The organism is Sinorhizobium psoraleae (assembly GCF_013283645.1).
In the GTDB taxonomy this organism is placed as follows: Bacteria; Pseudomonadota; Alphaproteobacteria; order Rhizobiales; family Rhizobiaceae; genus Sinorhizobium; species Sinorhizobium psoraleae.
This window is the reverse complement of sequence record NZ_JABEKV010000009.1, coordinates 7,555-109,449: the sequence shown is the minus strand read 5'-3', so window position 1 is coordinate 109,449 and position 101,895 is coordinate 7,555. Positions and strand designations below refer to the sequence as shown.

General features: G+C 57.9%; 104 protein-coding genes and 6 pseudogenes. 49 read left to right on the top strand and 61 right to left on the bottom strand.

What is annotated here, in order from left to right; all coding sequences use genetic code 11:
- Positions 1–60 precede the first annotated feature (60 nt).
- The gene (locus ILFOPFJJ_RS30175; protein ID WP_173514126.1) at positions 61–462 is read right to left on the bottom strand and encodes a plasmid mobilization protein; all 402 of its coding nucleotides are present in this window, start codon (positions 460–462) and stop codon (positions 61–63) included.
- Positions 463–1,119: 657 nt separating this feature from the next.
- Here ILFOPFJJ_RS30175 and ILFOPFJJ_RS30170 point away from each other — a divergent pair.
- Together ILFOPFJJ_RS30170 and ILFOPFJJ_RS35475 are read left to right on the top strand one after the other, a co-directional pair.
- Positions 1,120–1,833, top strand: coding sequence for a ParA family protein (locus ILFOPFJJ_RS30170; protein WP_173514169.1), 714 nt, complete (start codon positions 1,120–1,122; stop codon positions 1,831–1,833).
- Positions 1,826–2,248 carry a hypothetical protein gene (locus ILFOPFJJ_RS35475; RefSeq protein ID WP_246299909.1) on the top strand — a complete coding sequence of 141 codons (423 nt, stop codon included), beginning with the start codon at positions 1,826–1,828 and terminating at the stop codon, positions 2,246–2,248. The genes ILFOPFJJ_RS30170 and ILFOPFJJ_RS35475 overlap by 8 nt, the downstream gene beginning before the upstream one ends.
- 103 nt (positions 2,249–2,351) lie before the next feature.
- On the opposite strand, the gene repC (ILFOPFJJ_RS30160) is transcribed toward ILFOPFJJ_RS35475, so the two are convergent.
- The 3 genes from repC (ILFOPFJJ_RS30160) to repA form a co-directional block, all read right to left on the bottom strand.
- Entirely contained in the window at positions 2,352–3,662 is a 1,311-nt protein-coding gene (gene repC / locus ILFOPFJJ_RS30160; protein ID WP_173514168.1) for a plasmid replication protein RepC, read from the bottom strand.
- A 159-nt stretch (positions 3,663–3,821) separates the two neighbouring features.
- On the bottom strand, positions 3,822–4,808 hold the full coding sequence (gene repB, locus ILFOPFJJ_RS30155; protein WP_173514167.1) for a plasmid partitioning protein RepB: 987 nt from the start codon (positions 4,806–4,808) through the stop codon (positions 3,822–3,824).
- A 66-nt stretch (positions 4,809–4,874) separates the two neighbouring features.
- Positions 4,875–6,062: a plasmid partitioning protein RepA gene (gene repA / locus ILFOPFJJ_RS30150; protein ID WP_096771604.1), complete on the bottom strand. Its 1,188-nt coding sequence runs from the start codon at positions 6,060–6,062 to the stop codon at positions 4,875–4,877.
- A 324-nt stretch (positions 6,063–6,386) separates the two neighbouring features.
- Between repA and ILFOPFJJ_RS30145 the strand changes: the two genes are divergently transcribed.
- Together ILFOPFJJ_RS30145 and ILFOPFJJ_RS30140 are read left to right on the top strand one after the other, a co-directional pair.
- Positions 6,387–6,779, top strand: coding sequence for a hypothetical protein (locus tag ILFOPFJJ_RS30145; protein WP_173514166.1), 393 nt, complete (start codon positions 6,387–6,389; stop codon positions 6,777–6,779).
- Between the two features lie 219 nt (positions 6,780–6,998).
- Positions 6,999–7,469 carry a helix-turn-helix transcriptional regulator gene (locus ILFOPFJJ_RS30140; protein ID WP_097596251.1) on the top strand — a complete coding sequence of 157 codons (471 nt, stop codon included), beginning with the start codon at positions 6,999–7,001 and terminating at the stop codon, positions 7,467–7,469.
- A 15-nt stretch (positions 7,470–7,484) separates the two neighbouring features.
- Here ILFOPFJJ_RS30140 and ILFOPFJJ_RS30135 read toward each other — a convergent pair whose 3' ends face one another.
- From ILFOPFJJ_RS30135 to ILFOPFJJ_RS30095, 9 genes are all read right to left on the bottom strand, one after another.
- Positions 7,485–8,369, bottom strand: coding sequence for an ArdC family protein (locus ILFOPFJJ_RS30135; RefSeq protein ID WP_097596250.1), 885 nt, complete (start codon positions 8,367–8,369; stop codon positions 7,485–7,487).
- Positions 8,370–8,584: 215 nt separating this feature from the next.
- Positions 8,585–9,637: a Fic family protein gene (locus tag ILFOPFJJ_RS30130; protein ID WP_173514165.1), complete on the bottom strand. Its 1,053-nt coding sequence runs from the start codon at positions 9,635–9,637 to the stop codon at positions 8,585–8,587.
- 69 nt (positions 9,638–9,706) lie between these two features.
- On the bottom strand, positions 9,707–9,910 hold the full coding sequence (locus tag ILFOPFJJ_RS30125; RefSeq protein WP_173514164.1) for an antitoxin VbhA family protein: 204 nt from the start codon (positions 9,908–9,910) through the stop codon (positions 9,707–9,709).
- Positions 9,911–10,030: 120 nt separating this feature from the next.
- A complete protein-coding gene (locus ILFOPFJJ_RS30120) occupies positions 10,031–10,363 on the bottom strand; it encodes a DUF736 family protein (protein WP_096771598.1) in 333 nt (110 codons plus the stop codon).
- 395 nt (positions 10,364–10,758) lie between these two features.
- Entirely contained in the window at positions 10,759–11,271 is a 513-nt protein-coding gene (locus tag ILFOPFJJ_RS30115; RefSeq protein WP_245424603.1) for a thermonuclease family protein, read from the bottom strand.
- Complete coding sequence (repC, locus tag ILFOPFJJ_RS30110; protein WP_173514163.1) at positions 11,268–12,545, bottom strand: plasmid replication protein RepC; 1,278 nt, start codon at positions 12,543–12,545, stop codon at positions 11,268–11,270. The genes ILFOPFJJ_RS30115 and repC (ILFOPFJJ_RS30110) overlap by 4 nt, the downstream gene beginning before the upstream one ends.
- Before the next feature lie 429 nt (positions 12,546–12,974).
- On the bottom strand, positions 12,975–13,409 hold the full coding sequence (locus tag ILFOPFJJ_RS30105) for a type II toxin-antitoxin system VapC family toxin (protein WP_096771595.1): 435 nt from the start codon (positions 13,407–13,409) through the stop codon (positions 12,975–12,977).
- Positions 13,410–13,649 carry a type II toxin-antitoxin system VapB family antitoxin gene (locus ILFOPFJJ_RS30100; RefSeq protein WP_096771613.1) on the bottom strand — a complete coding sequence of 80 codons (240 nt, stop codon included), beginning with the start codon at positions 13,647–13,649 and terminating at the stop codon, positions 13,410–13,412.
- A 231-nt stretch (positions 13,650–13,880) separates the two neighbouring features.
- On the bottom strand, positions 13,881–15,803 hold the full coding sequence (locus ILFOPFJJ_RS30095) for a ParB/RepB/Spo0J family partition protein (RefSeq protein WP_173514162.1): 1,923 nt from the start codon (positions 15,801–15,803) through the stop codon (positions 13,881–13,883).
- Positions 15,804–16,347: 544 nt separating this feature from the next.
- Between ILFOPFJJ_RS30095 and ILFOPFJJ_RS30090 the strand changes: the two genes are divergently transcribed.
- The 4 genes from ILFOPFJJ_RS30090 to ILFOPFJJ_RS30075 all read left to right on the top strand — a co-directional run bounded on the left by ILFOPFJJ_RS30090 (position 16,348) and on the right by ILFOPFJJ_RS30075 (position 19,626).
- The gene (locus ILFOPFJJ_RS30090; RefSeq protein ID WP_312032756.1) at positions 16,348–17,040 is read left to right on the top strand and encodes a Fe(II)-2OG oxygenase family protein; all 693 of its coding nucleotides are present in this window, start codon (positions 16,348–16,350) and stop codon (positions 17,038–17,040) included.
- Positions 17,037–18,005 (top strand): hypothetical protein, encoded by a 969-nt coding sequence (locus ILFOPFJJ_RS30085; RefSeq protein WP_173514161.1) that lies wholly within the window; start codon positions 17,037–17,039, stop codon positions 18,003–18,005. The genes ILFOPFJJ_RS30090 and ILFOPFJJ_RS30085 overlap by 4 nt, the downstream gene beginning before the upstream one ends.
- 29 nt (positions 18,006–18,034) lie before the next feature.
- On the top strand, positions 18,035–18,268 hold the full coding sequence (locus ILFOPFJJ_RS30080; RefSeq protein ID WP_173514160.1) for a hypothetical protein: 234 nt from the start codon (positions 18,035–18,037) through the stop codon (positions 18,266–18,268).
- 92 nt (positions 18,269–18,360) lie between these two features.
- Positions 18,361–19,626, top strand: coding sequence for a Y-family DNA polymerase (locus tag ILFOPFJJ_RS30075; protein WP_173514159.1), 1,266 nt, complete (start codon positions 18,361–18,363; stop codon positions 19,624–19,626).
- Between the two features lie 330 nt (positions 19,627–19,956).
- On the opposite strand, the gene ILFOPFJJ_RS30065 is transcribed toward ILFOPFJJ_RS30075, so the two are convergent.
- Positions 19,957–20,196, bottom strand: coding sequence for a hypothetical protein (locus ILFOPFJJ_RS30065; protein WP_127636590.1), 240 nt, complete (start codon positions 20,194–20,196; stop codon positions 19,957–19,959).
- 182 nt (positions 20,197–20,378) lie between these two features.
- Here ILFOPFJJ_RS30065 and ILFOPFJJ_RS30060 point away from each other — a divergent pair, with 182 nt between their 5' ends.
- Positions 20,379–20,564, top strand: a complete 186-nt coding sequence (locus ILFOPFJJ_RS30060; RefSeq protein WP_127636591.1) for a hypothetical protein — start codon at positions 20,379–20,381, stop codon at positions 20,562–20,564.
- 77 nt (positions 20,565–20,641) lie between these two features.
- Here the strand turns inward: ILFOPFJJ_RS30060 and ILFOPFJJ_RS30055 are convergent, their stop codons facing one another.
- The 5 genes from ILFOPFJJ_RS30055 to ILFOPFJJ_RS30035 form a co-directional block, all read right to left on the bottom strand.
- The gene (locus ILFOPFJJ_RS30055) at positions 20,642–20,833 is read right to left on the bottom strand and encodes a hypothetical protein (RefSeq protein ID WP_173514157.1); all 192 of its coding nucleotides are present in this window, start codon (positions 20,831–20,833) and stop codon (positions 20,642–20,644) included.
- Positions 20,834–21,301: 468 nt separating this feature from the next.
- The gene (locus ILFOPFJJ_RS30050) at positions 21,302–21,607 is read right to left on the bottom strand and encodes a hypothetical protein (RefSeq protein WP_127635911.1); all 306 of its coding nucleotides are present in this window, start codon (positions 21,605–21,607) and stop codon (positions 21,302–21,304) included.
- A 292-nt stretch (positions 21,608–21,899) separates the two neighbouring features.
- Positions 21,900–22,346, bottom strand: a complete 447-nt coding sequence (locus ILFOPFJJ_RS30045) for a hypothetical protein (RefSeq protein WP_096771585.1) — start codon at positions 22,344–22,346, stop codon at positions 21,900–21,902.
- 33 nt (positions 22,347–22,379) lie between these two features.
- Positions 22,380–23,378 (bottom strand): DUF8626 domain-containing protein, encoded by a 999-nt coding sequence (locus ILFOPFJJ_RS30040; RefSeq protein ID WP_246299908.1) that lies wholly within the window; start codon positions 23,376–23,378, stop codon positions 22,380–22,382.
- Positions 23,378–23,833 carry a DUF3846 domain-containing protein gene (locus ILFOPFJJ_RS30035; protein ID WP_096771583.1) on the bottom strand — a complete coding sequence of 152 codons (456 nt, stop codon included), beginning with the start codon at positions 23,831–23,833 and terminating at the stop codon, positions 23,378–23,380. Before ILFOPFJJ_RS30035 ends, ILFOPFJJ_RS30040 begins: the two co-directional genes overlap by 1 nt.
- A 702-nt stretch (positions 23,834–24,535) precedes the next feature.
- Between ILFOPFJJ_RS30035 and ILFOPFJJ_RS30030 the strand changes: the two genes are divergently transcribed.
- The 4 genes from ILFOPFJJ_RS30030 to ILFOPFJJ_RS35470 all read left to right on the top strand — a co-directional run bounded on the left by ILFOPFJJ_RS30030 (position 24,536) and on the right by ILFOPFJJ_RS35470 (position 26,127).
- On the top strand, positions 24,536–25,153 hold the full coding sequence (locus tag ILFOPFJJ_RS30030; RefSeq protein ID WP_173514155.1) for a helix-turn-helix domain-containing protein: 618 nt from the start codon (positions 24,536–24,538) through the stop codon (positions 25,151–25,153).
- On the top strand, positions 25,119–25,370 hold the full coding sequence (locus ILFOPFJJ_RS30025; protein WP_127635923.1) for a Y4lK-related protein: 252 nt from the start codon (positions 25,119–25,121) through the stop codon (positions 25,368–25,370). The genes ILFOPFJJ_RS30030 and ILFOPFJJ_RS30025 overlap by 35 nt, the downstream gene beginning before the upstream one ends.
- Positions 25,371–25,402: 32 nt before the next feature.
- Positions 25,403–25,828, top strand: a complete 426-nt coding sequence (locus ILFOPFJJ_RS30020) for a helix-turn-helix domain-containing protein (protein ID WP_127635925.1) — start codon at positions 25,403–25,405, stop codon at positions 25,826–25,828.
- Positions 25,829–25,923: 95 nt separating this feature from the next.
- A complete protein-coding gene (locus tag ILFOPFJJ_RS35470) occupies positions 25,924–26,127 on the top strand; it encodes a hypothetical protein (RefSeq protein WP_097596233.1) in 204 nt (67 codons plus the stop codon).
- Between the two features lie 67 nt (positions 26,128–26,194).
- On the opposite strand, the gene ILFOPFJJ_RS30015 is transcribed toward ILFOPFJJ_RS35470, so the two are convergent.
- Positions 26,195–26,668, bottom strand: a complete 474-nt coding sequence (locus tag ILFOPFJJ_RS30015; RefSeq protein WP_173514154.1) for a hypothetical protein — start codon at positions 26,666–26,668, stop codon at positions 26,195–26,197.
- A gap of 484 nt (positions 26,669–27,152) precedes the next feature.
- Between ILFOPFJJ_RS30015 and ILFOPFJJ_RS30010 the strand changes: the two genes are divergently transcribed.
- Positions 27,153–27,872, top strand: a complete 720-nt coding sequence (locus ILFOPFJJ_RS30010) for a hypothetical protein (protein ID WP_173514153.1) — start codon at positions 27,153–27,155, stop codon at positions 27,870–27,872.
- A gap of 6 nt (positions 27,873–27,878) precedes the next feature.
- Here the strand turns inward: ILFOPFJJ_RS30010 and ligD are convergent, their stop codons facing one another.
- From ligD to ILFOPFJJ_RS29995, 3 genes are all read right to left on the bottom strand, one after another.
- Positions 27,879–28,952 (bottom strand): non-homologous end-joining DNA ligase, encoded by a 1,074-nt coding sequence (gene ligD, locus ILFOPFJJ_RS30005; protein ID WP_173514152.1) that lies wholly within the window; start codon positions 28,950–28,952, stop codon positions 27,879–27,881.
- 85 nt (positions 28,953–29,037) lie between these two features.
- Positions 29,038–30,060 (bottom strand): RcgR family putative quorum lactone hydrolase, encoded by a 1,023-nt coding sequence (locus ILFOPFJJ_RS30000; RefSeq protein WP_173514151.1) that lies wholly within the window; start codon positions 30,058–30,060, stop codon positions 29,038–29,040.
- A gap of 9 nt (positions 30,061–30,069) precedes the next feature.
- Entirely contained in the window at positions 30,070–31,659 is a 1,590-nt protein-coding gene (locus ILFOPFJJ_RS29995) for an RcgA family putative transporter (RefSeq protein WP_173514150.1), read from the bottom strand.
- A gap of 132 nt (positions 31,660–31,791) precedes the next feature.
- Between ILFOPFJJ_RS29995 and ILFOPFJJ_RS35465 the strand changes: the two genes are divergently transcribed.
- Positions 31,792–32,271: a hypothetical protein gene (locus ILFOPFJJ_RS35465; RefSeq protein ID WP_246299907.1), complete on the top strand. Its 480-nt coding sequence runs from the start codon at positions 31,792–31,794 to the stop codon at positions 32,269–32,271.
- Between the two features lie 290 nt (positions 32,272–32,561).
- Here ILFOPFJJ_RS35465 and ILFOPFJJ_RS29985 read toward each other — a convergent pair whose 3' ends face one another.
- The 6 genes from ILFOPFJJ_RS29985 to ILFOPFJJ_RS29960 all read right to left on the bottom strand — a co-directional run bounded on the left by ILFOPFJJ_RS29985 (position 32,562) and on the right by ILFOPFJJ_RS29960 (position 44,193).
- Positions 32,562–32,798 (bottom strand): acyl carrier protein, encoded by a 237-nt coding sequence (locus tag ILFOPFJJ_RS29985; RefSeq protein ID WP_173514208.1) that lies wholly within the window; start codon positions 32,796–32,798, stop codon positions 32,562–32,564.
- A gap of 347 nt (positions 32,799–33,145) precedes the next feature.
- Positions 33,146–36,451, bottom strand: coding sequence for a DUF499 family protein (locus ILFOPFJJ_RS29980; protein WP_173514149.1), 3,306 nt, complete (start codon positions 36,449–36,451; stop codon positions 33,146–33,148).
- Between the two features lie 13 nt (positions 36,452–36,464).
- Complete coding sequence (locus tag ILFOPFJJ_RS29975; protein ID WP_173514148.1) at positions 36,465–39,263, bottom strand: DUF1156 domain-containing protein; 2,799 nt, start codon at positions 39,261–39,263, stop codon at positions 36,465–36,467.
- 3 nt (positions 39,264–39,266) lie between these two features.
- The gene (locus ILFOPFJJ_RS29970; RefSeq protein ID WP_173514147.1) at positions 39,267–39,761 is read right to left on the bottom strand and encodes a hypothetical protein; all 495 of its coding nucleotides are present in this window, start codon (positions 39,759–39,761) and stop codon (positions 39,267–39,269) included.
- Positions 39,758–43,273, bottom strand: a complete 3,516-nt coding sequence (locus tag ILFOPFJJ_RS29965; protein ID WP_173514146.1) for a DUF8742 domain-containing protein — start codon at positions 43,271–43,273, stop codon at positions 39,758–39,760. The genes ILFOPFJJ_RS29970 and ILFOPFJJ_RS29965 overlap by 4 nt, the downstream gene beginning before the upstream one ends.
- 2 nt (positions 43,274–43,275) lie before the next feature.
- Positions 43,276–44,193 carry a helix-turn-helix transcriptional regulator gene (locus tag ILFOPFJJ_RS29960; RefSeq protein ID WP_173514145.1) on the bottom strand — a complete coding sequence of 306 codons (918 nt, stop codon included), beginning with the start codon at positions 44,191–44,193 and terminating at the stop codon, positions 43,276–43,278.
- Positions 44,194–44,375: 182 nt separating this feature from the next.
- Between ILFOPFJJ_RS29960 and mblB the strand changes: the two genes are divergently transcribed.
- The 3 genes from mblB to ILFOPFJJ_RS29945 are packed head-to-tail and all read left to right on the top strand — an operon-like array spanning position 44,376 to position 48,942.
- Positions 44,376–45,509: an anti-phage 6A-MBL system MBL-fold protein gene (gene mblB, locus ILFOPFJJ_RS29955; protein ID WP_173514144.1), complete on the top strand. Its 1,134-nt coding sequence runs from the start codon at positions 44,376–44,378 to the stop codon at positions 45,507–45,509.
- Positions 45,510–45,511: 2 nt separating this feature from the next.
- Positions 45,512–47,785 (top strand): anti-phage 6A-MBL system cap2_3 protein, encoded by a 2,274-nt coding sequence (gene cap2-3 / locus ILFOPFJJ_RS29950; protein ID WP_173514143.1) that lies wholly within the window; start codon positions 45,512–45,514, stop codon positions 47,783–47,785.
- Positions 47,782–48,942: a patatin-like phospholipase family protein gene (locus tag ILFOPFJJ_RS29945; RefSeq protein ID WP_173514142.1), complete on the top strand. Its 1,161-nt coding sequence runs from the start codon at positions 47,782–47,784 to the stop codon at positions 48,940–48,942. The genes cap2-3 and ILFOPFJJ_RS29945 overlap by 4 nt, the downstream gene beginning before the upstream one ends.
- 327 nt (positions 48,943–49,269) lie before the next feature.
- On the opposite strand, the pseudogene ILFOPFJJ_RS29940 reads toward ILFOPFJJ_RS29945, so the two are convergent.
- Positions 49,270–49,402, bottom strand: a pseudogene (locus ILFOPFJJ_RS29940) (IS3-like element IS426 family transposase); the annotation flags it as partial.
- A 230-nt stretch (positions 49,403–49,632) separates the two neighbouring features.
- Between ILFOPFJJ_RS29940 and ILFOPFJJ_RS29935 the strand changes: the two are divergent.
- Both ILFOPFJJ_RS29935 and ILFOPFJJ_RS29930 read left to right on the top strand, forming a co-directional pair.
- Entirely contained in the window at positions 49,633–50,259 is a 627-nt protein-coding gene (locus ILFOPFJJ_RS29935) for a recombinase family protein (protein WP_173514141.1), read from the top strand.
- A 63-nt stretch (positions 50,260–50,322) separates the two neighbouring features.
- Positions 50,323–51,108 carry an NYN domain-containing protein gene (locus ILFOPFJJ_RS29930; protein WP_173514140.1) on the top strand — a complete coding sequence of 262 codons (786 nt, stop codon included), beginning with the start codon at positions 50,323–50,325 and terminating at the stop codon, positions 51,106–51,108.
- Positions 51,109–51,114: 6 nt separating this feature from the next.
- Here the strand turns inward: ILFOPFJJ_RS29930 and ILFOPFJJ_RS29925 are convergent, their stop codons facing one another.
- Entirely contained in the window at positions 51,115–51,279 is a 165-nt protein-coding gene (locus ILFOPFJJ_RS29925; RefSeq protein WP_173514139.1) for a hypothetical protein, read from the bottom strand.
- A 471-nt stretch (positions 51,280–51,750) separates the two neighbouring features.
- Here ILFOPFJJ_RS29925 and ILFOPFJJ_RS29920 point away from each other — a divergent pair, with 471 nt between their 5' ends.
- Positions 51,751–52,098: a hypothetical protein gene (locus tag ILFOPFJJ_RS29920; RefSeq protein WP_376741474.1), complete on the top strand. Its 348-nt coding sequence runs from the start codon at positions 51,751–51,753 to the stop codon at positions 52,096–52,098.
- 70 nt (positions 52,099–52,168) lie between these two features.
- Here the strand turns inward: ILFOPFJJ_RS29920 and ILFOPFJJ_RS29915 are convergent, their stop codons facing one another.
- The 6 genes from ILFOPFJJ_RS29915 to ILFOPFJJ_RS29890 are packed head-to-tail and all read right to left on the bottom strand — an operon-like array spanning position 52,169 to position 55,419.
- Positions 52,169–52,585 carry a hypothetical protein gene (locus tag ILFOPFJJ_RS29915; protein WP_173514138.1) on the bottom strand — a complete coding sequence of 139 codons (417 nt, stop codon included), beginning with the start codon at positions 52,583–52,585 and terminating at the stop codon, positions 52,169–52,171.
- A gap of 11 nt (positions 52,586–52,596) precedes the next feature.
- On the bottom strand, positions 52,597–53,178 hold the full coding sequence (locus ILFOPFJJ_RS29910) for a hypothetical protein (protein WP_173514137.1): 582 nt from the start codon (positions 53,176–53,178) through the stop codon (positions 52,597–52,599).
- Positions 53,175–53,585, bottom strand: a complete 411-nt coding sequence (locus ILFOPFJJ_RS29905; RefSeq protein WP_097596276.1) for a hypothetical protein — start codon at positions 53,583–53,585, stop codon at positions 53,175–53,177. The genes ILFOPFJJ_RS29910 and ILFOPFJJ_RS29905 overlap by 4 nt, the downstream gene beginning before the upstream one ends.
- The gene (locus ILFOPFJJ_RS29900; protein ID WP_173514136.1) at positions 53,586–54,281 is read right to left on the bottom strand and encodes a thermonuclease family protein; all 696 of its coding nucleotides are present in this window, start codon (positions 54,279–54,281) and stop codon (positions 53,586–53,588) included.
- The gene (locus tag ILFOPFJJ_RS29895) at positions 54,278–54,814 is read right to left on the bottom strand and encodes a thermonuclease family protein (protein ID WP_173514135.1); all 537 of its coding nucleotides are present in this window, start codon (positions 54,812–54,814) and stop codon (positions 54,278–54,280) included. The genes ILFOPFJJ_RS29900 and ILFOPFJJ_RS29895 overlap by 4 nt, the downstream gene beginning before the upstream one ends.
- On the bottom strand, positions 54,811–55,419 hold the full coding sequence (locus tag ILFOPFJJ_RS29890) for a hypothetical protein (protein ID WP_173514134.1): 609 nt from the start codon (positions 55,417–55,419) through the stop codon (positions 54,811–54,813). The genes ILFOPFJJ_RS29895 and ILFOPFJJ_RS29890 overlap by 4 nt, the downstream gene beginning before the upstream one ends.
- 159 nt (positions 55,420–55,578) lie before the next feature.
- Here ILFOPFJJ_RS29890 and ILFOPFJJ_RS29885 point away from each other — a divergent pair, with 159 nt between their 5' ends.
- The 15 genes from ILFOPFJJ_RS29885 to ILFOPFJJ_RS29820 all read left to right on the top strand — a co-directional run bounded on the left by ILFOPFJJ_RS29885 (position 55,579) and on the right by ILFOPFJJ_RS29820 (position 69,501).
- Positions 55,579–56,538: a lytic transglycosylase domain-containing protein gene (locus tag ILFOPFJJ_RS29885; protein WP_173514133.1), complete on the top strand. Its 960-nt coding sequence runs from the start codon at positions 55,579–55,581 to the stop codon at positions 56,536–56,538.
- A gap of 11 nt (positions 56,539–56,549) precedes the next feature.
- A complete protein-coding gene (locus ILFOPFJJ_RS29880) occupies positions 56,550–56,897 on the top strand; it encodes a TrbC/VirB2 family type IV secretion system protein (protein WP_097596271.1) in 348 nt (115 codons plus the stop codon).
- Between the two features lie 2 nt (positions 56,898–56,899).
- Positions 56,900–57,199, top strand: a complete 300-nt coding sequence (locus tag ILFOPFJJ_RS29875; RefSeq protein ID WP_096771553.1) for a VirB3 family type IV secretion system protein — start codon at positions 56,900–56,902, stop codon at positions 57,197–57,199.
- Between the two features lie 2 nt (positions 57,200–57,201).
- Positions 57,202–59,661 (top strand): VirB4 family type IV secretion/conjugal transfer ATPase, encoded by a 2,460-nt coding sequence (locus ILFOPFJJ_RS29870; RefSeq protein WP_173514207.1) that lies wholly within the window; start codon positions 57,202–57,204, stop codon positions 59,659–59,661.
- Positions 59,658–60,746 (top strand): lytic transglycosylase domain-containing protein, encoded by a 1,089-nt coding sequence (locus ILFOPFJJ_RS29865; RefSeq protein ID WP_097596269.1) that lies wholly within the window; start codon positions 59,658–59,660, stop codon positions 60,744–60,746. The genes ILFOPFJJ_RS29870 and ILFOPFJJ_RS29865 overlap by 4 nt, the downstream gene beginning before the upstream one ends.
- Before the next feature lie 11 nt (positions 60,747–60,757).
- The gene (locus ILFOPFJJ_RS29860) at positions 60,758–61,462 is read left to right on the top strand and encodes a type IV secretion system protein (RefSeq protein ID WP_173514206.1); all 705 of its coding nucleotides are present in this window, start codon (positions 60,758–60,760) and stop codon (positions 61,460–61,462) included.
- The gene (locus ILFOPFJJ_RS35460) at positions 61,452–61,679 is read left to right on the top strand and encodes a hypothetical protein (RefSeq protein WP_097596267.1); all 228 of its coding nucleotides are present in this window, start codon (positions 61,452–61,454) and stop codon (positions 61,677–61,679) included. Before ILFOPFJJ_RS29860 ends, ILFOPFJJ_RS35460 begins: the two co-directional genes overlap by 11 nt.
- Before the next feature lie 12 nt (positions 61,680–61,691).
- Positions 61,692–62,720 (top strand): TrbL/VirB6 family protein, encoded by a 1,029-nt coding sequence (locus ILFOPFJJ_RS29855; protein ID WP_173514205.1) that lies wholly within the window; start codon positions 61,692–61,694, stop codon positions 62,718–62,720.
- A 37-nt stretch (positions 62,721–62,757) separates the two neighbouring features.
- Positions 62,758–63,453 (top strand): VirB8 family type IV secretion system protein, encoded by a 696-nt coding sequence (locus ILFOPFJJ_RS29850; protein ID WP_173514132.1) that lies wholly within the window; start codon positions 62,758–62,760, stop codon positions 63,451–63,453.
- Complete coding sequence (gene virB9 / locus ILFOPFJJ_RS29845; RefSeq protein WP_173514131.1) at positions 63,450–64,259, top strand: P-type conjugative transfer protein VirB9; 810 nt, start codon at positions 63,450–63,452, stop codon at positions 64,257–64,259. The genes ILFOPFJJ_RS29850 and virB9 overlap by 4 nt, the downstream gene beginning before the upstream one ends.
- Positions 64,259–65,464, top strand: coding sequence for a type IV secretion system protein VirB10 (gene virB10 / locus ILFOPFJJ_RS29840; protein WP_173514130.1), 1,206 nt, complete (start codon positions 64,259–64,261; stop codon positions 65,462–65,464). Before virB9 ends, virB10 begins: the two co-directional genes overlap by 1 nt.
- Complete coding sequence (gene virB11 / locus ILFOPFJJ_RS29835) at positions 65,445–66,467, top strand: P-type DNA transfer ATPase VirB11 (RefSeq protein WP_173514129.1); 1,023 nt, start codon at positions 65,445–65,447, stop codon at positions 66,465–66,467. Before virB10 ends, virB11 begins: the two co-directional genes overlap by 20 nt.
- Positions 66,464–68,566: a type IV secretory system conjugative DNA transfer family protein gene (locus ILFOPFJJ_RS29830; RefSeq protein WP_173514128.1), complete on the top strand. Its 2,103-nt coding sequence runs from the start codon at positions 66,464–66,466 to the stop codon at positions 68,564–68,566. Before virB11 ends, ILFOPFJJ_RS29830 begins: the two co-directional genes overlap by 4 nt.
- A gap of 49 nt (positions 68,567–68,615) precedes the next feature.
- Entirely contained in the window at positions 68,616–68,975 is a 360-nt protein-coding gene (locus tag ILFOPFJJ_RS29825) for a hypothetical protein (protein WP_097596260.1), read from the top strand.
- Between the two features lie 109 nt (positions 68,976–69,084).
- A complete protein-coding gene (locus tag ILFOPFJJ_RS29820) occupies positions 69,085–69,501 on the top strand; it encodes a helix-turn-helix domain-containing protein (protein WP_376741473.1) in 417 nt (138 codons plus the stop codon).
- 59 nt (positions 69,502–69,560) lie between these two features.
- Here ILFOPFJJ_RS29820 and ILFOPFJJ_RS29815 read toward each other — a convergent pair whose 3' ends face one another.
- The 3 genes from ILFOPFJJ_RS29815 to ILFOPFJJ_RS29805 are packed head-to-tail and all read right to left on the bottom strand — an operon-like array spanning position 69,561 to position 73,201.
- Positions 69,561–69,773 (bottom strand): hypothetical protein, encoded by a 213-nt coding sequence (locus tag ILFOPFJJ_RS29815; RefSeq protein ID WP_097596258.1) that lies wholly within the window; start codon positions 69,771–69,773, stop codon positions 69,561–69,563.
- 5 nt (positions 69,774–69,778) lie between these two features.
- Positions 69,779–72,796: a conjugal transfer protein TraA gene (locus ILFOPFJJ_RS29810; protein ID WP_173514127.1), complete on the bottom strand. Its 3,018-nt coding sequence runs from the start codon at positions 72,794–72,796 to the stop codon at positions 69,779–69,781.
- A gap of 3 nt (positions 72,797–72,799) precedes the next feature.
- Positions 72,800–73,201: a plasmid mobilization protein gene (locus ILFOPFJJ_RS29805; RefSeq protein ID WP_173514126.1), complete on the bottom strand. Its 402-nt coding sequence runs from the start codon at positions 73,199–73,201 to the stop codon at positions 72,800–72,802.
- 205 nt (positions 73,202–73,406) lie between these two features.
- On the opposite strand from ILFOPFJJ_RS29805, the gene ILFOPFJJ_RS29800 reads away from it, so the two are divergent.
- Complete coding sequence (locus ILFOPFJJ_RS29800; RefSeq protein WP_173514125.1) at positions 73,407–74,168, top strand: helix-turn-helix domain-containing protein; 762 nt, start codon at positions 73,407–73,409, stop codon at positions 74,166–74,168.
- Positions 74,165–74,647 carry a MobC family plasmid mobilization relaxosome protein gene (locus ILFOPFJJ_RS35455; RefSeq protein WP_246299906.1) on the top strand — a complete coding sequence of 161 codons (483 nt, stop codon included), beginning with the start codon at positions 74,165–74,167 and terminating at the stop codon, positions 74,645–74,647. The genes ILFOPFJJ_RS29800 and ILFOPFJJ_RS35455 overlap by 4 nt, the downstream gene beginning before the upstream one ends.
- On the opposite strand, the gene ILFOPFJJ_RS36615 is transcribed toward ILFOPFJJ_RS35455, so the two are convergent.
- On the bottom strand, positions 74,530–75,132 hold the full coding sequence (locus tag ILFOPFJJ_RS36615; RefSeq protein ID WP_376741472.1) for a hypothetical protein: 603 nt from the start codon (positions 75,130–75,132) through the stop codon (positions 74,530–74,532). The two genes, ILFOPFJJ_RS35455 and ILFOPFJJ_RS36615, sit on opposite strands and share 118 nt — an antisense overlap.
- Positions 75,133–75,162: 30 nt before the next feature.
- Positions 75,163–75,567 carry a hypothetical protein gene (locus tag ILFOPFJJ_RS36610; RefSeq protein ID WP_376741471.1) on the bottom strand — a complete coding sequence of 135 codons (405 nt, stop codon included), beginning with the start codon at positions 75,565–75,567 and terminating at the stop codon, positions 75,163–75,165.
- A gap of 19 nt (positions 75,568–75,586) precedes the next feature.
- On the opposite strand from ILFOPFJJ_RS36610, the gene ILFOPFJJ_RS35445 reads away from it, so the two are divergent.
- From ILFOPFJJ_RS35445 to ILFOPFJJ_RS29765, 7 genes are all read left to right on the top strand, one after another.
- Positions 75,587–75,892 (top strand): hypothetical protein, encoded by a 306-nt coding sequence (locus tag ILFOPFJJ_RS35445; RefSeq protein ID WP_246299923.1) that lies wholly within the window; start codon positions 75,587–75,589, stop codon positions 75,890–75,892.
- 3 nt (positions 75,893–75,895) lie between these two features.
- Complete coding sequence (locus ILFOPFJJ_RS35440; RefSeq protein WP_246299921.1) at positions 75,896–76,228, top strand: hypothetical protein; 333 nt, start codon at positions 75,896–75,898, stop codon at positions 76,226–76,228.
- A 66-nt stretch (positions 76,229–76,294) separates the two neighbouring features.
- Complete coding sequence (locus ILFOPFJJ_RS29785) at positions 76,295–78,145, top strand: type IV secretory system conjugative DNA transfer family protein (RefSeq protein WP_173514123.1); 1,851 nt, start codon at positions 76,295–76,297, stop codon at positions 78,143–78,145.
- Between the two features lie 231 nt (positions 78,146–78,376).
- Positions 78,377–78,607, top strand: a complete 231-nt coding sequence (locus ILFOPFJJ_RS29780) for a helix-turn-helix transcriptional regulator (protein WP_173514122.1) — start codon at positions 78,377–78,379, stop codon at positions 78,605–78,607.
- A complete protein-coding gene (locus ILFOPFJJ_RS29775) occupies positions 78,604–79,860 on the top strand; it encodes a type II toxin-antitoxin system HipA family toxin (protein ID WP_173514121.1) in 1,257 nt (418 codons plus the stop codon). Before ILFOPFJJ_RS29780 ends, ILFOPFJJ_RS29775 begins: the two co-directional genes overlap by 4 nt.
- Before the next feature lie 84 nt (positions 79,861–79,944).
- A complete protein-coding gene (locus ILFOPFJJ_RS29770; protein ID WP_173514120.1) occupies positions 79,945–80,574 on the top strand; it encodes a hypothetical protein in 630 nt (209 codons plus the stop codon).
- Positions 80,575–80,576: 2 nt separating this feature from the next.
- Positions 80,577–81,644 carry an XRE family transcriptional regulator gene (locus ILFOPFJJ_RS29765; RefSeq protein WP_173514119.1) on the top strand — a complete coding sequence of 356 codons (1,068 nt, stop codon included), beginning with the start codon at positions 80,577–80,579 and terminating at the stop codon, positions 81,642–81,644.
- 12 nt (positions 81,645–81,656) lie between these two features.
- Here ILFOPFJJ_RS29765 and ILFOPFJJ_RS29760 read toward each other — a convergent pair whose 3' ends face one another.
- Genes ILFOPFJJ_RS29760 through ILFOPFJJ_RS29750 form a run of 3 tightly spaced genes read right to left on the bottom strand, consistent with a single transcriptional unit; the run spans position 81,657 to position 85,716 of the window.
- Complete coding sequence (locus ILFOPFJJ_RS29760) at positions 81,657–82,745, bottom strand: dCTP deaminase/dUTPase family protein (RefSeq protein ID WP_173514118.1); 1,089 nt, start codon at positions 82,743–82,745, stop codon at positions 81,657–81,659.
- Positions 82,742–83,782, bottom strand: a complete 1,041-nt coding sequence (locus ILFOPFJJ_RS29755; RefSeq protein ID WP_173514117.1) for an adenylosuccinate synthetase — start codon at positions 83,780–83,782, stop codon at positions 82,742–82,744. Before ILFOPFJJ_RS29755 ends, ILFOPFJJ_RS29760 begins: the two co-directional genes overlap by 4 nt.
- On the bottom strand, positions 83,764–85,716 hold the full coding sequence (locus tag ILFOPFJJ_RS29750; protein WP_173514116.1) for a ribonuclease H-like domain-containing protein: 1,953 nt from the start codon (positions 85,714–85,716) through the stop codon (positions 83,764–83,766). Before ILFOPFJJ_RS29750 ends, ILFOPFJJ_RS29755 begins: the two co-directional genes overlap by 19 nt.
- Positions 85,717–85,899: 183 nt before the next feature.
- On the opposite strand from ILFOPFJJ_RS29750, the gene ILFOPFJJ_RS29745 reads away from it, so the two are divergent.
- A complete protein-coding gene (locus ILFOPFJJ_RS29745; protein ID WP_173514115.1) occupies positions 85,900–86,193 on the top strand; it encodes a hypothetical protein in 294 nt (97 codons plus the stop codon).
- Here ILFOPFJJ_RS29745 and ILFOPFJJ_RS29740 read toward each other — a convergent pair.
- The 3 genes from ILFOPFJJ_RS29740 to ILFOPFJJ_RS29730 are packed head-to-tail and all read right to left on the bottom strand — an operon-like array spanning position 86,187 to position 87,843.
- A complete protein-coding gene (locus tag ILFOPFJJ_RS29740) occupies positions 86,187–87,023 on the bottom strand; it encodes a 23S rRNA (adenine(2030)-N(6))-methyltransferase RlmJ (RefSeq protein WP_173514114.1) in 837 nt (278 codons plus the stop codon). The two genes, ILFOPFJJ_RS29745 and ILFOPFJJ_RS29740, sit on opposite strands and share 7 nt — an antisense overlap.
- Positions 87,024–87,049: 26 nt before the next feature.
- The gene (locus ILFOPFJJ_RS29735) at positions 87,050–87,403 is read right to left on the bottom strand and encodes a hypothetical protein (RefSeq protein ID WP_173514113.1); all 354 of its coding nucleotides are present in this window, start codon (positions 87,401–87,403) and stop codon (positions 87,050–87,052) included.
- Positions 87,400–87,843, bottom strand: a complete 444-nt coding sequence (locus ILFOPFJJ_RS29730) for a helix-turn-helix domain-containing protein (RefSeq protein WP_246299905.1) — start codon at positions 87,841–87,843, stop codon at positions 87,400–87,402. The genes ILFOPFJJ_RS29735 and ILFOPFJJ_RS29730 overlap by 4 nt, the downstream gene beginning before the upstream one ends.
- 65 nt (positions 87,844–87,908) lie before the next feature.
- On the opposite strand from ILFOPFJJ_RS29730, the gene ILFOPFJJ_RS29725 reads away from it, so the two are divergent.
- Genes ILFOPFJJ_RS29725 through ILFOPFJJ_RS29715 form a run of 3 tightly spaced genes read left to right on the top strand, consistent with a single transcriptional unit; the run spans position 87,909 to position 89,593 of the window.
- Positions 87,909–88,127, top strand: coding sequence for a helix-turn-helix domain-containing protein (locus ILFOPFJJ_RS29725; RefSeq protein ID WP_043613259.1), 219 nt, complete (start codon positions 87,909–87,911; stop codon positions 88,125–88,127).
- A 10-nt stretch (positions 88,128–88,137) separates the two neighbouring features.
- Positions 88,138–88,404, top strand: a complete 267-nt coding sequence (locus ILFOPFJJ_RS29720; protein ID WP_173514112.1) for a helix-turn-helix transcriptional regulator — start codon at positions 88,138–88,140, stop codon at positions 88,402–88,404.
- Positions 88,370–89,593, top strand: a complete 1,224-nt coding sequence (locus ILFOPFJJ_RS29715; protein ID WP_246299903.1) for a site-specific integrase — start codon at positions 88,370–88,372, stop codon at positions 89,591–89,593. The genes ILFOPFJJ_RS29720 and ILFOPFJJ_RS29715 overlap by 35 nt, the downstream gene beginning before the upstream one ends.
- 131 nt (positions 89,594–89,724) lie before the next feature.
- Here the strand turns inward: ILFOPFJJ_RS29715 and ILFOPFJJ_RS36080 are convergent.
- From ILFOPFJJ_RS36080 to ILFOPFJJ_RS29655, 13 genes and pseudogenes are all read right to left on the bottom strand, one after another.
- Positions 89,725–89,895 (bottom strand): annotated as a pseudogene (locus ILFOPFJJ_RS36080) (helix-turn-helix domain-containing protein); the annotation flags it as partial.
- A gap of 458 nt (positions 89,896–90,353) precedes the next feature.
- A pseudogene (locus ILFOPFJJ_RS36605) lies at positions 90,354–90,740 on the bottom strand (transposase); the annotation flags it as partial.
- A gap of 101 nt (positions 90,741–90,841) precedes the next feature.
- Positions 90,842–91,738: a LysR substrate-binding domain-containing protein gene (locus ILFOPFJJ_RS29705; protein WP_173514111.1), complete on the bottom strand. Its 897-nt coding sequence runs from the start codon at positions 91,736–91,738 to the stop codon at positions 90,842–90,844.
- A gap of 260 nt (positions 91,739–91,998) precedes the next feature.
- Positions 91,999–92,241, bottom strand: a complete 243-nt coding sequence (locus ILFOPFJJ_RS29700) for an EscF/YscF/HrpA family type III secretion system needle major subunit (protein WP_173514110.1) — start codon at positions 92,239–92,241, stop codon at positions 91,999–92,001.
- A 250-nt stretch (positions 92,242–92,491) separates the two neighbouring features.
- Positions 92,492–93,856: a type III secretion system inner membrane ring subunit SctD gene (gene sctD, locus ILFOPFJJ_RS29690; RefSeq protein ID WP_246299916.1), complete on the bottom strand. Its 1,365-nt coding sequence runs from the start codon at positions 93,854–93,856 to the stop codon at positions 92,492–92,494.
- Between the two features lie 5 nt (positions 93,857–93,861).
- Positions 93,862–95,952 carry a type III secretion system export apparatus subunit SctV gene (gene sctV, locus ILFOPFJJ_RS29685; RefSeq protein WP_173514107.1) on the bottom strand — a complete coding sequence of 697 codons (2,091 nt, stop codon included), beginning with the start codon at positions 95,950–95,952 and terminating at the stop codon, positions 93,862–93,864.
- 33 nt (positions 95,953–95,985) lie between these two features.
- Complete coding sequence (sctY, locus tag ILFOPFJJ_RS29680) at positions 95,986–96,327, bottom strand: type III secretion apparatus assembly chaperone SctY (protein ID WP_173514106.1); 342 nt, start codon at positions 96,325–96,327, stop codon at positions 95,986–95,988.
- Positions 96,328–96,333: 6 nt separating this feature from the next.
- A complete protein-coding gene (sctX, locus tag ILFOPFJJ_RS36600) occupies positions 96,334–96,759 on the bottom strand; it encodes a type III secretion apparatus assembly protein SctX (RefSeq protein ID WP_376741470.1) in 426 nt (141 codons plus the stop codon).
- Positions 96,760–96,762: 3 nt separating this feature from the next.
- Positions 96,763–97,125, bottom strand: a complete 363-nt coding sequence (locus ILFOPFJJ_RS29675) for a type III secretion system chaperone family protein (protein ID WP_173514105.1) — start codon at positions 97,123–97,125, stop codon at positions 96,763–96,765.
- A complete protein-coding gene (gene sctW, locus ILFOPFJJ_RS29670) occupies positions 97,122–98,429 on the bottom strand; it encodes a type III secretion system gatekeeper subunit SctW (protein ID WP_173514104.1) in 1,308 nt (435 codons plus the stop codon). Before sctW ends, ILFOPFJJ_RS29675 begins: the two co-directional genes overlap by 4 nt.
- Positions 98,430–98,933: 504 nt before the next feature.
- Positions 98,934–99,678: pseudogene (locus ILFOPFJJ_RS29665) on the bottom strand (IS110 family RNA-guided transposase); the annotation flags it as partial.
- Positions 99,679–100,234: 556 nt separating this feature from the next.
- A pseudogene (locus tag ILFOPFJJ_RS29660) lies at positions 100,235–100,537 on the bottom strand (integrase core domain-containing protein); the annotation flags it as partial.
- Between the two features lie 4 nt (positions 100,538–100,541).
- Positions 100,542–101,876 (bottom strand): annotated as a pseudogene (locus ILFOPFJJ_RS29655) (IS30 family transposase).
- Between the last annotated feature and the right edge of the window lie 19 nt (positions 101,877–101,895).

Sequence of the window (101,895 nt, the reverse complement as noted above, 5' to 3'; positions counted from 1 at the left end):
CAGCGCTGCGCGCCGCTGCTCCCATTCGCTGGTGAATGCGCCGAAGAAGATTTCCAACGGCTACTTCTCCCCTCGACGCTGATAACCAGCCCGTCGCGACATAGAGCGAAGCTCGCTCATCACCGCCGCCTGAATGCGTTGCACGTTTTCGAGGTTGATATTCAGCTCGCTTGGATGGACGCCCCGGCCACTGTTGAGCGCCCTTGCAACCTGGTTGAGGTTGATTCCGATCATCCGCATGTCTTCGAGCAAAGCCGCCATCACTAGGCGGTCATCCCCCGTCAGGATCGGCCGGACGCCTGCCCCCTCCAATAGCAGCGACCGGAAAAAGCTGGATACCGTCATGCCGGCATCCTCGGCCGCCTTCTCGATCCCCGCATGTTCGTCAACCGTGACACGCACATGCACAGTGCGATCCTTCTTGGCCGGCTCAAGGAGAGCGTTGAATTTCCCGTCATCCATTTGGCCGTTGGCCCCCTACTGGCGCTTGCGTCAGGTGATCGAGGGCTCGTCCCTCGATTGTAGGAAAAAGGGCGTAGCACATTTTTCCGTATCCTGCCAACCTCACTACGGGGAAAATCAACGAGACAGCACTACGAGTTTGACTTGTTTCGCTCGCCATTTTGATTTTTAGAACCGGGACTTCGCCCGGGTTGTTTTTCGTAGGAACGCTCACCAGGGTTCACCTCCGAAATCCGCTCCTGAAGGCCTTTGTCCGACCCTCGTACTCAGCCGCAAGGGACGCTTCGCTCTTCGCCCTTGCCGCTTCCGTGCGAGCGTCAGAGCCGGCCTTACGCGGCTCCGGGGTTCACTGATCTGCCGGCGCTTCAGGCCGCATCTTGCGGCCACCATATCGTGTGAATATTCCACACGAGTTAGCAACACTGAGCCTCCACACGATGTAGTCACATGAAACTATCGACACATCACGTGGATGATTATTCACATGATGCAGGCTTGGTTTAATGGCAGAGATCGTCTACACCGTATGGTAGCAGCATGTTGCGACACCGTGTGAGCGATTGCTCACATCATGTGTGCGCTCACGACATGGGACAGCCGCACGAACACCCAGCTAGCCGCCGAGATACTCATCGGCTAAAAAAGGAGATGCCACATATGCCTCTATGCATTTCGGCCGTGAGCGGCAAAGGTGGAGCAGGGAAGACAACGGCGGCAATCTTGATTGCCGGGGAATATGCGCTTCAGGGAAAGCGTGTCCTTCTCATTGATGCAGACGGCCGCCAAAATCTGCAGGAATGGTGGAAGCGCTGTGAAGCAAAGGACAACCTGCCTGATAACATCGAGCTCATAACGGCTGCCCGTCAAACTACCGTCCAGCAGGTCCTGGAAAACGAGGCGAACAAATTCGATGTCGTTTTGATGGACACGCCCGGTCAAGACACCGTCCTGAGGGACACCATTATCGCCGGGTCCCATGTTGTGCTGACGCCAATTCAGCCAAACCAAGATGAGATCAAGGCGGCGGGCCAGGCCGCGACCGACACGGCCAATATTTCCGACAAAATTGGGCGGGTGATCCCGCACGCCAACTTTGTCACCAGGATCACGTTGCCAGCCAGAATGCTGGAAGCGTATCGGCTGATCAGGCCCTTTGTGCAGAATTTAAAGGAAGGTGGTTATGACTCCTACCTGCTCGATACTGAACTCATGGAGCGAAATTGCTACCGCGAGATTCGAAACGGTTACGGCACTCTGCAGATGCTGGAACTCACGAATCCCGTAAAAAAAGCGCGAGCGGAAGTGATGAGCCTAGTTCAGAACATTGAAGGACTGCTCTTGGGACAGAAAGAGGTAGCGGCCAATGGCTAAGGGGCAAACAACGGTATCTGATTTTGCAGTCGCGCCGCGGCGTAGCCGTCCGATAAACCAGTCGACTGCGGAGGACACTGCTACATTGGCTCCCAGCGTGCCGACAGAAGATGCGAGGATTGAAAATCAGCCTCTGTCGCATAGTGTTGACCAACCTGCGAGCCATCTCATTGCGCCGACTGAAGAGGCCCGACGCGAGCGGGCAGTGAGCAAAGCACTGCAGCGTGAGGATTCTAGAGTTCGCTTGCGTGACCTGAAGAGGGCACGCGATCGCGAATCCAAGCACTACGTCAACTGCCCGTTGGATTACGAGACGAAGAAACGGTTGGAGAAAGCCGCTATCGAGAACGACGTGAAGATGACCGTCATCATGAAGGCCGCAATTGATCAGTTCCTCAAAGACAACGGATATTGATCGATGATTGGCCGTCGCCTCGCCTCAGCCGTCCGACTGCCGCCATGAGAGTGATCTCAGAAACCATTTTGCCTGAAGTAAATGGCGCCATGCGACATCCGGTTTAACCCACCTGCCGTCTGATGGAACTGTTAGCGCGGACAAGCGACATGAGCATTGGGCCAATCGCAAATTCCCCGGCTTCGGTGCGCCGTGTCAGATCACGCAGGTATCCACCCGCCGAGTTGATGTGGCCGCCGCGCTCGAGGATGCAGGCCATCACGGTCGCTGCGTTCTCCGGTCCCATTGCCGAGCAGGCATCCTGATAGGCCGAGGGGCTGACGCCGAGCATCGATCGGACAACAACGGCGGCCGACATCAGCTCTCGCCAGTTGCCCACATGTCCACCTGGGCCGTAGTCGGAGATCTGAGGGCAAGCCTGCAGGACCAATCCGAGCGGGAACGATTTCAGTTCACCATCCTCACCTAGCGGTCGCTTGCACCTTCCGGCTCGCAACTCCCCTCCCCTTGCCCCCTCAGGGGTAGCCGATATTACTTGGTCATCCAGAGGCACGCTCTGCTGCCCGATGCGAGCCGCCAACTTTGCCCCCTGCTTCGTTTCGGAAGCTGGTTCAAGATCAGAAATGGATTCGGGGTTTGAATTCTGTATGTGGCGCTCAATTTGAGACTCTTTGGCGTCTATTTTTTTCACTTTCGTGAGCGTTTCCAACTGATTGACGATCTCTTCACGAAGCAGCGACATATCATCGAGTACCGAAGTCAGATGCTCAATCCCGGGAGCCCGAGGAAGGCGTGCTACGATCTCACGAAATATGCAGGTAATCTTCTCCCAATCACCTGCAGCGCCCTCATCGAGGGCGGCGGAAATGAGCTTGGCGACGTCGCGGCGGCAAATTGTCAGGCGCTCCCGTGTGATCCTCATCAGCTCGCGATCAGCAACCGCCTGGGCTGCCAAGGCCTCTATCTCGGCCGCCCGCGCAAGCAAGGGGGCCAACGAGAAGCCGAAAGCCTCTGAGACCGCCCCTGCCCTGTCTCGGCGTGCGTAACGTTTCCCGTTGGCGCTGTCCTTTCGAACGATCAACCCGGCTTCTACCAGGCCAGCCAGGTGCCGTCTTAGCGTGGCTGCAGTCATGCCTTTGGCGCGGATCGAGAGCTGTGCGTTCGACGGGAACACGATCAGCCCGCGATCCTCTGACAGCTCATTGTCCGGATAGAACGTCAGCAAAGCGTCGAGGACGTTCAAGGCGCGATCCGTAACGCCAAGCGCTGGCCGTGCTTCGCAAATCGCCCTGAACAGTTTCCACTTGTTCCGGGTCGTTCCGGGTTCGATAGTCTCCGCAATCTGTTGGCTTGCCAACATGCCAAGCGTCATCGCCCGCCGCCCAAACGGCGTCGTCACACTTCCACTCTCCATCTTCCTTCACCTTTTTAGAAGGCAAAAGAAATCAGCTCGCCAAAATGACGCTCAAGGACTCTTGACTGCGATTCGTGGAAATGCGATTCTCGATCTTGCTACAGATATGAGGAAGGCTTCCACGACTTGGTCGTTTGGGGGCCTTTTTCTTTTGCGGGTCTACCTTTCATCAGTCTTGGTTGATGACAAAAACTCTTGGTGCAATCGCTCCAAATTGTCCGCGATAAAGCGGCCGAACTTGCCAGCCTCATCGGACTTGAGGGCGATTGAATAGCTCTTGCCGGTCCCTTTGAACTCTGCTCTCACCGACGCATCGGTTGCCCGCCATTCACCCTTATCGGCTGGCTCCCTTGGCAACTGTTCGGCCTTCTTAATCTCCGCCACGAGGAGTTCAAAACGGGCGTCCGATTCGAGAGTGCTGAACTTCTCTTCATCGACAAATTTGCCGACTAGCGCCTTCGTCGATGGCTTCTCGATCCGTTGAGCGAAATCAATCCAACGATCCCGGCCGATGGATTTAGCGGGGCCGATCTTCAAGGCCACCGCTTCCGGAACCCGGCTGGATACCGATAGCATGCGTGTCAGCATCGGAGCGTCGGTTGCAAGAGCGGACTGAATCGTGGATTTGTCGTAACCGAGATCGAGCAAGCGCTGAGCAAACAAAGCTCTCTCGATGAACGACAGGTTCCGCCGAGCTGAGTTCTCCTGGCCCTGGGCAATAACGTGATCGGCGTCCGAGATTTCCTTGACGACTGCACGAACTTTCCGGCCGAGGTCTTTTGCTGCCCTGGCGCGACGGTGACCAAAAACGATCTGGTATCGGCCGTCATGCGAAGGGTGAGGGCGCACCAGTATGGGCGAATCCTGTCCGCGATTTCGCATGGCTTCAACAAGCTCTATATAGGCAGCATCGTCGTCAGCCATGCGATCCGAAACGAACGAGCTGTCGAGGTCCGCCGTATCCAGTTCGACAACAAGCTCGCCCGCAAGATTCTGGTCCACGCGGGCGGCTTTCTCAGCCAGCTCGTTCAATGAGCTAATCATCGACCGGGAGGCACCCCGCGCCGCGTATTCAGGCTTCGCCTTTCGCTCCTGAACCTCGCTCTGAGGCGAGGTGATATTTGCAAAAACATCCCTTCGAGCCATCACGGATTCCCACGTTTGTTGATTTCATTGAAGAAAATTGCCGTTTGTACGGCTGACAATTTCTTCCTATCCATTTCGACGCCCCCAGGCCTTGTGCAGCAACTCAATCACTTCGGCGTTGACTGCGTCCATTGATTCCCGGGCGCGGTCATAGGTAGAAGGCGTGAATTGAGAGCGTTCGACTTCGTAAAGGGTTTGCTTGGTCAGCCCGGCGTCTGAGATCGCCGTAGACTTGACCATCTGATGCCTCATCATCTGGGCGGCGAACATGCTCTGCATAAACCCGACCATCTGCTGTTGCGGAATGTCCGTCGGCTCGTAGCGGGTTACCAGGTAGCGAAACCAGTCGAGCGAGACGTTCACGCCGACTGCTTCGACGCTTTTCAAAATATTGCCGAGCATAAGGAGGAACTGCGACATAGACATGATGTCGAGCATTTGCGGGTGAACCGTGATCAGCACGGACGTAGCCGCCGTCAGGGCCGTCAGCGTCAGGTAGCCGAGCTGGGGAGGGCAATCGACCACGACGACATCGTAGCGATCATCGACCTCGGCGAGTGCGTCACCGATTCTCGTGTAGAAGAGCTTGCCCGCGCTCGAATCCTTTCGCTGCATGGCGATAGGCGTCTCGTACTCGTATTCCTGGAGTTCGAGATTTGCAGGAACGATGTCCAAAGTCGGAAAATTCGTCGGCTGGATTACCTCCGTGATCGACCGGCGCTCGTCGTCGTAGCGCAGTGCCTCATAGAGAGACGCCTTCTCATCGAGCTCCGGCTGGATGCCATAGAGCGCCGTCAATGAAGCCTGCGGATCGAGATCGACGGCAAGGACGCGGTAACCACGCAATGCCAGATACTGAGCCAGGTGCGCAGACGTGGTGGTCTTCCCGCTGCCCCCCTTAAAATTCACTACCGCTATTACCTGTAGCCGTTCATGTTCCTTGCGGTGAGGCACTCGATCGAGCAGGGTCCGGAGCTCATTTATCTGGTCGGCGGTATAGTATCGCCGCCCCGTCGAGGTCGTGGTCGGCTCAACACCCTTGCCCTTTAGGTGAAGCTTCTTAAGATAGCTTTGGGAGACACCGACGAAATCGGCAACCTCGGCCAAGGAAAACTGGCGCAAAGATTTCTGTGCGTTCGGCGGGAACTTCTCCCGCCGCAGCATGTCAAGCTTCGACGAGATGTCGCCACCTTGTTCAAGTATTGTATCGGCAAAACCCGGCACTTTCTCGGAAGTGGCCATTTTCACGTTCATTTCGGAATCCGCTCTTAGTCACGATAATTTTGTAAAATGGCATCAATTATCGTGACAATGCCCCGATTCCCTATTTGTCGCAAGGAAAATAGGATTAACAAAAGGTTAATAAGCTTTAGTTGCGGCAATGCACGATGATTCTACAGTCGGAGGAAAGAAGTCCCACTGAAGTTCCACCGGTGATATTCACCTGCTAAAAAGCTCCAATTGTGCCGTAGCTGCCATGCCTATGCACCTTCCCAGACACGTCTTACAACGCGCCGCTGCATAGCTGCAGCACCGCCAACTGCGGCCTTTGCCACACGGAAAATGGAAAAGTCATCGATGATCGGTCGCGGTTTTTTGCTCGGCGTAGCTTTCGGCTGCGTGCTCGGTGTCTATATTGCGCCTCACCTCGGCCGCCCGGCCGCCCGGAAAGGAGACATTTCTGAAACCATTTTGCCTCAACTGAAGATCGTGCAGGCCGAAGCCGAAAAGGCTACATGGCCGACCGACGATGAAGCCAAAGCCCAGCTGTTCGACTTATCCAAATGGGACTTAAAAAAGCATGGCATTGGTTCAAAGGTGAGCGTTAACCGCTGTATCCGAATTTCGCAGGGCGAGATGGCTTGCGCGCTGATGGCACGGCTCGACTGGATCGAAGGCGAAACGCAAATTGAAGCGGTTTTTCAAGCGAAGTCAGATGGTTGGAAGATGGTAGCCGTGAAAAATCGCTAATTGCCTTTTTGCGTTTTGCGGACAATGTTAGGAAACCACATCCAGCCATGCCTTGAAGCATTTCGATTCACTGCCTCTGGGAACTCGCATTTTAATAATTCCCCCCAAATAGGTAGGAAAAACCGCTGTGATTCAGGAGGAGGGGGGTGTGCCAAATTGCTTCAATTTGGTGCATAGTGGCCGCTGAGGGCGGTATTTCATACAATAAAGGTAAGGATCGTGATTGATCTAAGCAGCTACAAAAGCGCACGGGGTTTAATTGAAACAAACGATCCGGAATTAGAGAGGCCGGTCTATCGGAAGTCCGGCTTCGACGGCATCCAAACCGCAAAAGAAATGGACGAACGGATCTCGAATTTTCTCAAGGACATTCGTGAATCCAAAAATCTCTCCCGAGCGGAATTGGCTCATTTGCTCGGTCTTTCCGTGTCCGTTTATGGGCGGTATGAGCGCGCGGAATCGCGCATGACCGTTCCCCGCCTGATTCATCTCTGTGAGCTCATGGGCTTCATGCCCATAGACATGATCTTTGAAGCTGCGCCGCACCTTTGGGGTAAGACGCCGGAAGAGGCGGAAGAGCGTCGAACGCTGACGATGCTAATTGAACGACTGCCACCGGACACCACGCGCGATCTGATCCGCCTCTTGAAGCGCATGACGCCTGGGGAGCAAGCGGCAGAGGCTTTGTAAACTGAGCGAAGGCCGCTAGGCGACCTTGCTCTGCTGCAGCGATTGCAGACCGGTGAGGAAATCAGCGGCCGCTTGGGCCTTCGCGGCTGCTGTGACGATCGCCCTCTTGTCGTTCTTCAGCACCTTGAGCCAGCTCTCAAGGTAAGTTGCGGTATTGTCGCGAGGATCGTGCGCGACACCAAGATCAGCGCACAGGAACGAAGCGGAAAGCTCCGCAACGAGCTCCTCGATCGCGTAGCTCTCACTGCCGAATCGGCCACTCAGGTCACGGTCTAGGCGAGTCTTTGCGCCTGACCAGTGTGAAATTTCGTGCAGCAAGGTCGAGTAAAGGTGAACTTCGCTCGCGAACCGTGCCCGGTCCGGCATGAGGATATCGTCGACTGCGGGACGGAAGCAAGCCATTGTTCCGCCGTATGTGACCGCGGCGCCGGTTTTGCGGACGAATGTTTCGACGGTTTCCAGAAGCGGTATCGTCGTTGCCTGCATCTCCTCAGCTGGGCGGTAGAACCGCTCCGGCAGATTCTCGATCTGCTCGACGTTAAAAACCGTGTAGCCTTTGAGATAGGGGATTGAGCGCTCGTCATCATCTTCGCGCGCCTTCGGGGTGAAAGTGCCGTATTTGACGACGAGGGCTCCTTTCTCGTTCTTTCGGACCTGGCCGCCGAGATCCTGAGCTTGGCGATATGTGATCCAGGTGCTTTCCTCGTAGCCTGCAAGCTCGCTTGCGAGCCACAGCATCAGGACGTTGATTCCGCGATAGGCTTCGCCGGTTGCGCGGCGCGGAATGAGGGAGCCGCGGCTGTTTCCGCGCCAGGGACGGATCCACGGTTTGGTGCCGGCTTCAAGCTGCTCAATGATGGCGTCTGTGATGCGCTGGTAGGTGTCCTTGATGTTCTGCACTGCCGTCTCCTTCCGTTGGTTGACGGCAAAAAACGGAGATAGCCGAAGCGAGCCCATGCACCCAAAGGGCCGCAACGAAGTGGAGGACTGCGTCAGCGGTTGCGTGGGGGAGGGGCTATCGTAGCTTGTCCGTCAATCATCCGACGGAAAGGGAGGGCGCAGAACTGGGCGCCTCCCGAAATAGATAGCATCTGGCAGCTTGAACCCGGAGTTCGTCACCGGCCGCGGTCGCCGTCATCGCGCTCAGGGCTTCGCTGTGCCGCCATTTGCGCCTCGATCGCCTTGAGCTCCGGGTTATAGTCCTGCTGCAGCTGCCTGGCGGGTTGCAGCTGCGATTGCGGCTCCTGGGCCGGTTCCGCACGCTCCAGCCGGGAAAAGTCCGAACGAGCAGTGATGGTGATCTCTTCGCCCTCATTCGGCAGGCGCTCGGGCAAGTCTGCGCGATCCGCAGCAACAATACCCTGATCGGTTACGAAGGTGGCTATGCGATTGTCGTGTCCGAGAACCTGGCCGCTGATTTCCTCGCCGGCGCGGGCGGTGCGTATATTGTGCTCGAAAGGTTTCTCACCAAGCTCTTCAAGGTCGGCAAAGGCCGCGCGCAAGGCTTCGCGTCGGTTCGGATTGATAGCATCCTCGAGCACATGTTTCATTGCTGGACTCGACGGATCGTTGGTGGTCTCAATCGACGCCTCGATCATGCGTGGCTTGCTGATGACGGTGAAATCGATCTCGTGCCCGTATCGGCGGCCGAGCTCCGAAACGAAGGCCTCTTGCGTGCGCCCGTTTCCCTCTCGGAACGGATGCACATAGTTTAGCTCGGAGAGAGCCTTCGCGGCTCTGTCGGCGAATTCCTCTGGAGCTGCATTGCGAAGGGCTTGCGGATCTCGAATCGGCTTCAGGGCCTCATCCAGGCCCATTTCTATGCGCGAACCGGGCAGGAACGAGGTGCCGCCTTTGGACAGGCCTCCAATCGGCTCCACGCGCTGGCCGTCAACGATCGGAGTTTCGTTGCGTGTGTGGCCGGCCCACTCGTAGACGTCCTGAAAAATGTAGCCGTGAATTGCCTTCAGGTGCTGCTTGTCGAAATTTCCGGACGGGCCATCACCTTCGGCGATTTCCGCCATACGGAAAGCCGCCGCACGGTACTCTTCGGTGCGCAGCTCCGAGTGCGACTGGATACCGAACTTGTTGCGCAGCACATCCCTCCGATCCGGATCATCGGAGGTGTTGGGATAGGTATAGGCGCCTTTGGACTGCTCGTCTGCCATGGCCAAGGTCAACAAAAAGCCGCCTGCAGTAAGCAGGCGGCTTTTCGCCTTTAGAGGGTTGAAAGGAGTTTATTGTGCAGGAGCGCGCACGACGCGTAAACGGTACTCCTCGCGCGTGATCTCGCCAGCGACGTAGGCGGCGGTAGCATCTTCGAGGACAGGATCGTAGGTGTAACCCTGCCGGATGTTGGCAGCTCGCGCCTGATCGGTGGCTTTCTTTCGCCTTGCTACGGCTTCCGGGGAACGATCCGGACGGCGGGAATGAACGTTCATCGTCAAATCTCCAGTTACCGGCCACCCTATCAGGAAAAATGCTGGAAATCCAGCACTTTGCGGGGTTTTCCGGCCTTTCGATGGTGAGCGCCCGGCTGGTCGCCGGGCGCTTTGCGCGGGTCAATCGCGGGGTTCCCATTCGATGATCGCCTGCAGCGTGGGATCGTCCTGGCCTGGGAACCGGCCCAAATTGGCGTTAAAGCCGAGGCGCCGGATCGAAAGGGTGTAGTAGGGCTTACCGTCCTGGTTCTTCTTCTTCCAGATGCCGCCGACCTCGATGTCATGGCCGCGCGGTGACTTGGCGTAAACGCGGTGCGTCGGGGCCTTTTCATTGTCGGACGTGAACGGGACAGCCTTGATGTCCAGGTCGCGGTCGATCGTGGAGATGAGGCCTGCGCCTTTTGCGGTGTCGAGGTTGTCGGCGTCGAACTGGATGTAGTTGGTGGTGGTCATGTCAGTCACTCCTCTTTGGTGGTTGCGATGATCGTTCCAAGGGCACGGCGGAAAGCGGTGCGCACCGTAGGCCGGAGCGTGAGCGGAGGAGGCGAGAGGACGCAAAAATTTGTATCGCGAGGAAGCCGAAGGCGGGGAAATTTTTGTGTCGTCCGCTTTGCGCTAACCGCGTCGACGTGCGAACGAGCGTCAAAAGCAACCGCCTTGGAGGGGTGAGACCTGACCGATTCTGGCAACGCGCCTCCTGTTCGTCATCAGCCTAAAGCCGCAAAGGCCGCGCCAATATTATTCAGAAATCCGGTCAGATCAACGGAAAATTCGGCTTTTCGCCCGAATCGTGAAGCAATATGGCTCGCAATCCGTCCGATGCCATCGCGCTATGTCGGCTATTTCCGTCACGGAATTCTGGAAGATTTCGACCGGCGGTAGTCGTACGGACTTTCGATCTCTGCAGACCACATGCCAAAACCGTGATCGCGGGCGCTGTTTTCGGCCTGGCCGTACTCGACCTCGCTGATTGAGTGGGCAGCCGGCAGATACCGTAGCATTGCTTCCGCCAGTCCGACCTTCACCATCGCAAGGCCGATATCGGTGTCCCCGATGAAGCACTGCCCCACGAGGCGGCGATACTGATCCTGGTCGATGATGTCGCAACGGACATGCTGACCGTCGATCATTTTTCCAAGATAGCTGCGGGCCGCGGCGCCACAGCGCCAGACCTTGCCATCCTTCAAGCCGGTCTGATCGCGCTCGCAAGCATCGATGGCCGCGATCCTGATCCGCTGCTGTCTGATGCTGATGGTATCGCCATCAATCACACGGGCTCGGCCGGACATATCGGCGGCCTCCACAGTGCTGTGGCTGATCAAAAGAGTTACTAAAAACGTCGATAGGGCATTGCGTCTCAATGTGTAACCTCCATGGAATTTCGGGCGGCAAGCCCATAGATGGAGCGGGCGAGATGCAATTCGCCCGCTCTTGCGCGGTCCGTCATGGCCCGTAAATAGCCTCCCGGCGAGCTGACCTCCTGCCGCTCGTATTTCTCGAGCGTCACCGCAACTGCGACAGCCGCTTGCTGTTCGCCCATCTCCTCGACAGCCCGGCGGTGGGCATCATCGGAGATCCCGGCAAACCGGCATATCAGGGGCACGGCGCGCGCAAAGTCGGCCCAACTGGTGGGGGCAAAGCCGTAGGTCTTCAGCGCTGGCACCGCCCGCAGCACGTCTTGCAACGCCACCAATACCCGCGGCAGCTGCTGCGGCTGGTTGCTTTCGCTCCCGCGTCGCCCCAGGCTTTCTTCAAAAGCCCTATTGCTGGCGGAGCCAGCCTTAAGCAAGCTGAGTTGTTCGGCGGTAGCCGAACGCCTTTCATCATTACTCTCTGCAATTGGATCAGGGGTTGTAATCTGTTTGTGCATGTCGTTTTCGACATGCGGGCATGTCATATTCTGCGAATGAACCGCGTCTTTCGATCGGCACGGAAGCTGCATCAAGCGCTCCACCAACCACTCCAGAAGGGCTGTTGCTCGGCGCAACATCCGGCTTGAGGCCTTGCCGGCAATCCCGACAAGATCGCTGACGCGATCAATGCGGGCGGCAAGACGGGCCAAAGCGCGTTCGGAATGCTCGGCGGCGACCGCGAGGGCCTGGCGCGCTTTGCGCAGCGCGCCCCGATAGCGCCGCAAAGCCGCATCTGCGGCCTTCTTCTCGGCGCGAGCCTGCCTGACCGATTCATCGAGTTCGGCATATCGGACGATCAGAATTCGCAGGTCAATCCCGCATCCGTCCGTGATCTCGCCTTCGCCGTTGCGTATGGGATAGCGCTTGTAGTTCCCGCTGTCCTGCATGGTGATAAGGCCAGCGTCGAACAGGCGCGACAACATGCGGCTGACGCGACCGACCGACCGGCCGATTTCAAACGCCAGTTGTTGGTTGGACTTAAACACGATCGGACGGCCCGATTTGTCGAATGTATCGGCCTGAGCCGTGTTGATCAGAGCTACCAGCAAATGGCTTTCGGTTCCATTGATCAGGCCAATGCACGGAAGGCTTTGAACAAGTACGGCCAATTGGGCGCGCGTAATCGTCCCGACTCGTGCCGACTCTGCCAGCCGGCAGAAGTGGGCACGCCGCGGCGTTATCCGGCGGCCGTTTAGCCGCTGATTCGTTTGGGTATTCCCCATTCCTTGTCTCCGTCTTGAGACCAGGGAAAGCTTCGCCGTTCACCGAAAAGGTGCTTTCATTATTGACAGGGAAGGGAGGGTCTGCGAGAAGTGACTTGGCTAATTTATCGACTCACAGACCGCTTCCGGATTTCTTCGGGAGCGGTTCTTCTTTTCTGGTCGGTGTGTCTTCTCCGTAAATATGGTCAGAATGTCAGTTCCGGAATCGCGCTGATTCCGCTGATTGGGAAACATAGCGCCATAAAGCATAATGGCGCAACAACGTGCTACACGCATAATCGCTTAAGGTGCGGTCTGTAGCGGCAATGTATTGGTTTTTCAGGGTTTCGCGCTTAGTGCCGACACAGAATAGGCTGCCTCCGGCATATCATGTTGCAGCAAAATGATGCAGGATGCGACCGACTGAGGAATCGGAGGGCTTCGGTGATTCTACCAGCCTAGATCGGTCTGGCCGAAATCATCGCCCTTGTAAGCAATCCGCATGCGGTAAGCCTTGGCGCAGGCATAGGTGAAGCAATCACCCATATTCAGCTTTGCCGGATGATTCACAATTTTTCCAAACTGCTGAGCGGCATCGAGAGCTTTGCTACCTACATCGCCGGAAATCATTGCCTCTCGCGCTTCCAGATCGGCAACAAATTGATCGACCAGGCGGCGGGCGATCTCCATCATTTCGGCGGTGGCGGGCTTGTCCTTGCCGGTTGCCTCGGCCAACCTGCGCGTCAGCGACAGGGTGGCCTCCATACGGACCACGGCTGACATGTAATAAGGACCGCCGTCCCGCTCTAACCGGCCCATGAGTTCGGCGGCGTCTTGCTCCTGGGCGAGGATCGCGACGACGACTGAGGCATCAACGAAGAGCATTCAGTCTTCGCCCCACATTTCATCTGTTTCGCGTTTATGGTCGCCGGGAGCGAACGGGCCAGCTTCGCGGGCCATGGCAAGGGACTTGGCAAGCCGCTCGCGCATTGGCAGACTACCTCTGTGGTTGGCGATCTCGTGCTTGAGCGCGGCTTTGACCGCCTCAACCTTGCTGGATTTCGTGAGACCGATAAGCTCCTCGGTGAGCCTGTCCACCTCGGGATCCTTGATGTAGAGCGGCATGGCGGCATATCCTTTCGAGGATATTATCATATCCTCTTTTTCATATCCTCATCAACACAAATACGAAATCGCGCCATCCGAATCCGGGCGGGAAGGGGAGTTTGAGGGGAGGGGATTCGGGCCTCCCCTCAAGATGATTGCGGGCAGGTCGATCCTGCCCGCAAACATCGGTGCGCTCCAAACAGCGGGAGGGCCGATCACGCGGGTAACGTGACCGGCCCAGCGACTGAATTACTCAGCCGCTTGGGGGAACTGCTCGTGTTCGGCGGAGCTTTTGCCCTCGTCGGTCTGTTCGGGTGAGGATATCCGAACAGGAGCCGGTAGCCAGCCGCTGCCGTTGACAAGGCGGTCCGCGATCGTCACCGCCTCGGACTTCTTGGTCGCGGCTCTCACCGACAATTCCGCTTCACTGCCTTTTGCCTCGGCCACCGCAAGTTCAATGGTCGTCCGGTTGACGTGCTTGAAATAGCTGTCGCCCGTCGTCTCGAACCAATCCGGCATATGCACCTTGAGCGCGTGGCCAAGCTGGTTCGCCTGCTCGATGCCTTTTTTCCGGTCCGTGAACTTCTTTTCCACCGCATTGACCGCGTGCGCCGCGCCGAACGCAAGCAGCGCAAGCACGCTGTCCTGCGGCTGCTCCAAGAGCCAATCGAACAGATCGGCAGGATTGCCGGGCAGGTGATGGCCGTAGTTGTCCGCAAGGTCATTGAAGGCGGCCAGCCCCTTGCAGCTTTCGGCGTCCTTGATCGACGGCTCCAAGCGCTCGTGTGTCAGCGACAATTGAAGGGCGCTCTGCTCCGTATTGTACGGGTAGGCCACGCGCAACAGCATCGCATGAACGACGGCAACAAGGGCGACCTCCGGATTGTTCGCCAGTTCGATGCGCAGCGCGGCAGTCTTATGAGCCGTCAGGTCCTCGATCAGAGCAGCCGAATGGCTGATAGACGGGACTTTAGGCGCTTGTGTGCCCTTGCCGCTCGGCTGGCCATCGCCCTCATCATCCTCGTCCTCCGTCTCGGCGCCTTCATTCGGCTTTACGAAACCGCGCTCGATGGCAAGCCGACCGTAATAATCGAGGAAAACGAAGGCTCCCGCCTGTTCCAATGCCTCTGGGCTGTAGCCTTCGGTCCGGGCATTGAACGCGTCGATCCGTTTTTCGACCTCTGCCAGCTTTGTCTCTGCCTCGTCGTCGGCCACGCCGTTTTCGATCAACTCGGCAAGCTCGTCATATTCCGTCTGTGCGCCATCAAGAGCGGCCTGATCTTCCTCCGAAAGAGCAATCGCCTCCGGATAGTGGCGCTTCAGGGCATGATAGCCAGCGGGGGCCGTTGCGGAGCACTCCACCCATTGCCAGCCTTCGGCGCGAACGTTCGAGGCGGACGCCTCGAGCTTCTCCGCCACGAGTTTTTCGACCAAGGCGGCGTCCGTCGCATATCCGGCGTTACGGTCATCGAACAGATCGCGTTTGACCGCTCCGCCTGCTTGCTCGTAAGCCGCCAGCCCGCCGATAAATTGCACGCGCTTATCCGTGGCGGCAATCATTTCCTCTGTGAGCGCTCGCCGGATCGATTGCGCATCGCGGTTCCAAGAGGGAAGCGCGTTCCAAACCGCCACCTGCCTTTCGTGATCATCGCTGACTGTAAAGGCCGATAGCTGCGCAAAGCTCATGTCCTCATCACGGTAAAGCTGCAACAGCACCGGGGACACGCGGGCGAGCGCCAGCCGCTTGCGAACGACCATTTCGGTCGTGCCGAAACGGGCCGCGATATCGGCAACATCCTTGCCTTGCTTGGCAAGCCCATCGAATGCCTCGTACTGATCGAGCGGGTGCATGTCCTCGCGCAAGATGTTCTCGGCAAGGCTGATTTCCGTGGCGATCTCGCCTTCGCGCTCCTTGCACTCGACGGGGAAATCCTTAGCTATCTCCCCCGCCTTAGCCAGCAGATTGAGTGCGGCAAGGCGGCGGCCGCCCGCCGTCACGAAATAGCGGCCCTTCTTGTCGCCCTTGCGAACAACGAGGTTCTGCAACAGCCGGTAGCCGTCTTCTCGAATGTTGGCGGCCAGCGCCTCGACGCCCTCGGCGCTGTAGGTCTTGCGAACGTTCTTCGGATCGGCGTCCAGCTTGTTCAATGCGATGGTGATGATCTCGGTCATGATACTTCCCTTTCCCTTTTTCCCGCGAAGCGGTCTCGTGCCCGAAGGGGCAGGAGCCCCGCTCCTGCTCCCCGAGCTCGTGCGGAACAGCGGGGGAGAGGGGGGCAAGGGGACAAATCGGAGGGGGATCGCCCGCCCGAAGGGGCGACGCAAATCCGCGGATGCGGATCCGCGTCGATCCTGCACGAAGCGAGCCGGGCGAGCGCAGGAAGGACGGGGAGGCCGATTTTCCCCTTGCAGGGGAGAGGGGCCGAGCGCCCTTTCCCCACTGAAGGAAACAATGAGCATACCAGGCGAAGGCGGCGCAGCGGCCGAAGCCAGTTCGCGCACCGCTTGACCGGTTAAAGGGCAGCCGCAGGAGGTTTAGCATAGCGCCGACCGAAGGACGGAAACCGGGACCGACTGCCCCCGGCATGCGGTTCCATGTAGTATCGGCCGGAGACCGCCCGTTCGCCGTCGCCGCTCCGAGTATGTAGCGCTCCGCGTCGCCGGCGAACTCCGCTGGCAAAAGTGAGATTGCGCGTGAGGGTGGCATCCGGCTATCGTGCTGACAGAGAAATCAGCAACGGATGGTTGGATGAACAGCCTTCGGGACCAGGTGCTCGAACGCGGCTATGCCCTGATGCCGGCTTGGCGGCCGGAGCGATCGGCTGGCGATGTGGCCGCGTCGTTCGGCGAGCCGTTGTCGCTTGGCGACGGCGATCCCGTGCACACCCTGACGCCGGCCGCGAAAGAAGCCTCGACGCCAAACTCCTATAGCGGGCTCTACGGGCTCCAGGGCTTTCCGTTTCATACCGACATGGCGCACTGGCGCGCGCCGCCGCGCTACCTAATGCTGCGCTGTGTCGTCGGCTTCAGGGAAGTGCCGACAATGCTGATTGACGGGGCCGAGCTGGCCCGTAGCGTCGGACTTGACCTTCTCGCACGGGCGATCGTCCGGCCGCGCCGTCCGGTCCAGGGAAAACTTCCGCTGCTGCGAATCTATCAGCCGGTGGAAGAGGGTGCCATCCTGAGATGGGATGAGGTATTTATACAGCCCGCCAGCAAAGCCGGAGAGGAGGGCTCCGCGCAATTCCGGGAGGCGATGCGTCTCCGAGTGTGCCAGCCGATCGCGCTCGCGACGCGAGGCGATACATTGGTCATTGATAACTGGCGCATGCTCCATGCCCGAGCGCTGGTCCCGTCCGGTTGCGAGGGACGCAGGCTTGAGCGCGTGTATTTGGGGAGGCTGCATTGAAGAAGACGATTGAGCCGGGGCCGACGCCTGATAACTGGGATGCCGAAGCGTTGTTCGCGAAAGCGCTGCGCTATGCCGAACGGATGGCGGACTCTGCCGACGGATGGGAGCAGGCGCTCTGGTCCAGCCTGGCTCTGGAACTACTGGGCAGGGCCGCCCTGTCAAATGTCAGCCCGGCCTTGCTTGCCGACAATGATAAAAACTGGACCAACCTGTACCATGCGCTCGGGTTTGAGCCAAATGAGGGTAAAACCGCGCCAAAATCGATCACTGTCACGGAAGTGTTCAAGCGGCTGACCGGGATCTATCCGGAATTATTTGTTTCGGAGAACCATAGCTTCTGTGTGGTGCACACGGGACGGCGCAACAGCGAACTTCATTCAGGCGAAGCGGTGTTTGAGGGAATTGCCAGCTCTTCCTGGCAACCGCAATTCTATGCGGCATGCAAGGCGCTCCTTGCGACGATGGGTCTGACGTTAACGGACTTTATCGACGGCTCGGAAGCTGAGGTTGCGGAAAAGCTCATTGCCGCGGAGGCAGACAAGAGCGCGAAGGCGGTTTTGGCCGACGTCGAGGCTCACCGAAAGGAATGGCTCGCCTTGGGCGATGACGAGCGTTCTTCTTTGGTGGAATTGGCAAAGGTATGGGCAATGCGGCAGGTGGGACATCGCGTAACTTGTCCTGCTTGCACGTCGATCGCACTTGTTCAGGGCGAGGCGATTACGCCCGCGGTTGTGAAGCTGGATGCTGAGCAAGGCTTGGTCGTCGAAACGCAGGATTACCTGCCGAGCCAATTCGAGTGCGTGGCGTGCCGCCTGAAAATTCACGGCCTGTCACGCCTTGCTGCGGTTGATAATAATCTGGCGAACCGTTTCAAGAAGACGAGCACGTATGACGCGGCGGAATACTACGCCAAGGAAGATGACTATCCTGGCTATGAAGAGGACAATAACGAGCGTTTCTGAAGACACCAGGGGCGTGAAGGAGAAACCGCATGAGCATATTCGGTCAGTATGAAGCACCGCCAATGACGGACCCTCAACGCCGCGATGCCATGGCCGACATGACGGCGATCGTGCGTGGCGAAGAACTCGACCTACCGTGGCGACGCATCCGCGTCCTGCTCGATCATAAGCTTGCGATGGTTCAGCATCCCGTGTTGACGCAAGGAAGCTTGACGTCTCTGGGCCTGACGGACAAAGGCTTGCGATTCATGCGCGAGACCTGATCGAAGGTTCATACAACGCATAAGAAAAAATTCCTCTTGACGAGGAACCATATGCGGGTGTTCTGCTTTTGTTCCCATCGACAGGAGCAAACATGCGCAAACCGGAGACGATCGAACGCCTCTATCTGGATTTCGATGGCTTCTTCGCGTCGGTCGAACAGCAATGCGATCGGCGTTTGAGAGGTCGGCCGGTCGGCGTCGTCCCGTTTGCGGGAACGACCAGGACGGCCGTCATCGCCTGCTCGCGCGAAGCGAAAGCCTTCGGCGTCAAGAACGTGATGCCGATCGAAGAGGCAAGGAGGCTCTGTCCGGATTTGGTGCTGGTGCCTCAAAAGCCGGACCTCTATCGCCGCGCGCACAATGCACTTTTGTCGGAAATCGAAACCGTTATTCCGATCGATACGGCCAAGTCGATCGACGAGCTGACGTGCCGCCTCGATGAGGCCGGCCGGGCGGACCCCCACGGCCTGACCGCCGCGATCAAGGCGACGATCGCGGAGAACGTCGGCCCGTGGATCACGTGCTCGATCGGCTTTGCCGCCAATCGCCAGCTCGCGAAAATCGCATGCAAGGAAGGCAAGCGGAGCGGCGGCCGATACGGCGACGGGCTCGCCATCTGGCGACCTGAAGACATGCCGGCGCCGCTGCTTGAGGTGGCAATGGAAGATATTCCGGGCGTCGGCGGCAATATGGCGAAGCGGCTCTACCGGTCGTCGATCTACACGACCGAACAGCTCTATAACCTTCAGCCGAAACACATGCGCAAGCTGTGGGGTAATGTCACCGGAGAACGGCTCTGGTACGCGCTGCACGGTTACGACATTCAGGCCCCGGCATCGAGTCGCGGGATGTTCGGACATGGCCGCGTCCTTCCGCCGGAGGCGCGGACGCTTGCCGGCGCACGCGAGATTTCGCGCCTGCTTCTGATCAAGGCGGCACGGCGGCTGCGCCGGGAAAACTTCTATGCTGGCGGCTTGTGGTTATGGCTGTCGATCCGGGCCGGCTCATGGATGGGCAAGCGTCATCTGCCGGTTGTCAACGATGACCAGGCAATCCTTTCCGGACTGGCAGAGCTGTGGGACCAGGTTCGCCGCGATCACCCGCGAGGAATAACGATATTCCGGATCGGGGTCACTCTTTACGATCTATCTCCGTCGCACGAGCGGCAGCTCGACTTACTCCTCAATGACGATAGCACGCGCCGGCGCTGGGAGAGCGCCAGCAACGCGATCGACAATCTGAACACGCGCTATGCCGGTACCGTTGTCAGTCTCGGTCCGTGGCGGCCGCCGGCGGGCGGACACGTCGGCGGCAAGATAAGCTACACGCGCATTCCATCCGCGGAGGATTTCTGGTGATGAGGAGCTGGAAGCAAAATATCCGTATCGGTGATCTGGCTGATCACCAAAAGCTTGAAGCGCGATGCAGGAAATGTGGTCACGTTCACTACCTGACGCGGGCGATCGTGTGCGTCTCGCCGGAACGGGAATTTCTCTATATAGACGAGGTAGAACGCGAGACCGTCTGTCGGGCGCGCGGCTGCCGTGGTGCTGTCCGGCTGTCGATGGTCCGGCTTGACGAGCTGAGCGGGTTTGTTGGTGGCCTAGCCTGACCGAGTGCCGAGGTCAGCGGCCTCAACAATGCCGTCTCTGGAACGCCACCCTGGCCGCGATGACACGTTGTCGGCTTCAGAAAATCCGGGGGAAAGCCTTCCCCAACAGGATTCCGGAAAGCGCCATTCCATAAACGCCGACACCAAAGCCAAGCGCCGGCAACATGAGAAACAGGACATCCAGAGCGACATTGTTGAAGGCCCGGCCCTCGGCAACTGCCTTCCAATATTCGGGCAGGGCCAATCTGCTGATCCACATCATCGTGCTCGAGACGGCGAACATGAGAGCGGCGTGGCCGAGATTCTTATGGTTCACAGTCTGCCTTCCCCCGTTGTGGCCATTGGAAGATAGGCAGTCGATACCCGTCGGCAACAATAAAGCCGCTAATTTGTCGTTGGCGAAATTTTCTCCGATTAGTGCCTTGCAAGGGTCCAGGCTAGAATCAAGAAGCTACAGGCTCATCAACAATCTGTAGCCTTTTCATGAGGATAGCAAACATGGAACCAATCGACATCAAAGCAGGCATCGTCGGAACTGTCATCACCTTCCTGCTCGGGACGCTGTATTTCGAAGTGCATCCGTTTTGGGCCGCAATCGTGGCCGCACTGTGCTTCGGATACTACTGGGTTGGCGCGAAGACCGTCTACGCCATCCAGAGCTGGTGGGACCGCCTCTGGTGGTAGCAAGCGGGCGGCTCTGCCGCCCGTCCTTTCGGGCCACGGCGGAAAGCCGCGCCCTGCACTGCAGGGCGCGGCGCTGTTCACTTCGCCTTGTTGTCGTTGTCGGCCTTGGCGTTGAACTCGCACTGGTAGCTGACCTCGACCTTAGCGATGAGCGGAAGCGAGACCGAGATTTTCAACTGGCCCTTATGGGACAGTTTGACGACTTGCCGATTGATGTAGAGGCGAAGGCGGCGGCCGGTTTTCTGGCAGAAGGTTACGAGCGTTTTCATGAGGGTGATCCTCCTTAGTGGTTGTGCGTAATCGCGAAGCTCGAATACGGCTGGGACGGCCGAGTGCACCGCGAAGCGGTCACAACGGAGCGAAGAGGAGAGGAGAACCCTTTAGGGTTGCACGCCAAGGCCGGCCCTGACGTATCGTGCGCAGCATCAGATTGCGGACAGCCACCTAAGGAGAGGCCGGAAAACGCGGCGTTCGTAGCCTCAGCCGCCGCCTTCGCCGTCAATCGGCAAGTCGCCATCCGGCCTTCAGGCCGGATCTCGGTCGCGGTTTTGCTGTAGCGGGGTCCAGGTTGGCAACTGTGTTCGACGGCCCGACAACGACAACAAGGCGAAGTGAGCCGGCTCGTGTCAGCGGGGCGGCCGCCGTGGATGGGGAGGGGAGTACGAGGGGAGGGGCTTCGGGGCTCCCCTCGTATCAGCCTTGGTCCGCTCGATGCGGATCAGGCTGATTGCGGCGCGCTAACGGACAATTCCAAGGCGTTCACCAAGGCTCGGCGGAGAAGGCGGCCCAGCTTCCTTGATCATTGCCAGTATCATTTCGCGCGTGAGGCCGTGAACCTCGTAGCCTTGCACCCGCGCGGCTTCGATAATGGCTTCCAAGCTTGGATATTCCTCAAGAAACCCGCCCAGCCACAGGGCGCATTCGTCGGTTTCGGGGTCCGGAAACGCCTGCAAAAAGAAGGTCCTTAAAGGCCGGTCATAGCCGATCGTGGCTTCCGGGTCGGCCTTGGTCGCGGATTTCACTGCAACAGTATAGCGGCTCAATGCTGGCTCCTCTCGTGGCCTGTTCGGTGAAGGCCGCGCCGTCGGCGCGGCCTCGTTCTGAAAAGCGGCATAGTCCGCTGGTTGGTGAGGGCGGCTCGCTCCGCCTCGAAAGTGTAGCCATCCCAATCCTTCCAAGCCTCCCAACCGAGTGCGGGTGCGCGTCCGTACCAGACGCGCACCCGCACTCTATCGGCAGCAACCTCCTCGACAACGGAAACCGTGAAGCTTCCGCCCGTGCCCGACGGCATGTCGAAAACGTCGACGCTGCGGCGCGAGTCGCATGTCCGCGCCCCTACAGCCGGAAGTGAGCGACAAGCGCCTGATTGGCGCGATGGCAGGCAAGGGCATAGGCGACAATTTGCGCCACCATGTCAGAATCGGTTGCACCCGCCCGTTTCGCCCTGTCGGCCATATCCTCTGCAAGGTCGCTATCGTCCTCGCCGACGTGCTTGTTGCCGACAATCCATGAAATCTGCCCGGTTGGCAGGTCGGGCCGTAGCTTGGCTGGAAGAGCGGAAATCCGCCCTTTCCGTGTGCTCGCTTCGGTTCCGGCCTGTTCTGCCTCCGTCGTGGTCGGATAATAGGCCGTGACCAGTTTCCGGCGCTGCGCGTCGGCGGCGCTGATGAAAGCGTGCCCGCCGTCCTCGGTCTTGTAGAGCGCCCAATCGGCAGCGGTTCCGCCGAAATAGGGGTCGCCCGTGCCATGAAACTCCATCACGAAATAGATTGCCTGGGTCATCGGAATGTCCTTCCTTCGAATAGGGGCGGTTGATCAGGCGGCGTTGGCGCCGCTGATCGTCTTCAACACGCGCTGGGCGGCGTAGCGTCCGGACTCGTTCAAGTGCCGTTGCCAAGCTCCTTGCGACGGCGACCAGCGGAAGCCGTTCGCCTTCAACACGCGCCGCGTCGGGTCGTCCGGCTTGCCGGGAAAGATCAACTGGATACGCGCGATATCGGCGTTCTCCTTGACCTCGACGGCTCCAGCGTTCGTCTCGACCTCCTGGCTTTGGGTGCCGCGCTCCTTCATCCTTGCGAGGACAGCAAGGCGCTGCTGCAGGCGGCGAAGCTCGGCACGGCTGTTGGTCGTGGTGAAACCGCGCCGGGACTGCCACGGTGCTAGTTTGATGCCGCTGGCTGCGGTTTCGGCGGAAAGTCCGGTGTTCGCGGCGACGGTGGCAATCATGTCCTCTTCGCTGGCGAGGTCCTTTTCCATCCGCCGGATGATCGCGTTCGCGGCTTTCATCCGGTCGATGGCAAGCGCCGTCTCCTCGATGCGCGTCATGATCCTCTGCAAGGCCACTGGATCTCCGGAACGGATCGGCTCATCATCGGTGACATGCGGGAACGCCTTCCGCTTCACTGCCTTGCGAGCCGTCGCCTCGTGCGCCTTCAGGTCGGCGCGGCGCGCATCGGCAATCTTCATCCGCTTTTCATTGCGGGCGACGGGAAAGCGGGCAGGGCCGGTGACAAACCAGTTCATGCAACGGCCTTCCGCCGCCCAATAGCGCCGCGTCAATTCGACGTGACGGCGGGCGAAAGCTTCAATATCCGGTTCCGGAATCGGAACGCAGGCTTTGTCCCAAAGCTCGGCAACGTAAGCGGCGAATTGGTTCAACCGCTCCGCAAGCTCTGAAAGCTCGGCCTTCGTGCGCCGGTCGGGAAAATGGGTGAGGGCGTGAAACTTCGCCTCGATGTCCTCCGCCGCAATGGTTGCGGCGAAGGTTCCTGCGACGATGGCTAGGATGTTGTTTTCGAGTGCTGCGATTTTCATCATGCCTCTCCTTCGACTAGGACAGGCGCGCGGCGCTCGATGCGGCATTGCAGGCCTGCGAGCGCGCCGGCGATGATGATGCCACCGGCCGAAATCTCATCGGCCTTGGCAAACACCGGGTCCAGAACCGGGCGGCAGCATTTGAAATGCTTTGCCGCATCTTCAAGGCTGATGAGGGGGGAGGTGTACGGGGTGCTGCCATCGCCCCCCACGAGCACGATCTTGCCGGCGATCGGCTGCGGGAAACCTTCGAAGATGGTGAAGGCGGTTAGCCCATCCCGCAATCCGTCCTCGTCGACGAAAAGCGTGTGCCGCTCGTCAAACCGTACGACTTCAAGCAGTCGGCAACCGATTAAGTCATAAATCGGCCGGATACCCGTATCGACCGGAAGCTCCACCGGCCTAAAAATCGTGGTCTCCGGGTCCAGCAGATAAGCAGTGTTCACGCGCATCATTGTTCTAGCCCTTTCCTTTCCGCGAAGCGGTCTAGCGTCTGCCCGAGGGGCAGGAGCCCCGCTCCTGCTCCCCGAGTTCGCGCGGAGCAGCGGGAGAGAGGGAGGCAAGGGAACAAAACGGAGGGGGTTCGCCCGCCCGAGGCATGAGCCGAAGGGGCGACGCAAAATCCGCACGTGCGGATCCGCGTCGATCCTGCACGGAGCGAGCCGAAGGCGAGGGGAGGAAGGACGGGGAGACCGTTTTTTCCCTTGTGAGGGAGAGAGGGCGGCGCCCTCTTTCCCTCCTTCAGGAAGACAGAGTCGGCCGCCGGGCCGCCATTTCAGATATGGAAAGGGCCGCCCTGCCTCATAGATCAGGACGGCCCCCGCGGTGCATGACAAGAAGGGCTAGCGACTTGTCATGCACCAACCCGTGATTGGTGTTTTCTGGCAGGCAATATGCTGATTTTGAGGGGGTCTGTAAACGGGATTTAGAGGCAAATTGATGCAGTCAAGGAGGCGACTGCGTAGCGACTCTTGCGCAACCGATCGTTACCCGCATGGGCGAAGACCGCTTTTCAGCGGGCTTCGTGCCGCAGGCATAGAGCGGGCTCGCGTCAGCGATGCGCCAAATTGATTCCGTCTGTGGCGTTTTAGGGTCTCCCCAAATACAACCGTTTGGGTTAGAGAGGTCCATACCTCTAGTTATAATCGGCAGGACGAATGGCAGGGCCGTCTCTCGAGCAGTGGATTTTGGATCTCGGTTTGCAGCAAATAGACGATCCTCTGATTGGCAAATCGATCTATCGCAAACCATTCGACGGTCAGATTATTCTCAGCGCCGAACTTGAAGGGCAAATCAGCATCGGCCTCCGGCAAGCCCGCGACAGGCGACGATTGGCCCGGAAGAAACTGGCGACCATGCTTGGTCTTAGCGAGCGGGTTTATGAGCGTTACGAAAATAACGTTTCCCGCCTCACCGTTAGCAGACTCGTCCATCTCTGTGAGGTCCTTGGCGCAAGTCCGGAAGAGATGCTGTCGCCGGCCGCTCCCCATTTGTGGGGCAAGACCGATACTGCGGCGGCCCTTCTGTTGGCTTCTATCGAAAAGCTGCGGACCTTCGACGAGGAAACGTTGCGTGACGTTCTCAGCTTGCTCAGTCGGATAGAGTCCCAAACGAACATCAAGAGCAACAGCAACGGCGGCGATAATGATGGCGCGGCGCCAGCCGCGCCATCTCTTCCTACCGTTGCTGATCCTTTACAAGGAGGGGCAGAACATAGGAACGCACCAGGACAAGCGGCTCATGCTGGAAGCGGAGATTCCGGCATTTGTAGATGACGTCATTGCGACGGGTTGCGACATCTGCGCGATCGGTCACGATGGATACGTCGTCGGGGATGCCGACCTATCAGATGAAGAATATGAGATCGCAGGGCCGAAGCTGGCCCGCATCAAGGAAAGATATGGCGATCGTGACCATCTCCTGCGGGAAATCGCCATCTACCTATGCTCGCTAGGCCGGCATCACGATCCCGGCTCGCCGCCAGTCAATTGATCACGCAATTCGAAACGGCACGAGGAGAGCTGATGCTAAGCCGCCATCCGAACGCAACGCCTGAGAAGATCAATCCTGTCGATGTTCACGTCGGCCGTCGCCTTCGCGCGCGGCGACTCGAAATGAAAATCTCACAGGAGAAGTTAGCCGGCGCGATCGGTGTGACGTATCAGCAGGTGCAGAAATACGAAAAGGGCATCAATCGCGTGGGAGCAAGCCGCCTTCAACTGATCGCAGTTGCCCTGCAAGCCCCGGTTTCCCACTTTTTCGATGAGATGCCCGACGACGCCGGCGAGATCAGCGCCGATCCGAAAGTCCGCCTCCACGCGGAAATCATAAAGTTCGCCACCAGCGATGAAGGGATTGAGCTCATTCGGACGTTCACTCGCATTGAGGATGCCACCGTTCGGAAACGGGCTCTTGGGGTCTTGAAGGCCCTCGGCGAAGGAATGGGATGAATAGATCATCCCCTGCCTTTGCGACGAGCGCGCCGACTCCAAGCTTGCATGATTCTACAATTGCCGGCCGCTGCAAGGGGTGATTTTATCGCCGCATGGATACGAAACTCTCGGACTTGAAACTTAAACCTTGGCTCCTCACTGAGCTCAACCAGCTCGGATACGAGGTCGTTGACGACATGCAACACCTGTCTACAGTCGAGATTCTGCGGATACCTGGCATGGGCGGACTGGCCTGGCGGAAGATCGCAAAGGCAATGGGGCGGGACCCATTTCCTGACCTGAAAAAGCGCCGATAGCGTTGTGTGAGTCTGGCGCCCAAATTTTCGCGCGACCGAGCAACATTTTTGAACGCGAGCTGACGGCTCACGGTACCTGTCGAAGCCTATCCGTCACGTCCATGACACCGGCAACTTCCCAGACGCCATCCCTTGCCAGGAATTTGTGGCTGTTGGTGTGTGCGATGTAGACGGCCTTTTCCTTGACCGTGGCGGCCGGAATCAGCGCTGCCCTGACGATCTGGTAGTCATCGCCGAATAGAACGACGGCAAGGACGTCGAAACCATCCAGGTCACGGATCGCGGAGAGCTGCCGGGATTTGTTGCGCTGATGGATACGGCGGCCTTTCACCTGATATCTGATTCCAGCGCCGTCGAGCGCGTCATACCCCTTGACTGAATTCGCGGCCTGCTGCCAGCCGAAAGCGGCGCAGAAGAGGTATTCGGCCAGGTCCCCGGTCGGGTTGTTGGCGCTCCTGAGGACATTTCGGCCGCGCAGCTCTTCCATGATAGCCGCATGCATCGTCAACAGCTCGGCCGTGGTCTTTCCCTCGAATTCCATTTGCCCCCTCTCCGTCGCCTTGACACCCTGCCCGGGTGCGAACAAATGTGGAACGATGAAACATCGTCGCGGCATTGAAATCGGTCGGCCGAGCAGGGATGCGATCACGTATATCGGGCCTGTCCAAGACCCGCTAGGTACGGCTGTCGATGATCTTCCGCAGTGGCATACCCTGGGCGGTAGCTGTCCCTCATGCGAGCGGGAAGGGTGGATCGACCGATACGAGCTGCGACGAAAATGGGGCAATGCAATGCTTCATTCTCTGCAATCCCGCCTGAGGTGCTTGGGCTGCGGCAACAAAAACGGAAATCGTTGGATTTTGGGTCAGCTACCGCGCTGATCTCTATTCGCCGCCTCTGCCGGAATGCGCCAAAAACCGGATGTTGTCGGCCAGATAAGAAGCCATGGTGGCGCCAGGGCATTCGCGCCTTGTTTGCTCGCCGGATTTGATCTCTTATCCGCTAGTAGAATATGGGGGCGCGGAATGTCGTATGTGCCGAAATTGAAAGAAGAAGAAGCGCTGCTTCTTACGTTGCGGATTCTGATTGACGAGCGAAAAGGTCAAGCGACTGTTCGCGAAATCAAAGAACTCATTGAAGTTAGCAAACCTCGCCCATGGAGCGACCAGGATGCCGCGGGGAATGCTCTCCGAAGTGGAGCGCCGATGTGGCATCAGATCGTCCAGAATGCTTGCGACCGCCTCGATGCGGACAGACATTTTTATCGCTCATCGTTCATCAGGATCGTTTCGACCTCCCCGCACAAAATTTTGCAGATCACCGATGAGGGACGAACGTTTGTTAAGGATTTACAAGATTTCGAAGACAGACTGAGCGCGGACGGTTTTAAGCTCTGCCAATATCTGGATGAATCGCCGTTGGAAGAAACTTGGAGGGACCTCAAAAAGCTGTTGACAAAGAATAAGATCACCTACGAACGCGGCAGTGAACGAGATGATCTTTTGCGATCATTGCGCTCGCGCGAATACGCGATGAAGCATCATCTCGACTATGAAAATGCCAACATCCATTCGAAAATTTTAGATGCGTTGAAGCAACGCTGCGACAAGCCGGTCACGACATCAATCGACGCTTGGATGGCTGGGCGCAACCATGTTGGAACATTGGCGAATCTCGAATCGCGGCAAGAGAGCCAGTTTGCAGAACTGAAAAGCCTCTGCTTTGCCGGAGACACCGAGTCGTGAGCCCCCTCATGTTCCCTCATTTTCGCCCAGCCGGTAGACCTCGGCATTGTCCTGGACCTCCCGCAAGCCTTTGTAGGATCCATGGCGCAACTTGTTATCGGAGGTCCAGGCCCTGTATTCAATCTCCGCAATAAGCGTCGGCTGAATCCATACAACTTTACGCTTGCCTGAATATGGCACCGGCGGCTGCCTTCGCTTCCACGGCAGCTTGTCCATGGACGTGCGCAACGCGAGCGACGCCCGCTCTTTGAATCCAATTCCTACGCTGCCCACGTAGCGCAGATCATCGCCTCGATAGGCCGCAAGTTGAAGAGAGCGGAAGCCGCCGAAAGCGCCGACGGAAGGCTCATACCCGACAATGAAGAATGCTTCGCTTTGGACGCATTTGCATTTGATCCAGTCGTCCGTTCTGCCGGATCGATAAACGCTGTCGCGTTTCTTCCCTACGATCCCTTCCAAGCCCAACCTGCAAGCGTGGTCCAGCAACTCGACAGGATCAGCGTCGATCTCATCAGAAAGCCGGATCGCGCTTTCCTTCCCCTGCAGCAGGTCTTCGAGCAGATGGCGGCGAGAGTCGTATTCCAGCCCTCGCAGATCGTGGCCGTCGAAATAGATCAGGTCGAAGGCCATCATGGTTGCGGGCGATACGAGGTTGCCGCTCCGTCGGCCGACCGCACCCAGGCTGGATTGCAACAAGTTGAAATCCGAGCGGCCTTGTTCATCGAATAGGCAGGCCTCGCCATCCAAAATCATTGACGCAGGTCCCAGTTCACGAGCCGCGTCAACAATTGAGGGAAATCGATGCGACCAGTCGTATCCGCCTCTGGTTAGAACACGGATCCGACCGGTCTCGACGTGGACGTGAATTCGATACCCGTCCCATTTGATTTCCCAGTTATAGCCTGTTGCCGGTGGGCGTTGCTTCAGCAAAGCCAGGGCGGGTTCCACGCGATCCGGCATGGGATCGAAGGGCAGGGCGGGTTGCGCCGGGTTCCGTTTCCGGACACGGCGACTTTGAAGCTGGCCGCTCTCATCGGTGAGGAGCGGTTTCGAGCGAGGCGGACGCGTGCCTTTTGCCATGCTCTCTATTTCAACAGCATTTGCTTAAAAGTATCCATATGAAAGTCGCCGGTAGCCGCGGCCTAAACGGACGCGGACGCCCAGATCATGTTCGTCGGCCCTTATCAGGACTCGATAGAAACCGCTTCAGGCTCAAACCGGCCAACAAAATGTGGGGCGGCATGGCGAGCGAATAGTGCCCACAGTTTAATTCCAAGATATTTGGCCGAGCGCCGGTGTCCTCCAGCTTCTGCATGAAGCTCGCCGATAGCTCTGGCAACACCACCTTGTCTCTCTTGGCCAAGACAACGTGCAGAGCGAGATCCGGCCGCGCCAGACGCTGTGCGTAATTCCCCAAATTGAGCGGCCCCCAAGCCCTTCGGAGAACGGTCAGATCAATCTCAGGCGCAAGACTGTCGCGTATTGCTCGTGTCGCGCGACCCGTCCAAACCATGTCGGCCAGGCTTCCCGCCGTCAGAAATAACGAGGCTTTTGACACGGCCGGGTCATGCGCTGCGATCAATCCAGCGACCCACGAACCCAAGCTCATACCGAGGACCGAAATGTCTCGATAGCCTTCGCGCTTCAACCAACGAATGAGCTTTCGGCCGTCCAATACTGCCTGCCTTACGGATTGGATCGTTCGACCAAGGTTGGCGCTAAGCATATAATCGGCGTGCAGGGAACCAGGGCGGCTGCGCTCGAAGTGATAGGGCATAGCAATCTCGACGACCGTGATGCCACGCTTCGAGAAAAAGCTGGCGATCTGGCGATTTCGGGAGCTGGCATTCCAGTGGTGAAAAATCACCAATACCCGATCGAAGGACCCGCTATCTGCGATTTTTGCCCAGACGATGTTGTTCTCTTCAACGTCCGTGGAAATGTCCGATGGAAATTTAAGCCACCCATCTTGCCCTTGAAAGCCTTGATCGCTCCGACTCGGCTCATCGAAGAAGGCCGGATTAGCCACGGCCTGGTCGGCAAGAACACAAAACTCCTCGAGACTTGTTATCTTCTCCGCACCTGGAAAGGCGCGTTCCGCGTCAAGGGTGAGGGCCGTTCTTCCTTTCCCTTCTTCGCCGCGCCGCGCCCGCCGCTCGTCCCAACGATCAAGCCAACTATGATACACTCTGATTTCCTACCTCACTCGTTCGCCATGCCCAAACGCTGGGTCAAAGAGGCCATATATCGCGAGGAGCACTCCGATACCTAAAAGGATCGAAAAGCCAGCGAATGCGCCGATCAAGAGATAGGCAGCAACGAGCAAGCCCACGACCGCCGACATCTTCCACAAAAGCATACGGTATCGACGTCCGACACTTAAACGGATGGAAGCAACGAGGAAGACGACACAAGTTGAAATAGCGACAAGAAGGCTGCTGTAGTGTGTCGGCATTCTATAACTGAACCCGTTGCTAACATCTTTATGCACATACAAGGCTGATGACATATCGCCGACCAACCAATCCACGATGTTCACTCCATTCGATGTCAGGTAAGAGCTTTGGGCCTTCATGCATATGGCGACTAGAATACCCAGCACAGTGCACCGAAAAATTCCGCGCATCACCCTGAGACCAAGTTGATCGAGCTCGTGTCGATGTTCTATCTCCGGCCGGGCCTTCGATGCTTCCCCAATTTTCCAGAGATCATGGACCATCGTGTGAAGCAAAATGAGACCCGCGAAGAACAGATAAAAGCATAGGCACATGTATAGATATGCGAGAGCCGTGAACACGATCGACATTGGCACCGATATAACTTCAGGGCGCACAATAGCCAACGTGCCCCAACTCGTCGCGTAGTCGTCACCACCGTTCATCAATGGGATCAAGCACACGCCGATCCACTGAAAAAGACCGGCAAACAATACACAAATCAAGAAAACCGCCCAATATGTATACGAAGAAGCTTCGACGTTTCGCGCCCAAGCATTTTCGCTTTCCATCCTGTCGCCCTGGGCCATAAACTTTAAGCGCGCCTCGTATCTCCAGAAGACCAACAGCTCTATTACGATCGCAAAAAACAGTGGCAAAAGCACCATAAAGAGGAATGTCCAATTCGGTGCCCAAAGAAACCCAACCTCCTTCACGATGCCATCCGCCCGGACGTACGTGGCGCTGTAAATGCCCGTGATGTATGACAGGAAGCCAAGAGCGGTGGCGCCCGCAAATACCGACGCCGGTAAATTTAAGGGAGATCCGCGAGAAAAAAGCGCTTCCGATCTCAGCGCCAAGCCGAAACGCCGGTCCGGCCGCTTGATATCGGTCCCCCGTGCCAACTCAGCTCGCGAGCCAGTCACATCATCGACAGTCGCAGTCAATGGCCCTTCCGGAACACCGGGCGCAACGCTGCTTCTTGCATTCTTAGATGCTCGTCTCCTTGCCGCGAACCGGGATTGCGCATCGCTAAGCTCCATCTGCCATTCACTGGTGGCGACTGGATCATTGCACCCAAAAATCCTTGCCAGCCAACGAATATTGGCAGTGCTGATGCCCTTCTCGTTCTCTTGAAACCAAAGCTGAACCGTTCGTAGATCCACGCCAGCCCGGTTCGAATCAATCTGTGAAATCGCCTCTGCAAGAAGCTCCGGCGTCCACGGCCCTGCAGGAAAACCATCGCTACCCAATGGTCGACCTGCTCCAGCCGCAGCCAATCGCTTGAATAATTCTTTGAAATCACTTCCGTCGTTTGGCGGAGGGATAAAAAATTTTCCGTTTTTTAACAAAGGCTTACCAGATTCGGTTTCGTTTGGTTTCGTTTGATTTCTTACCCTATCGTGTCTTCGTCCTCAATCAATGCGTTTAAATGCAACGTAGTAGCGCCTTCAAATTGGTGCGGACAACAGGTGGGTTTTGGGATGTTAATTTCGGATTCGCTTCGGTCCCGTAATCGGGGAGACTTTTCTTCAGGCCTTCGCAAGGCTTTGAGCGCGTTAGCGTTCGACGGTATTTCTTATGCAGAAATCGCGGGACTTTCGGGTGGGGCCGGACAGAAAGAAGAGAATAGCGCGGAAACCGCGGTTTCCCTTGGTGAGTTGATGGATCGGCATATCGCGGCGCAAATGGCGGCCGCGGATGCCATTCGCGTATTTGATGAACGCGGGACAGTTGGTAGGGTTGCGAGCGTCGCCGATGCAAAAGTACTGTTGGAAGTCGCGCGAGACGAAGAAGTTGGCCGCCTGGCGATCGTCAATTACTTGCCGCGGACTAATCGGGAATCAAGGCAAAAGCTCACCTATATGGTGGCTTACCTCATCGCGACACGGGGTACCCTGAATGCCATTGAGATGAATTCCATCTTGGAATCTTCTCGCGATCGGCCAATGCGGAATGGCTAAAATGAAATCAACCGAGACCGGCCTCTCAAGCTGACCCAATGCCAGGTTGTGTGGGTCCCCGCGTGGCAACGCTCGCCGGCGAGCGAGCGACGAAATCTATAGTAAGAATTGCCCCTCGGCGCCTAACGCAGCTAAGCTAGACTCGCAGACAGGCCTTCGCGGCCGCGTCTACGTCATTACATGCATTGGGGTCACGCCTCGTGGCCCTACTTTGCTTTGCCATTTATTGAAACGGCTCGCACACACAAGCCGTTAGAACAGATCAGCCTATGGAGGCTATCCCATGTCGACTAGGACTGTGCCTTCTCGATGAACTTTGCCGCGTCGCCGACGGTCAGGATCGAGTCAGCAGCGTCGTCTGGAATTTCAACGCCGAACTCTTCTTCGAAGGCCATGACGAGTTCCACCGTGTCGAGCGAATCTGCACCGAGATCGTCGATGAAACTTGCACCTTCGACAACCTTGTCGGCATCAACGCCGAGATGGTCAATGACAATTTTTTTTACGCGTTCTGCGATATCGCTCATGTCGGTTTTCCTCGACCTCTGTATTCCGAATGCCAAAACAGCATCCACATCCTGTTGAACCTGTAACTGCACTTTTTCGGGTGCCGACGCCTGCAAACCCCCCTCACCCTTGTTCTGGCTCGCTCGCCGCGCGCTGAGCAATGGAACGACTTGACCTCCAAGAGATTTCAACAGTCATGGCCGAATTTAGACAGTTTAACAAGCGGAGAGACGGGGCATCGCGACTTACTTAGGTACGCCCCTAATCCCAAAGCTGACAGAACTGGTCGCATCAATACCTGTCGAGACCGTCAGCAACCCCTGAGGGGGGAAACGGACCAAGGCTCGATTGAAGCGGGCCCTTTTGCCTAGCTCACGACCTTATCGATAAAACCAAGCGTCGTCGCGTTCTCCAAGAGAGTGCGAACTTTGGCGCGATCCAAACCTCCGGGGACTTCCGCGTCAATTTCCAGCTTCAGTGACACGTCGCTGCCTGCCATCGTTGTCAACTGCTCAACGATGGCCTCAACGATTTGGTGAATCTCCCTAGCAGGTCTTTCTGCCGAGATCATAACGGTGCCAATGAATCTCGTCGGTAGCTTTTCAGGAGTCGGTCTCGCCGGGCCGTCAGAGCCAGTGGTCGATCCGCTCGTTGGCTCACTCGTCCGACTGTCGATGTCGTCATCAATGCCGGCTGGTACCGCGGGCTTCGGGACAACAAGCTTACTAAGCGCAACATCGGGTTTGATGATGACGCTGTCACTGTCGATTACGACGGGAACATTGCCCGCCTTCTCGATGGTCAGACCATGATAAGCTTGGGTGGCCTCATCCCACCCCTCAGCGTAGGCGAAGGGCCCCGGTAGCATTCCTGAGATTGCTGCCTGAACGGCCTTCACTAATACCTGCTGGTTTTGCAACCTGGGCAGGTAGATGTAGCGGTTCAGGTATTCCCACAGATCCTTGAGGGAAAGATGCGGCTTGCCATTCCAGATGTATTTCTGGAGTTCGCGGTCCAGGCGCGTTGGGCCAAGCTCCGGCAACAATCCTTCATCGCTAACCAGCTTCTTGCTCGCGCGGGCCAGCAATCCGTCCTGTGCCGGTATCTTCGCAGAGCTCCATGTAAGGTCGACTTGTGCGCTCTCCTGGACAGGATAGAGCAGGTAGCACCAGGCTTCCTTCACGCGAGTCCTGAGGGTTTCATTCGCCTCGGCCACCTTCGACTTGGCCAATGCGCTGTCGCTTTGCGTAAGGTTGAGACGGTCGATTTCCCGCACAATCTCCGCCCAGGCTAGGGATGATCGCGTGGCAGATTTCAGGTTATCCAGCTGGCGTTGCTCTGCCGCCAGGAACACGAGCATGTTCCTGTAGACCCGCGGCGTGCTACCGCGCTGCATCAGGATATCCTTTGCTTCGGTGTGCGCTTCCGAACCATCGCGGCCGGTATGGGGGTGCGCGATGCCGAGCACAACCGCGCGAACCCCTCCGCGTTCATCGGGAACATCGGACGAGCTGCTGGGCGCAATCTGGACAGCGTCGAAAAGCCCTCGATCCGCCAGCCCATTGACGTAGCTGACCAGCGCTTTGTCGATCTCCATCAGCACGAGCGCTTCTTCGAACTGGCCCGCGCGATCGGCGGCAATTCGGTTCAGGCTGGCCGACATCGAGTACCAGTAGCGGCCCAGGTCGCTGTGCATGAACTTGGCCTGGTTAGTCAGGCGCCTGAGAGCGTCACCAAAGATGGCTGGACGCTCTCCGGGCTGTACCACACCCAGATTGATCTGCTTGTCGTCGAGCCCCTTGTTTTCCTGTCCGTGGGTCGGCGCGGTACCCATGAACACGGCGCGCGCAACTCTGCGCGTCGCCGAATAGCGGTTCAGGTTCGGCGCAGCCTGGTCGACCTTGTAAGGTGTCGACGTGATGCCATCGACATCCCCCGCGATGATCGATTGCCAGCTCGTGTCGAGGTAGTGGAGAAGTTCCGGCTCCACGCGCGCGGAGCTGATCGCGACGCTGCCGGGCATAATCATGACCGACGGGTCATTACCCATCCAGAGTTCGTGGATGACCTGGGCCATCAGCCGCAGCACCCCGCGGGTACGCTGGAATTTTTCCAACGATCCCCAGCTCGTATACAGCTGGTCGAACAGTTCCGGATGGATCGGATATGCCTTCTCCAGTTTCCTGCGATAGTCCTCATCCGTGCATCCCTGCGGGAAGTCGTTAGAGTTTTCCCGATAGAGCTTGCCGTACTGCTTCAGCGTGTTGTCGCGGTGATGAAACTTGTCGCCGGGGATTTCCTTGAAGAGGCGGCGACGGACGATCTCATAGCTTTCCTCCTGCGAAGCTGGTCGCCACGACGACTCAACACGACTGAAGGTCTGTTTCAAGCGGGCCAGAGCTTCATGCCCTCCTTCGCCGCCGACTTCGATCTGCGAGGCGGGTAGCGAGGCGACAAGAAGTGTGCCGGGACTGGCCTTGACCGCTTCGGTCAGAGCCTGAACGAAGGAGAGGTTGGCGTCGAAGGAACCCGAAGGCAGACCGTCGACCTTGTAAATCTGCCGGAGATACGCGACCCATTCGTCGATCAGAATCAGGCAGGGCGAGCATTTCTTGAAGATAGCTTCGAGCAGGTTGGAACCCGGCGCGATGCCGCGGGCGTCGTTCTCGGCAACCATCTCGAAAAGTTCCGCGCCGCCGAGCTGCCAGGCCAGTTCGCCCCATGTCGTGCGGATTTTCCTCCCGCCTTCAAGGCTGATAATGTCCTGCGGACCGCGCGACGTACCGACGAGCACAGCGCGTTTTATTTTTGCAGGTACCGTCAGACCGTTGCGTGATAGGAGCTGGTCAAGCCCAGGCAGGTCGCCAACCGGCGTGCCGCTGACCATATGATACAGCGCCAGCATCGAGTGCGTCTTACCGCCACCGAAATTGGTCTGCAATTCAACAACCGGGTCTCCGCCGGACCCGGAAAGCCGTTTGGCGGCGCCGATCAACAGATTGCTCAGGCCCTCCGTCAGGTAGGTGCGCGCAAAAAACTCGCGAGGGTTGCGGTACTCGGACGGGGCGCTGCCATTGTGGACCTTGGCAAGGTCGGCGGCAAATTCGGCCTGCTGAAACTCACCCGTCGCCACGTCCTGGTGCGGCTCCACGACCTCGCGCCAGGGCATCAGCCCGGCCACGGTCTCGACGGAAATTTCGCTGCGCTGCGTTTTCCGCCGTTCCTCATTGCGCTGCAGCTCGGCATACTTGGTCCGCAGAATGGTGTCCCGAGACGCGCTGATTTTCTCGGCGACGTCGCCGGCGCTCACGGCCTCCAGCAGGCGCCGCATGGTATCCAGCGCCCGTTCGGCATCGTCGTAGGTGAAATTCTCATTGTGAGCGAGCTTATTGCGAACGTCCAATAGCTCAGAAACGTACGACCGTTCGGGATGGCCCAGCACCGTACCGAAAGAATCCTTCCAGAACGCCATCATGGCCTTAAGCAAGCCCTGCTGGTCCCAGGCGATGGCCGTGCCATGGCTATTGGGTTTCAATCCCTGAACGCGCTGTACGACCTCGACCTGCCAGTGGCCGGACAGTGAGGTTTCCAAACGCTTTTCGACGAAGGGGATCAGCCCCTCCGGCAGTAGTTCCATACCCTCAAATACGTGCTGACGCGTACTCTTAGCCATAAATATAACCCCCTTAGAAATTCATTCGCGTCTGGCCATCGCCGCGTATGTCATGGATTGTTGCGGCCTCGCGCGTCAGTTCGGTCCAATCCGCGATCAGGGCGTTATAGGCCGTGGCTTCCTTGGCATCCTGCCGCTTGTTCGCGCAGATATCGTAGAGGCAATAGGCGAGGTCTTTTACTGCCTCTGCCTTGTCACCAATCTTCTTCAAAACCAGCGCCGTGCTATGAGAGATACCGTCCTTCTCATGCAGCCGGACCAGATGCTGAAGGCACTCCCAGATCGTCAAGTGCGTGTCAGCTTCCGGGTCCCAACCAGGATCAAGCTCGTCCCGCTTTAAAACTCGCACCTTACCAGCCGCGCTTTCAACGATCCCAGCGTGCTTTACGCTCTCGACCGAAATGCCGCGTGCAGTCGCTATGCTATTTGCGGTGCCATAGTCTCCGGCCTTCAACCCGTTTTGCTCAAACCATGTGATTGTAAAGCGGGTGTCAGCATCGAACTCACCCTGAATTCCACCCAAATATTCATCGAGCTCGCGGTTTATCAGCTGCAGCGCGGCCTTCACCGCCATCGGGTTGTCGTCAGATTCCAGCACCGATTTGTAGCGAGAGAACACACCCATTCCCGGACCGATAGCCGATTGCGGCATATCCGCCGGAGCAATGTTCGCGGCCTGTAGCTCGGCGATCGCTGGGGGGAGTTCTCGCTTTAGCGCTCGAATGAACTCGGCACGGGTGATGGCTTCAGCAGTGGCTTCCTTCTGCCGGCAGACTAGGACAACCGAGTTAGCAAGCGCATTGGTACCTGAAGCGATCATACGATTCGCCATCTCGGTGCGCATTGGCCAAGTGCCGACAACAGCATACCCAGCCTCGACTACGGCCTGCAGAAATGTCGCCCAACCGGTGGAGCTGATGCCTTCTTGCGCGACTTCGCTTTGCTTAAACGCGTAGTAGATCGTCGCGGGAAACAGATTCGAGGATTGTGTTGCCATGTTAATGATTGCTCGGCTCATCCCTTCCAAGAAGAAAGCCTCAGCCGCCTCCCTGCCTCCATGGCGATAAGGCGTGGCGACAAGTTCTTCCGCTTTGGGTGTTGCGAGAACGCCAAAAATCTCGGGGAAAACAGGACGTAGGGCCGGTTTCATCCAGGTGAAGAAAAAGTCGGAAAGGTCGGCGTACCCGATGTTGTCGTAGTAAGGCGGGTCGGTGGAGATAACGGTGTTGTTGGGATAATCGACAGTTTGCGCGTCATGTTGGCGCTCATTCCCGGGTGCGGCAACAATAATTGCATCCAGAACCTTCCAAATCCATTCAACACAAGAAATCCAGTTTCCAGTTGAACTGGAGAATCCGTTACCTTCGGCGAAATCCCAGGTCATAGGGAGAGACTGCCTCCCAAAGGTATTGCGAATCTTTGTGTATCCGGAATCCCAGCCGCAAATCGTGCTTCCACGGTCTGCCAATCGTGTGATGGCGAACCCCAAATACACACTCGCCGCCTCGGCATATGCTTTGGCGCCCTTGCCGCCATCCCGCAGGGGGGTGGGGTCGGACGAGAGACCAGCCTTAGCCGCGTCAGCCTCGATTTGCGCTCGAACCTGGTGCAGGAGATCACTGAAGGTATTGAGGGCCACTAACTGCCGCTTCGTGAACAGATCGCCGAAGGTCGTCAGGCCATAATCCACTGTCCAAAAATTGCGCGGATCGTTCGGCAGGTTGGTTTCCGGCCGCCATACGGGCTTGGCGGAAAGAGCAAGCTGCTCGTGCATTTCCGTCGGCGCAACATATGCGCGGCTGCGATTGCCCTCAGCAACTATGGCGATCAGGGCCTGCCCCATTTCGCCTGCCTTGCCTTTGCTCTTCACGTAATCAGGTGTAATGGCTGTGTCTGACATAAGACAGCGGAAATTCGCGCCGCGTCCAGCCTTGGTGCCTTCCCTTGCCGCGGCAATCTCGGCCTTTGTTCCGCCATTACGAATACGGTAGATGATCGTCTTTGTAGCGCGATCGACGATCGGCTCGACCCAAGCCTCTTTTCCTGCCTTGGAGCTCAGGAGAAAACTTGACGCAATTGGCACCCGCACATCGGAAAATGCAGGATCTGGGCTCGGTACCGTCCGCGCCCATATCCACGCAATCACCGTAGCTTGTCCGCCTCCGTGCTCCTTCGGCAAATTAACCTGCGGGTAAAGGTGCCCAATGCGTTCCCACGCTTTCTCGCGCATCCATTCGGAATAATATTTGACATCCTCAGCCAGCCCTTCGGCATTGCGATAGAACTGCCGCTCCTTGATGCCGGGGTGGATCGGGGGCATGTCCTTGAACTTGGCCGGAATCTCGATCATCGCCTTGCCGATCATCACCGCAACCGGGTTGAGGTCGGAACCATAGGCAGGCAGGCCCAGCCGCTGCGCCTCCAGAGGGATCGACCCGCCGCCGGAGAATGGATCGTAGACGGGGGGAAGTTCACCACCACAGCTCTTGCGAATCTCCGCGCGTGCCCGTTCCAGCACTTCCTCGTTGGTCGAGTTCTCCCAGAGTACCAACTCCTCAATGATCGCAAAAAGTCGCTTGCGCTCGCGCTCCTGATCCTCATGGCTGGGAAACTGGTCGGGATTGCTGGAGGGATCGTCTACCAGCTGGGCAAATAGCACAGCTCTGCAGGCAGCCAGCGGCCGCCGTGCCCACCACAGGTGCAGAGTCGACGGATGCCCATGCCGGATCGACTTCTCCCGCGCTGAGGCCGCATTGATCGCCTCAAGCGGAATGGCAACCTCGATCAGTTTTTTCTTGTATGGCTTGGTCATCATCTACACCGGAAAATTAATCGTCGAGGGCATGGCGACGAGCTCAGGCCCTCTGGGAGGTTTGTCTTTGCGCCAGCCGCCCTTGACGGTCTGGACCGCGGAAATCGGCATTTTCTGGCTTTGTGGCAGTTCGGCCAGGTCCTTGACGTGCCAGAACACGGCCCAGTAGCCTTTATTGTCGGCTCCATATTGGCCGGTCGTCGGCGGGCGGTGCTTCATGCCCAGCGGGTGAGCACCGTTCCCTGTTTCCCGAGAACCGACATACAGGCCGAACCACGACACGATAAAGCTGTCTTTGGCCGGAACATCCTCGTGTGAGGGATAGATCAAAACCGGCACCACGGCGCCGTTACGGAGTTCGTCGACCTTGCGGAATAAGTCCCATTTGCGTGAGCCAAAGGCGACAAACCCTTCCGCTTCAGCGATGAGTTTCCCCGACTGGAGATGCTCCAGCGGAACCGGGGCGAGTATGGCAAATTGTGAAAAGGGAGCCGTCATCGGGGCGACTCCGCCCGCGCCAGCAGACTGGCGAGATTCACCTGGATGGCGGTAATCCCGAACTCCGGCTCCTGCGAGAACGGCCTGCGAATGTAACGCGGCTCACGGGCGATCCCATTCTCAACCTGAACGACGGCGAGAATGTACTTATCAGGTTCGTGCAGCGAGGTGATGACCTCCTGCCGCGTCACCATGATGCTGTCTGCACCGTCGATACGCCCCTTCACCTCGATAAATCTCAAGTGCTCGCCGTTCGCGGCAAGCGAGGCGATGTCGTAGCCGATCTTCTGGGCGGACACGTCGCTCGGCGAATGGCCGTGGGCGCGCTCCGCCGCCATAACCGCATCCATCGCCAGTATTTCGATCTCCCGGCGCGCCAGCGGGTCTTCCGCAAAGCTCGCCGGCACGCCCCCGTTCGGTGCCTTGCCGCCGCCGCGCGCAGCGAGCAGCCCGCGCGGTATTACCACCATGCCGCCCCTGATGCGCGGGGGCTGGGACGAGATAAATCTTTCCTGCTCAAGCTGCATCTGCCGGCGCTTAAGTCGTTCCGCCAGGTCCTCGGCGCGGCGCTCGGCGTTCTGCCAGTTCAGGCGCGTCTTCTTGCCGGCTTTCTCCTCCTCCTTCAGCTCGAAGGACCGGCTGTCCCAGTAATTGATCTCCTTCTTGAGGCGCACCTTCACCTCGTGCTCGACCTTGTCGATCTCGGGAATGCGGCGCGCCTTGACCTCGGCAACGTGGCCCTGCGCAAGCTCGACGGTCGCGAACTGGACGGCGGTTCGCTCCAGGTCCGCGGTTAGCCAAGGTTCGTCGAGACAATCCTTGACCAGCGCGATCTCCTCCGGCGTAGCCGGGCGGAGATTGAGGTGGGGCGCGATGCCGGCATTCGTCGTGCGGCCCTGCTTGTCGACGGAAGCGAACTGGAGCTTTTGCGAGATGATGTGCGGTTTGCCGGTACTGGTCAGGCGTCCGTCCTGAACGCTGTGCTCAAGCAGGAAAATCGCGGCAAGGTCCGAGCCCATGTCCGTATCATCGACAAGGATGGCGCCCTGCTTCATCAGCTGGTCGTAGTCCTCGCGGATGATGCTGATTACGGCTTCCAGAAACGGATGTCCCGGGCATACGAACGTGGCGACAGGCTGCTGGTTGATAGCGCTCTTCTCGAAACAGATGCGCTCATATTTCTTCTGGATGGGCGCTCCGCTGCCCATTTGCCGGTCCCGCTCGCGGATGCGGACAGGCACATGGGTGATTTCCCATCGCCCTTCCTCCCGCTTTTTCAAACGTCCGCCGAGATGCTGGAAGGCCTCGACGAAAAAGCTCTGGATATGATGCGGCTGCAGGCGCATAGCCTCCGCCCGCTCCATCTCTAGGCGCAGTTCATGCACCTTGGCTTCAGGCATCGTATCGTTGGTCAGGGCACGGCGCTTCAGAAGCTCCAGCAGGTGCTGCTGGTCAACTGCGCCGTCGACCTGGCGGAACAGCCGCGCGCGGACATCCTCCTGCTCCCCATATTGAATCGCCTGGAACAAAAGATCTTTGAGCGCGACGCCCTCAAACAGCTCCCCGAGGACATCATAGACCCTGCCGCCTAGCGCCTCGCGGGCCGCCTCCAGTTTTTCCAGAAGGCGGGCATAGACCTCGCCTTCGCGGGTGTCAGCGGCGACGATGTTCCAGAGATGGCAGACTTCGGTCTGGCCGATACGGTGGACGCGGCCGAAGCGCTGCTCGATCTTGTTCGGGTTCCAGGGCAGGTCGTAGTTGACCATCAGATGCCCGCGCTGAAGGTTCACGCCTTCACCGGCGGCATCGTTGGCGATCAGGACCAGCATGTCGCGGTCTTGCATGAAGCGTTCAATGACCTTGCGGCGCTCCTCGCGCGTCACCCCACCGTGGATGACGTCCACGGCTTCAGGGTTGCCGAGGCGCGAGCGAACCTTGTCAACGAGGTAGTGCAGCGTATCCTTGGGTTCGGTGAAGATGATGAGTTTGCGACGATTACCGTGACCATCGATCATCAGGTCGTCGTCGAGGATGCGATTGAGTTGCGTCCACTTGGTGTCTTCACCGGAGCGGAGGACGCCCAGCGCCATCTGCTCCAAGCCCTTCAGCGTTTCAACTTCAATGGCCAGCTGGTCGATGGTTTCGGCGGTTGTGGCGCCGGTGGAAATAATATCCTCCAGCTCGTCGACCTCGTCCTGTCCGTATTCCTCAATATTGCGAAGAACTTCGGCACTGACGCTGGTGTCGCCGATGACACCGCCCGGACGGCCGCGTGCCGCAAGGCGCGCCTCGGCCAGTTCGTTCTCAAGCCTCTCCCGCCGGCGTTTGAGCGACTGATAGATGGCCGCCGGCGATGAGGCGAGGCGTCGCTGCAGGATCTGCAAGGCGAAGCCGACATTGTTGCGCTTCTTGTTGTCGCCGTCGGCAAACCGCTGCACGCGGTTCATTTCCGTGCGAACGTAATCGGTAACCGCGCTGTAGAGAGCCGCCTCCTTGGGAGAGAGCTCATACTTGACCGTGTACGCGCGGCGCTCGGGAAAGAGCGGCCGGCCATCGAACCGCAAGAGCTCTTCCTTGGTGAGACGCCGCATCATGTCGTCCGTGTCGGCATAGTGAACGCCGTCACGGAAGCGCCCTTCGAACCGGTCCCCGTCAAGCAAAGCCATAAAAAGCTGGAAGTCTTCTTCCTTACCGTTGTGAGGCGTTGCCGACATGAGCAGCAGGTGGCGGCAAATCTGACCGAGCCGCTGTCCGACCTGATAGCGCTTCGTGTATTTCACATCGCCGCCGAAATAGGTGGCGGACATCCGGTGCGCTTCATCACAGATGATGAGGTCCCATTCCTGGGATTTCAGCAGCTTATCCTGCAGCTCCTCGCTTCGCGCCAGCACGTCGAGGCGGACGATCAGTCTGTTGTGGTCGTTGAACGGATTGCCTGAGCGCGACGTCTCGATCATGTCGCGGGTCAGGATGTCGAATTCGAGATTGAATTTCTCTCCCAGCTCATCCTGCCACTGCTCGACAAGGCTTCCCGGCGCAACAACGAGGCACCGCTCCAGGTCGCTGCGCGCGATGAGTTCCTTGATGAGCAGGCCGGCCATGATGGTCTTGCCTGCGCCAGGATCGTCGGCCAGCAGGAACCGCAGCGGCTGGCGTGGCAGCATTTCGCCATAGACCGCCGAAATCTGGTGCGGCAGCGGATCGACGAGACTCGTATGAATGGCCAGATAAGGATCGAAATAGTGAGCGAGCTTGATCCGGTTGGCTTCGGTGACCAGGCGAAGAAGGCCCCCGTCGGCTTCAAACGTCCACAGGCGGCCGCGCGCATCAAGCTCAAGGCGATGCTCATCATCGCGATACAGCGTGCCTTCGGCAACAGCACCGTTCTGATCGCGGAACACGACATTGACGGCCTGCGCGCCAATCCAGTCGACCGATATGATCTGGACGGGCTGCTGCGGCACGACACCGCGAACGAACGCTCCCCCTTTGATGTCTTCAAGCCGAACCATGGTTACCCCTGCGCGCCCGCCGCATTTTCCGCATTGTTTTCAAAGAATTCCGCGCGCGCCAGCGCAGTTTGCACATCACTGAAGCTTGAAACAACTATATGTTGTCGTCTCGCCGGTTCTTTTGAAGCATCTCCTAATAAGCCGAGTCGGCGAAGAACGTAAAAGAGCATGGCATATCGGACCGACAGGACGCATTTGCCATCTGTCATTCCATAATCTTTAGCCACAACAATTTGCTGACTGGGTGTAAGATCGGGGTGTGGCACGATCTCAAAGCCGAAATATTCGTGCCAAAGCTTGTCCTGGTCCCCCGACGCCCCCGGCTCACCCGGCATGCGGGCTTCCAGCGCCCGCGGCAGCAGGAAATCTTTGAATTTGCCGTCGATGTGGCAGAAGGCCCGCGCGTGCCAGCGAAAGCCGTCATAGCCGAAGGCATGCGGCGTAATGCGGCGCCAGACCGGGTCGGGCCGCTGCTTGCTCATGGACTGATACAGGATTTCGATCGACCGGTGGTCGCGTACCGCTTCGAGCACGGCCCGTAACACGTCTGTATTGATGTCCCGCTTCGGGGTGAGGGCGATGTCGGTCTTCGGCGGCTTGGCGATCCAGGACTCGACGGGCATCGACAGGCCTTCGCCCAGCGAACGCAGCCGCGACAGGTAGGCATCTGGATCGGGCTTCAGAAAGCGCGGCTCGAAATCTTTGGCGGCGACGTAGCGCTTGACGCTCTTGTCGTACTCCACATTCCCCGGCGCGCGCTCCTGGTAGAGCGAAAGGTCCTTGGAGGCCTGCGGCACCGACACGCCGAACACGTCGATGATGTCCGACCGGTTGACCCCACCCTCCCAGAAAAGACGGAACTCGATGAATTCGAGCCGCTGCTCCACCCCCCACCGGATGCCGGGGTTTTCATTCTCCATTGTGTCCACCATAAAAGGGTATAGAAACTATATTGACAGCGAAACTAGACGCGTATAGTTTTTTATCCCATCAGCGGGCCGTGGTCAACAGGATTCGGGACTTTCGTCCCTCGTGACCGCCCGGCGCTGCCGCGACCAACACCGAACCGTCCCGGCAGAGCTGAGGACCACAGGAGATGAATATGACTGCGAAGCTGACCTTCCACCCCCTCGGCAATGCCGACTGCACCCGGATCGATTTTGCCGACGGCAAGAACATGCTGGTCGACTATGCCGATATGCGGAACGACAACGACCCCTATGACACGCGGATTGACCTTCCTGTCGAGCTGAAGGCCGACCTGCGGGCCGCTGGTCGGGACAACTACGACGTCGTCTGCTTTACCCATCTGGATGACGATCACTGTTGCGGGGCGGGCGACTTCTTCTGGCTCGACCACGCCGCGAAATACCAGGGCGAAGGCCGTATCAAGATCAAGGAATTGTGGGTTCCCGCCGCCGCCATCCTGGAGGACGGCTGCGAGGACAGCGCCCGGATCGTCAGGCAGGAAGCACGCCACCGGCTGCGGCAGGGCTACGGCATCCGTGTATTCTCCCGCCCGAAGAAGCTGGCCGACTGGCTGGCAAAGCAGGGTCTGTCGCTGGAGTCGCGGGCGCACCTGATCACTGACGCGGGCCAGTACGTTCCCGGTTTCTCCAAGTACGGGGCGGAACAGGCCGAGTTTTTCATTCACAGCCCCTTCGGCTGGCGTCAGAACGAGAACGGGATCGTTGACCGGAACCAGGACAGCGTCGTCTTTCAGGCCACCTTCCTCGAAGGCGGCCGCGAAACCTACGCGCTGTTCATGTCCGACATCCACGCCGATTCCATTGACCAGATCGTCCTGACCACCAAGCGCCACGGGCGCGAGGACCGTCTGCTGTGGGACATTTTCAAGGTTCCCCACCACTGTTCGTACACGGCCATTGGCTGGACCAAGGGTGAAGACGAGACCGAGCCTACCGAGCACGTCGAATGGCTGTGCGAGACGCAGGGCCGCGAGCGCCACATCATGGTCTCGACGAGCAAGCCGATGCCGCTCAAGGGGACGCCCGAAGACGCCGATGTCCAGCCGCCCCACCGGCAGGCGGGCAACTACTACAAGGCGGTCGCCCGCGGCGCCGACGGGACGTTCAAGGTGACCATGGAATCGCCCTCGACGGCCCGGCCGAAGCCGCTCAGCATCGAGGTGACGAGCCGCGGCGCGCAGCTCTTGACCGTCTCGGCCGTGGCCGGCGCGGCCAGCATCATCTCCACGCCGGCGCGGGCGGGCTGAGGATGACGGCAGCGCTTCATCCCTGGTGGCAGGGTTTCGGGCAGCCGGTGGCATCGGACGCGGTCGCGCCCGATGCCACGCGGGCGGTCGTCGCGTATGTCGCCTCGAGCCGGGCTCCGGCCGTCACGCTTGTGGAGTCACGGCATTCCGATGACGGCACCCTGGCCGCGCTGCATCTCGACATTGAAGTGGAGCGGCCGCAGGACCTCGCCGCGCCCATCCGCGGCGTGGAGCCGGTGGCCGTGGTCTTCGGGATGAGCGGCGAGCAGCCGGCGGTCCTGGCGCTGCGCCCTGATTTTCCGGAAACCATGCACCAGAACTGGACGCCGGACGACACGCCGCGCGCCCTGTGCATCGATGACCGGCCGTGGGCGGAAGCCCGGCTTGCCTTCACGCCCGCGGACTTTATCCGCCGCATCCAGCTCTGGCTCGCGAAGGCCGCTCGCGGCGAGCTTCACGACACGGCGCAGCCGCTGGAGCCCCTTTTCTTCCGCAACCCGGCGACCATCATCCTGCCGGCGGCGGCCCTGGCGCCGGCCGACCGTCCTGCCGAACTGGTCGGCCATATCCGCAACGAGCACGAGACGGTCATCGTCACCGAGTTCGTGCGGCCGGGCGGGAACGGAGCTGATCCGCAGTTCGTGGTCGTCCCCTTGCGCGCCGCGCCGCAGGGTATGCAGCGCCTGCAGCGCGCCCCGCAGACCCTCGATGCTCTCGCGCAGCAACTGCAGGGCTGCGGGATCGATCTTGGCGCAGAACTCCGCGCGCGTGTCATCGAATGGGCCGGGCTTGATGCCACGGCCGTCCGCCGCCTCCAGGCGCGGATCGCCCTCGTTGTGGCCTTCCCGATCGCAGGGGACGATGGCCGCCAGGCCGACGACCTGCGCGCTTTTATCACCCACGATTCCGCCGGGGATGTCGGCGTTGCCCTCGGCGTGCTCGCGCGCAATGACAGCGACGTGGGCTCAGGCAGCGGCTATGTCAGGATGGTCGGCGTGACCGCCGGCACGGCCGTGCCTGGCCTTCCCATCTCGCCCGCTGACGTCCATCTGGGATTTGACCGGGCTGTCGGCGCGATGATCAGCGGGCAGGCCCAGCCTGACAGGCGCCGCTGCGTCCTGGTCGGCGCCGGATCGCTGGGATCGCAGCTAGCGGTCAACCTCGCGCGCGAGGGCCGGTTCGATTGGACGATTATCGATCATGACAGCCTGCTGCCGCACAACCTTTCCCGCCACGCTCTCTACCCGGTCGATGTCGGCAGGCCCAAGGTCTTTGGCCTGGCGCACCGCGTCGGCGCCTTGCTCGGCGAGCCGGTCCGGTTCTTTCAGGCGAACATCCTCCATCCGCGAGAAGATCTGGGCGCGGATATCGACGCCGCGATGGCCGGCGCGGAGATCATCATCGATGCCTCGGCCTCGGTCGCCGTATCGCGGCACCTTGCCGATCTGCCGCGCCCCGGCGCGCGCCGCCTATCTGTCTTTTTCAACCCGGCCGGAACGGCGGTCGTGCTCCTGGCCGAAGGCGCCGATCCGGGCATCACGCTGCGCGACCTGGAAGCGCAGTATCATCGCCTCGTCCAGGCTGATTCGCAGCTGGCGGCGCACCTCCAGGCCGAGGCGGGTGTCCGGTATAGCGGCTCTTGCCGCGCCGCTACCAACCGCATCCCGGCAGCGCGCGCGGCGCTGCTGAGTGCGATTGCTTCGCAGGCGATCACCGACGCTCTGTCCGCCCCGCAGGCGGCCGTGCGAGTCTGGACGCTGGCCAACAACCATACCGTCAGCCTGTCCGAGCAGGCCGGCTCTCCGGTGCGCCGGATCGCGCTCGGCGACTGGACCGTGACGTACGACCAGGAACTCGCGCGCCAGATCGCCGCTCTTCGTGCGGCAGGCCTGCCGCATGAAACCGGCGGCGTTCTTCTGGGGATCACCGATACGAGCCGCCGTTCGATTCACCTCGTCTTGGCCCTGCCGGCCCCGCAGGACAGCACCGGGAGCGTGACCGCTTTCGAGCGCGGCGTGTCGGGGCTGGCCACAACTGTTGCGGCAGCCGCCGAGCGGTCGCTGCATCAGGTCCGCTATGTCGGGGAATGGCATTCCCACCCACGGGGCTCATCGACGCGCCCGAGCGCGACGGACATCCGGCAATTGTGCTGGCTGACCGAGGAGCTGGAGAGCGAGGGCGTTCCCGCCCTGATGGCGATCGCGGGCGATGACGGACAGCTGAGCGTGCTGCTTGCGGGCAGGGGTATCCTCACGCCCGATGGAGATGCGGCATGAACGATCTCACCGGGGCGCGCGATATCCAGAGCCTGTTCGCGGCCAACGCCGCGCAGGACGATTTCCTGCAGGTCGGCAAGCTCGCCGACACAATCGGTCTTTGCCTTTCCGGCGGGGGCTACCGCGCGATGATTTACCACGTCGGGGCCATCATTCGCCTCAACGAGCTCGGCTTCCTGCCGCGCCTCGCGGAGGTCGCCAGCGTCTCCGGCGGCTCGATCACCGCCGGCCTGCTGGCGCTGCGCTGGCCGGACCTGCGGTTTGATGAGGATGGCCGCGCGGTCAATCTCGACACGTTGCTCGTCTCGCCCCTGCTGCGTTTTGCCGGCAAGGGGATCGACATCAAGGCCGCCCTCTACGGCCTGCTGCCCGGCTGCAGCGCCGATGACAGCCTTGTCCGCGCCTATGACCGGCATCTCTTCCAGGGGGCATGCCTGCAGGACATCCCCGATTCCCCGCGCTTTACCTTCATGGCCACAAATCTGCAAACGGGCAGCGGCTGGCGCTTCGGAAAGAGCTACGCGGCCGACTACCGCGTGGGCATGATCGACAAGCCTGTGATTCCGCTGGCGCGCGTCGTCGCGGCCTCGTCGGCCTTCCCGCCGATCCTGTCGCCGGTGCGTATCGACCTGTCGCGCGAGTCCGTGCGGCCCACAGCCGGCGCCGACCTGCACCGGGCGCCGTTTACCACGACAGCCGTTCTTGCCGACGGGGGAATCTACGACAATCTCGGGCTTGAGCGCGTATGGAAGCGGTGCCGGACGATCCTGGTCAGCAATGCCGGCCGCACGATCCCCGAAGTCGGCCGCCCCACCGGGCGATGGATCGGCCAGATGGTTCGCGCCCTCGGTCTTATTCAGCAGCAGGCCGAGCACTCAAGGCGGCGAATCCTGTTCGGCATGGCCAACCGGGGACAGCGGCAGGTGGCCTACTGGAGTATCGACGCGGCGCCCGCCCACTATGCCGTGTCGGACGCCCTGGCGCTCTCCGCAGAGGAGGCTGCGGCGGCGGCGGCCCTGCGCACCCGCCTGAACCCGTTCTCCCTTGACGAGCAGCGCCTGCTGCTCAAATCCGGCTATGCCGGCGCCGATGCGGCGCTGCGCGCCCGCGGCCTGGCGCAGAATCAGCCGGTGGCCAGTTTCAGTTTCCTGCGCTGACTATGCCGTCACGGTCCGCCGCGACTACGGCCAGGATCCGTAAGCTAATTGCCAGCCGTTTGCGTTTCGCCAAGCTTCTCGGCCAACTCCTGCGATGGCAAGCCATCGGCTACCAACTTGTTCGCCTTGCCCCAGGAAGGCGTTTGAAAGCTTATCGGCGCGCTGCCGGCAATATCGAGATCAATCTTGGCTCTCGGTGAGCATTTAGTTCCGCCGTTGAACGAGCCACGCCACAGTCCCCCAGTTTAAGCCGTGAAGTTTCCAGACTTATATTGCTCATTGCCTGAGCTATGCCTAGACGAGAGGCTGTATCTTTCGCCGAACCGGCATGCCGTTTGATTGAGGGCTGGCGACCGGCGTGATGCACGAGACCAGATTGAGGGCTTGAGCAAATAGCCTGGTCCCTTGCAGTGTAGGCGCTACCGTTATTGGACAGATGTTCGATGGCATGTAGGGCACGCGTGAAATCGCTGCTTTCTGCTCGGACTATCTGCCCTCGAGAGCGAGTTCTGGTCATGCTTTCTGAGTCGGAACCAGGGCGGCCCAGTCCTGAGGACCTTGCCTCATTCCATCAGCTCAATTAAGTGGCTCCTGAGGGCATAGCTCATTTGAATTGCTCTTTGCTTTTCTGAGCTAGGCGAATAAGCTAGGCGCGTTGAAGTATACTCTATTTGGCTACAGGGAGTGGCAATGAGGATCGCCCGGGTTTATCTGCGCGTGAGTACACAAGGGCAGGATCTCGATCGCCAAGAGGCGATCATCGATCAGGCGAAGCAGGCGGGCTATTACGTCGCCGGCGTCTACCGCGAAAAAGCGTCTGGCGCTCGCGCCGATCGGCCGGAACTACTGCGCCTGGTCGCCGATCTTCAACCGGGCGAAGTCGTGATTGCCGAAAAGATCGATCGCATTAGCCGCCTGCCATTGCCTGAAGCCGAAAAGCTGGTCGCGACGATCCGGGGGAAGGGCGCCCGTCTCGCCGTGCCCGGCGTGGTCGATCTCAGCGACCTGGCCGCCGGCGCCGACGGCACTGCCAAGATCGTGCTCGAGTCGGTGCAGGACATGCTCTTGAAACTGGCGCTGCAAATGGCTCGAGACGATTTCGAGGATCGGCGCGAACGCCAGCGGCAGGGCATCGATCTGGCGAAGTCGAGTGGTAAGTACGTCGGCCGACAGGCCGACAAAGCGACACACGAGCGAGTAATCGCGTTACGAACGGGCGGAAATAGCATCGCCCGGACAGCAAAGCTGGCCGGCTGCAGCGTCAGCCAGGTCAAGCGGGTTTGGGCCGCTTTCGTGGCGCAAGCGACGGCTCAATGAAGAAGGCAGCGTTTACAGCTCAGTGATTGCAACTTCGGCGGTTGACTGGCACAAAGTCAAACTATGGCAACTGACAACGTACCGGCCCTCGCACTGCTGATCGATGGCGACAACGCGTCCCCAAAGATCGTCACCGGCCTGCTCGCCGAAATCGCCAATTACGGGGTGGCGAGCGTCAAGCGCATCTATGGCGACTGGACCGGCCCAAATCTTAAAGGCTGGAAGGAGTGCCTGCTTGAGCACTCCATCCAGCCGATCCAGCAATTCGCGTACACGACCGGAAAGAACGCCACCGACGGTGCGATGATCATCGATGCCATGGACCTTCTTTATACCGGCCGTTTCTCAGGCTTCTGTATCGTATCCAGCGACAGTGACTTCGCAAGGCTGGCGGCCCGCCTGCGGGAACAGGGCGTTACCGTCTATGGTTTCGGAGAGCGAAAAACCCCTCGTCCATTCATCACCGCTTGCGACAAGTTCGTCTATTTCGACGTGCTCAATGCCGCTACACCGGAAGCGTCTGAGCCTGCCGTCCCGGCGTCGAAACCGAAGAAGCCTGTTGTTGATGTCGCGCCGGCCAACAAGTCTGCCGCGACGAAGCCGGCGCTGGACAAGGCCGCGCTCGATATGTTGGTCAAGGCCGTAACCGCCTCGGCCGATGAAGACGGACGCGCCAATCTTGCCCGCGTCGGCGCACATCTGGCAAAGCAAGCACCGGATTTCGATGCTCGAAATTATGGCTTTCCTCGTCTTAGCGACCTGGCCGAAGCGTCTGGCATCGTCGACGTCGAGCGCACCGGAGAGAACCCCAAGATCGTCATGGTGAGACTGAGGAAAGATCGCCGCTGATAGACGCTACGGAGGCGGATCTGCGCTGATCAGCGGATCGAATGCAGCCTCTTCCTGCTGGTGCTGCGCAATTGCCCGCTCCAGCTCAGCCGCGATCTGCTGACGCTCGCCGGCGTCGATCGATGCCGCCAACTCAGCGCGCAATTCCTGAATGTGATCGTATGTGGTCATCGTCAGCTCCTCTGATTGAAAACAGAGGCTAAACCCCGAGCTGATGGGATTTGGGTCAATGACCACCTTGGCGGCCCGAAGGGCAAATGGGGGAACCGATTTTGTCGCTTGCGGCAAAATTGGGGGAAACCGTCTGTCGTTGATGCAGGCCCGTCAGCTCGGTACGCTCGACTTATGTTGAGAGAGAGAAAATACCTGTCCGTATGGCACCGTATTTCGGCCGAAGGCCAATAGATTCAATTCACTGAGAGGGGAGAAAGAGCGCTGCCCTCTCTCCCCCACAAGCACTAAACCGGTCTCCCCATGCTTCGGCCGATGGCCTGCAGCACCAGCCGGCTGTCCCGACTGGCCCTGCGGGTGGGTGATCCCCCTCCGGTTTAGCGCTTGTCCCCCTCTCTTCCGCTGCTCCGCGCGAACTCGGGGAGCAGGAGCGGGGCTCCTGCCCTCCCTTTCGATTTGGGAGGCCGAGGAGTGACCGTGGAACCTGGGATTGAGGTTGCTATGACGGAAGAGAGCAGGGCGGAAACTGCGGTTTCCCTTGATGAGTTGATGGATCGGCATATAGCGGCGCAACTGGCAACCGCGGATGCCGTTCGTGTGTGGGATGAACGCAGGGCGGCCGGCGAGGCAACAAGTGTCGCCTATGCAAACGGACTGTTAGGTGTTGCGCAAGACGAAGAAGCCAGCCGACTGGCGATCGTCAATTATAGGCCACAGGGAGATCGGGAATTGAGGATGAAGCTGACCTACATGGCGGCTTACCTGATCGCCACATGCGGCACCCTGGACGCCAATGAGATGAATTCGATCTTGGAATAGGGCGGCTCCTTCAGTCGCCCTTTCGAGATCTAGGAAGCGAAAAGCCCGCGTTCAGCGGGCTTTTCTATGATTAGTTTATTGTCGCGATCCACTCGCCGGATGCTGATTTGGCAAAGCCGACAATCCTTTCGATGGGCTGCGCCTCAGGCGACATTTTGACTGAGGTCATGCAGGCTACGCCTGGGCCTGAACCGGCTTTGTCGCATTGTCCGAGTGCCACGGAAATTTCCGGCATATTGTTCCTGTCCCAAACGAGGGGAGACGCCGCGTGAGCTTTGCGGTAGGCCGCTGTTGCTTCGGCCTCCGACGGCGCCTCGACTGTCGGGATCGGGCAGAGGGACGGGTCGGCGGAGATAGCGGTGACCAATTCGGCCTTTGAAATAGCCTGAGCTTCCACCTTTGGCTCTGCTGTCGCCAGATAGGTGCCCCCAGCTCCGGCCGCGAGGCCGACGCTCGCCGCGGCCGCCAACAGAATATTTTGGTTCATAGGCCTCCCCCTTAGGTTCTGAGATTAAACCAGAAGCGCTCTTTGACGCCCTTGTCGTTTGGAATGTCAAAAAACCAGGGGTCTGCCCGACGGGGCCGGGGCGAAGTTACTTTCACCTTGCAGCCATTGTCTTGATTCCAGAAATCGTCATCGCGACCGCTTCGAATGACCTCAAGCGTGATACGGCCCTGCTCATTAGCTTCATCGTTTCCATATAGACGATGGAATTCAGAGCGATCCTTGCACTTGTCTACGATGCGGACGCACAGATCCTTTTCATCGCTGAAGCCATGATCATCTCCATTGCTGCTCGAGGCGGGTTGAAAGCCGGCAGGGCATTCCTCGAAGACTTCCCGGCCAGGTTCTCCGGCTTTCGCCTCGTGGCAAATAGGCCAATCGAACCCAGGCTTTGACATTGCGGAGATGAGCTTTTTCATTGGCGGCACGCAGTAGGGAACGCCTTGCCACGAAGGGTTTTGTGAGGCGGCGCAAAGCAACACTTGGCAGCCCCAGGAAGCATCCTCAGCCTTTGCACCTGTTGGCGCGAAAGCGAGAGCAGTAAGACCGGCAGCGGCATAAAGCAGACGTTTCATATCAGTTGGTCCTCATTGATCGTTGCGGCTGAAGAAGCCCGACCGACGAACAGCTTGTCGATCGGAGCGACGTGTTGCACCCGATCCCCGGCGGCATAGATGACGGCAGCGATGAGCGCGAAGACTGAGAACCAGAAGATCCCGATCCGAAAGAGAAGCGGCTGATTGGGGATATCCCGGCATAGCGGCGGAAAGGCGAAGAGACCGACCAGGAAGCAGTCGAGCGCCAGATGACGTTGATCGAGAAAGAGGATTGATACGATCAAAAGCCCCACGGCCAACGGTGCGTGCACCCACCAGATTTTTTCCGAGACGGCGATCAGCGCGAACGACAGCGGAATGGCGAGTAGCAGGCTCGCCAGCGGATCCGTTGCGAACGAGTTCGCAATATGAGCGAAGTCGGGCAACTATCGGTCTGTCCTCTTAGGCTTCCTGCGTGCGTCGATGAAGGGTGGTGAAATCTCGCTTTCGCGCTCGGCGATGAGGTTGGCATCAGCGATCGGCTGGCGCTCTAACGTCTTGTCCACTGCCTTGCGTCGCCATTCGTTCATGTCGAGGACATAAGTGGCCCACATGCCATAGCGAGCGGTCATTGCATGCCGCTGATAAGCTAGGTACTGGCTGTTGTATGAGTAAGGGGACGCCAGACGCGCCCAGCCGACGCGAAGCATTTCCACCGCAATGTCGCTCCCGCCTGATGTGCAACGCGCCCGCGGGATTCCGTCATTGTCATAGGATACGACGCTGCATTCAACCGGCTTGTTACTTACGGTCCTTTTGAGCCAGGCTTTGGCGAGCGGGCCGCAAGGGACTGGCGAAGGTGCCTTCTGCCGTTCGCGGTTTAGCCATTTCGGATCAAGAGCCCATTGGGGGAGCTCGCACGCATCGATGTCGACGAGGCGCACGCGCTGCGCATATTGAGGATACCATAGGGTTCGGCCATCCATGACCGCAACACGTCCTTTGTAGACAGGATATACCGGAACATCGGACCAATCCTGCTGCTGCTTGGTCGTCGTCGCCGGATTCTTGACGAGATCAGCTGCCGTAGCGGGTTGGACGATCGCAGTAAGAACCGCGGCTGCGGACAGGTATCGCTTCATGGGTTTGCCTTTTTGTTTCGTGCATTCACCTCACGGCTCAGGAGAATGGCCGGGTGCTGCACGTCTTCGAATTGCCAGAGGCCTGCTCGCTTATCTCGAGCAAGTTGTTCGGCCACGGCATAAGGGACGTGATAGGGCAGGCCCTCACCGTTGAGGGCTGCGAAGGCGTATCCACTTGTTATCAGGACGTTCGCGAGGTCGAGTCGTTGTCTTCCGACGGTGGCGTAGCAGACGACGTAGGCGGTATCATCCTTCTTCGCCACCGGGGCGCAAACAGGTTTGGTGTCTTTGATGTAGGCCGCAAACACAGCAAGGGAGGCCTCGCCGCAATCGCGCTTCTGCCCGTGCTTGTCGGTATATGAAGTGCCGCGCAAACATGATTGAACTCCATAGAGCCGGAAGCGCTTGCCGTCCGAGGTCCACGTATCGCCGGTTTCCAAGGTGACGCCGGGCAGCAGATCAAAATATCCATCGGGCGCGGCTATGGCGGTAGCTGGCAAGAGAGCCGAGAGAAGGAGGAGAGCCTTTCTCATTGGCCCTTAACCCTCGGATCGGCCCACATTCCGAATGAGCCCTTCTGGCCGATCTCCTCGGCCTTGGCGAGATCTGGACGAACAGGCGTTCCGTCTGGCTTCTTTGAGAGGCGGAGTGCGCCGAGCGATAGAAGCTGCTCTTCAAACATATCGACGGAATCGAGACTTCCGGGAAAATTATAGTAGCCGTAGCAAGTCGCGTTCTGGACCGGGGCACCTTGCTCGCTCACGAAGGCGCGGCAAAATACGACCTTGGGGTTTTGCAGCATGATTTGAAGCTGCTGCTGCGCAAAGGCAGTGCACGTCCCGGCGAAGTCTTCGTTGCGATTGACCATCTCGCCTTTGCAAGGCTCAAGCCCATAAAGGTGCAGTGTCGTTTTCTCGTCTACGCGGAAGTCAGTCGGCGAAACAGCCTTGAAGCCGGCTGTTGTTGCATAGCCTTTGCGGTCGCCGACTTTGCCGCTCCCGTCATAATACTCGATCACCAGCACGGTCTTTCCCGGTGCTGCCAGGGACTTGATGTAGTCCTTGTTGATGTCCGTAACGGACAAGGCGGGTGTTGCCATTAAGCAACTTGCTACTGCGGCAATTATCATCCGTTTCATTTTCTAGCCCTTACCCATATTGCTTCCGTCTATTGCCCCGCGAAAAGGGGTTTAAGTGTGCAGCAAAAAAGTGTATCGCTGAACCAAATCGATGTCACGCGTTCACCAACTTAATCAGTTTTTGTATCAATCACAACACCGCAAGTTTGGCGGGGACCGATGGAAAAAAGGGCTAGAATTGCAGGCAGTTCGGGCAAGGCCGCGTTGGCGGGGACTGCCCTTTTGACCATGTTCCTGGGCGGGATTTGTCACGCCCAAGACGGTCATAAAAATGGAAATATTGCTGATAATAAAGGCACTTGGCAAACTAAGAGTAATGCTGAGCTTGCAACGAACTTTGAGGAACGATGGAATGGGCCTGAAAAGGAGTTCGTTCTTGGCTCTGATGGCGTCGTAAAGCAGACCGACAACGCAGATGAAAACCAACCGAAATTTAGGGGTTCGAATCAAATTGATGCAGCCTTAGGCTATTCTGCTACCGGCAATGGCGCAGCCCAAAATGCTGAAAATGTGCAAATTCCGACAGGCTCAATAACGCAATTTGATGCAGATTTTCAGGCGAACAGCGGCACCAAGGAAGTGCATGAATGTGGTCCGTCTCCGCTAAACACTGACGAAATTAAGTCTTTGGTTGTGCAGACGGCGCGGAAGTACAGCGTCGATGAAGTCTTCGCGGCGGCAATCGCCTGGGCAGAGAGTGGCTTTGATCAAAGCCGCAACTCGCCCAAGGGTGCTCGCGGGCCGATGCAGCTCATGCCGGCTACGGCCGCTCGCTTTGGCGTCAAGGATGTCTGTGATCCGGCGCAGAACATCGAGGGTGGCATGAAGTATCTGCGGGTACTGCTCGACGAGTTCCAAAACCCCCTACTCGTCGCGGCCGCCTACAACAGCGGCGAACAGCGGATCTATGAGCACGGTGGCATCCCGCCCTTCCAAGAAACGGTCGGATACGTCGCCAAGGTCGTGAACTATCAGCTCGGGCTGCCCATGCCGGCGGCAAAAGGCAAATCCAGAAAGCCCGCTCAGCAAGCGGTCTCGGATGCGAGTGACAGCGGGGACGCTGGTGTCATCGCTGTGAAGAAAACCGGCGCGTTTGTCGGCGGTGTGATGCACTTTTGAAGGAGAGAAGTATGCAGATTGCAATGCAAACGGGGAAGTCTCAGGCCGTAAAGCTTGCGGCTCTGTTCGGTCTCGTGGCCGCTATCCAAATCGTTGGCGCCGATATCGCCTTTGCGCAGGCTGCCGGAGGAGGCGCCTTCGCGCCGCTTCAAACCGCGGTCCAGATGATCGTCGATTTCATCACCGGTCCGTTCGGCCGCCTGATGGCGATCATCGCTGTCATCGGACTTGGCTTCCTCGCCTTCGCTGGCCGTCTTTCATGGTTCACGGCGGGTGCGGTCGTCATTGGCATTGGTCTTGTGTTCGGTGCGCCGTCGATCGTTGACCAAATGATTTCGTCTGTCGGCGGCGGCAACTGATCATGAGCGAGTTTCAGGACGAAAAGCCATCTCTGACGCCGCTGGTGATCGGGTTAACCCGGTCCCCAACGCTTTGGGGGGTACCTTACATGGCAGTGGTGCTGATCGTTGGCATCACCATCATCGGCTGGCTGGCAACGAACCATCTTTTGGCGTTGCTCATCGCTCCGGTCGCCTACCTTGTCCTGTTCTCGCTCTGCACCTGGGACAACAAGATCCTCGACGTGCTGCAGGTGACGTCTCGCAAGACACCGCGCACGCCCAACAAGCGCTTTTGGGGCACCAACTCCTACGGACCGTAACCATGCTGAAAGTTGTCAAAGAAGAGCTTGGGTTTGGCCGGGTCGCTGGAAACGAGCGGCCCATGTCGACTCATATTCCGTATCTGCGCCATGTCTCTGATACGGTTGTCGGGCTGGAGAACGGCTCACTTTTGAGCGTCATCAAACTTGATGGCCTTTTCTTCCAAACGGAAGACCAGGCTGAGCTCAATATGCGCTCGGTCGTGCAAAACACGATGATCCGAGCCTTAGGGTCCAGCCGCTATTCTCTTTGGTCGACCGTGATCCGCCGAGAGGTCGAAACGGAGATTGGCGGCGCGTATGACTCATCGTTCTGCAATCTTTTGAACAAGCGTTACATGGAACAACTGCGCCATAAGCGCATGTTCACGAACGAGATTTACCTGACCATTGTGCGCTCTGGCATGCGGGGGGCTCTTGGCGTCGGCGACACGCTGAAAAGGATCTTCGACAGGGCCAACAAAGACGCTCGGGTCCAGCAAACGCGAGAAGATGTTACAGAGCTTGAAGAGCTGATCGGCAACATCGTGCGTGATCTGCACAAATATGGCGCCCGGGCTCTCGGCATTACCTATCGTCGCAGGAACGACGACGAGGCCAAGATCGAAGGACAGGAGGAGAAGGAAAGGGGCGAGCCCTACTCCGAGCCCTGCGAATTCTTCAATACGATCCTGACATGCGGCGTGCCGCGTAAAATGCGGCTGCCACGCATGGGTATCCGCAATTACGTGGGCACGTCGCGACTGCATTTCAGCAAAAGGACCATGCAGGCTCAAGCGGCGGTAGATGAAGACAGCCGCTTTGGCGCGCTCCTGTCGATCAAGGAATACCCGCCCTTTACCGGCCCGGGCATGCTCGATGGTTTGTTGCAGGTGAACCACGAATTCATTCTGACGCAATCCTTCACGATCGCTGACAAGCCGATTGCGCAAGAGCGTATTAGCCGATTGCAACGGCAAATCCGGGCATCGGACGAATCCGGCAGTTCGGTCGAGCAGGATATCGACTTTGCGCTCAATAGCCTGATGAACCAAGAAGCCGTGTTCGGCTTCCACCATCTGTCGCTTTTGTGCCTCTCCCGCGATTTGCAGGGCATAAGCCGCACGGTTTCCGAACTCGGCGCCTGCCTCACCGACATGAACATCAACTGGCTTCGTGAGGATTTGAACCTCGAGGCCGCGTTTTGGGCGCAGCTCCCCGGCAACCACAGCTACATTTCCCGCAAGGCGATGCTTTCGAGCGCGAATTTCTCCGGCCTCTCCTCGATGCACAATTTCGCGACGGGGCAGGCTGATCGCACTCATTGGGGACTGCCGATCACCATTCTCGAAACCACGTCGCAAACGCCGTATTGGTTCAACTTCCACCGCCGCGACATCGGCCACTTCCTTGTTACCGGCCCCACTGGCTCCGGCAAGACGGTCGCGTTGACGTTCTTGTTGGCGCAGGCGATGCGAGTTTCGCCCACGCCAAGGGCCGTGTTCTTCGACAAAGACCGAGGGGCGGAAATCTTCGTAAGGGCGATCGGCGGTTCGTATGAGGTGCTGTCGCCGGGGACGCCAACCGGCTTCAACCCGCTCCAGCTCGACAATACCGGCCCCAATCGCGAATTTTTGCTGCGGCTCTTGAAGGCAATGCTGCGCTCAGGTGATCGCAACGACTTTACCCAAGAAGACGAGGATACGCTTGAAAGAGCGATTGTTCGTCTGATGCAGGAACCTGCCGCGGAACGCAATTTGCCAAACCTCGCCGGTCTGCTAGTCGGCCGATCGCGGGCGGATGCCAATGACCTTCATTCTCGCCTCCGCCCTTGGATCGACGGCGAAAAGGCTTGGCTGTTCAACGCCCAGCATGACGTCCTCTCCTTCTCTGGTCGCAGCGTTTTCGGGTTCGACATGACGAACATACTCGGAAACGAGGATCTTCGCACGCCGGCGCTGATGTACCTCTATCACCGTTTGGACGAGCTCCTGGACGGCAACCCGGTCATGTTCTTCATGGACGAGGGTTGGCAGCTCCTCATGGACGAGACCTTTTCGGCCTTCATCGTCGACAAGATGAAGACGATCCGTAAGCTCAACGGCATTGTCGGTTTTGGCACTCAATCCGCCGCAGATATCGCCAAGGCGAAAGCTTCGCATACGCTGATCGAGCAATCGGCGACCAATATTCATTTTCCAAACCCTCGTGCCGATGAAGACAGCTACATCAAGCGCTTCGGCCTGACGGTGAAAGAATTCAACTTCATCAAGAATACCCCGCCCGAAAAGCGAACCTTCCTCATCAAACACGGCAATGACTCGGTAATCGCTCGGCTCGATCTCTCCACTATGCCCGATCTCGTGAAGGTGCTTTCCGGACGGAAGGAGACCGTCGAGGAGTGTGCGGCGCTTCGGGAAAAGTATGGCGACGAACCTGAAAATTGGCTGGCTGATTTTTGCGGATGGGAGAAGGCCGAATGAGGAAAAGTCCTGCATTAGGGGTAATTTCTGCGCTGTGGCTTGGCGTTGCTGGACCGGCTGTTTCTCAGGTGCCTGTCATCGATGGGAAAGTGCTCGAGACCGACACGAAACGTGACGCGACAACTACGGAAATCGAAAAGACGGACAGCGACCGTCACACTGTCAGCAAAAGCGTGACCTGCTCGATGTATCGCCCAGGCCGAAGCGGCGATGCAGCCTCAGCGGCCACGGCAAATCCGGAGATTACCGGTCTGGTGAAGCGTGTCGCCCAAGAGGAAGGCGTCGATGAAAACCTCTTCATGGCGCTTGTCTATCAAGAAAGCCGCTTCAATCCTTGTGCGAAATCGCCGGTCGGCGCGATCGGGCTTTCTCAACTCATGCCTGGTACGGCAAAAGATCTCGGGGTCGATCCGCACAATATCGAAGACAATCTCCGCGGCGGGGCGCGCTACCTGAAGCAACAACTTCGCCGGTTCAACGGCAACACCAATCTGGCGCTGGCCGCCTACAATGCGGGACCTGGCAATGTACAGAAGTATGGCGGGATTCCTCCATTCAAGGAAACGCAAGGGTATGTCGCGAACATCACCCAAAAGTGGCTCCCGGCCTTCGGCGGTTCCGACGTTGCCAATATCCCGGTGAACTATGGCGGCGGATCGACGTCCTTTACCGGCATGCGGGATTCTACCATCAATTCCATGGCGACGTCGCAGGCGATCGGCGAAGGCGGCGGCAACGTCGCATCGTGGCTGCAACAGTTAGGTGCGATGTCCAGCGGCACAATCCAGGACAGTTGGGACCACAACTCCGGTGCCCGCAACGCCAATCTCGAAATGATGAACCAAGTCATCCGCCTCGGCACAACGATGGCGGATCTGATGAACTCCCGTAACGCGGTTGATCTCAGCGGCCTGTCCGGGTCCTCGCGCACCAGCGATTTCAAGGATGATGACGATAAGGAGGATCGCGAAACGACCGGTTTGTGCGATCCGCGCCAGGAGCTCGAATGGAGCCCGGTGGAGAAGGCTTGCGTTCAAAAACGGGAACGCGAGGACAACGTAGAACTGATGTTGAACGCTCAATGAGGAGAACTGCCATGAAACGTTTGATTTTGACGGCGTATTCGGTGGCCGCCCTTGCGTCCTCGGCTTTGGCGCAAGTTCCGGTTATCGACGGTGCCAATCTTGAGATTGCGCAGCGAACGTCGAAGACGACCGATGATATCCTTGGCACTAACAAGGAAGTGCTGAAAACGGTCCAGGAAACCCTTCAAGCGGTGACCGGCGACCGCGGAAGCGATGCCAACCAGATGCAAAATCTTGCCGTTGGCAATGGCTTCAGCGTCTCACAGATGCCGTCGTTCGATAGCCTGATGTCGGGTGGCGTTCCAAACTTCGGCGGTATGGGCGGCGATGTCGCCAAGGTCGCAACGACCTTCATCAACGGCCTGCAGCTAGTGAAAAATCTGTCCGGCCAGTCGGGCAGCTCCTTTTCCGGCGACAAGTCCTATGAGGAGATGGTGAACACCGTTCTTGGCGTCGCTGCTCTCGTCACCGGTTCACAGCAGGCCGTCCAGACTCGCCGCTCGTCTTTCGAGCAGGCTGGCGCAAATATCGGCCAAGCCAAGGACATTAAGGGCTCGATCGATCAGAACACTCAGCTTCAGGTGCAAGCCGGGCTGACGATCAACGAGCTGATCGGCGTGATGAACGGGGCCGTATCGTCGCTCCAGGCCGACAACCAAAGACGCCTGACCGACATCTCTAATTCTAAGAAGGCTCTCAGCTACAGTGACCAGTAAAATCACCATGCCAGCAAAGGTGCTTTTTCCTTTCTTGATCGTAGCCGGTCTCGCCGGCTGCGGCACGGCGGCGAAGGAAAAGACCGCTCCTTGCAAGAGGCCTGCGAACCTGACCTCCTATGCGTCAGATCCTCGCCTCGAATGTGGGCCGATGACAAGTGTCAACGGCAACGCAGCCGACGCCTTCGCTGCTATTGACGCCATGACGGCGAATTAAGGACGGTTGGCGATGAACGACTTCCTTGGAGCGTTGCTGGAAAGAATTGAACAGACCGGAGCGAATTTCTCGTCGCGAGCCTACGGGATCGTCGGCAATGAGGTCGTGCCGCTGCTGACGATCATGTTCATCGCATACGTGGGCTTTTACGGCCTCCAACTGTTCATGGGAACCGCTCGCGTCAGCGTCAGCGAGATTATCGGTCGGGTGGCGCGTATGTTGATCATCCTCGCGCTGGTGAGGAATTGGGACTATTTTAACACCCTCTTCTATTCTTGGCTGAACGACACTCCGGAGGACGTTGGCCGAGCTATCCTCACCGCCACAGGGACCGGTATCACGGAACCGACAAACGGCCTGTCGATGATCTGGAGAACTGCCAACGAGGCAGCTTCAGCCTTCGCGGAACAGTCAGGCTATTTTTCGGTGTTGCCCTCGATGGTCGGTTTTCTGATCATGTTCGCCGTCGCTGTTTTTATTGCGGTAGCATTGGCCATCCTTCTGCTTGCAAAGGTGATGATGTGGGTCTTGATCGGGACGGCTCCCATCTTCATCGGTTGCATGCTTTTCGACCAGACGAGGGGTTTGGGCGTCGCCTGGTTCCAACAGGTGCTGATGTATGCATTGATCCCGCTGTTCGTTTATGTCGTTGCGGCATTCCTTATTGCAGCAATGGACCCGGAACTGACCAAGGTCAGCAGCGCTGCAAGCCAAAGGCGCCTTCAGCTCAGTGACATTTCCGCTTTCTTGCTGCTCTGCGCCGCCGGCGCTTTTGTCCTCTTTAATATTCAGGTTCTCGCGCAAGGGATTACCGGTGGTGTGGCTGCCGGTCTCGGCAATGTCGCGCGCGCAGTCGGGCGATTTGCTGGCATATCGGCACCCATTTCGGCCCTGTCCGGAGGGCAGCGCCTCGCGGGAGCAGCAGGCAACGCGGGAATGCAAGCCAGGGCGCGCACGCAAGAAGGCATGCGAGCCAACATACGAAACGCCAGCGCTGAGGCGATGCAGAACCGCATCAGCAACAACAGCACGCCTCGTTGAGGCGCGAAAGTAAGGGCTAGGTTTAAGGGCTAGAAGAATGGCAGAAACAAATGAAGCAGTTCTTCGGAGCTATTTTCAAGACGGCGATCGGTGGGAACAGGAAATCGTAAAGAAGGCCAAGCGGTCTCGCACGCTCGCATGGTTCGTCACCACGATTTTCGGCGCGATAACCTTGCTTTCCTTAACCGCGCTGGTGATGCTCGTACCGCTGAAGAGCTTTGAACCCTACATCGTCGAGGTCGACAAGAACACCGGATACATGGAGATCAAAACCGGTCTCACACGCTCGGCGAATCTCACAGATCAACAGGCGGTCACCCAGGCCAACGTCGTGCGCTATATTCGCTCGCGTGAGGGATACGACCCCTTTGCGATTGAGCAGAATTTCGGCATTGCCGCCCTGCTCTCCACGGGCGACGCTGCCCGTGAGCTGCAGGAACTCTATAGCGCGGCAAATCCCAACAATCCTGCACGGGCTTTGGGGAAGAACAAGAGTGTGACCGTCGATATTAAATCCGTCACCTTTTCTAATGCCAGCACGGCCCTAGTGCGGTTTTCGACCACAGAGAAAACGGACACGGATTCTATCACCCGGCATTACATTTCGGTCGTCCGCTATCGCTATACGGACACGCCATCGACCAATGAATGGCGCTTCGAAAACCCGCTGGGCTTCCAGGTCTACAACTACCGTCGCGATCAAGAGACGGTGACGCCTGGAGACGAGAAATGATCAAACGCCTCCTGCTTTCTGCGACCGTCATGGCCGCGACGATGACTCACGTCCACGCTGCGCAGGCGCCACGGCCCGGCTCGCTCGATTCGCGTGTCACCAGCGTCGTCTACCAGCCGAACAATGTGGTGAAAGTTTCTGCCACCTACGGCATCTCCACCATGATCATCTTTGATGAGGACGAAAAATTCGAAACGATATCGCTCGGCGACACAGATAGTTGGCAGGTTGCCCCGTCTGAAAAGGGCAATATCCTGTTCGTCAAGCCGATTGCGAAGAGCGTCGCCACCAACATGAACGTCGTGACCACCAAGAGGATCTATTTCCTCGAGCTCAACGACCATGCTCCGACCGATGGCAAGGAGATCTTCGGAATCCGGTTCGTCTATCCTGAGAAGGATCTGAATGCTTCGCTGCGCAAGGAAGCGGAGTACCGGGCGGCAAACCCGAATATGTCAAATCTCGACAAGGCCAACGTCAATATCGACTATTCGTTTTCAGGCGACCCAGCGCTGAAGCCTACGATGATTTTCGATGACGGCAAAAAAACCTTCTTCAAGTTCGGCAGCCGGGTTCCCGCGATTTTTGCCGTGCAGTCGGACTTCTCCGAGACGCTGCGCAATTTCCGCAAGGAGGGCGAATACATCGTCGTCGACGGTGTGGCGACGCAATATACGCTCCGAGATGGCAACCAGTGGACATGCATCTTCAACCTTCGCAAGCCTGACTTCGGCGCTCCGGATCCGGACATTCTCGGTCCGGCTCATGACACCAAGGCGACGGAACGTAGGAGGAGCGGCAACTAATGAAGCGCAGTCCCGAACTTGAAGCCATGACGACGGCCGACGAAACGGCGGTCAGCAATCGCAATGCTGGACGAAACCAAACTCTCGGTATGGCCGCCCTTCTCCTGGGCGGCGCCGTGGCCGCCTATTTCGTTCTTGCGACCGCGAACGAAAAGCCACGCGATGTTGCTGACAGCGACGAAGAGTTTCAGACTACGACATTCCGGCCGCCGTCCTTTGTTCGCGACGAACAAAAGCGGGAACCGGAGCCCGAACAAGAAGTCATCAAACTGCCGACGCCACCTGAAGCTCTTGAGGAAACCGTCGATACGACTGAGTTCAAGGTTCCAGCGCCGCCAGAGGCCGTTGAAGAGACGCCCGAAGCGGCGCCAGTGGAAGTGTTCCCCGAGCGTTACAAGTCGGGCCTGATCAAGCTCGATCAAAAAGGAAACGGAAGCGGAAACGGAAGCCTGACAGGCGAGAGCGATTCCGGGCTGAGCGTCGCCGGGGAGGACCGCAACAGCAAGTACCTGGCTGCGGCCGCGGGCCTTGCCGATCGGAGCGCCAAGGCCCGGCAGATCGAGCGTATCGACGCGATGATACCGGAGGGAACCTTGATCCCCGGCATCCTCGAGACGGCTATTAACAGCGACCTGCCCGGCCAGATTCGTGCCATTACCTCCCAAGATGTCTATTCCTTCGACGGTCGGCGTATTCTGATCCCGACCGGAACGCGCCTCATTGGCGAATATCAGTCGGAGGTGACGCGCGGACAAAAGCGCATCTTCGTCATCTGGACCAGGCTCATTCGCGATGATGGCGTTTCCGTGCGCCTTAACTCGATCGGCACGGACAGCCTGGGCCGATCTGGCTTGACCGGGCATGTCGACAATAAGTTCCGCGAACGATTTGGAGCGTCGATCATGCTTTCTATCGTCGGCGGCGCTGCCAGCTATCTGACCGGATATGGCAGTCAGGAGGCCTCCAACAACAGCGACGATGCCGCACGAGGCGAAGAGATCGCACGGGAGACGATCGCGCAGACCTTTAGCGACATGGCGAATACGGTACTCAGTGAAAACCTCCGTATTCCTCCCACCATCAGCGTCAGCCAAGGCGAGCGAATCTTTGTCTACGTGCGCCAGGACCTCGATTTCAGTGCCATGTACGACGATCCGGTTACCGAAGCGATGAAGGAGATTCAACGTGAACGTCGCGGCAAGTAACACGATCAAACGCGATCCGCACTACTTCCTCAATCGCGCGCTCGAACCGATCAAACAGTTCCTTGATGACCCAAAGGTGGTCGAAATCGCCGCCAATAAGCCGGGCCACGTCTATGTGGAGCGGTTCGGCGCCAATCATATGGAACACCATTTCATCGACGCCCTGACGACCGATGAAATCCAGAACATCGGCGAGCGTGTTGCGGCGGCGACCAACCAATTCATCAGCCGTGCCAAGCCGATTCTGAGCGCGGCGCTTCCGACTGGCGAACGTATTCAGATCGTCCTACCGCCGGCGGCCCCTGACGGTGGCTCGATCTCGATCCGCAAGCAGGTCGTGAACAACTTCACGCTCGAGGAGTATCGCGACAACGGTTCGCTCGACAAAGTATCTGTGGCCGTCGGCGGCCTCAGCGACATCGACCGGGAATTGATCGGACACCTGCGCGCGGGCCGGATTTACGATTTCATCCACACCGCTATCACCAAACGAGTCTCTATCCTCATCAGTGGCGGCACCTCATCCGGCAAGACGACCTTCCTTAACGCCTGCCTGAAAAGTGTGGATCCTCATGAGCGGATCATCACGCTCGAGGACACACGCGAGCTATTCCCGCCGCAGGCGAACACGGTTCACCTGATCGCGTCGAAGGGTGATCAGGGCACTGCAGACGTGACCATTCAAAACTTGCTCGAGTCGTCGTTGCGCATGCGTCCCGACCGTTTGTTCGTCGGCGAGATTCGTGGCGCGGAGGCATTCTCCTTCCTGCGCGCGATCAACACCGGCCATCCGGGCAGCATGTCCACCGTTCACGCCGATACGCCGATGGGCGCCTATGAACAGCTCGCCATGATGATGCAGCAAGCCGGCATGTCAGCGGGTTTTTCCAAGCAGGATCTCATGTCGTATATCCAGATGGTGATCCCGATCGTCATCCAGCTCCGCCGTGACGGCGGCAAGCGCGGCGTCTCCGAAATCTTCTTCGCCCGGGATGAACCATGACCAAGGAGCTCCAGGCGTTCTATCTGCTCTTTTGCGTCGGGATAGCGTTCGTTGTCTGGATGCTTGGCTACGGCCTGGGTCTTCAGCTCTTCTACAAGGATGGACGGGTTCTCGAAACGACGATCACGAGCAACCCCTTTGTTCCAATTCAGCAGTTCTGGATTTATCGCTCGAGCCCTGCTCTGCAGAAGGTCGCGCTTGGTTCGATGGTTCCGGCACTGATCGTCGCCGGCCTGGTCGCATACATCGGCCTGAAGCCGACGAGCAACCCCTTGGGCGACGCGGCGTTTCAGGACATCGCCTCGCTTAGGCGCGGCAAATGGTTCCGCAAACACGGCCATATTTTCGGCCGCGTAGGGCGCAACATTCTCCGCACGCAGGACGATCGGCATCATTTGATCATTGGTCCGACGCGCTCCGGTAAGGGCGCGGGCTATGTCATCCCCAATGCGCTCATGCACGAAGGCTCGATGATCGTCACTGACCTCAAAGGCGAGGTTTTCAAGGCAACCGCGGGCTATCGCCGACAGAACGGCAGCCAGGTCTTCCTGTTCGCGCCGGGCTCGGAAAAGACCAATCGCTATAATCCGCTCGATTTCGTTCGGACGGAGCGGGGCAACCGCACCACTGACATCCAAAACATCGCCGGCATTTTGGTGCCCGAAAACACGGCATCGGAAAACTCCGTTTGGCAAGCGACGGCGCAACAAGTCCTTGCCGGCGTGATCAGCTACATCACCGAAAGCCCCTTCTATCGGGATCGCCGCAACCTCGGCGAGGTCAATTCCTTCTTCAACAGCGGCGTCGATCTGCAGGCGCTGATGAAGTACATCAAGGAAAAAGAACCCTACCTGTCCAAGTTCACACTTGAGAGCTTCAATTCCTATATCGCTTTATCCGAACGCGCGGCCGCTTCCGCGCTTATGGATATCCAGAAGGCCATGCGGCCTTTTAAAAATGAGCGGATCGTCGCGGCAACCAATGTCACCGACATGGATCTGCGGGCGATGAAGCGTCGGCCGATGTCGATCTATCTGGCGCCGAACATCACGGACATAACCCTGCTTCGCCCTCTCCTCACCCTGTTCGTACAGCAGGTAATGGACATCCTCACTCTGGAGCACGATCCCAATTCTCTTCCAGTCTATTTCCTCCTCGACGAGTTCCGGCAGTTGAAGCGGATGGACGAAATCATGACGAAGCTGCCCTATGTGGCCGGCTATAACATCAAGCTCGCCTTCATCATCCAGGACCTGAAAAATCTCGATGAGATCTACGGCGAAACCTCCCGGCATTCGCTGCTCGGTAATTGCGGCTATCAACTCGTCCTTGGTGCCAACGACCAGGCCACTGCCGAGTATGCGTCGCGGGCCCTCGGAAAGCGCACGATCCGCTACCAGTCGGAATCCCGCACGATCGAGCTGATGGGTCTGCCACGCCGCACCAAGGTAGAGCAGATTCGCGAACGTGATCTGATGATGCCGCAGGAGGTCCGGCAAATGCCGGAGAACAAGATGATCCTGCTCATCGAAGGGCAAAGACCGATCTTCGGGGAGAAGCTTCGGTTCTTTAAAACGAACCCGTTCAAATCGGCTGAAGAATTTTCGCAGGCCAATATCCCGCAGGTGCCGGAGGTCGAATATCTGCCCCCGAAAGCCATTCCCGCAACCACTCCGGAGTATGCCAAGGGCGGAGTTCCTTCCATCGAAACAACCTCGCCGGCGCCCACAATAGAAGAGAGGCCGGCCGCGGCCGCGATGATTACGTCTGCTCCGGCAAACCAGGACGCGACCGTAGCTGAGGAGGAAACGACTACTACCGCCAGACGAACCGTCAACAAAATGGCGCTGCAGACGAAGCCGAAGCCGAAGCCGGCGACTGCGAAGGCCGATGCGGTAGCATCCGCAAGCCTTGCCGCCATGGAAGCTCGGATAAAGGCGATTGAGGAAGGCCTGACTCCAAAGGCTGCGCAGCTCAAAGCAACTGTCGAAGCGAAAGCCGAAAAGCTCGGCGATAAACCAGCCGCGCGCCGCAATTTCATGGACATCTTCAACACGACGGTTCCTGATCCCGTCGAGGTTGGGATGGCAGCCGTATAGCGATCAGGAACTAAAACCGAATGACAGCGGGCTTCTGTAGGGTGAACAAATGGGGAAATGGGGGTTGCAAAGAAGACTCTGGAACTCTTTGCATTTGCGGGCGAGCACAGCGAAGGCGTTGCATGCGTACCGGCAGGCCGAGGCGCGCTTTCATGAGCTTCAGCAACAGAAGGATGCGCTGGACGCCGAGGAGCGGGTCATTCTGCATATATGGACGGAGAAGCTGTCGAGGGCTTCACTCAGGCCGGGCGATCACGAAGGATTCCAATCCGCATACCTGTCGCTTGGTCAGCGACGCGCTGAGCTGTTCGAGTCTTGGCAGACGGCAAACGCGGACCTGGCATCGGCCTATGAACAGGCGCGACGTGTGTTGCGGGAGTTTGGGTTCACGTCTCCGCTTGACGACTGATGTACTACATTGCGCATTCACAGATGAAGTCGTAACGCAGAGCCGACCATAGTTTACCTTCTCACTGCGCTGTGCATTCCATTGGCTGCGCAAACAATTTGAGGCCATGATGCTCCATAAACCGCAGACCAAAACTCCGAATGCTATCGATATTCATGTCGGCAGCCGCATCCGCTTGCAACGAACGCTAATGGGATTGAGCCAAACGACCCTGGCAGCAGGGCTCGGGATCACTTTCCAGCAGGTACAGAAATATGAGAAGGGCACAAATCGGGTCGGCTCTAGCCGGCTCCAGGCCATCGCAAACATTCTCGGCGTCCCGGTTGCATGGTTTTTCGAGGAGGGGCATGGGGGCTCTTCCAGTCCGCTAGAACCGGAGCCGGGAGCCGGCAGGGAAATCACGCAGTTCCTGAATTCCGTCGAGGGGCTGGCTCTCAATCGCGCCTTTGTGAAGATTGAGGACGAAAAGATCCGGCGGAAGCTCGTCAACCTGGTGAAAGCGCTGGCAAAAGAGGCTTCGGAGTAAGACCCCGCTGATACGAAGTCAGCATGTTTTATGCCGACCTCTTAAAATGAGCCCCGCCATTAGAAGGGCCAGAAGCTTCCTAGATAGGTCGCTGTCTCGTTCACCCAATCCATCGAGTCACGATACCAAGCCATCACCGTTTCCGATGCCACCTGGACGCAGCCGAGAAAAAATACAAATACGATAACAACGGCGAAGAACTTGCCAAACCCCTCGTCGCCTTTCGGGTCATTGCTCTGGATGACGTATTGTTGCCGGTTATCCTTCAACATATCCCTTAACGGTCCCGATCGTCGCGGTCGCGTTCCCTCTGTTCCATTTGTTCCCGCTCAAGCTCCTCAAGGCGAGGAACGTGCTGTTGGGCGGGGTCAGTCCGTGTGGTATCTCCGCTGCGGTGATCAGCTTCACTCTCTTTATTTAGACGATCTTGCAGACGATTAGTAGCGTCCACCGTCGAAGCTAGTTCGTGGGCTTTCCGAGCATCGTCCTCACGGTCGGGCTCAGCTTCGGGGTCAAACTCCCTCTGCATCTCAGCTAAGTAGGCGGCTTCATCAATCGGCGCCGGCTCGACGGCCTCGAAGCTGGTATCGACGACAACGCCATGTACTTTCAATTGCTCCAATTGAGGAGCAACACTTTCGACATGGCCCTCATGCTCTCGCCTATCCCTTTCGATCTCGGGCTCATATTCGAGCCCGCTCATGCGAGCCGAATCCGCGTCCTCATCATCGTAACCATAGTCAACCTCGGTCCGCGAGAGATCAAGAACCTCATCCGGGCCGAGCCTATCGAGCTGAGCACTCATGTGCGACAGGAATTGACGTTCGGCACTGGCCTCGCTTCGCGTCGCGTAGCTATCTTCTGAGATGAAATTCGGCGAATCCTGGCTGTTCAAACGCTCGTCAAGTCGATCGATCCGCTCGACTATCACGCCCTGCACTCCCTTTATGACCTCTTCGCGGTCATCGTTGCGCGACGGAACATTGTTTTCCGCCTGATCGATCAACCGTTGTAGATCGGGATCCTCCTTGGCAATCTCTCGAACGTAGCTGTTCCCAGCGATAGCCAATTCCGCGGCACGCTGCATCGCCTGATCAAGCCCGGCCTGCATTGCCTCCTTACCGTCGGCTGAAAACTCCCCTGCTTCGATCCGATCGAGCCCCTCGCGGTAGTGGTCGACGTCAATCATGGCATCATTACCGGCCTCGACGACAGCCTCGCCGTGTTTGGCGACTGCTGATCCCCACGCGTCATTGATAGGATCACGTGAGGAATTGCGAGCAGCTTCGGCGTATTGCTTGAGAACGCCGTCCTCAATCTCAAAACTCCGTTCGCTTATATATGCCTTGCTAAAGCCCTCTGCTTTGAGCCGGCCGATCTCAGCCTCAACGGCGCGCGCAAACTCCTCCTCGGGCATTTGCGATTGCTCCATTCCGTCCATCCTTCCGTCGGGCGAAATGACTTCTGTCAGCTCTTCACGGCTCTGCGTAGCCTGCATTTCGTTGCGCTTTTCATATAGCTCTACCAGCTCACGTTTCTGGTTGACGAAGTCACGGGCCAAGCCCGCTACCTCATCAAAGTCGGCTCGGTCATCTGCGGCCACGGTGCGCTCCAGCTTGAACAACGCCGTTTCCACCTTCTTCTCATAAGCCTCGAACTCTGCTCGTGACGTTTCGCGCAACTCTTGACCCTCCAAAACCATTTCCTGCAATGTAACCAAATTGGCGCGGAAATTCGATCCGAAATCTGCGTGAATGATATTGGCGCCGGCGTCCTTCGTTGCCTCCGAAAGCCCAGCTTCTAAGTATTCTCGGTGCTGTGTAGCATAGACAATGGTCTGACGATCACCGCTCGCAAGGGCGACCTTCTGCCACGATTCCTGCGCCTTTATGATGTATTGTCGGCTCCTGTCGCTTTTCGCGACCGCGCGCCGGCCGCTGCGCTTGGCGTCATACCGCGCCTGCGCTGGCTCGCTCGTCCCGACATGCTCCGTGCGACCGTTACGGCTCACCGGCCGAACCTGCGTCCGCGTGAAGGCGGGCGGAGTGGCAAACTCTCGCCGATCGGTCATTTCCATTTCTATGCCATGTTCCCGCGCCTTCTCGGCCATGACCGATCGCCATTCGCGAAACACGGCCGGAGTCGTCTCTATGCGATCGCCGGCATCCGATCTCATGGCGATGATCGCATGCGCATGAACGTGCGGTCGCTTGCCCCCCTCCCCAGCCTCTTTCGGATCGCTGGCAGGATCGTGCATGGCGAAGACATAACGATGGCCCGCAAACTGGTGCGCTAGAAAATCGCGCACGGCACCCTCGAAAGTCGCTGCATCCGTTCCGGCCCGTGCCGACATGATGACGTGCATCACGTCGCGGCTCCTTCGGCTGTGCAGATCACCGCGCCATTCCCTTTGTACCAGATCCCCTGCAGCCTTCTCGCCAGATACTGACCGGCCCCGATCGTCGCGAACATCCTGATACTGGTCGACCAGGTCGCGCAAACGGATGGCGCCGAACTCGACACCGTTCCCATACCCATGAAACGAGAACATCGCGCCGGCCTCGCTGGCGAACGCACTGGCATCATACCGCCCCTGGATGATATCGGCCGCTTTAGCGTCTCCTGTCAGCCGCTCCCCCTGCCCGCTTCGGAGCACCACCAGCCCTTGAACCGAGACTGAACCGTCCTGATGCTTCTCGACCGCATAGGCATAGCGGCGATCGCCAAAGCCACTTGATAAGGTGCTCCGTACCAACTCGTGCAAAGCGTCGTCGGACGTAAGCCTAGAGCCCGTTATCTCGACGCTGAAACTCCCGATGTCGCGGCTTTCGGCACGGTTCTGGAAAAGGTGATCCCAATCACCGCGCACCCTGGCCAATTCCTCGCGGCCCTCAAGGATCCTGCCGTTTTCGTCCTCAACCTTCAGTTCTCCGGATCGGGACACGTAGTTCAACATTGCCCCTACTCGCGCACCGCCCCCATAAGACGCCATTTTGACGACGGCCGGCTGGCTTCCCTTGGCGACGGCAGCAAGCCGCGTCTCCATCGGCCGGCTTGATGGTGTCGCCGTCGCTTGGTCTCGAGGAGCCCACCGGCTCCTCGATCCGGCGCGCTCCCCACGAGAAGCGCCGCCAGAACCTCCTCCACCGCCTGCGCCGAGCTGAGACAGCTGCTTCAGGCGCTTCCGCATTTCTTCCTCGGCCGCGGCACCACGTCCACCAGACGTCATCTCATGCACCAGCGCTGCGCGCCGCTGCTCCCATTCGCTGGTGAATGCGCCGAAGAAGATTTCCAACGGCTACTTCTCCCCTCGACGCTGATAACCAGCCCGTCGCGACATAGAGCGAAGCTCGCTCATCACCGCCGCCTGAATGCGTTGCACGTTTTCGAGGTTGATATTCAGCTCGCTTGGATGGACGCCCCGGCCACTGTTGAGCGCCCTTGCAACCTGGTTGAGGTTGATTCCGATCATCCGCATGTCTTCGAGCAAAGCCGCCATCACTAGGCGGTCATCCCCCGTCAGGATCGGCCGGACGCCTGCCCCCTCCAATAGCAGCGACCGGAAAAAGCTGGATACCGTCATGCCGGCATCCTCGGCCGCCTTCTCGATCCCCGCATGTTCGTCAACCGTGACACGCACATGCACAGTGCGATCCTTCTTGGCCGGCTCAAGGAGAGCGTTGAATTTCCCGTCATCCATTTGGCCGTTGGCCCCCTACTGGCGCTTGCGTCAGAATGGTGGGCCCGGAGGGAACGCCGAATTCCAAGAAAATCAGCCGCTTAACCCCGTGTGGGACGAAAACACCGCTTCATAAAAATCAATGGTTTAACAAAGCCGCCGTCCCACTTTTTCCGACCGTTTTCGGCCCTTCCTTTCCGCTCGCATTGCGCCCAGGGAGGCGCGCATGAGCGGGGCACGACCATTTCGGGACGTGAAGCTGCAATGGCTTCAGCAGTTGAGCTGCGACAAGGATTTGAGCGACAACGCGCGATCCGTGGCGCTCTATATCGTCACCACGCATTTGAACGGCCACACCGAAAAGGCGTGGCCGTCCTATAAAACGATTGCCGACGCGACCGGCAAGAGCGTCAAGACCATTCAGCGCGCCGTCCGTGAACTCGAGGCCAAAGGATGGTTCGAGGTCGAGCGCGGAAATGGCGTCGGGCACAACACGGTATATCGTCCCTCAGCGGCGTCGATTTTACGCGCATCGGATGCCCGCGAAAAGACGGACAACGTTGTCACCCTTTACCCCGACGAAGGCGGTCAAAATCGTCCGGCAAGGCGGTCAGATGTGTCCGGCGAAGGGGGACAAATATGTCCACCAAACCCAGAGAAAGAAAAAATAAAAAAACCTAACCCGCGCGAGGACGCCCCGCCGCGCGTCGAGACGCGGCGAGCCGTCCCGCTCGTTTTCGTCGCCGAGACCAAGGCGGATCAGGTCGAGCAATGGCGCACCTGGTTGCGCCGTCACGGGCTACCATCGATCGACGCCTTGGGCCTTCGAACGGTGAAAACTAGGAGACCGGGTTATGCCTTGCCGGGCTATTGGCCACCGGACGAGACGAGCCCGAGCGCGCTCGATTGGATCGCTTTCTTCAGCCGCCGCCGTGACCACATTGCCGATGAAACCGCCCGGCAGACGACAGTCCGGAGGGCGTCATGACGGCTGGCGATTTGAAGGGAGCAAGGCGACCCCTGTCATACGGCGAGCCGTCCGACAGGGAGCCTTGTGAGGGGAGGCAAGCCTCCCCTTCAAACCCCACCAAGAGCACGCGGCGACCGCCAAAGGGCGAACTCAACGCCGTTGTGGTTTTCCGCTGCACGGCATCGGAAAAGCAGGCGCTGACCGCACGCGCGGCGCGGGCCGGCCTGCCCTTCGCCACGCTGATGCGGGAAGCGCTTGGCCTCACCGAGGCACGCCGCCGCCGTCCGGTTCCCAAGGTGGACCCGGAGCTGGTGCGCGCCGTCGCGCGGATCGGCGGTAACCTCAACCAGATCGCCCGATGGCTGAACACGGCCCAGGCTCAGGGCCAGTTCTCCGCCATCGACACAATCACGGTTGCCGCGCGCCTGGTCGCCATCGAGCGGGCGCTATCGGAAACCCTTGAGCAGTTCACGGCCAAGGATGGCGCGCCGTGCTGATCAAGTTCTTCCGCAACGGCCAGGGCGGCGGATCGGGACCGGTTGACTATCTGGTTGAGCGCGACGTCGTCGCTTACGACCAGAACCGCAACGCGATCCGCGACAAGCGCGGCGAGATCATGCTGTTTGCCCGCGAGCCCCTGCCGGAAGTGCTGCGCGGCGATGCAGACCGCATGCGCGCGCTGATCGACGCCTGCCCCCACCAGTGGACCTATCGCGCCGGCGTCATCGCCTTCACGGCGGAAGACGCGCCGAACCCTGCCCAGCAAAGGCAGGTGATGGACGCCTTCGAGAACCTTGCCTTCGCCGGCATGGAAGCCGACCAGCGCGAAATGCTTTGGGTGCGACACACGCACGAGGGCCGCGTCGAGTTGCATTTCGTGACGCCGCGCATGGAGCTTGTGAGCGGGCGCAGCCTCAACATCGCGCCGCCCGGCTACCAGAAGCACTACGACGCTTTGCGGGATGTGCTGAACAAGGAACACGGCTGGAACGATCCGATGGCCCCGGAGCGCTCACGCGAAACCGTCAGCCTTATCGAAAGCGTCAGGCGCGGCGATGCCCGCGAGATGATCCATGACTGGATCGTCCAGCGCATCGAGACCGGCGAAATCCATGACCGCCCAAGCATGACTGAGGCTTTGACGGCGGCAGGTTTCGATCTGCCGCGCGCCGGCAAAAACTACATCACCGCGCGCGATCCGGAGACGGACGAGCGCTGGCGTCTGAAAGGAGACCTGTTCCGTGAAGACTGGACCCGAGAGAATACCCTTGAGCGAGCGCTTGAAAGAGCGGCTGGCGAGCCCACCCGCTCCGGAAGCCGGCTCGATGCCATCGCCCTCGACGAGCTTCGAAACCGATTGGAGCGAAGCCTTGAAGCGCGCGCAAGCTACAATCGAGACCGATATCCGCAGCTTCACGGACGCGAACCGCCAGCACTTGAACGCGGCGCTGGCGAAGACCGAGGCGGACGTGAACCGGCTCCGGTCGATGGTGCAACCATACCTCCTGACCCTGGGCGCGATGGCGTTGCTGATCGTCCTTTTGAGCTTCACCGCGAGTTGGTTTTGGGCGGGGCTGATGATCGACCGCGCCCAGAGCGCCAGCCTCTGGCAAATGGGCTTGCAGATCAACCAGACCAGCAACGGCAAAGTCCTGACCTGGGACGTCAACCGCCTTCAGCTGATCACCTGTCAGGCCGGGACCGCCAAAACGCCATGCCTGAAGATCTTCCAGGGAGATTGACCGATGAGCGAAACCACCAGACCACCGATGCCCGAGACCCTGTCGCCGCTGGAGCGCGAATTGCTGGGTTACGTCGAGACGTTGATAAACACCTTGCAGAGCGGAACCGCGCAGTTCGAGGCGCTGGAGAAACGCTCGACCGACATGATCGAAAACCGGCAAGCGGCTTTGGAAGGATCGCTGAAATCGCTCATCGCGTCACAGGCTACGTTCATGAACGCCTGGCTCGCCTCCGGCAATCATTCCAGCGGCACGGCCTCGACCGAGCTGACGGAAGCGTTCGCCCTGCTGGAGCAAGCCGAAGCGATGCTGGAGGCGGTCGCGCCGCCGACGTGACAGTTCGATCACCCGCGCACGGTCGCGGCCGCAACTGATTTTCATTTCCGTCTGGAGTTTCGATCCATGAATTTCATCATTCAGCCCTATCGCTATGCCCTTTCCATTGCCGTGGTTGCTGCAGGTTTCTTGCTGATGGAAACCGCACCCTTGTTCTGGCCACCCATTTACCAGAACGCGCGCGCCGCCATCCTGGTTATGTTTCTCGGGTTTGCGCTGCTGACCTTGGTGGGAGACACCCAGGGCCGCATCCGCAGCGCGTCGGGCTTAGCTGTGGGGGCTGCCCTCCTTGCCGCGTCTGCTCTCGCCCTTGCCGACCCCACTATTGCGGCAGGCGTCCTGCTCGACAGCTTCAAGGCCTGGCGCAACGCCGGCTATTCCGGAATCGAGAGCATCCGGGGCACGCTATCGACATGGGATCGCTTCACAGAGGCGCAAAAGCTTGGTGTGCAAACCAGCCTTGCCATCGGCCTGCCTGTGCCCTTGTTCTTCATCTTGCGCGTGATCTCGATTGTCGCCCCAGCTTCGTCAAACCGCATTTCAAAACAAGGCCCATGGCGCGCCCGATGGATGAACCGGAGTGAGCTGCGCCAACTCCGGCACAACGATACCGGCTTGCCGCTCGGTCTCTCCGGCAGCGCGATGCTGCGCTACCGCCCCAACCCGAAGACCGGATGGCGCGCCGGTCACCATGTCGCCATCGCCGGCACCCGCGCCGGGAAAGGGGTTTCCGTTGTCATTCCCGCCATAATCGACCATGACGGGCCGGTCGCGGTCCTGGACATCAAGGGCGAGAACTTCGCCGTGACGCGCCGCTATCGGCAGTCGCTCGGCCGTCAAGTCGTGGTTCTCAACCCCTTCGGTGTCATCGAGCCGTCGAAGGATCGTTTCAACCCGCTCGACTATATCAGGCAAGCGCACCTTGTCCGTGATATCGAGGTCATTGCCGAGGGGCTTGTTCGACCGGAAGGCGGAAACGGTACACACTTCGCTGAAATGGCGAAATCCATGATTGCCGCCGTGATCGAGGTCGTCATGACCAGGCGCGCAGAAGCTGATCGCAATCTGATCACCATCATGGACCTGTTGTTTTCCGCCAACTTTGAAAAGACGCTGACGGAATGGGCTGGGGCGCCGGAGACATTCGGCACCCGCCCGGCCGCCGCCGCCGCCACCTTCCTTGCAGCCGGCGAGAACGAGCGCGGCGCAATCAAGACGACCATCAAGAAGGCATTCGATTGGGCTCGTTCGGATGAATTGCGCACCTTTCTCGGCACCTCCACATGCTCATTCGAAAACCTGTTCGAGGGCCGCGCCGACCTCTTCATGGTCGTGCCGCTCGACCAGGTTGACGCCCAGGCCGTCTTTCTCCGGTTGCTGACGAACATCATTCTCGGCATGGCTGTCCGCCTTGAAGGTGCTCGAAAGCCGAAAAAGAACGTGCTTCTTGTGCTGGACGAGTTTGTCCGTCTCGGGCGCATGGAGAAGCTGATCAACATCGCCAACGTCGCCGCCGGCTGCGGCATCGAGGCGCTGTTCATCACCCAGGACAAGGGTCAGATCGAAAGCGTCTATGGCAAGGGCGACACCGCCAGCATTCTCGGCTCCTGCGTCACCAGCCGCATTTTCGGTCTCGGCCGCGCCGAATTCGAAACCGCCAATTGGGCCGCAAATGCGCTTGGCGATCAGACGGTGCTCACCCGCACGAAACAATCGTCCGCGAAATTCGGCGAGAGCCGCAAGACCTCCATTGCCGAGCAGCGCCAGAAGCTCATGACCGCCGATCAGATTTTGGAGATGAAGGCGGGGAAGATGCTGTTGCTGACGGGCTCGAAGCCGCCGGCCCTTGTAGATGCAATCGTCTCTCATCGGCATCCGGCATATCGGGGGAAGCTGGATAGAAATCCTATGGTGTAGTTGTTATGTGAGAGGTTCTCGAACGACTACAAGACGCATTCACTTCCCAATCAGCGGAGACTTCATTACCAATCTGCCGTAGTCCATGCCGTCGCTCTTTATGGCTAATATTTCCCGATCGGGAAATTTCTCTCCGCAAACGTTGTCCGAGGTCACCGGATTTCCCGACCGGGAAATTTTCCTCGACAATATGGATGATATACTGCTACTTTCCCGATCGGGAAATTGAAGATGGCAAAAGAAGTCAGAAGCCCAGCCGATATCGGCGCTCTAGTTCGGAGTGCACGCAAGGAGCAAAACTTGCGGCAGGATGAGCTTGCCGGAGTTGCTGGCGTTGGCCTGCGGTTCATTGTCGATCTCGAAGCAGGCAAGCCCACGGCTCAGATTGGAAAAGTGCTCCAGGTTCTCCAAACGCTCGGTTGCTCTGTGGATATTTTAGCCCCTGGCGAGCGTAGACGATGACGAAGGTTCTTAACGTCTGGTGGGACGGTCGCATTGTCGGACAGTTCACGCAAGACAGACACGGCGACATAGGATTCGCCTATGCTCAGGCTTGGCTTGATGACGAAACCGCTCTTCCGCTTTCGGCTTCTCTTCCTAAGCGACTGGAGCGTTTCTCCCGCCGAGAATGTAGGCCGTTTTTTGGTGGCCTACTGCCCGAGGAAAGCCAACGCCTGGTTGCCGCGCAGGCGTTGGGCGTTTCACCCGCCAACGACTTCGCCCTTCTCGATCGCTTGGGCGGCGATGTCGCCGGCGCTCTTCAGTTGCTGCCGGAAGACCAAGAGCCCGTGAAGGCGGGACCGATTGCAGACCAGCAGCCGACGCCTTTGGATGACGTAGGAATCGTTCGCGTGCTGGACGCACTTCCGATGCGGCCGCTACTGGCTGGCGAGGAAGGCTTGAGATTATCGCTGGCCGGCGCGCAATCCAAAGTGCCGGTTGTTCTGATTGATGGCCAGATCGCGCTTCCGCTTCCCGGCCAGGCGACAACGCACATTTTGAAACCTCCCATCGCGCGCTTCAAGGGGACAACCGAAAACGAAGCCTTTGTAATGAAGCTGGCTGCCGCAATCGGCCTCGACGTTGCGCCCGTAGAGCCGAGATCAGCGGAGGGGCGCTCGTTCCTTCTGGTGGAAAGATATGACCGTGCCCGCGATGACAGCGGCGTCGTGCGCCGCATTCACCAGGAAGACTTTTGCCAAGCGCTCGGGGTGCCGCCGGAAACGAAGTATGCTGGCGAGGGCGGCCCCACGTTCAGGGACTGTTTCGAGCTATTGCGGCGCGTATCAGCACGCCCGGCTACGGATGTGCTGAAGCTGCTGGACGCCGCTATTTTTAATCTAATTGTCGGAAATGCCGACGCTCATGGCAAGAATTTTTCGATCCTCTATGACAGCCACGGCTCGAGGATGGCGCCGCTTTACGACCTGCTTTCTACGGTTGCCTACCCAGACCTTTCACCGAAAATGGCCATGAGGATCGGAAAGCGCGCCACTCTCGCCGAGATGGACACCGATGGGTGGCAGGCTTTCGCAAAGGAAGCAGGAATTGGCTTCCCACTGCTTCGTCGTCGGATCTCTGAGCTTTGCGATAATACGACGGAATTGGCTAAATCCGTTTCGCATGAGCTCGCTCACTCATCTACCAATCCGACTGCAATCTCCGAAATCGCCGAACTAGTGAACGACCGAGCAAAACTCGTTGGCCTGACATAGAGCAGCAGAAATGATCGCAGAACCGCATTGACTGCCATGTCCCATTTTGCTACATCATTTGATGACGAAATATGGGACATAGATATGGAAGCGGCAATCGTAGCAGATCAGCAGGATGTGGATAATCACCTTGCACAAATGGGGCTGACTCGCGACGATCTTATCCGAGCTGTTCGATACGCTGAGAGCGAACGAGCGCTTTGCACGGATAATGACCCCGTTGGATTCGCAAATATGGCGGTCTACGCTCGCGCGGGACGCAAACTTCGCGAAACCCTGTTGCCACGGGGCTGGGAAAAGGACGACACCAATAACCAGTGTGCCGTAACGAACCCGAAGACCAAGGTTAGAATTGTGCCCTGCAACTTCGATGATGGGGCAGGGAATCGGTTGCAAACGCCGGCCAACAAGTCTCCCAAAGGTGAGGTCAGCAGGCGTAAGTCTCTATGCAATCGCACCGCTTGGCTTCCCGGCCTTGTGCCGATCGAGGCACCCGTCGATGCAGACGGTTACGAAACCTGGCTGCTGGGAATGCGCATCGACGACAATTCGCCGACTGGTGCTGAATTGTCTCTTCCCGTTGACTTCGACGGTAGCTATTTCACCCAGTTTGGAAAACGCATCATCCTCCTCGACGGCTCGGAAGAGAAAATTACTGAGCTTTCAGATGACGACGCATTCGAGATCATCGACATTACCGTAAAACGAAAATAGCCATGCCTAATCCAGAGAGAATTGATTTGGTCAGACTGAGGCTCGGTCTGACCAAAATGGCGTTTGCCGAGCGTCTGGGCGTCGATCGCAAAACAGTACAGAGGATGGAGCAAGGTGGTGAAATTAGCGAGCAGCTAATGGACCGCCTGTGTGCGATCTCAGGTTACAGTAGACTGTTCTTTGAAAAATCCTCCGTCGACTACCCATCGCCTGACGGTGTCAGCTTCCGTTCACTTCGTTCATTGACCGCCGGACCTCGTGACGCAGCCTTGGCGGCAGGCGCACTTGCTTTCGAGATTGATGACTGGATTCGGCAACGCTTTGAACTTCCCGAACACTCCATTCCTCAGCTGAATAATCGAACGCCAGTAGCTGCAGCTGCGGCCGTGCGCGCGGCATGGGGAATCGGCGAGAAGCCAATCGCCAACATGGTGAACTTGCTGGAAGCGCACGGCGTAAGAGTATTCTCCCTTGTCGAGGAAACACGCCACCTCGACGCCTATTCATTCTGGAGAAATGAAAAGCCATACGTCTTTCTAAACACGCTCAAGACCGCTGAGCACAGTCGGTTTGATGCGGCTCACGAGCTTGGTCACCTAGTTATGCATCGGCATATGGGGTCGAACCATAAGACCGCTGAAGATGAGGCAAACGCATTCGCCTCAGCCCTTCTAATTCCACCAAATGATCTGATAGCGAAGCTCCCGCGAGCCCAATCTCTGCGGCAAATCATCCAATGGAAAAAGCGATGGGGAGTTTCGGCGGCGGCGCTAAATTATGCACTTCGTAAAAACGAACTGATTTCCGAATGGCATTATCGTGGCAACTACATTCAACTAAACAAACTCGGCAGGGAAAACGAACCCGACGCAATGGAACGGGAAACATCTCAAGTCTGGAGAAAAATCCTTACGGCACTTTGGTCTGAGGGAATATCAACGTCCCACATTGCGAGGGAACTTGCTATTCCTGAAAGGGAAATTTCGAATCTGCTGTTTGGAATTGCGGCTGTAACGAGCGGACCCGCATTCACCGATGGCCAAAATAGACTTCGCCTCGTTAAGGGATAACCATACGCAAATTTACTGCGGTGTCTTCTCTGCAGAGATTCTGGTAATGTCTTGCCGAATGGACGCATTCTCGCTGCTTAAAGAGTCAATAACTTTGGACATTTCAGCAATCTTTTTCTCTAATCCGGCGTATTGATCCAATTTAATGCCTAAGTCGTCGACTTTTTTACTTAAAGATTCGTTCATCACGAGCGAATCCTCAAGCCTTTTCTCAGCAATCGAAATGTAGTTGTTGTACAGCGCCAATTGAGATACGTTGTATGAATACTGCGTATAGACTAGTGTAACTAAACCAATAAATCCTGCGAGGATCGCTAACCCGGCAGCCCATGAAATTTTTGTTGTGTACTTTCTAGCAATAGACGCATCGTTTCGGGCAGAAATTGCATCCTTCCGAGAGTCGCTTACTACTTTGTCAATCGAACTCTGAATTTCTATTAACTTACCATTTCCATTCTCTTTTGCTGCCTTTTGTATAAATTCTGTAATATCCCAGAACTCAGATGTACTTGCGTCTGCACCAATGGCTGCATCACCAGAAACCGTCGAAGTAGTTTTGGTAAATTCTACCCAAATTAGCCCCTCCTCCAGAGGGATATAGTAATCCTCAGATGTCAAGTTGTGTAATGGAATGCACAACTTTCCCCAAAATCCAGGATCGACAATAGGACCCGTGCCGAGCAAAAGGCCTCGGTGAACATGTCGAATTTGAAGATTGAAGCGCAAAGCAATGTATTCCGGCAATCTAAAGTCTAGATCGCACTCCACAAAAACGATGGAGTTTGCCTTTACTTTCAGCTTGTTGTCTTCAAACGGAACCTTCTTTAGAACTCTTTCTTCATAAGTGTAAGCAACACTTCCGATACGCCCCTCATAAGATGCCTTCTTAAGCCGACGCTTTTTCTTTCCACCCTCGTAAAACGGACTGATCAGACCGGTTGCAAGAACATACTCCTTGATATGCTCCGCAGATAATAATGACGGCGGTATTTTCTTCTTGGCAAGAGGATCCGCCTTGTTTCTGTGCGCGCTGGCGAGCTCAGCAGCATTCTCTCTTGTAAGAGAGCACCACTCGGTGGCAGCGACTACATTCTGAGTCATGCTAAACATTCCTGACGCTCAATTACGTCAAAAGGCGAAAATCCAAACCAGTCCGCTTTACGCGAAATATCGGCTTCAATACCCAGAATAAATTCCCTTATTTGGCTCTTAGATCGCACAATGTCAGATGATGCACCGACATAATCCAAATGATTTAATACAACTCGGCTTGGTGAATTTACATCGATAGCTTTTCTTACAAGCGCAGGATCAAAATGGCCGACCCTGCGAAGCTTTTTAGTTACCGTTGTATACTCTCTGATGTCATTTTTTCCGGTCTTTGCAGCGATCTCTTCCCAGGTCGTCTCGTTGGTTAGTTGACCTGAATCCCCGGCAACTCGTATCGGAAACGAACGTATCACCATGGTAACGTCATCAACGTCCCTAGGACTTAGCCCTGCTTCAGCAAGAGCACCAGCAGCAGTGGTACAGCGCGAGGTTGCTTTCGGCCAATACCCACCTTCGAGCAATGACAACCCGAACCCCTGGGTGCCCTCAATTACGACACGAAAGTCCATATTTAGCTGATTGCGTAGCAAGGTAGCCACGTCGGCTACAAACTCTTGCAGAGGAGCAAAGTGTGCCGCATCGGGAGAAGGAAGCGAGAAATTTGCGGCTTCGCGAGCCACGGACGCCATCACAGCGCCGCCGACACCTGAGCCCGTCGACCCGATAGAGCCCGTAAGTCCCGCATCCCTTTCCCAGTTTTTATGTTCGGGTAGAATGATTCGAGCGTAAGGACTTATGAATACGCGTTCCTTTGGATACTGCAGTTCTTCAATCTCAGATAGCAGTAGTGCGACATCGATATAGGACCCAGCCGGAAATACGACATCGACGTTCTTATCGATGCACGAGGCAGGCATTTGTCGAAGAGCCCATTTCCTACCACTCCGATCGTAACCAGTGTGACCGGAGTTTGGTCCCCCAACACGAATTACGGTCACCGGTCCCGTCGCTCTGCGAGCAATTTCCAGAGCAACCTTGCCTTTTCCTTCAGAGCCGAACTGACCCCCTACTACGATTGAGACAGGCATGATTTCCCCTTAGTCAATTTACGTGCAAGCTCAGCAGCACGAATTTTGAGAGTTAATTTATCTGAGTCGTTGACGAAAATCTCGTGGGCCAGCGACCGGAGCTCTCCTACACGACCCTCAACCTCTGATTTTGCCGCCTGCTCAAAATTACCGTCAAGCATTCTCTCGTGATAACGGGTCTTTCTTACATCCTCAGCGGCCTCGATGTGGATGTGATGAAAATTGGCTCCAAAGCGTTCCACAAGATATGCATGATCCTCAGGAAAGCGCAGACCATCGACCACGATCGCAAATCCATCGGAGACACGCTGTATGGTTTTTTCCGCCAGCCATCGTTGACGCCCTGTCGCGTTGATTTCATGTCCAAGCTTCTGACGATTATAGCGCGTCAATTCGAGCCCACTTTCCCGGAGCATATCGTCGATAACTAGGCTGAACCGCGTGTATGAAAAGCCGAGCGCCTGAAGTTCTTCGGCAAACGTCGTTTTTCCGGCGGCGATTGGGCCGCTCACTCCGACAACCAATGGCATCGCAACCGCATCGGTCTTTGGAATAATCAATGGCGGCTCGTTTTCCGTACCCAGAGATTCAGTCAAGCCTGCCATATGGAACGTGCCGACCAACGCTGAGGTAATTGCATCCAATTCGTCATGGCTAACAGTGGCCGTCACGTAGTCCCCCGAAATTCCAAACTCATGGAGACCTAGTTTCAGCCATTCGATTCCTGCGCCTTTCCGGGGAATCCGCATAATATCTTGAGCCGCCCCTGGGTAGCTCTCGATTACAGGCACCCCGCCTTGCCGAAGCGTATTGGCGAGCTTCATTCCTCTGGCAGTCAGCTTCTGCATGCTTGGCAGCAGGCAAGGGTAGACGTTCACACCACGCCTTTTAAGCTCGCGTTCGCATTGTCGCATGATGCCATATTGGTCCCTCCCGGGATCAGAATCTTCGACGCTCACGCGACCGAACGGGAGGCAAAGCGGAGAATCGATCGAGACGAGGTCGGGCTTAGCTTCCATCGTCCGCTTGAGTATCTCTTCGTCAGAAAACAGCGTCGTTGTTGTCGCATGATTTCCGTCGAGTACGCACCAGCCGGTGCCCCTCGCTTCCGATCCGGTCAGGTCAATTCCTACAACCTTTGCGTCGGCTGCCGGTCCACACCCCAGAACATCGGCAAAATGAGGGGCTTTCGTCAGGTTGCTTGCAGCGCTCTTAAACTTCGGCAAATCCTGCCAGCCATCGGGTGCTGCCCAGTTAAGAAAACCTACTTTCTGACTAAAAAGGTCCGGCTGGACGTCAAACTGCGTCAGGACATGATCGAAAATTGCTCCCATTGCCGCTATATCGAGGCGATTGTAGCGAACTAGCTTTTCCAAAGCGTTGATTTCGCCTCTCAAATAGCGATGCCACAGCAGCACAGCAGCAAATCCATCGACCTCGGAGAGGTCTGCCCGAAGATTCAGATTGAGTTGCTTCTCGATCGCCTTCTGGCCGCCTGTCAAACCCACCCGCCGGCAGAGATACATCAGGTCGATATGTGTTGAGGGTAATCGGACGTCTGGAAACTCTTGACGCAGAAATCGCTGATCAAAACGAATGCCATTGAAGGTGACCATCGCTTTAGCATTGTATGCGTCTGCCAACAATCTTTGGTGATCGTCACCTTTAACGAGAGTCGACGCTTTGCCGTTGAAAGCCCATCCAACCACGGTGATTTCGTCGTAGTAGTGGCTGAGACCAGTCGTTTCAATATCGAGGAACAGCACCTGCTCTGGGTAGGACGCGCAAAGCGCCAGCTGCTCTCTAAGCAGTGGCGGAAGACGATAACGCTCCGGGGAACTCGCTGTGGATTTTCGACTTGCACTGCGCATCACACGCGAAACACTACCGGGGCCAAGCGCGCAGGCCAGTTTTCCTTTGCGAATATGCTCCATAACGTACTGGGTTGAGCTGAGAGGCTGTGCGTTGCTCTCTGACTTTCTACTGCGATGGTCATTTCGGCTTTACAGATTGTGTGTCTACTGCAAACACAGTAGCTTGGAAGGCTGGTTGTTGCGAGTTCACATTCGGACGACACACTGCAATATTTTTGTGACGCCGGTAGGACATCCAAAGGCATGAAAAGAGAAAAGTCGACCTACGACCTGGGAGATTACGAGCTCTCCGTTGAGCTGGTCATAAATGACGAGTCACGCCTCCATGATTACGGAATTCGACGCTCGGCCTGGTTTCGTGGGATTCGCATGATGCGACGCTACGGCCCAGACCTTGCGCTCGAGTTGTTGGATGAGCGCGCGAATAGATGTTACGAGCGGAAAGACATTCCGATGTGTTATCGCTTGCGTGACCTTATGGTCGCGATTCACGCGATGACCGAAGATGAAGTGCAACCGAACGATCGGGTTCATTGAGTCCCATCCTCTGCTGTGAGCCACTTGACTGACCAAGTGCCGTTTCGATCCCCCAACTTCGACGAAATATCTTGGCATAGAGACCTGGCCCGTTCATCGAGCTTCCATGGCGTGTTGCAGATAATTATGCCGCTTCCAGCCAAGTTTTCTCCATCCTTTCGAAACGGCAGGAACTCAATTCTTAGGCTCTTCGGATGCTGAGCACTGACGACAGCATCAGCAATCGCATCTCCGATTTTTGAATCTTTAATTGGATACCAGAGACAAAAAATTCCGGTAGCCCATTTGCGAATGCCCTTATTCAAGGCGGAGATCATCTTTTGAACTTCGTCTTTCTGCTCAAACGGCGGGTCAATGAATACTAGACCTCGTCTTTCGACCGGCGGCACGAGCGCATTGATCGCTTCATATCCGCTCCTGTTTTGGATAGTTACACGCCGGTCAGAGCGGTATCTGCTTTGAAGCGCAACATAGTCATCAGGATGTAATTCGCAGGCGATTAGTCTGTCGGTGGGTCGAAGCATCTGGCGCGAAATCTCAGGAGAGCCCGGATAATATCTAAGAGTTCCTGCGTTCACCGAAACGACGATGTCGAGATATCGCTGACAGGACGGAATACCGATATCGTAGATTTTTTCGATACCATCAGCTTTTTCCCCGGTCCGTAGAGCCTGATCGGATTCCAGATCATACATGCCAATGCCCGCATGGGTGTCCAGGACGAAGAACGGCTGTATCTTCTGCGTCAGATGCTCCAAAAGAAAGACCAAAATTGAATGCTTGAAAACCTCTGTGTGGTTACCTGCATGATAAGCATGTCTATAGTTCATCTTGGAGGCTCAATTTATGGTTTGTATCAAAACTGATAGCTACCGAAGCGGTCATGGAAGCTTCTGATCCGGCTGACCATCTTGCGGCCTCTCAGCGCACTACCACACGCGAACAGCATCATTGAAAAGCCCAGCACGGGCGTCAACCAAGCATCGGAGCCGCTGTTTGCATCGAACAAGATGAGCGAAACGGCTCCCATTGCAGCGAAGAAGACCATCCCGAAATCGTACTGCTTTGAAAGGCTCGCGAGCCGGGCCGAATGCTGGGCATAGCGCAATTGCCTTGCCAGCTTTCGCTTTTCGGATGTCAGTTGATCGCGCTGGCGTCCGATCGTGTAAAAACCCTGTTCGATTTTCTGCTCAAAGCTCGACTTACTCATATCGCTGACCTCAGATATTTCTCTGCAATTTCCTCTGTGAATTCGCCGTGCTGTTCAGCGTAGTCGATCAGGAAGCGGATGAGCTTCAAGCGCTTATCCGGTTCCACCTGACAGCTCTCCCGCACGATAAAGGCATCAACTTGGTTCGTAACCTCGTGATACAGATCGACCGTGTCTCGATTGTAGGGACTGCCTTCCCCGGTCATCATCCAGACTGGATTGACGTTGAACTTCGTGTAGAGCGCGCGCAGTACGCGAACAGGGATCTCTCGTTGGCCGCGTTCATACGTATTGTAGCCGCCCTGGGAGACCTCAAGCGCTTCCGCAAAGGGGATTTGCTTCAATCCAGAGTTTTCGCGGATCATCGTCAAACGTTTGCCCATCTGAGTGAGCAACGTGTCTTGCGTCAAATTATTATTTTTCTGATAATCGCGTTGCATTTTCGAGTTTGATGTGATTCGTTCGGGTTTGTATCAGCATATCATCAGTTGGAGGTGAATTTCCAATGCAGGCGCAACTCCTGTCCCCCAAACAGCTCGCAGACCGTTCCGGATGGCCGGTCGCACGCATTCGCAATTTGATTGCGAAGCAGGAAATCCGGCATGTTCGGATCGGTGGGAGTCTGTTCCTGCCGGAAAACGCCGTGGATGAGTATCTTGCGGCGAATATGGTCGAGCCCAAGCAGAAGGCTTTGGCGCTTGCTGATAACGCCTCCAGAGCGTGAGGAGCGGCACATGAAGCAGCAAGCAGAAGCGCCGGTCCCGCGCCCCATCTACAAGGTCGCGGTTAGCCGCGTCCGTGCTGCGGAACTTCTCGACGTCTCGCCGGGCACCTTTGACGATTGGGTGCGCCGTGGGTTGATGCCCAAGGGCGTGAAGATCGGAGCTTTGCGCCGTTGGGATGCGGAGGAAATCCGCGCGTCCTGGTACGAAATCAAGGAACAGGGACTGAGCGGAGACGAGGACGATGGCGAAAACCCGTTTGATTATGCGGTCGGGTAATCAGCGCGTCCCCTTCAAATATTGCTCGCGGGATATCGATCGGCACGGCAACGAGCGGTTCTATCTCCGCCTGCCAGGCATGCCTAAGTACCGGATGACGTCCGCATATCTGGACGAGGCCGGCAGCATCACCCAGGCATTTACGGAAGAATATCACCGCGTGCTGGCTGGCGATCGTGGCGAGAAAACCGTGCCGATTTCGCGACTGGAGCCCGGCTCGGTTCGCTGGCTTGTCGAGACCTATTATCGGTCCAAGGCGTTTCAAAGCCAGTCTCCGGCCACGCAGAAGGACAAAAAGAGCGTTCTCAATCGCTATTGCGTCAATGTGGGCGAACTGCCGTTCAAGAAGATCCGCAAATCCGACATCGAAGCCAGTCAGATGAAACGCAGCGGCACGCCCGGCGCTGCTGACAAGTTGGTGAAGTATCTCAAGGCGCTCTTCAATTGGGCCATCAGCGCCGAGCTGGCGACCTTCAATCCCGCGAACGGCGTGACCAAAATCCATAAGTCTCCGGGTTTCCACACTTGGAGCGAAGCGGAATTGGCGCGCTACCGCGCCGCCTATCAGCTCGGCTCCATGGCCCGGCTTGCAATGGAACTGATGCTGAATTTGGGTGTCAGACGCTCGGACCTGGTAAAGCTCGGCTGGCGGAACCTGGTCGGTGACCGCATCGAATTTATGCCGGAGAAGGGTTCCGGCAAATATGCCCAGTCCCTTAGCCTGCCCGTCACAGACGAGCTTCGCGAGGCGCTGGACGCGATCACGCACGATCAGCCAACCTTTCTTATCACCGAATACGGCAAGGCGTTCAGCGGGAACGGCTTCGGCAACAAGATGCGCCAGTGGTGCAACGATGCCGATTTGCCGGAATGCTCGTCACACGGCCTCAGAAAGGCGTCTGCAACCATCCTCGCCGAAGCCGGCGCGACCGAACATCAATTGATGGCGATCTTTGGTTGGTCTGATTCCAAGATGGCGCAGCACTACACCAAAGCCGCCCAGTCCAAGCGCATCATCGATGCCGGTTTCGAGCGCCGCAAAACCTATGTGGCCCGCAAAAATGTCCCACTTTCATCGAGCCGGAATTCCGGTGAGACAAATCGAGGAAAAAACGATGGAAAAACAACGTCCGAAGACAGAAATGGTGGGCCCGGAGGGAGAACGGTGCGCGCGATCAAATCGGAATAGTGCGCGCGATGAGCCCGGATTCCGCACCTGGCCTTGGTCAGAGCCTTTTCCTGGGGCGCCGGCGGATCAACTGCGCTCTGCAGCTGCAAGTCGCCGTCAACTCCTCCAGCCACTCTCGCCGGCCGCCCGCGCCGACGTGACTTCAGGTCACCACGAAGCCTGAGCTGATCGCGCCACTCGTAAAGACGTTGGCGACTGATGCCAACCTCATCTGCCAACTTGGTGACGGTTTCGCCCGCCTCCATTCGCTGGAGAAGCTCCAGTTTTTGGTCCTCATCAATAAGTCTTTGCCGTGCGGCCATGCCCCAGTTTCCTCTCCTTGCGGGGAAACTGTCCGCGATTTTCCTTGTCTCAGTCTGGGGGTGCAGTCCAATCGCGTCCGGTTTTTGATCGGAACGCTGTCCGGTGAATCGTCGGAATCCGGAGGGTTATGTGAGGTCGCCTCGGACGGCTCCACGCATTCGCGCGACCTCACATAAGCCAGATTGAAGGAAGCCGCGGGTTGTTTGTCGCTGCTATGGGAATAGTAGAGCACGCAGCTTGATGACGATAGCGGATTCGTCGCGGACGGCAATCGCACCGCCGAATTTTGGCGTGATCTGGCGACCCTTGCAAGCCGATTGCCGGGCGGTTGGCGGCGATTTTTGCGCTGTGAACGCGCGCTGACGGTGTTTCGACCTGGCCAGGGCCAAGTGGTATCGCGCGCCGGAAAGGCGCGTGGTTTTGCGTGGGTATTGGCCAGTGTTCGGCGTGCTGGACATCATGACGTATCGCACCGGAAAGATGATGGCCGCGGCGGTGAAACAGGCGCGACGGTGATCCCGGTCCTGCGCATGGGACGCCGGCAGTCGGGGCATTGATGGGCCTGCCGGTGCTGTGACTTGGCGGTCTGCGGCTGTCCCTCTGGTGGTGATGGTTGGTCAAGGAGCTCTCTGCAGAGACGGATCCGATCGCGTCGGTGGCTATTGGCGAGAAAGCCGAAGTGGCGCATGCGGTGGAAGCCGTCCGGGAGCACGTGCAGAAGAAAGCGCCGGATGAACTCGTGCGGGTCAAGGCGCATGATCTTCTCGCGGTCGCGGCCCTTGCCACGGTAATCCTTCCATCGGAAGGCAACGTGGTTATCATCGACCTCGACGATGCGGCTGTTGAATCAGCTTCGGCGTGCGGCGTCACTTCACAATCGATTCATCGATCGCAGCACGTGCTCTAGACCGCGAGCAGCCGTCCGGCTGAACGTGCGTCAATCCTTCATTTCAGCAAGAAGTGCTTTTCCACCTGCGCGGCGACCAGGGCACTTACCGCCTCGGCAGCGGAGGTGAGCGGCATGTCGCCGGAGGAGATGAGGCATGCCGTCAGATAAATCGGGGGATCGATGACGACAGTCCTCATCGCTTCGCAGCCTGGCACGACCGAGACATTCCCCTTGGGAATAATCGCGAATCCGATGCCGGCTTTGACCAAGGCGAACGCGCAGTCGCATGTATCGACCTCTGCAACGCAGTTCGGTGTCACTCCGGCCGCTGCGAACACCCGGTCCAGTGCGTTGCGGATTGTATGGGGCCGAGCGGGTAGCACAAGAGGAAGTGCCTTCAACTCTACCAGGGACACGGAGGGCGCGTCATTTTCTCCGTTGTCCGGCCGGATCAGATAGAGGCGCTGACGGAACAGGGGCTTCCGGACAAGGCCAAGGGTGAGTGTATCCTCGAAGACGGTGCCAATATCGAGCGCATGCGATTCGATGAGCGATCTAATGCGAAGAACGTCACCCGTGATCAAACGGAGCGTCACCTTTGGGAGTGCCGCCTTGCAGGCGCGGACTAAGGGGCCGGCGAGGGAGACAGCGAGTGCCGGAGACATGCCGAGTCCTACCGAACCTTCTGGCTCTCCCTGGGTGGAGCGCACGATGTCGCGCAGTTGGTCCATCCGACGCAGGACGAAGACGGCCTCCCGATAGAAGATCTTTCCCACCTGGGTCGGCGAAATACCTCGTACGCTGCGGTGCAACAGGGTGACGCCGAGCCTGGCTTCCAGTTCAGCGATCTGTTGGCTGAGGGCCGGCTGCGCCACATTGATGGTGGCCGCTGCCCGGGTGAAGCTGCCCGCATCGACGATGCTGACGAAGTACCGAAGGTGGCGTAGTTGCATGTGATAACCCTGCAAAAACTGAGATACTGCGCTGAAAGTCGCTTGTTCCGGTGCGCGAGAACGGAACTCTCATGGGATGCGCCCTCGTGGCGGCTTATCTCGCCACCGCGCCTCCGAAAGGCCCCATCAGCGACGATGAACGGCCAGCTTCCCTAGGTAGCCTCGGTTTACGCCGATACCCCACCAGACCGCGTCGGTCTATATGGCTGCCGGTCGGCAGAGTGCTGCAAAACTAAGTGCTGCAACATCTAACCGAATCTTCAGTTGATTTTCTGGACCACTCCCTTCAGGGCGTCGTAAAGCAGCTTGACCATGCTCGACTCCAAACTCAGGTTCAGGCTCCATTGCTGACTTATGGACTGAAACTTAATGAGATCGGTGGCGTTGTTCGGATCCATAGAAGCCATGAAGCTCTTGAGGTTCCTTTCTGCTGCAATAGTTGCACCACCAAGAGCGCTGGTGACGTCGCGGAGGTCAAGGCTTGCATCAGGCATGGTCGACATTTCTATCTCCTCGTTACAAAGTCACTGTTAAAGTGATTCAGCTTCTCTGTAGTATTAATTACATCTGTCGCTGCAGCGATTGCGTCCACTATGGTCTGTAATACTTCGAATGCATGCTTTGAAACTCCTGCATCCATTTGACGTTTCAGCGATTCCCGCCAGGTGTAGAATTCCCTTTCTATAGCAGATCTCCTGGCGTCGTGGGAATCACTTAGCAGCCGCGTCTGCGCAAGCAGGGCCATTACTTCGCTCACCCTTCTTCCTCCTCTGCTATCCATCTCGGCTTGCTCGGATAAGGAACATGCACCTCATCCGGGCCGATACGCACAGAAACTCCACGGCGATCTATGGCAACGATCTGACCCAATGTTTCGAGACTGTCGCCGAGCTTCAGGCGCGTTCCATTCTCGACGACGACGTACGGCGTTCGGCCGAGGTGTACACCTCTCGGCACCGGCAACGTGACGGGCGTGAACTGCGTCTCAAGCGGGATGTAAGGTCCGAATTTCTCCTGAAAGCGGGAAGCGACAGTCTGCCACGCTTCAAATGCCAGCGGAGTTAGCCTCCCGGAAACGAATAGGCCGTCTGGCTTCGTCAAGATGTGAATGGAGCGACGCAGTTGGACTGTCATAGCAGTCTCTAGAAAAACGCGAGCGCGCTCGGGGGTTGCGAGCGCGTCCTCAACTTCGCTTAGCCCCGGAATATCCTGCCGCAGGCGATGGAGCGCCTCCGTGACCTTCGCCTCGCTCGGTCCGTAGCCTGTTACAGTGATGCTTCCGGCGCCGTTCAACCGAAGGCTGCCGCGGATTCCGAAGCTGCGGAGGACGGTGGTGACAAGGCTGGTGAGTTGTGAATCCGACAGAGGCCGTCTGAATAGCACTTCCGCCTCAAGGCCGGCATTGCGTAGGGCGGCTTTTAGTTCACTGTGCTCTTCAGGTCGTAACTCTCCTTCGATGATCAGTTTGTCGTCGACCAGGGTGACGTTGACATCGGGTGCGACCTTCAAATCGCGAATGACATCGCCCGCTATAATCATCGGGTCAGCGGTCGGAGCGACTTCCGGGGAAGAGGGGGGAACGCGCCCATTTGCTGCCCAAAGGACAACCGGCGTGATCAGGAGAGCGCAAGCTACGGCGCCCAGCCGCAATCGAGGCGATGTGGACGCTACCATGTGATGTATCCTTCGGCCGAAAAATGCCGACGCCACTTCGGAACCGGTGGAGAGACACGCGGAAGTATCCAGGTCCCCGCTGTCAACCACGGGGCTGAATTCGGGAAAGCTGCAACCGGCCTGACCGATCCCAAAAACCGTCCGCCCAACCTGCACCGGAGTCAGCGGATTGAGCACTGTCCAGCTGTCTAACGTAAGATCCTTTCCGCCGATGCGCACACCTGGCGCGAGGGCAATAATCTGGATCCGTCCCGCCTCGACGGCGATGCGAAGATGTGAGGCGGCCAGTTCCGGGTCAGGGAAGGTGAGGTCATCAGTGGCGCTGGCACCTATCAGCCAAACTCCGTCCTCCAACGAGGTCTCTGCGCCCCGGCTGGCGCCAGACAGTACGCGCAACGTCAGCTTGGCTTCCTCACCAGCCACAGAAACGGGTTCCAAGTTCATATCTGTCACGACAGTGATATCCTTGCCAGCGGTTGTACGGAGATGTCGGGAGTAAGCTCCTGATAGGAGAGCACAGGTAGCCCATAGAGATCGACTTCAATGATCTTGCGCAAGTATCGGCGGATATCTATGGACGTCAGCAGCACGGGCGTGTGCCGCTGCTGGCCGATATTCCCCATCGCCATTCGCACCTTATCAATGATCTGCCGTGTGGTGCGAGGGTCGAGGGCGAGATAACTGCCGGCGGAAGTCTGCCGAATAGCATTACGTACGGTGTCTTCCGCTTCCGGCGTAAGAATGTAGGCTGGCAGTACGTTGCCGTCAGAATGTCGGAAACAGATTTCCCTTTTCAGCGAACAGCGCACGTGCTCCGTGAGCAGAACGTTGTCTTTTTCTTTCTGTCCCCATTCGACCAGGGCAGTGAGGATGGCGCGCATGTTGCGCAGTGACACCTCCTCGGAAACCAGTCGCTTTAAGATCTCAGAAATCCTCTGCAGGGGAATGGACCGCAATACCTCTTTTGCGAGTTCCGGGAAGGATCCTTCCATGTGATCCATCAGAATTTTCGTTTCCTGGATCCCGATAAACTCATCTGCTTGTCGTCGCAGGACATGGCCAATGTGGTAGCTGAGGATCTGAATGGGTTCCAGAAATGAGATACCGGCGGCTTGCAACGACTCGCGGTGTGCCATCTCCACCCAAGCGGTCTCAATCTGAGGCAGGAAGGATTCATCGAGAATATATGGAATGCCAAGGATATCGAGGTCCTCGATATCACGACCAAGAAGATGCTGCGCCCGCAATTGTCCTTTGCCACATGGTATTTCGTTTACCATGATGGTGTACGTGCCGTCCATGCAGCTATCGTTGACGCGCAGATGAATGCGCGGAAAAGGAACGCCGAGATCGAGCAGGAGCGCCTGCCGCATTGCCGCCAACTCCTCGTCCAGCCGGTCCGGCCGGATGATTCGCTGAATGTCTGGAGCAATGTCGACCATCAGAGGGACCGTGAGGGTGATGGCATCGCCGCTTTCGCCGCTTCGCTCAGCCGGCCCGTCCGACGCCGTCGCGAGTGGCCTCATGCCGGGAGTCGAGTAGGAACTCACTGCCGGCGGTGAAGGCCGCCGATTGCGCTGCAATAACCAGCCACCGCCTCCAGCCAATCCTGCCAAGATCACAAAAATCACTGTAGGAAAGCCAGGCACAAAAGAGAACAGAAGGAGGATGAATGATCCCACAATCAGCGCTCTTGGCTGGGCTGTGACCTCGTCTCCAATTTCGCTACCGAGATCTGAGCCCTTGTCCTTGTCGGTCACCCTCGTGACGATGAAACCTGCCGTGATCGAGGTGAAGAGAGCCGGGATCTGGCCGACGAGCCCGTCCCCGATGGTCAAGATGGCGTAAATCTCGAGAGCCTCGTGCAGGTCCATGCCTTTTTGTAGGGTGCCAATCGCGATGCCGCCTATGATGTTCACCGCGATGCTAATCAAGCCTGCAATGGCGTCACCTTTGACGAACTTCATGGCGCCGTCCATGGCGCCGTACAATTGGCTCTCGCGCTCAACGGCGGTACGGCGCCTACGTGCTTCTTGGATGTCGATGCTACCCGCACGCAGGTCTCCGTCGATGCTCATTTGTTTGCCGGGCATGGCATCCAGAGAGAAGCGTGCGGCGACTTCAGCCACGCGCTCGGATCCTTTCGTGATAACAACGAACTGGACAATGGTGATGATCAAGAAGGTAACCGCGCCCACCACGAGATTCCCGGCTACCACGAAGTCGCCGAAAGTCTTGATGATCTGGCCGGCGTGTGCGTGCAGCAAGATCATGCGTGTCGCAGCGATGCCGAGCGACAACCGAAAGAGCGTTGTCAGCAAAAGCACCGACGGGAAGGAGACAAACGCAAGGGGTGACTTTATGTAGACTGCGACCATCAGCAGGAGCGCGGAGATTCCCAGGTTGACTGCCTGCAGTACGTCCATGAGCACCGACGGCAGCGGAATAATCATCATAAAGATGATCGCAATCAACAGCGCCGCCAGAATTATGTCGTTCCGGCCAGTTGCAGCCGCCTGGACCTTTTTGAGAAAATTCACACCACTCCCCCCCCCGCGAGGCACCCGGCACGGTCACTTTCTATGCAGTGTTGTGACCGCTCGCTGACAGGCTCTCGCCTCGGATCTGAGGCCGAGTTTCCAATAAGCTTTGACCAGCACCTGTAACATGCGGAACCGGCCCTCATGATCCAGCGGGTGCTCAAGAATCCGCCGCGTTTCAGCAACGGTTTCCTCGTAGTGTCCCGCACGCAGCAGTGCGAGACAGCGTGCATGTCGTGCCCAGCGTAATGCGGGGTCGAGACTATCAAGGGCGAACAGCAGCTTGGCTGCCTTGTGAGGACAGTCATATTTGATATAGAGATACGCAAGCACCGATAGGGCATCTCGCTTGTCGGGACTCATGAGCGGTTCCATCAAAAATCATCCTCGCATCAGAGCGCGGCAGGAGTTATCCAGGAGAAGACGGTCGCATCGCGCCTGATCGAGGACCGAGAGGGCGTCGCGGTACACGGCGCTTTCTGAGTCTGCGGTTTGAGCCGCCAAATCGGCCACCGATGCATGTGCGGCCTCGAGTGTCGCGACGTATGTCGCCGATTGGAGGATTCCGGGATCCGTGATAGGCGGAGCGAAGGCAGCGATCATCAGGTCGTTGGCGGAGGGGGCGTTGTATAGCAGCTCGAAATGCGGCCGAATATCGGTTACCGGCGCACCGCGAGCGCCCAGCAGCGGCACAACATGTTCTGTCCGGATAAGACTCCCAGCGTCCGTTCCCGATTGCCGCACTCCCGCCAATAGAGAGGCGGATCGCGCAAAAAAATCTGAGCTATGAGAAGCGCTGCTAACCATGGATCACTCCGATGCCGCGTCAATTTCATTGCCGAGCCGTACGAGAACCTGGGCCGCAGTTTCCAGACTTGGCAGATCTATGCGCTCCTCAGCCATACCAATCAGCAGGACTAGCAGCGCATCGCCATAAAAGGCGACGTGCACCATGAACGGCAGTGCACGATCGGGGTGTACGGCCCTAAGGGCGGCGGCGGCGGCACCCTTGCGGTGAAGCGGCATGGCACGCGTTAAGTACATTACGAAAGTGCCGTCGCGACTTTCCATGTGGAGATTGCCCGAACGCTCGAGACGAAGAGTCACTGGGGGCGTCTGCAGTGGAAATCCCATGGCCGAGCAAAAGGCTTGAACAGCAGCATCTGCGCTCATGCGCTCTCTTCCTGTCCAATGCGGATATCCATCGCTTGCTGTACTGCCTCCAACATCGTCCTTCGCGCCTCCAAGTCGCGGTAGACACCGACGGGTATCATCGCAAGCAATTTTCGCGATTCGCGTAGTAGCGATATCTGTAAATCCAGTTCAACGGCAGGAATTCCAAGCCGTTCCGGAATCGGAATGATCTTCGATGGGTGGGGAACGATATCGTCAACGAGCGGCAATAATTGCTGCATTACGTCGGTAGCGGTCATGACTATTTTACTTTGCCGCGCGACCCGCTCGACCATGTCGCCGCAGCATTCGTGCACGGTATTCAACACTCGCAACGCCGATAACCCGCGGAGGATCTCACGGAGCCGAGCAGGCTCGATCGATGGACCAGCCGAACCGATGTCCTCGCCGAGCGCGCGCGTAAGAAAAGTGATATGCCGAGCAAAGCCCTCAACCCCAAACCTATCGAGAATTCCCCTATAAAGCCGAACCGGTCCTGGATTGCTGGAGATCGTGGCCCGATAAGAATCACTCAGCTCTGCAGCGCGCCGCTTGTCACCCGCCGCTTCTTCGAACGCCACCATGGAAATATTGAGCCCAGCACGAACAGCCACCCCTTGCTTGGCCATGAGCTCGGCCTTGGCAGCATCCGTCCACGTCGCAAGCTCGGTGAGACCCTGGCGTCGCAACTCTTTTGCCGTCAGCTCGAGTGCCGCATAGGCGAATGAGGGGTCCGCGAACCGCCGGCTAGCTTCGCGCAGTATGTCTTCCACTGCACAAGCGCCACTGCGTATGTCGCGCAGTAGCGCCTGCAACTCGGCACGATCAAATAGAGGGAGCCGTTCGAAATAGGCATCAAACTCGTCGACCGCGCTGAGCGGCAGTGCTACGCGCTTCTCCTCGGCTTTATGCTCAGCGTGCCCCGTAGATTCCATCACCTCGGAAAATCTGAATGTGAGCTCTTCCTTTGCCTGCTCCAAGAGGGTCGCATGTGTAGGCCTCTCGAGGTGAACAACCTCACCGCGCCATGAGCCCACTGGGGTCGGGACCAGCTCGCTTGCAGAACGTTCAGAGCCGAGACGCAACGAGGCCATTCCCAATACTTCAGTCGCATCAGACATTAATTTTGGCTCCATGTGGTCGACGAGGGATCGCTTGAATATCCGGCCAACCCACATCCTTCCGGATTTCCGGCGCCAACGCACTGCAGATGCCCACGAACAGGCTTCCCCCGCGGAACGGCTTACAATTTCGTGGCTGGCTAATCTAAGGTTGGATAAAATAATTTTCTTCTCCTCATTCAATTGTTGCTTCTACTCGAAGCTACATCTCTGCGGCGTGCCCTCTACCCGACGGGGCCGGTCGCGGCACTCATTCTTTCCGGTGCGCCAAACAATTATCGCTTCGTCGTGTATGCGAGAAATACACAATCAGTATGTGTTCATATGACATCCATATGGGCGCTATAGGCACGGGTGAAAGGCGTGTCTTAGGGCAGCCAAGGATCGTGTCTCACTGAGTGGTTGTCTTCTCTATTCGGCGTGGGGAGGTCACGCGCCTTCTGACTAAGCGTACCTATGGTGATTGATGTGTTCGCAGTGTCGCGCTTCTCTCCGGGCTCGGCCTGTGTGGCCCTCCCATGATGGGACCAGAAGAATGGGGCGGAACAATCTAATCGGCGACCTGATCGCGATGAGCGACCGCAACAGACAACCACGCGAACTTACCCCATCCGTCGCCCTGCGAAGGACATCTTTCCACGGCGGCGGAATCTTGTCTCCTTTTGTTCTTGTCACCTTGGTTGCTAATTACGCAGCAACAGGCAAGCTCTCCCGTGTCCAGCAGAATTCGGTTCCGTCACTCCACATGCGATGCATGATCACAGCGAGCCGTCGGGCCAAGGCTACAACCACCTTTTGCCTGCCGCGGCGGTTCCGGTATTCATCGCCCAAGCTTTTAGCCGCGACCATTTCTTAACATTTGCCAGCAAGACTTGCGCGGCTTCGTAAAGCAGGGATCGCATCATCGCGTCACCACAACAGGATACTCGCTCGACCGGTTTGCTTTCACCAGTCTCGTTCAGTCTCGGCGCCGGGCCGAGCACAGAACCGACCGCCCTTGAATGTGCAAACCGCGCAGGAATATCGATGGTTGCCGTTTAGGTGAGTGCGACAACGGGGCCGACGCCGGGGATCGTCGTCAACCTGCGGCAGACTTCATCCTCGCGGACCAAATCCAAAACCTTCTCGTGCAGCTTGGTGAACTCGTCGCGCAGCAGTTTGCGTGCAGTCAACAAAGGCTGGATGATTTCGCGAATCTCAGTCTTCGACGAGCTCATTGATCCGCTCCTCGAATTTGACCTTGCCGACCAATCCGAGTTGCAGGCCGAAGTTGCGCACCAATCCGCGAAGGTCATTCTCGATGGCGATGGCCTCTTCTTGCAAGAGTTTGCGCGCGGTCAGCAATGCTCGGTGCTTCTGGCCGTCAATGTCTTCACATGCAAGGTCGATAGAGATTGACGCGCATCATCTGGGCGATTCCACGCGCATCGCTGGCGGTCGCTTCTGCGGTGGCGTTGAGCCAATGCGTTGGAGCTTCTCCTGTCCTGAGCATGCTCTGCATGAGGACCGCAAGCTTCCGAGCGACTGCCACCGCAGCGCGCTCCCCCAGCTCTTGAGGCGCCCTGGCACTGCCGCTCTTGAGAAGCACCGCCAGGGCGGCGACCCAATCCAATCCCGCATGCGTATAGGTGCATATTGATGTAATATTTTCCTCCCGATATTCCCCCAGATAATAGTCAATATTACAGATGGCTCTATTTTGCTGTTCATCAAACTGGGGCGGCCCAACGCGCAAAAGCCGCCAGATCATTTTGTGAGCAAAGCGCTTAATGAAAAAGGAACTGCCGCCGTGATGCCAACATCAGGAGACGATGTCCTTTAGTGGCTCTGGAGTGCTTGTTGAAGGAGTTCCGATTGTTCGTCCGCTTTGCCGCTAGGTGTGAAGCGCGTTGAGGACCGGTGGTTCGACTCGGAAGGAATGCCAATGGACGATATGGCCTGGTTGTGAATGAACCGCGCCGGGTTTACCGGAGGCCGTTTGGTTTAAGTTATGCAGCCATGGCTGGTTCGTCCAGCATGGCGTAATACTGCTCCTCGGCTTCGGCTGGCGGGATGTTGCCGATGGGCTCCAGAAGCCGTCGATGGTTGAACCAATCGACCCATTCGAGTGTGGCGAATTCAACCGCTTCGAAGCTCCGCCACGGTCCGCGCCGATGAATGACCTCGGCCTTGTAGAGGCCGTTGATCGTTTCGGCGAGGGCGTTGTCGTAGCTGTCGCCGACGCTTCCGACGGAAGGCTCGATTCCCGCCTCGGCCAGTCGCTCCGAATACTTGATCGAGACGTATTGGGCAGATTCAACCGGTCGTAGCAACACCGCCAAAATTAGAAATTTCCAGGAATTGGTCGAGTGCTTCGGCCGGTGTTTTCCAGCCCAGCGTCTTTCGCGGCCGTGTATTGAGTGAGTGGGCAACGGCTTCGAGTTCGCTCTGTGCAAACCGACTGAGATCGGTGCCCTTAGGGAAGTACTGCCGCAGGAGGCCATTGGTGTTTTCGTTTGTGCCACGTTGCCAAGGGCTTTGCGGGTCACAGAAATAGATCTGCAAGCCGGTGTCGATCTTTAATCTGGCATGTTGGGACATTTCCGCGCCCTGATCCCAGGTGAGCGACTTGCGCAATTCTTCGGGAAGCTTTGTCATGGAGCGCGCGATGGCGTCACGGACGGCGCTGGCACCATGACCTGCGAGCGCAGGACCATTCTTCACTCCCTTGCCGGGTTGAAAGCCCTCCATTCGCGGCAAATGCAGCAGCATGGTGAAGCGCGAAGCCCTCTCGACAAGCGTGCCAATCGCAGAACTTCCCAGGCCAAGAATAAGATCTCCTTCCCAATGTCCCGGCACAGCTCGATCCTCGATTGCCGGCGGTCTTTCGCTGATCATAATCGCATCGCCGATGAAAGACTTTCCACGAACACGACCTCGCTCTCGAGGGAGACGAAGGGCCCGGCCTGAACGCAAACAAGCGCTGAGTTCACGGAGTAGCGCTCCGCGTCCTTGGATGTACAGAGCTTGGTAGATCGCTTCGTGACTGATGCGCATGCTCCGATCCTCGGGAAAGTCTAGCCGAAGCCGATGTGCGATCTGCTCGGGGCTCCAAGCGGTCGACCATCGCCGGCTTTGACGATGAACTGCGCGTCGTCCCTTCCATACGACGTCGGGGCCGTCGAAGCTCATGCCATCAGGAGCTCTGACCGTGCCCGCCAAACGATCCTGTACATAATCCCTCAGGGCCGCATTGGTCGCAAGCTTGCTCTGCTTTGGCCGTTAAGCTGCACGATCGGCATGCCATTGCGCGGTGCTCGCTTTGTATTCGAAGCTCCCACTACGCGTGGCAGAGTTGCGGCGTATCTCGCGGGAGATCGTGCTTGGCGACCTATTAAGCTTACGAGCAATCGCTCGAATGCTCGTGCCCCTGGTCAATTCGAGCGCAATCTCTTCACGCTCCTCAAAAGCTAGATAGCGATCACCAATCGGCTTTGCAGAAGGTGCAAGGTGTGTTGGCGGCATTCCTCCGGCTCCTCGAAACCAACGTACTCCGACGGGCGGCGATACGCCCGCGTTGACGCCAGCATCTTCGCTCGTCAGCCCGGATGCAATGTAAGCGCCGTCTCCGCCCCATTGGATAGGCTGTATTTTGAGGCTGGCCGGGCGT

What these genes read in the sequence shown, in the direction of transcription:
- ILFOPFJJ_RS30175 (WP_173514126.1), bottom strand. Translation starts at nt 462, where the DNA reads ATGGATGACGGGAAATTCAACGCTCTCCTTGAGCCGGCCAAGAAGGAT.
- ILFOPFJJ_RS30170 (WP_173514169.1), top strand. Translation starts at nt 1,120, where the DNA reads ATGCCTCTATGCATTTCGGCCGTGAGCGGCAAAGGTGGAGCAGGGAAG.
- ILFOPFJJ_RS35475 (WP_246299909.1), top strand. Translation starts at nt 1,826, where the DNA reads ATGGCTAAGGGGCAAACAACGGTATCTGATTTTGCAGTCGCGCCGCGG.
- repC (WP_173514168.1), bottom strand. Translation starts at nt 3,662, where the DNA reads ATGGAGAGTGGAAGTGTGACGACGCCGTTTGGGCGGCGGGCGATGACG.
- repB (WP_173514167.1), bottom strand. Translation starts at nt 4,808, where the DNA reads ATGGCTCGAAGGGATGTTTTTGCAAATATCACCTCGCCTCAGAGCGAG.
- repA (WP_096771604.1), bottom strand. Translation starts at nt 6,062, where the DNA reads ATGAACGTGAAAATGGCCACTTCCGAGAAAGTGCCGGGTTTTGCCGAT.
- ILFOPFJJ_RS30145 (WP_173514166.1), top strand. Translation starts at nt 6,387, where the DNA reads ATGATCGGTCGCGGTTTTTTGCTCGGCGTAGCTTTCGGCTGCGTGCTC.
- ILFOPFJJ_RS30130 (WP_173514165.1), bottom strand. Translation starts at nt 9,637, where the DNA reads ATGGCAGACGAGCAGTCCAAAGGCGCCTATACCTATCCCAACACCTCC.
- ILFOPFJJ_RS30125 (WP_173514164.1), bottom strand. Translation starts at nt 9,910, where the DNA reads ATGAACGTTCATTCCCGCCGTCCGGATCGTTCCCCGGAAGCCGTAGCA.
- ILFOPFJJ_RS30120 (WP_096771598.1), bottom strand. Translation starts at nt 10,363, where the DNA reads ATGACCACCACCAACTACATCCAGTTCGACGCCGACAACCTCGACACC.
- repC (WP_173514163.1), bottom strand. Translation starts at nt 12,545, where the DNA reads ATGGGGAATACCCAAACGAATCAGCGGCTAAACGGCCGCCGGATAACG.
- ILFOPFJJ_RS30105 (WP_096771595.1), bottom strand. Translation starts at nt 13,409, where the DNA reads ATGCTCTTCGTTGATGCCTCAGTCGTCGTCGCGATCCTCGCCCAGGAG.
- ILFOPFJJ_RS30100 (WP_096771613.1), bottom strand. Translation starts at nt 13,649, where the DNA reads ATGCCGCTCTACATCAAGGATCCCGAGGTGGACAGGCTCACCGAGGAG.
- ILFOPFJJ_RS30095 (WP_173514162.1), bottom strand. Translation starts at nt 15,803, where the DNA reads ATGACCGAGATCATCACCATCGCATTGAACAAGCTGGACGCCGATCCG.
- ILFOPFJJ_RS30080 (WP_173514160.1), top strand. Translation starts at nt 18,035, where the DNA reads ATGAGCATATTCGGTCAGTATGAAGCACCGCCAATGACGGACCCTCAA.
- ILFOPFJJ_RS30075 (WP_173514159.1), top strand. Translation starts at nt 18,361, where the DNA reads ATGCGCAAACCGGAGACGATCGAACGCCTCTATCTGGATTTCGATGGC.
- ILFOPFJJ_RS30060 (WP_127636591.1), top strand. Translation starts at nt 20,379, where the DNA reads ATGGAACCAATCGACATCAAAGCAGGCATCGTCGGAACTGTCATCACC.
- ILFOPFJJ_RS30055 (WP_173514157.1), bottom strand. Translation starts at nt 20,833, where the DNA reads ATGAAAACGCTCGTAACCTTCTGCCAGAAAACCGGCCGCCGCCTTCGC.
- ILFOPFJJ_RS30045 (WP_096771585.1), bottom strand. Translation starts at nt 22,346, where the DNA reads ATGACCCAGGCAATCTATTTCGTGATGGAGTTTCATGGCACGGGCGAC.
- ILFOPFJJ_RS30040 (WP_246299908.1), bottom strand. Translation starts at nt 23,378, where the DNA reads ATGAAAATCGCAGCACTCGAAAACAACATCCTAGCCATCGTCGCAGGA.
- ILFOPFJJ_RS30035 (WP_096771583.1), bottom strand. Translation starts at nt 23,833, where the DNA reads ATGATGCGCGTGAACACTGCTTATCTGCTGGACCCGGAGACCACGATT.
- ILFOPFJJ_RS30030 (WP_173514155.1), top strand. Translation starts at nt 24,536, where the DNA reads ATGGCAGGGCCGTCTCTCGAGCAGTGGATTTTGGATCTCGGTTTGCAG.
- ILFOPFJJ_RS30025 (WP_127635923.1), top strand. Translation starts at nt 25,119, where the DNA reads ATGCTGGAAGCGGAGATTCCGGCATTTGTAGATGACGTCATTGCGACG.
- ILFOPFJJ_RS30020 (WP_127635925.1), top strand. Translation starts at nt 25,403, where the DNA reads ATGCTAAGCCGCCATCCGAACGCAACGCCTGAGAAGATCAATCCTGTC.
- ILFOPFJJ_RS35470 (WP_097596233.1), top strand. Translation starts at nt 25,924, where the DNA reads ATGGATACGAAACTCTCGGACTTGAAACTTAAACCTTGGCTCCTCACT.
- ILFOPFJJ_RS30015 (WP_173514154.1), bottom strand. Translation starts at nt 26,668, where the DNA reads ATGGAATTCGAGGGAAAGACCACGGCCGAGCTGTTGACGATGCATGCG.
- ILFOPFJJ_RS30010 (WP_173514153.1), top strand. Translation starts at nt 27,153, where the DNA reads ATGTCGTATGTGCCGAAATTGAAAGAAGAAGAAGCGCTGCTTCTTACG.
- ligD (WP_173514152.1), bottom strand. Translation starts at nt 28,952, where the DNA reads ATGGCAAAAGGCACGCGTCCGCCTCGCTCGAAACCGCTCCTCACCGAT.
- ILFOPFJJ_RS35465 (WP_246299907.1), top strand. Translation starts at nt 31,792, where the DNA reads ATGTTAATTTCGGATTCGCTTCGGTCCCGTAATCGGGGAGACTTTTCT.
- ILFOPFJJ_RS29985 (WP_173514208.1), bottom strand. Translation starts at nt 32,798, where the DNA reads ATGAGCGATATCGCAGAACGCGTAAAAAAAATTGTCATTGACCATCTC.
- ILFOPFJJ_RS29980 (WP_173514149.1), bottom strand. Translation starts at nt 36,451, where the DNA reads ATGGCTAAGAGTACGCGTCAGCACGTATTTGAGGGTATGGAACTACTG.
- ILFOPFJJ_RS29975 (WP_173514148.1), bottom strand. Translation starts at nt 39,263, where the DNA reads ATGACCAAGCCATACAAGAAAAAACTGATCGAGGTTGCCATTCCGCTT.
- ILFOPFJJ_RS29970 (WP_173514147.1), bottom strand. Translation starts at nt 39,761, where the DNA reads ATGACGGCTCCCTTTTCACAATTTGCCATACTCGCCCCGGTTCCGCTG.
- ILFOPFJJ_RS29965 (WP_173514146.1), bottom strand. Translation starts at nt 43,273, where the DNA reads ATGGTTCGGCTTGAAGACATCAAAGGGGGAGCGTTCGTTCGCGGTGTC.
- ILFOPFJJ_RS29960 (WP_173514145.1), bottom strand. Translation starts at nt 44,193, where the DNA reads ATGGAGAATGAAAACCCCGGCATCCGGTGGGGGGTGGAGCAGCGGCTC.
- mblB (WP_173514144.1), top strand. Translation starts at nt 44,376, where the DNA reads ATGACTGCGAAGCTGACCTTCCACCCCCTCGGCAATGCCGACTGCACC.
- cap2-3 (WP_173514143.1), top strand. Translation starts at nt 45,512, where the DNA reads ATGACGGCAGCGCTTCATCCCTGGTGGCAGGGTTTCGGGCAGCCGGTG.
- ILFOPFJJ_RS29945 (WP_173514142.1), top strand. Translation starts at nt 47,782, where the DNA reads ATGAACGATCTCACCGGGGCGCGCGATATCCAGAGCCTGTTCGCGGCC.
- ILFOPFJJ_RS29935 (WP_173514141.1), top strand. Translation starts at nt 49,633, where the DNA reads ATGAGGATCGCCCGGGTTTATCTGCGCGTGAGTACACAAGGGCAGGAT.
- ILFOPFJJ_RS29930 (WP_173514140.1), top strand. Translation starts at nt 50,323, where the DNA reads ATGGCAACTGACAACGTACCGGCCCTCGCACTGCTGATCGATGGCGAC.
- ILFOPFJJ_RS29925 (WP_173514139.1), bottom strand. Translation starts at nt 51,279, where the DNA reads ATGACCACATACGATCACATTCAGGAATTGCGCGCTGAGTTGGCGGCA.
- ILFOPFJJ_RS29915 (WP_173514138.1), bottom strand. Translation starts at nt 52,585, where the DNA reads ATGAACCAAAATATTCTGTTGGCGGCCGCGGCGAGCGTCGGCCTCGCG.
- ILFOPFJJ_RS29910 (WP_173514137.1), bottom strand. Translation starts at nt 53,178, where the DNA reads ATGAAACGTCTGCTTTATGCCGCTGCCGGTCTTACTGCTCTCGCTTTC.
- ILFOPFJJ_RS29900 (WP_173514136.1), bottom strand. Translation starts at nt 54,281, where the DNA reads ATGAAGCGATACCTGTCCGCAGCCGCGGTTCTTACTGCGATCGTCCAA.
- ILFOPFJJ_RS29895 (WP_173514135.1), bottom strand. Translation starts at nt 54,814, where the DNA reads ATGAGAAAGGCTCTCCTCCTTCTCTCGGCTCTCTTGCCAGCTACCGCC.
- ILFOPFJJ_RS29890 (WP_173514134.1), bottom strand. Translation starts at nt 55,419, where the DNA reads ATGAAACGGATGATAATTGCCGCAGTAGCAAGTTGCTTAATGGCAACA.
- ILFOPFJJ_RS29885 (WP_173514133.1), top strand. Translation starts at nt 55,579, where the DNA reads ATGGAAAAAAGGGCTAGAATTGCAGGCAGTTCGGGCAAGGCCGCGTTG.
- ILFOPFJJ_RS29880 (WP_097596271.1), top strand. Translation starts at nt 56,550, where the DNA reads ATGCAGATTGCAATGCAAACGGGGAAGTCTCAGGCCGTAAAGCTTGCG.
- ILFOPFJJ_RS29875 (WP_096771553.1), top strand. Translation starts at nt 56,900, where the DNA reads ATGAGCGAGTTTCAGGACGAAAAGCCATCTCTGACGCCGCTGGTGATC.
- ILFOPFJJ_RS29870 (WP_173514207.1), top strand. Translation starts at nt 57,202, where the DNA reads ATGCTGAAAGTTGTCAAAGAAGAGCTTGGGTTTGGCCGGGTCGCTGGA.
- ILFOPFJJ_RS29865 (WP_097596269.1), top strand. Translation starts at nt 59,658, where the DNA reads ATGAGGAAAAGTCCTGCATTAGGGGTAATTTCTGCGCTGTGGCTTGGC.
- ILFOPFJJ_RS29860 (WP_173514206.1), top strand. Translation starts at nt 60,758, where the DNA reads ATGAAACGTTTGATTTTGACGGCGTATTCGGTGGCCGCCCTTGCGTCC.
- ILFOPFJJ_RS29855 (WP_173514205.1), top strand. Translation starts at nt 61,692, where the DNA reads ATGAACGACTTCCTTGGAGCGTTGCTGGAAAGAATTGAACAGACCGGA.
- ILFOPFJJ_RS29850 (WP_173514132.1), top strand. Translation starts at nt 62,758, where the DNA reads ATGGCAGAAACAAATGAAGCAGTTCTTCGGAGCTATTTTCAAGACGGC.
- virB9 (WP_173514131.1), top strand. Translation starts at nt 63,450, where the DNA reads ATGATCAAACGCCTCCTGCTTTCTGCGACCGTCATGGCCGCGACGATG.
- virB10 (WP_173514130.1), top strand. Translation starts at nt 64,259, where the DNA reads ATGAAGCGCAGTCCCGAACTTGAAGCCATGACGACGGCCGACGAAACG.
- ILFOPFJJ_RS29830 (WP_173514128.1), top strand. Translation starts at nt 66,464, where the DNA reads ATGACCAAGGAGCTCCAGGCGTTCTATCTGCTCTTTTGCGTCGGGATA.
- ILFOPFJJ_RS29825 (WP_097596260.1), top strand. Translation starts at nt 68,616, where the DNA reads ATGGGGAAATGGGGGTTGCAAAGAAGACTCTGGAACTCTTTGCATTTG.
- ILFOPFJJ_RS29820 (WP_376741473.1), top strand. Translation starts at nt 69,085, where the DNA reads ATGCTCCATAAACCGCAGACCAAAACTCCGAATGCTATCGATATTCAT.
- ILFOPFJJ_RS29815 (WP_097596258.1), bottom strand. Translation starts at nt 69,773, where the DNA reads ATGTTGAAGGATAACCGGCAACAATACGTCATCCAGAGCAATGACCCG.
- ILFOPFJJ_RS29805 (WP_173514126.1), bottom strand. Translation starts at nt 73,201, where the DNA reads ATGGATGACGGGAAATTCAACGCTCTCCTTGAGCCGGCCAAGAAGGAT.
- ILFOPFJJ_RS29800 (WP_173514125.1), top strand. Translation starts at nt 73,407, where the DNA reads ATGAGCGGGGCACGACCATTTCGGGACGTGAAGCTGCAATGGCTTCAG.
- ILFOPFJJ_RS35455 (WP_246299906.1), top strand. Translation starts at nt 74,165, where the DNA reads ATGACGGCTGGCGATTTGAAGGGAGCAAGGCGACCCCTGTCATACGGC.
- ILFOPFJJ_RS35440 (WP_246299921.1), top strand. Translation starts at nt 75,896, where the DNA reads ATGAGCGAAACCACCAGACCACCGATGCCCGAGACCCTGTCGCCGCTG.
- ILFOPFJJ_RS29785 (WP_173514123.1), top strand. Translation starts at nt 76,295, where the DNA reads ATGAATTTCATCATTCAGCCCTATCGCTATGCCCTTTCCATTGCCGTG.
- ILFOPFJJ_RS29780 (WP_173514122.1), top strand. Translation starts at nt 78,377, where the DNA reads ATGGCAAAAGAAGTCAGAAGCCCAGCCGATATCGGCGCTCTAGTTCGG.
- ILFOPFJJ_RS29775 (WP_173514121.1), top strand. Translation starts at nt 78,604, where the DNA reads ATGACGAAGGTTCTTAACGTCTGGTGGGACGGTCGCATTGTCGGACAG.
- ILFOPFJJ_RS29770 (WP_173514120.1), top strand. Translation starts at nt 79,945, where the DNA reads ATGGAAGCGGCAATCGTAGCAGATCAGCAGGATGTGGATAATCACCTT.
- ILFOPFJJ_RS29765 (WP_173514119.1), top strand. Translation starts at nt 80,577, where the DNA reads ATGCCTAATCCAGAGAGAATTGATTTGGTCAGACTGAGGCTCGGTCTG.
- ILFOPFJJ_RS29760 (WP_173514118.1), bottom strand. Translation starts at nt 82,745, where the DNA reads ATGACTCAGAATGTAGTCGCTGCCACCGAGTGGTGCTCTCTTACAAGA.
- ILFOPFJJ_RS29755 (WP_173514117.1), bottom strand. Translation starts at nt 83,782, where the DNA reads ATGCCTGTCTCAATCGTAGTAGGGGGTCAGTTCGGCTCTGAAGGAAAA.
- ILFOPFJJ_RS29750 (WP_173514116.1), bottom strand. Translation starts at nt 85,716, where the DNA reads ATGGAGCATATTCGCAAAGGAAAACTGGCCTGCGCGCTTGGCCCCGGT.
- ILFOPFJJ_RS29745 (WP_173514115.1), top strand. Translation starts at nt 85,900, where the DNA reads ATGAAAAGAGAAAAGTCGACCTACGACCTGGGAGATTACGAGCTCTCC.
- ILFOPFJJ_RS29740 (WP_173514114.1), bottom strand. Translation starts at nt 87,023, where the DNA reads ATGAACTATAGACATGCTTATCATGCAGGTAACCACACAGAGGTTTTC.
- ILFOPFJJ_RS29735 (WP_173514113.1), bottom strand. Translation starts at nt 87,403, where the DNA reads ATGAGTAAGTCGAGCTTTGAGCAGAAAATCGAACAGGGTTTTTACACG.
- ILFOPFJJ_RS29730 (WP_246299905.1), bottom strand. Translation starts at nt 87,843, where the DNA reads ATGCAACGCGATTATCAGAAAAATAATAATTTGACGCAAGACACGTTG.
- ILFOPFJJ_RS29725 (WP_043613259.1), top strand. Translation starts at nt 87,909, where the DNA reads ATGCAGGCGCAACTCCTGTCCCCCAAACAGCTCGCAGACCGTTCCGGA.
- ILFOPFJJ_RS29720 (WP_173514112.1), top strand. Translation starts at nt 88,138, where the DNA reads ATGAAGCAGCAAGCAGAAGCGCCGGTCCCGCGCCCCATCTACAAGGTC.
- ILFOPFJJ_RS29715 (WP_246299903.1), top strand. Translation starts at nt 88,370, where the DNA reads ATGGCGAAAACCCGTTTGATTATGCGGTCGGGTAATCAGCGCGTCCCC.
- ILFOPFJJ_RS29705 (WP_173514111.1), bottom strand. Translation starts at nt 91,738, where the DNA reads ATGCAACTACGCCACCTTCGGTACTTCGTCAGCATCGTCGATGCGGGC.
- ILFOPFJJ_RS29700 (WP_173514110.1), bottom strand. Translation starts at nt 92,241, where the DNA reads ATGTCGACCATGCCTGATGCAAGCCTTGACCTCCGCGACGTCACCAGC.
- sctD (WP_246299916.1), bottom strand. Translation starts at nt 93,856, where the DNA reads ATGAACTTGGAACCCGTTTCTGTGGCTGGTGAGGAAGCCAAGCTGACG.
- sctY (WP_173514106.1), bottom strand. Translation starts at nt 96,327, where the DNA reads ATGGAACCGCTCATGAGTCCCGACAAGCGAGATGCCCTATCGGTGCTT.
- sctX (WP_376741470.1), bottom strand. Translation starts at nt 96,759, where the DNA reads ATGGTTAGCAGCGCTTCTCATAGCTCAGATTTTTTTGCGCGATCCGCC.
- ILFOPFJJ_RS29675 (WP_173514105.1), bottom strand. Translation starts at nt 97,125, where the DNA reads ATGAGCGCAGATGCTGCTGTTCAAGCCTTTTGCTCGGCCATGGGATTT.